The organism is Mesorhizobium sp. P2_D1, from assembly GCF_056404455.1.
Window position 1 is genome coordinate 1 of the sequence record NZ_JBFUDZ010000011.1, and the last position, 115,343, is coordinate 115,343.

Here is a 115,343-nt window from a genome sequence, read left to right on the forward strand (position 1 = left end):
GGCCGACCAGTAGCTGCACCCAGGCGCCGCGGGATATTCCGCGGCGCCGACCACTCGATATCCCTAGTCGTCAAAGAGCCTCGGGAGGCCCGATGGACGGTGCGATTCCGCTCTTCCGGATGGAAGGCATATCCAAGCGCTATGGTGGTGTGCGGGCGCTGGAAAAGGCCGAGCTTTCGGTCTCATCCGGTAGCATTCACGGCATCCTCGGCGAAAACGGTGCCGGCAAATCGACGCTGATCAAGGTGATGGCCGGTGTCGTTGCGCCCGACGAAGGGCACATGACGCTAGATGGTCGCGAGGTGACGTTCGCTTCGCCGGCTGCCGCCAACCAGGCCGGCATCGTCTGCATCTTCCAGGAACTGTCGCTGGTTCCCGAACTCAGCGTTGCCGACAACATTGTTATCTCAGACCCGCCGACGCGGTTCGGCATGATCGACCGCAAGGCACAACGCCGGATCGCGGAAGAAGCGTTGGCGCGCGCGGGCGCCGCAGACATCCACCCGCTGGCGCTGGTCAAGGACCTGCCGCTGTCGCGCCGCCAGATGGTCGAGATCGCCAAGGCGCTGGCACGCAAGCCGCGCATCCTGATCCTCGACGAAGCGACCTCGGCGCTGACCGCGACGGATGTCGCCAAGATTTTCGGCGTGCTGAAGCGACTGCGCTCGGAAGGGCTGGCGCTGCTCTATATCTCACACCGCATGAACGAGATCGCCGAACTGGCCGACCAATGCACGGTGTTTCGCAACGGTCGCAATGTCGCCAGTTACGCGGCGGGCACAAAGAGCGACAATGAAGTCGTCGAACTGATGATCGGGCGAGAATACAGCCACATCTTTCCGCCGAAGCCGCCACGCGCTTCGGCTGCCGCCGTTCCGGTGTTGGAGGCACGCAAGCTTTCATGGACCGACCGGTTGGACAATGTCTCGCTCACTGTTGGGGCAGGCGAGGTCGTCGGTCTTGGCGGCCTCGACGGTCAGGGCCAACGCGAACTGCTGCTTGCCTTCTTCGGGGTGTTGCGCGGCCTTTCGGGCCAGATCTTCATCGACGGCAAGCCCGTTGCCATCGCCAGCCCCGCCACCGCACGTGAAGACGGTATCGGCATGGCGCTCATTCCCGAAGACCGCAAGACCGAAGGGCTGATGTTGCCGATGACGGTGCGCGAAAACCTGTCCTTCGCCGCGCTCGACCGGCTGTCCAAAGCCGGCATCATCGACCGTGCCGCCGAGCAGCGGCTGATCGACGACATGGTCGGCCTGCTGGCGATCAAGACCGCGGGGCTCGACATTCCGGTCGGCGCGCTGTCGGGCGGCAACCAGCAGAAAGTGGTCATCGCCAAATGGCTGATGCGCCAGCCGCGCATCATCCTGCTCAACGATCCGACGCGCGGCATCGATGTCGGCACCAAGCAGGAGCTTTACCAGTTGATGCGCAAGCTCGCCGATGCCGGTGCTGCGATCCTGTTCTATTCGACCGACTATGACGAGCTGATCGGCTGCTGCGACCGCGTGCTGGTGCTCTATGATGGGGCGGTCAAGCGCGAGTTGGTTGGCGCCGAGATCACCGAGCGGGCGCTGATCGCCAGCGCTCTCAACATCCATGGCGAGGAGAGCCCCGTGAGCCTGGGAGCAAGCGCGTGAAGGATTGGCGCTACTGGCTGGCCGAGCAGCGTGGAACGCTGCTGGCGCTCGGCATCTTCATCGTCATGTTCGTCATCTACACCTCGAACCATCCAGCGGGCTTCACCCCCAATGTCGTGCAGACGGCAGCGAACAAGGGCGTGTTGCTTGCCTTCGTCGCCATGGCGCAGACGCTGGTGGTCATCACCGCCGGCATCGACCTGTCCGTGGGCATGATCTTCACCCTGACCAATTGCCTGGCGTCCTGGCTGGTCATCGGTACTGGCATCGAAACCGCCTTCGGCGTCCTCGCGGTGCTCGGCACCGGGCTGCTGTGTGGGGCGATCAACGGCGCCATCGTCATTTATGGGCGGCTGCAGCCGATTGTCGCCACCATCGCTACCGGCGCCGTCTACTTCGGCATTGCCCTGCTGCTGCGACCTTTTCCCGGCGGCTCGGTCAACGAGGACCTCGCCGACGCTTTGACCGGACGACTGTTTGGCGTGGTGCCGGCAAGCTTGGTCGTGCTGCTGGCCGTGGTCCTCATTGTCTGGGTGCCGTTCAGCCGCTCGGTGCTCGGTCGTGCGGCTTACGCAGCCGGCTCGTCGGAGACGGCGGCCTACATGTCCGGCGTGCCGATCCGCCGTGGAAAATTCGCCGCCTACGCACTGGCCGGGCTGCTTGCCGCAGTCGGCGGGCTGTTCCTGACCTTCTTCACCTATACCGGCGAGGCAGCCTATGCCAGCGGCAACGCCTATACGCTGTTCTCGATCGCCGCCGTCGTGCTCGGTGGTGTCTCGCTGTTCGGCGGCAAGGGTAGCGCCATCGGCGCGATCTTCGGCGCGCTGGCGTTCCGCACCATCGGTGACCTGCTCTTCGTCTTCGATTTCGATCCGCTCTGGCAACCGCTGTTCCAGGGCGTTATCCTGCTGATCGCGGTCAGCCTCGGCGCCTTCGCCCTGTTTCGGGTCCGCAACCGGCTGGAGTGGTTCCTGTGAGCGAAACGACGCTTGGCGGCATTGCCGGCCGCATGCCCAGATTCATCCGGCGCGCCGATCCGGCTGTGCTGACAGCCTTTGCCTGCATCGTGCTGCTGCTGTTCCTCGGCAGCCTCTATTCCAGAAGCTTCCTGTCTCCTGAATACCTTCTGCAGCAGCTCAAGGTGGCGTCGTTCCTCGGCGTCATCGCCACCGGCATGATGCTGGTCATCCTGCTTGGCCAAATCGACCTGTCGGTGCCATGGTCGGTCGCAATGGGCGCCATGATGGCCAGTGCGGCGGCCGCCTATGGTCCCGTCGGCGTGGCGCTGGCCATTCCGTTCGGCGTCGTCTGCGGCATGCTGATCGGCGTCGTCAACGGCATCGGCGTCGCCTATCTGCGCATCCCCTCGATGATCATCACGCTGGCCACCAACGCCGTCGCGCAGGGGCTGATGGTGGTCTACACCGGTGGCTTCTCGCCACAGGATTCGGCGACTGGCGCGATGCGCTACCTGGCGACTGGTTTTGCCATTCCGGGCGTCCCCAACGCGGTTATCATCTGGGCGCTGATCGGCGCGGCGATGGTGTTCGTCCTGACCCGCACCAGCTTCGGCCGCGCCGTCTACGGAATCGGCAATCGCGAGCGCGCCGCCTATCTCTCAGGCATCGACACACGGCGCGTGGTGATGATTGCCTTCGCCGTCTCGGGCGGGCTTTCGGCCTTCGGCGGCGTGCTTCTGGCCGGCTATGCTTCCAAGGCGGCGCAATCGATGGGCGACGCCTACCTGTTGCCGTCAATCGCGGCAGTGGTGCTTGGCGGTACCTCGATCCTGGGCGGGCGCGGTTCCTATCTCGGCACCGTCGCCGGCGTCATCCTGATCACGCTGCTGCAATCCATCCTTTCCGTCATGCAGATGCCGGAGGCGGGGCGGCAGATCATCTATGGCATCGTCATCGTTGCCATGCTGTTGCTCTACGGCCGCGCGCCGGCAAGCCGCTGACAGTGGACGAAAAGACAGAACAGGCGCCAACGGGCGCTCCCGGTTCGGTGCCGGCCATTGTGGTGATGGGTGTCGCCGGCTGCGGCAAGTCGGCCGTCGGCACCGCGCTGGCCGCCACGCTGGGCGCCATCTTCATCGAAGGCGACCAGTTGCATCCGCCCGAAAACGTCGCGCGCATGGCAAGCGGCGAGCCGCTCACCGATCAACTCCGTGAAGGCTGGCTCGACACGATTGGCGAGCGCATCGTGGTGTCGGTAGGGCAGGGCGAAGGCGTGGTTGCCGCCTGCTCGGCGCTGAAGCGCAGCTATCGCGAGCGGCTGAGTGGGTTCTGCCCGGAGATCGTCTTCCTCTACCTGGAGATCGACGCTGCCACGGCCAGGCGACGCGTCGCCAGCCGCAAGGGCCATTTCATGCCGGCAAGCCTGGTCGACAGCCAGTTCGCCATCCTCGAGCCACCGGCTGCGAATGAGCGGGCATTGACGCTCGACGCGACGCGCCCGGTCGACGAACTTGTCACTGCCGCGGTTGGTCAGATGCGCTAAATCTGCGACGTCAGTTCGACCGGAAAATCATCATTGTCGGCGTCGCGCATGGCGGCGAGGCTGCGATTGTCCAGCACTTCGGCAATCGCCTGGCGTACCTCCAACATCATGTGCCGGACCTGGCACGTCGCCTCGTCGCAGTCCTCGCAGCGCTGATATTGCGTGCGGCTGGCACAGGGGATTGGCGCCAGCGGTCCGTCAAGCACGCGCACGACATGGCCGATCTTGATTTCGGAGGCCGGCCGGGCAAGGCGATAGCCGCCTTCCTTGCCCTTGCGGCTCTGGACGAAGCCGGCGTTGCGCAACTCGCCCAGGATGGCATCGAGGAACTTCTTCGGGATGTTGTTGGCGACCGCGATGTCGTTGACAAAGGCCAGTTGGCCAGCCGGCAGGCCGGACAGATGCACAAGGGCCTTGAGGCCGTATTTGCCTTTTTTAGTCAGCATGCCCAGATCAACCGATTGAAGCCCCAACCACCCGCATCTGGCGACTGTTTGTGTGCAAATAATGACGTTTTCGCCGCGCGATGACGTTTCGCGAAAACAAGCCGCCAGATGGCACGTTAGGCACAAACGCGTTGATTCTTTGTAACGTTTTGCATGATGAAGCCGATAGAGCCTGTTCCACCCGATAGAATCGGATGGAACTCTGCTTCTCGGCTTGAACATGATTCTGGCGAAAACCGGATTCCGCTGTTCGGGATCATKCTTTGGTCTGCTGAAAACCGGATTGCCGGCGCACGAAACGAAAAAAGCCGGCACAGCGCCGGCTTTCGCGTTCACCTCGGATGTTGCCCCGTCAGCGGCTGCCGTAGGTCTGGTCGAGTAGGCCGCCGGCTGTGAAATGCTCTTTCTGGACCTTGTCCCAGCCGCCGAAGACGTCGTCCACGGTCAGCAGGCGGACATCGGGGAAGTCGGCCTTGTATTTGGCGGCGACGGCCGCGTCGCGGACCCGGTTGCCGTTCTGCGCGAGGATGTCCTGGCCTTCCGGCGTGTAGAGGAAGTCTAGATAGGTCTTGGCCAGATCGCGGGTGCCATGCTCGTCGGCCACCTTGTCGACGATCGCTACCGGGAATTCGGCGAGCAGGCTGACCGAGGGCGTGACCTGCTCGAACTTGTCGTCGCCATATTCCCTGCGGATGCCGCGCGTCTCGGACTCGAAGGTGATCAGCACGTCGCCGATCTCGCGCTGCACGAAGGTGGTGGTCGCGGCGCGGCCTCCTGTGTCGAAGATCGGCACGTTGTTGAACAGCTTGGTGATGAATTCCTTCACCTTGGCGTCGTCGCCCTTGAAGGCTTCCTTGGCGTAGGCGGTGGCCGCCAGATAGGTGTAGCGCGCATTGCCCGAGGTTTTCGGGTTGGGGAAGATCACCTGGACGTCGTCGCGCACGAGATCGTTCCAGTCCTTGATGTGCTTGGGGTTGCCGGCGCGCACGAGGAAGGACGGCAGCGAATAGAAGGGCGAGGCGTTGTCGGGAAAATCCTTCTGCCAGTCGGCCGAAACGAGGCCCTTCTTGACCAGGAAATCGATGTCGGTGACCTGGTTGAAGGTGACGACATCGGCGCCGAGCCCTTCGGCGATGGCGCGCGCCTGCGCCGAGGTGCCGGCATGCGATTGGTCGACGGTGACGCCTGGATGCCCTGCGATGAAGGCCTTGTTGACCTGGACGAACAGTTCGCGGCCGACATCATAGGATGCGTTGAGCAGTTTGTCGGCCGACCAGGCTTGTGAGGATGCGAGGAACAGGCCGGCGACGGCGGCGACGCCAAGGAAAAATCGCTTCATGAAAACGGGCTCCGATGCAATGTGTTTATGGTCGAACCATAGCCGTGGCGCAGGGTACGCGACGAGGCACGCGCAGCGGCCCGTGCCCTAGCCACGAGAAAAGATATCGCCAAAACGGCCGGCTGTTAGGATCTCTTTTCTGGCATGGATATTTTCGATGCCCCAGCCGGCACAACGACGCTGCGTGCGCGCACAATCCTTCCCGGACGATGGGCAGGCGGATTGGATCAAGCGGTCGGGAAGAGCTTCCAGCGACCGGGGCGGAAGGCCACCCGACTTTTCTGCGCCGCGGGGTGATCGACCGGCAGTTCGATTTCGACCCGCTGGCGCTCGCCGCCGATCTCGAGTTCCACTCGCCGCGTGCCGGCGACGCGGCGACTGGCCGCGACCGTGCCGGCGATGCAGCCGCTGCAGCCGTCGAGCAGCTCGACATCGTGCGGGCGGAAGAACAGCGTCGCGTCGCCCGAGGGCTCGTGTGGCGCGGCAAGTCCGATCGGGCGGTCGGCAAGCCAGATCTCGCCATTCTCGACCTTGACGGGAAGCGAGCTCGATTCACCGATAAAGCCATAGACGAAGGGCGAGTTCGGCGTGTCATAGATGTCGTCGGCGGTGCCGACCTGCTCGATACGGCCCTGGCTCATCACCACGACGCGGTCGGCAAGCTCCAGCGCCTCTTCCTGGTCATGGGTGACGAAGACGGTGGTGTGGCCGGTGGCGTCATGGATTTCGCGCAGCCAGCGGCGCAACTCCCGGCGCACCTGTGCGTCGAGCGCGCCGAACGGCTCGTCGAGCAGCAGCACCTTGGGTTCGATCGCCATGGCGCGCGCCAGCGCCACGCGCTGGCGCTGGCCACCGGAGAGCTGAGCCGGATAACGCTTTTCCAGCCCCGAAAGCTGGACAAGGTCGAGCAATTCGGAAGCGCGGCGGCGGATCTCCTGCGCCGGCGGTCGCGACGGCCCGTGCCGGACCTTGAGGCCGAAGCCGATGTTATCGGCCACCGTCATGTGCCGGAACAGCGCATAGTGCTGGAACACGAAGCCGACGTTGCGCTCCTGGATCGACCTTTGCGAGGCGTCCTCGTCGCCGAAGAAGATTTTTCCGCGCGTCGGCCGCTCCAGCCCGGCAATCAGCCTGAGCAGCGTCGTCTTGCCGGAACCGGACGGCCCCAGAAGCGCGATCAGCTCGCCCGACTTGATGTCGAGCGACACGTCGTGAAGCGCCGGAAACCGGTCAAACTCCTTGCGCACGTTGGCAACGCGAACTTCCATGCAAACCCCTCTATCAGTGTCCGCGCGTCGCGGCGATCTCGGCGCCGTAGCGCATCTCGAGAAGTGTTTTCAAGACCAGCGTGACGAGCGCCAGGCCCGCAAGCAATGAAGCGACGGCAAAGGCGCCGACGGCGTTGTACTCGTTATAGAGGATTTCGACATGCAGCGGCATGGTGTTGGTCAGGCCGCGTATGTGGCCCGACACCACCGACACCGCGCCGAACTCGCCCATGGCACGTGCATTGCACAGAAGCACGCCATAGAGCAGCCCCCATTTGACGTTGGGCAAGGTCACGTACCAGAAGGTCTGCCAGCCATTGGCGCCGAGCGACAGGGCTGCCTCCTCGTCGCCATTGCCCTGTTCCTGCATCAGCGGGATCAGTTCGCGGGCGACGAAGGGAAAGGTGACGAAGACGGTGGCCAGCACGATGCCCGGCACGGCAAACAGGATGACGATGCCATGCGCCTTCAGCCAGCCGCCGAGCAGCCCCTGGGCGCCGAACAAAAGCACATAGACCAGACCCGATATGACCGGCGAGACCGAGAAGGGCAGGTCGATCAGCGTGGTCAGGAAGGCCTTGCCCTTGAACTCGAACTTCGCGATCGCCCAGGCAGCGGAGATGCCGAAGACGATGTTGAGCGGCACCGAGATCGCTGCGACAAGCAGCGTCAGCCGGATCGCCGAGCGCGCGTCGGGATCACTCAGCGATTGCGTATAGGCGCCGACGCCTTTCGCCAGTGCCTCGTTGAAGACGATGATCAGCGGCAACAGCAGGAAGATGCCGAGGAAGGTGAAGGCAACGGTCATCAGCGCCACGCGCGCCGGGCGGCTTTCCGTGACGGCCGCTGACTGGCTCTCGTGATGCGGCTCGTAGGATTTGATCTCGGGATCAGCCATAGCGCTTGCGGCTCCATGTCTGCGCGAGATTGACGACCAGCAGCATGACGAACGACAGAGCGAGCATGATCGCTGCGATCGCGGTCGCGGCCGGATAATTGTATTCCTCCAGCCGGATGACGATCAGCAGCGGCGCGATCTCGGATTTGTAGGGCAGGTTGCCGGCGATGAAGATGACCGAGCCGTATTCGCCGACGCCGCGGGCGAAGGCCAGCGAAAAGCCGGTGACGATGGCCGGCGCCAGCCCTGGAAACAGGATGCGGGTGATGATCTGGAAGCGGCTGGCGCCAAGCGTGGCGGCGGCTTCCTCAACCTCCTTGTCGATCTCCTCCATGATCGGCTGCACGGTGCGCACGACGAAGGGCAGGCCGATGAAGACCAGCGCGATGACGATGCCGAGCGGAGTATAGGCAACCTTGATGCCGAGCGGCATCAGCAATTTGCCGATCCAGCCGTTCGGCGCGTAGAGCGTGGTCAGCGCGATGCCGGCCACCGCCGTCGGCAGCGCGAAGGGCAGGTCGACCATGGCATCGACGATGCGGCGGCCGGGAAAGCGGTAGCGCACCAGCACCCAGGCGACCAGCGTGCCGAAGACGACGTTGACGGCGGCCGCGATGAAGGCGGTGCCGAAGCTGATTTCCAGCGCCTTGATGGTGCGGCGATCGGTGGCGATGGCCCAGAATTCAGGCCAGCCAAGCGCGGCCGAGCGCCAGAGTAGCCCGGATAGCGGGATGAGGATGATGAGGGTGAGGTAGGCAAGCGAGAAGCCGAGCGTCAGTCCGAAACCCGGAATGACACTCGGCTGTCTGAACCGCCACCCCGCCTGCGCGGGTGCTGTGGTCATATCGTCCTGATCTAGATCTAGCTCACTGGGCCGGCTTGTAGATCTGGTCGAATATACCACCGTCGCCGAAATGATAAGGCTGTGCTTTCTTCCAGCCGCCAAAAAGCGGATCGTCGATGGAGATCAGCTTGATGTCGGGTGTCTTGGGAAGATCAGCCGGAGCCACAAGGTCAGGCTTGGCCGGACGATAGTGGTTCTTGGCGATGATCGTCTGGCCTTCCTTGGAATAGAGCCAGCCCAGATAGGCTTCGGCGACCTTGCGCGTGCCCTTGGCGTCGACATTGGCGTCGACAACCGCCACCGGCGGCTCGGCCAGGATCGATGTCGGGGGATAGACGATGTCGAAATTGTCCGCGCCGAATTCGTCAAGCGCCAGATAGGCATCGTTCTCCCAGCCAATCAGCACGTCGCCGATGCCCTTTTGCGCGAAGGTCACGGTCGAGCCACGGGCGCCGGTGTCGAGCACCGGGGCATTGGCGTAGAGCTTGCCGACGAATTCCTTGGTCTTGGCCTCGTCGCCACCATCATTGGCGTTGGCGTAGGCCCAGGCGGCGAGATAGTTCCAGCGCGCACCGCCGGACGTCTTGGGATTTGGCGTGATCACCTGGGTGCCGTCCTTTACCAGGTCGTTCCAGTCATGGATGCCCTTGGGATTTCCCTTGCGGACAAGGAAGATGATGGTCGAGGTGTAAGGCGCTGAATTGTTTTCGAATTTGGTGCGCCAGTCGGGATTGATCTTCTTCGACTTGGAGACGATGGCGTTGATGTCGCCTTCGAGCGCCAGCGTCACCACATCGGCGTCGAGGCCGTCGATCACGGCGCGGGCCTGGGCGCCCGATCCGCCATGCGATTGCTGGATGGTGACCGTCTCGCCGGTCTCGGCCTTCCAATGCGCCGCGAAGGCTTCGTCATAGGCCTTGTAGAGCTCGCGCGTCGGATCGTAGGACACGTTGAGGATGGTGGTGTCGGCAAACGCGAAACCGAGCGTGCCGAACTGGACAGATGTGGCGACCAGTGCGCCGAGCAGTTTCCTGAAATGAGGTTTGGTCATTTCTGCCTCCGTTGAACCGGCGCCAAATCTACCGAATTGATAGAAATTAGATGCATTCAATGTTGCCTTTTTTGGCCCCCTGAAGAAAATGTTCGACGATATTTCGCTGTGCGGAGAAATTTCTTCCTCATGGCTGCACTGAGCGAACGGCGAGCCTGCCTGACGTTTCATCTAGGCTTTGGACCGGCCGGGACAAGGACTTCGCCTGCCGGGCCCGATTCGCTCAGCCTTCGCTGTCGATGGTGATCAGCGAAGCCATGTTCGGGCTGTTGAGCGGCACGGACGAAGGGCAGCGGCAGCCCGCAATGACGGCGACGTCGAACAGCTCGGTGATGTGTCCCTTCAACTCGATCCACTCGGCTATGCCGCCGGTATGCAGATCGATGATGTAGAGCGCGCAGCGCGGCTCGGCGTCGCGCGTCTGCAGATTGTCCTGCAGCGGCAGGTCCTTGAACAGGCCATCGCGCGGCAGCGAGGTGGTGACGATGGCAAAGCGGCCATGAAAGCTCAGGCCGCGCAGGAAGCCGGGGCAAAAGGCGATGTTCTGCCGCTGTCCGGTTCCGGGATCGATGCGGACCAGAAAGCCGCGGCCGGAATCCAGCACCCACAGTGCACCGTCATGGACGCGCGGTGAATGCGGCATCGACAGATCGTCGACCACCACTTTGTCCTCGGTGATGTCGATGATCATGCCGCCTTCCCAGCGGCGGTCGCGCCAGCCGCCGACCGAGTCCGACCGACTGATCGCGCTGACATAGCGGGCGCGCCCGTTCTGCATGGCGAGACCATTAAGATGACAACGGTCCTCAGGCACCAGCTTGCTGATGAAGGAGGGCTTCCACAACGGTCGGAAGGAATGCGTCGGGCTCAGCGTCGCCAGGCAAGAGAACTTGGTGTTGATGAACACGATCTGCCCGTCTTCGCGCACGGCCAGTTCATGGATGTCGAGGTCGCCTGTGTAAGAAGCGGCGCGCGGCATATACATGCGGTCGTAAATGGCGTTGGCGACCTGGTCGGGTCCGAGGATGTTTTCCAGCCGCCACACCGCCGTGTCGGAGGCTAGGATGATCCGCTGCCCGGCAACGGTCATGCCCATGGCCCTGACGAAACTGGTCTGGTGGATCGAGGCCTTCCTGTCGCCGGTGAGGCCGACCAGGAACAATTGCCCGGTCTGGTAGGAGGTGAAGGCCAGCGAGCACTGTGCCGTCTCCATCCAGTTGATGAAGCCGCGCGACAGCGAGATGTTGGTCTGCTGCTCGGCCGGGCCGGCAGGCGGGGTTTCAGCCGGTCTCGCCGGGGCCTCGTCAGTGGCCTTGGATGTGCTCACGCTTGCTCCATGGGTGGACCTGGTCATGACTACGCCGGCCGCGAGGGCCGGCGCAAGAAGTTCAGATGCAATCCGCCGGACTACCAGCCGTAACGGAGTGCCGCGCCAATGGAGCCGGCGCTGTAATTGTTGCCGAAGCGGACGCTGCCGCGGACCACGCCGGACCAGTTGCTGGCGCTGGCCACATTCACGCCGACGCCGACCTCGCCGAATGTGCCGTTGCCGGCGCTGTCGGTGGCGGAGAAGGCGCTGCCGGGGAAGTTGATGTCGACGGCGTTGCTGTCGCCGAAATGGTTCCAGACACTCAGCGTCAGGTCCGGACTAACGGTCGTGCCGTTCATCTGCATGTCGGTGCCGATGCGCACGCCGATCCTGGCGCGGCCGCTGCTGCCATTCTGGAAGTCGATGTCGCCGCCAAACAGCGATACGGAATCCATATTGGTGCGGACCCATTCCAGGCTGGCTTGCGGCTCGATGAAGCCCCAGCCCATGGCGACGCGGTAGCCGGCGTCGAGGCGCGCGCCGATATTGGTGGCGTTGGTGCTCGCCTTGCCGCCGACGTCGTTGATGTCGACATCGAGGAAATCGGCCTTGACGAGGCCGTCGAGGTAGAAGCCGCCATTGAGGTAGGTGGCATAGGCGCCGACCGTGCCGCCCTTGTAGTCCCAGCTGTCGTCCGTCGCCTTGAAGTCGAGCCTGGAGGTGACATAGCCGCCCATGACGCCGAACAGCATATCGCCGCCGGCGACACCTTCGAGCCCCATGTCGATGCCGCCGAGGAAGGCGCTGGTGCGCTGCTTGCGATCGAGGTTGAGGGTCTCGGCCTGCAGCGAGACCGGATCGGTGAAGCCTACGCTGCTGTCGCGATTTGACCAATCGCCGGACGCCCGCGCCCAGAGGCCGCCCATGCGCGCGGCGAGGTTTTCCTCCGGCATATCCGCGTTGTGGACGCCGCTTTCCTGCGTGCGCAGATCCGCCATGCGGTCCTGCCAGAAGCCAGTCGTGTCCAGCCACACATCCTGTGCTCCGGTCACGCCGGCGGGCAGTTCGAAACCGGCATTGTCAAGCCCGATGGAACGCAGGCCGTGTGTGTTGCCCTGCAGGAACAGGCCGTAGGTGAAGAAGCCGGCATGGACGGGGCCAGCCAGATCGAAATCGCTGTCGGCGGTTGTTCCGGTCACCGTGACTACGGGGATGAAGACCGCCGGCGCGCCGGCGCCGACGACATTCACCACCAAATCGGTATGACCGGACGAATTGCCGCCGATCGTCAGAGTGTCGGCGACGCCGGTGGCAAAGTTGGCGTCGACGCCGAGCTTCGAATTGCCCTGGCCGGTGAAGTTGCCGCTGGTGATCAGCTTGTCGCCGGCCACGCCATCAATCATCGTCGTCAGGCCGGCTCCGGAGCCCAGGCTGCCGTTGACGAAGCTATCGAGGCCGATGAACCTGACAGTGCCCGGTGGAGAGCCGAAGAAGCTGCCCGATGCGTAGAGGGTGCCGCCATTGTTGAGCGTATCGCTGCCGGCACCGAATTTGCTGTCGGTGAATGCCCTGAAGACGCCGGTGTCATTGACGTTCATGACATTTCCGGCGTCGCTCAATTCGACCCGGCCGGCAATCACGCCGGCATCGTCGATCCTGGTTGTTCCGGCGGTCGACTTGATGGCCAGGTTGTTGTCGGCGCCGACAAAGCCGGACGTGCCGACGGTGACCGTGGAGCCGCCGGTCGAACTGACCTGCAGGCCGCCAAGCTCGCCGTGTATCTTGCCATCGTTGGTGACGAGGATCGTGCTCGATGTACCGGTTGCGCCAGCGATTGCGCCGAATCCCACGCTGCTGAACAGTTCCGCATTGTTTCCGGTGTTGACGATGACGATGTTGCTGCCGGTGCCGCTCGTGTAGGCAGCCAGCCCGGCAGCGCCGCCCTTGGCATTGACGAATGCCGTATTAGCGACGGCAATGCTGCTGTTGTCGCCAATGGACTTGGCATAGAGGCCTTCGCCGGCCGTCGAGACGATGTCGCCACTGTTGGTGACGCTAATGGTGCCTCCAGCTCCGTAAGTGCCGGCGGCAATACCCTTGCCCCCCGATTTGATGACGGCGGCATTGGTAACGCTGATCGTGCCGCCATCGTCGGGATTGGAATTGCCAGGGTCGGACGGATCCTTGTTGCCGGCCTGTGCAAAGATGCCCGACGCATAGCTTCCTGTCGTGGTTATCGTGCCGCCAGCCTTGTTGCTGATGACGATGCTGCCGTTGCTGGTGGCCGGGAAAAGGGGACCCTGGCAGCTGCAGGTGCCATAGAGGTTGGCGATCGCGGTGATGCCGTTCGCACCGAGGCCGATGGTTGTGATCGTGCCACTGTTGGTGACGCTGATCTGGCTGTTGTCGCCATTGACATTGGCGGCGATGCCGGACGAACGACCGTTCGTCGAGGTGCTGTCGCCGGTCTTGATGGCGCCGCTGTTGTCGACGGTAACCATGCCGCCGTCGCCGTAGGCCTGGGCGAATATGCCTTCGGAATTGGCGGCCGTGGTGATGCTGGCGCTGTTGGTGACCGAAATGTGCACGTTGCTGGCCGAGGAATAGGTGCCCGAGGCCTGGATGCCCGTCGCGTTAGGACCGCCGGCGGTCGTGTCGATGGCGCCGCTGTTGGTGATATCGATGGCTATGTCGCTGCCAATGGCAACAGTCAGGATGCCGTAGGAACCGTTGTCGCCCAGTTTTCCGGCTGTGATCGCGGCCGAGTTTGAAACCGTTACATCGCCGCCATTGCCATAGGTGATGGCGGCGATGCCGGTGTGGCCGGAACTTATCGTGGCGGCATTGGTAATAGTGATGGTGCCGCCATTGTCGGGGTCGGTATTGCCGTTGCTCCCTGCCAGCGCGAAGATGCCGAACGTACCGGTGCTGGTGTCGATGGTGCCGCCGGCCTTGTTGTCGATGACAATGCTGTCGCCGCTGCTGTCATAGGAAATGGCGACCGCCGTAATGCCATTCGCGTTCGGATCCGTGGTTGTGATCGCCCCGCTGTTGGTGACGCTGATCTGGCTGCTGTCGCCGTAGACGTTGGCGACGATACCGCGCGAGCCGGCGTTGATGGTGCCGCTGTTGTCGATGGTGACCGTGGCGCCGGTGCCATAGGAGCGAGCGAGGATGCCTTCGGAATAGGCGCCAGTGGTGATGCTGGCTGTGTTGGTCACTGAAATGTGCGCATTGCTGAAATCGTAGTAGCCAGCCGTGGCCTCGATGCCGACAGACCGCTGACCGCCGGCGGTCGTGTCGATGGCACCACCATTGGTGATGGTGATGGTCGCGTCACTGCCGTAGGCGACGGCCATAATGCCGTCGGAGGCATTGGCGCCGCCTGTGCCGGCCGTGATATTGCCCTTGTTGTCGATGATGATGTTGCCGCCTGCGCCATAGGTAGAGCTGGCGATGCCGATCTTGCCGGCACTGACGGTGGCGGCGTTGGTGATCTTCACCGTGCCGCCATGGTCCGGATTGCCTGCCTTGGCGAGGATGCCATCGGCGCCGGCGCCCGTCGTGGTGATGGCAGCCTTGTTGCCGATGACGATGCTGCCATTGTCGCCATTGTAGTAGTTGGCGATCGCCGAGATACCCGAAGCGGTGTCGCCGATCGTGCTGATGGCGCCACTGTTGGCGATGTTGATCTGGCTGTTGTCGCCGTCGACGGTGGCGAATATGCCGGACGATGTGCCGCTCTGGGAGGCACTGGCGCCGGTCTGGATGACGCCACTGTTGTTGATGGTCACGACGTTGTTGGACCCGTAGCTGGCATTGGCATAGATGCCCTCGGCGTTGGGGCCTGCGGTCAGGTTGCCTGAATTGGTGATGGTGATGTGGGTGTCGCTGCTGAAAACGGTGCCGCTCGTGGCGGCGTCGGTCGCCTTGATGCCGTCGCTGTACGAGTTGATGGTGCCGGTGTTGTTGATGGTGATGTCAGCGCCAATGCCGTTGGTGCCGGCATAGATGCCGCGCGCGCCGGTAGACTGCGAGAAAGTCGGCCCCGGAATGAGTGAAGTCGAAGTCGTGGTCAGCAGCCCGCTGTTGGTGATGTCGACGGTGTTGCCATTGCCGGTCGTCACTATGCCGATGGCGTTGTCGCCAGCCACGGTTGCCGTGCGTGCGACGGTGTTGGTGCACGAGATCGGCGTTGCAGCACCGTTGACCGTGATCGGCGAGGGCGAGGCCGGCTGCGTGCAGTTTGCCGCGAATGACGGGGAGGCGCAGAGCGCTACCAGCGTCGAACCGAGCGCCGTGCCCAAAAGCAGCGAGCGGCGACGCTTTGGACATAGTTGAACGACGTCGCGCACGAACACGACGTCAAAACCCGACGTAAAACCCATTGGAAGCCCTCCAGCGGCCATGCGTATCCTTGCGGAAGGGAATTGCAATTCGAGTCTGCGCGATTTCAGGGCAATCACTGGTGACGGGCAACTTAAGTTGTATTTATACAACAACTTGTTGAAGTATCAGTTCGCTGAACAGCAGTTCCACCGGTTTGGTGGCTGTCTCACCTGGCGGTGACGGGAAAGTCGAATCGCTGCTTGGCGAACGGTTCATTTGCCAGCGTGAAATGCCACCACTCGCGGGCATAGTCCTTGAAGCCGCCGGTGCGCATGGCATCGAGAAGCATCTTCCGGTTTACCGCGGCTTCGCCGGCGAGCCCGCGGTGGGCGGTCTCGCTTATTGGGTCAAAGCAGTCGAAGCCGGTGCCGAAATCGAGCGTGTCGGCTTCGACAGCACCGCAGGCCGGTTTCGACGCGGATCTGCTGTCGGCTCGCGCGATGGCGACATCGACCGTCGAGCCGCGAGAATGGCTGGACAGTTCACCGACATAGCCCTTGGCGATGAGGTCGCCGCGCTTGACCCGCGGATACCATTGCGGATCGGGCGGCCCGCCCTCTCGCGACCATTGCCCCATGTCGGTGACGGCACGGGCAGGGCGGTAGCAATCGAACACGACCAGCGTCAGGCCATTGGCGGCAATCGCCTTCTGGACGTCCGAAAGCGCCTTGGCCGCCTGCTCGGTGAGGATGCAGGCCGGCGCTTCATAGCCGTTCACCTTGCGGCGCAGGAAATTGCCCGATCCGGCGTAACGGATGTCCTGGCGGATCGAAGGGTCGATGGCGGTGAGGTGAACAAAGCCGGCGGGCAGGGTGTCGGCGTGTGTCGGCAGAGTGAAAGCCGCCACCGTCAGCGCGCAAAAGCCAATGCACTGGATCGCCTGGCGCATTCTATTCAAGGAACGCTTTCACTCGACGAACACTTTCACGCTTGCTGCGCGTCCAGCGGCATCGATCACGGTCAACGTCGAGTAGCCGGCGCCATCCGGCTGCCAGGTTGCGGTGCGGCGGCGGTCGATGCCGGTGAGTGGCTTGCCGTTGGCCAGCCAGCGGAACGGTGCGCGGCCGCCCTGAAGCTTCAGCACCAGCGGCGAGGCATCGGCTGAGTTGGTGCCGAGGTCGACGCGAGCACCGTCCGGCGGAAAGATGATAGTCGGCGCGGGTTCGGTCGGCGTTGTCTGCACCAGGCCGTCCGAACCGGTGCCAAAGCGGGCGAGCGTCATAGGCAGGTCCTCGCGTTTGGGGCTGAAGACGCCGGGCGGCTTGCCCGGCAATGGCACGGTGACCAGACCCGAACGGACAAAGCCCTCGAACAGGATGGGGGCGGCCGAGACGTAGCCGGAGAGGCCGGGAACCGCGCCGGCGTCGGGGCGGCCGACCCAGACGCCCAGCACGTAGCGGCCGTCGAAGCCAACCGACCAGGCGTCGCGGTAGCCATAGGAGGTGCCGGTCTTGTAGGCGATGCCGCGCTGCGAGGCGCCCTCGGGCGGCTTGACGCCAGAGAGGATGTCGATGATCTGCCAGTTGGCCTGACCGTCGAGGATGGTGGCGGTGGTGCGCTCGGCATTGGCCGGCTCGGTGCCGTCATGCAGCGTGTGCGTCTTGCCGCCATTGGCGAGGCCTGTGTAGAGCTGGACGAGATCGCGCAGCGACACACCGACGCCGCCGAGGCCGATGGCCAGGCCCGGCGCCTCGTTGACCGGCAGCGTGGGGCTCACCCCGGCCTGGCGGAAGCGCGCCATCAGTCGCGTTGGTCCGACCGCGTCCAGCACGCGGATCGCCGGCACGTTGAGCGACAGCTGCAGCGCCTGGCGGATGCTGACGTCGCCCTGATAGCCCATGTCGAAATTCTTCGGCCGGTAGCCGGAGAAATCGACCGGGCTGTCGTCGATCAGCGTTTCCTGCGCCACCAAGCCCTGCTCGAAGGCAAGTCCATAGATGAACGGCTTCAACGTCGACCCGGGCGAGCGGACGATCTTGGTCATGTCGATCCAGCCGGAGCGGCTGGCATCGAAGAAATTGGCCGAGCCGACCTCGCCGAGAATGTCGCCGGTGCGGGCGTCGGCCAGCACCATGGCAACGGAGAGGCGAGGCCCTAACTTGGTGGCGGCGTCCCTGGCGACCTGCTCCAGCCCTTCCTGGACGCTCTTGCGGATCGTCATCTGCACGGGCTGGCCGGGCACGGCCTTGGGCAGCATCGCATAGGCGGCGTGCGCGGCGAGCGCCGGCAAGGTGCGGCGCAGGCCTGACACATCGTCGAGCGCGGCACGCGCCGCCTCGCGCTCTCCGAGCAGGCCGGAGGAGACCATGCGGGTCAGCACCCGGTCGCGCGCGGCGTGGGCAATCTGCAGGTTGCGGTCGGGCCGGCGCTTTTCCGGCAGCTGCGGCAAGGCTACGAGCAGGGCGGCTTCGGAAACGGTGAGCCGCTTCGGCTCCTTGCCGAAATAGGCGAGCGAGGCGGCGCGAACGCCTTCCAGATTGCCGCCATACGGCGCCAGGGTCAGGTAGCGTTCGAGGATCTCGCGCTTGGACAGCCGGCGCTCGATCTGGATGGCACGCAGCATCTGCTTGATCTTGGAGCCGAGGCTGCGGCTTTCGCGCGGCTCGATCAGCCGGGCGAGTTGCATCGACAGGGTCGAGCCGCCGGAGACGATATGGCCGCTTGTGGCGAACTGGCCGGCGGCTCGGGTCAGCGCCAGCACGTCGACGCCCTCATGGTCCCAGAAGCGCTTGTCCTCATAGGTGACCAGCATGTCGACGAACTGCTTGTCGACCTGGTCGAGCCTGGTTTCGAGCCGCCAATAACCGTCCGGCGTGGCGAAGGCGCGCAACAGCTGGCCGTCGCGGTCCTGGACTTCCGTCGAGACCGTGAGCTCGGCCGGGAGCGGCGGCGGAAAGGCGCGGTCGAGTTCCCAGAGGGAGGCGACGGAAAGGGCAAGGATGCCGGCGCAGGAAGCTGCGGTGACGGCTGCCCGGCGCAGGACTTTTCTGGAGAGCATGGCGCTGCCCCTCATCCGCCTGCCGGCACCTTCTCCCCGTATGGTGACGGGGAGAGGGGGGATGTCGCTGGCGCCATCGTTCTGTTCATGATCGCCACCATCGGCGCCTTACGGCGCCTTGACCTCCATCATGCCGGTGGCGGTGCGGGCCGAATATTGCGGCCGGTACATATCCTCCACCGTCGCCGCCGGATGGGCGTAGGTGCCCGGCGTCACCGCGCGCACGACATAGGCCAGCGTGATGTTGCGGTCGCCATCGCCGTCATTGGGGTTGAACGCCGCGACGAAACGGTCGTCGCGGAATTCGAGATGGGCCGCGTCGGTCTGGGCGAGCCAGGAGAAGTTCGACAATTGCGCACTGGAGACCAGGCCCGGATTGTCGATCTCGAAGCCTGCCGGCAACAAGTCGGTGATCAGGAGGCGCGAAGGCCAGCGGTTCTGCTCGTAGATCTTGAGCACAACGACATAGCGTTCGTTCTGCGTCGCCTCGGTGACGTTGGCTTCGGTGCCATCGAGCTTGTAGTAGGTTCGGCCGATGGTGAAGCCGTCGCCGCTGGCCGGCAGCGGCTGGATCGGCGACGCCACGGTGGTGACGACGGCCTGCAGCGGGGTCTTGCCGGTGTTGGCGATGGCGAGCGGGCTGTCGACCAGGTCGCTGCCGTTGATCTGGTTGGAATAACCGCCTGAATGCGGCGCGCCATTGACGGTCAGCGTGATCGAATCATTGCCTTCCTTCAATGCGCGGGCCGCCAGCAGCATCCAGGATTCGTCCTGGGTGGTGGTCCAATCGGCTTCGGCGCGTTCTTTCGTCACCAGCTTGATAAGCTCCGGTACGATCGTCGGCACCGGCTTCGATTCCGCCGCCAGCGCCAGCATCGCCGCGCCGTCACGCAGCGGCGAGCCATAGTCGGAGCGGTAGTAGTCATAGTCGGTTGTCGCCTTGGCGAGCTGGAGCGCAGTCTTGAACGTCGCTTCAGCGCGCGGCGTGTCGCCGTAGAGCGCCAGGCTCGCCGCCAACTGGGCAACCGCCATCGGGCTCGAGAAAGCCTCGAGCTGGGTGTCGGCATAGTAGCGCAGGTCGCCGATCGAAGCCTTCTTGTTGCGGGCCAGGACGTAGAGGGCGTAGGCGATCTCGCTGCCACGGTCCTGTACGCTCTGGTCGTAGCCGAGCGAGTTCTGCAGGTTGCTCAGCGCCTGGTTCATGGCCAGGCTCGGCACGTCGTATTTCTGCTCGCGCGCCCTGGTCAGGAAGTCGGTGACATAGGCGTCGAGCCAGAGGTCGCCGGAGCCCGGACCCCACAGGCCGAAGCTGCCGGCAGAGGCCTGGTAGCTCAGAACCTTGTAGATGGCATCCTGGATGCGGCTGTGCAGGTCAGGGTCACTGGCCATGCCGATGCCGGACGCCAATTCATTGACGTAGAGAAGCGGCATGGCGCGGCTGGTGGTCTGCTCAGCGCAACCATAGGGGTAGCGGTCGAGCGTCATCAAAAGCGACGGCACGTCGAAGGCTGCGGCCTGCGAAACGCCGACGCTGACGGAAGCGCCGTCGAGCAGGCTTGCCGCCAGGAGCTCCTTGTCGACGCGCAAAGCGCCGCCATTGCCCTTGAGGTCGACGACCAGGCGGGTGGTGACCGGCAATTGCGCCGGACGCACTGGCACGTACAGCGTCTGTTCGACAGCGGTGCCGTCGGCATGGGCAAGCTTGATGGTGATCGAGGCATTGCCCGCCGTCTGTGCGATCAGCGGCACGGTCAGTGTCTGCCGCTTGCCCTTGGCCAGCGTCAGCTTCTCAGGCAGAGGTTTGTCGCCGGTCGACAGGTCGCCGGTCGTGTTTATCGACAGCGCATAGTCACCGGCCGGGCCATCGGTGTCGGCGACATCGAGGCGCATGACTGCGGCGTCGCCAGGCGCCAGGAAGCGCGGCAGGCCGGCGGTGATGACCACCGGATCACGCACGATGACGTCGGACTGGGCATGGCCGACCGCTTCCTTGGTCCAGGCGACAGCCATGACGCGCACGGTGCCGTTGAACTGCGGGATGTCGAAGTCGATCCGAGCCTTGCCGTCGGCGTCGAGCTGAACCGGACCAGAGAAGAAGGCGACCAGCTTTTCGGTCGGCGGGCTGCCTTGCGTCTGCATGTTGGCGCCGTCGCCGCCGGTCCTGAGCTTGCCGGTGTTGCCCAGCGAGCCGTCGATCAGGCGGCCGTAGAGGTCGCGGATTTCCATGCCCAGCATGCGCTGGCCGAAGAACCAGTTTTCCGGATCCGGCGCTTTGTAGTTGGTCAGGTTGAGGATGCCGACATCGACGGCGGCAACCATGACATAGGCGTTGCTGCCCGGCTGTACGCCGGCCACCGCGACCGGGATCGACAACTGCTGGCGCGGCATGGTCTTGTCCGGCGGCGTGAGGGTGACGGCGAGCTTCTTCGAGCCCGGATCGACCTTCAGCCACTTCACGCCGATGGCGCGGGCCGGCATGTGCGATTCCTGCGCGTCGCCAGGCCGGAACAGGGTTGCCGTGACATAGGCGCCGGCGCCCCAGTCGTCACCGACCGGGATGTCGACTGTGCTGCCGCCGGCCGGCACGGTTGCCGTGACGGTCTTCAACAGCTTGTCCGAGCCGATGTTGATCAGGAGTTCGCCGGCAAAATGCGGCGAGACCTTGAGCTTGGCCACTTCGCCAGCGGCATAGGTGTCCTTGTCGAGGGCGATCTCCAGGCCGTCAGGCGTTTCGGTGGTGGTCGAGGAGACGTACCAGCCGGCGTCGAACTCGTAGCTGGTCGCCGGTCCCTCGGGATCCGATGTCTCGACCTCGAGGCGGTACTGGCCCCAGTCGACCGGCACGGAGACCGTAGCGTCGCCGTCGGCGCTGAGGTCGACCTGGCCGTTGGCGATCGACTTTGTGAAAGTGACCGGCTCGTAGTTCCACGAGTTGTTGGAGCGGTACCACTGGTAATTGCGTTCGACCTTGACCAGCGTCCATTGGGCGCCTTTCAGCGCCTCACGCTTGCCGTCCGGATCGACGGCGATCAGGCTGAACTTCGCCGTGCCGCCCTGCGGCACTTCATTGTCGGCGAAATCCGGACGGATCCCGATCATATGGCCTTGCGGGCGGATACCGATGTTGAGCGAACGCTCGATGGCGCGTCCGCCGGTTTCGCGCATCCGGACCGTCACCTTGGCGTCGACCAGCTTGGTGGTCGAGGGCAGTTGCTCGACGGAGACCGGGAAGGTCGCCTTGCCGTCATCGCCAACCACCGGCAGATCGGTGAGAGGGGTGACCGTGGGTTCGGCCGACTGCTCATCGGCGAGGCCGAAGGAGAAGCCCTGGAAACGGTCCCAATCGCGGGACGTCGACAGCGTCAACTCGCCTTCCAGCGCCAGGCCTGCTGCCGGCGCGCCGTACAGGAAGCGGCCGTCAATGTTGATGTTGGCGGTTTCGCCCTGTGCGATCTCCTGCTTGTCGGCCTTCATGTCGAATTCGATGCGATCCGGTACGAAATCCTCGACCAGGAACATCTGGCTGGCGACGGCCGGCTGCTTGGGATCGGTGTAGATCGACACCGACCAGGTGCCGCGCATGGCGTTGGGCTCGAGCGGCAGGTCGACGGCGTGGCCGCCGGCCGATGCGCCGTCGCTGACGATGCGGCGGTCCTCGACGCCGTCGGGGCGCGAGAAGATGAAGGTCAGCGGCAGGTTCTCGACCGCCTTGGCAGCGCCGTCGCGGGCAAGGGCCGCGACATGAACATCCTCGCCAGCGCGGTAGATGCCGCGCTCGGTCCAGGCATAGACATCGAGCGCGCCGGGCGCCGCGCGTCCGGTGACGCCACGGTCGGACAGGTCGAAGCCTGCCCGGCCCATGTCGAGGAAGACGAAATCATTGTCGCCCTGCTTGCCCATCAGCACGGCCGGCACCATGCCGCCGTCGCCTCGCGTCAGACCGGGGTTGAAGACGGCGTGGCCGTCGGCATCCGTGGTCGCGGTGCCGAGAACCTCGTTGTTGCGGGCAACCAGCGTCAGTTCGGCGCCCGAGATCGGCTTGGCGCTGCCCAGCGAACGGGCAAAGACATTGAGCCCGTCCTGGCCGGTATAGGTTGACAGGCCGATGTCGGAGACGACGAACCATTGCGTGGCCATCGAATTGTAGGCGTCGCTCTTGTCGTTGACGGCTTGGGCGGTCAGCACATAGACGCCGGGCTTGCGTTGCGGCAGCGCCTCGTCGACCGGGAAGGAGGTGGTGACCTCCTTGTTCAGATCATTGGCGATGTCGAGCTGGCCGTGCCAGACCGGCTCGCCCATCTGCTCGGAAATGTTGGAGATATCATAGCTGTCGAGCTGGTGGAGGAACTGATAGCCCGAAAGAAGCTGCGCCAGCGAACGGTCGCCGATACGGTAGAGCTTCATCTCGGCCGCGATCATGTTGACGGTGACGACCGGAATGCCGCGGCGCGCGCCGGCCGGCAGCACGAAGCTGTCGCCGGTGAAGCGGGCCGATGGTGCCCGATCCTGCACATAGATCGACAGCACCACGGGGGCGGCCGTTACCTCGCCGATGGCGGCCGGCAGGCCGGCGCGGAAGGTGACCTCGTAATGCTGGCCGTGCTCCAGACCTTCGACGCAGATCTGCTTGTCCTTGGCCTCGACGCCCTTGGGAGGCGCGTTGTCGACGGTGACGAACTGGGCGTAGTCGACGCCGGTCTTGACCAGATCCTCGGAGAATTGTGCACAGATGCGCGGCGCGCTGGTGTCGGCATCGACCGTGTGGTCGATGACGCGGAAACCCTTGCGGGCCTTCAGATCGGCATAGTCGGCCTGGACCGCCGGCGAGGGGACCAGCGCAAGGCTGGCCTCATAGGCCTGCAGGGCTGGGCGGTAGAGATCGCGCTTGTCGAGGCCGTTGCCGAGCAGCGCCAGCACTTCGGCGCGCGTCTTGGTGGTGCGCGAGAGCTTGTAGGCGTTGAAGGCGGCCGAGGTGCCGTTTGCCGGCAAAGTGGAAGCCTCGGACGTGTTGGCGGCAGGCTGCACGGCCAGCGTTTCGCGCGCCAGGGCGAGCCAGAGCTGGCCATCATCGGGCATGACGGACACGGCACCTTCATATCTCAGCATGGCGGAGCGGTGATCGCCGGTAAGCATGGACTGTTCGGCGGCATTCGTCAGCGCCGTCAGCCCTTCCGTCGGCTTGACATAGGCCGGACCCAACAGCTTGTTGCGGTATTGCTGGGCCTGATCGGCCATCCAGTTGGGGAAGAAGGCAAGTTCCGGCGGCGCGCCGATGTCGGGGTCGCCATCGATGTTGACGACCTTGCCGGCGACCGCACCGTTGAACGGCTTCAGCTGATTGTAGTCGGATTTGAGGAAACACCATTTGGCCTTGGTGTTGTAGGTGAAGGCGCGGCAGGCCGGATCACCCAGACATGTCGTCTTGCACTGGTCGAGCGTGACATTCTGGTCGGACCTGAGATCAAAGCCGAAATAATCGGAATTGTCCGATGTCGCGATTCGCCGGGCTTCAGCCGCCTGCGCGACACCATTCCAGGCAAAAAAGAGAAGAATCAGGATCGACAGACCACGAGCCGCGCGCATTGCCATTACACCCTCCCAGACACTGCTAACGTCCAGGCATGATCAAGCATCAGTCATGCTTGTCAACACAAGGACGCGGCAGGGTTCCGCCTGCCAACGGTTTCCTTTCCGGCCGATCGCCGGTAGTAGCTCCATAGGACAGGGGATCACGCTTTCTTGCGGCGACGCAGAAGGTGTGAATTCCAAGCCCGTCCTATTTCAGACAATTGGATTGTGGCCCCTTTACGAGCGCTTCAGAACTTCATTCCAATTTTAGGTTTTCATTCTAGGTTGTCTTAATGCCGGCGCATGAAGAGCAGATGTCAGGAGGTACCGCGCCAGGGCGTGTGCTTTCGCGCGCCCTGCTTTTGGTCATGATCTGCTCAACCGCGCTTGTCGCCGAGGCCGGAAATGCTGCTGCTTTCGAGCTTTTCGGCATCAAGCTGTGGGGATCGTCGAAAGACGAGGACGCCGACATCGTCGACCCCCTGCGCTATGCCGTCACCATTTCCGCGCCAGATGCCGACAAGGATCTCGTCAAGAAGCTCGAAAATGCCTCGGCCCTAAACAGTGACGAGGAACACCCGGTTTCCGGCTCGCTCGGGCTGATGGCCAAGGCGCGTAGCGACCGTGAGCAGTTGGTCGCGGCGCTCTATGCCGACGCCCGCTATGAAGGCGTCGTCACCATCACCATCGATGGCAAGCCGCTCGATGATTTGCCCCCCGATGCCGAATTCAAGGGCCCGCAACCGGTACCGGTGGTCATCGATATCGCCAGCGGGCCGAAATTCACTCTCGGCAATGTCCGGTTGGAGGGTGATGCGGCGGGGCTGATGAGCGCCGATTATGGCCTGATCGCCGGCGGCGACGCCGGATCCGGCGCCGTGCTCAAGGCCGAGGCGCTGATCGTGCGGGCGCTGAAGCAGGAGGGCAGGCCGCTAGCCAAGGTGACCGACCGCCAGATCGTCGCCGACCATGCCACCTCGACGCTCGACGTGACGCTGACGGTCGCCGCCGGGCCGGTCGCCGGCTATGGTGACACCACGGTGGAAGGCACCGAGAAGGTCGATCGCGACTTCACCGAATACATGACCGGCCTCAAGCGCGGCCGGCAATACTCGCCCGACGAGATCAGCGATGCGCGCGACCGGTTGCTGGCGCTTGAGGTGTTCAACAGCGTGACGTTCAGGGAAGCCGACAAGCTCGATGCCGACGGCAACATTCCGATCGGCGTCCAGGTCAGCGAGCGCAAGCCACGCTATTTCGGTGTCGGCGGCACCTTCTCCAACACCGATGGCCTCGGCCTGGAGGGCTATTGGGGCCACCGCAACCTGTTTGGCCGGGCCGAAAAGCTGCGCATCGAAGGGGCCATCAGCGGTATCGGCAGCAACGACCTCAGCGAGCTCAACTATAATGCTGGCATCATGTTCGAAAAACCGGGCGTAATCGGGCCCGCCTCGAAGTTCTTCGCCAGGTTCAAGACCGTGCTCGAGCATCCGGACGCCTATGACCATTTCTCGGTGAAAGGCAGCACCGGCCTGTCCTACGAACTCACCAAGAAGCAGACGGTTTCGGCGGAAGTGTCGCTCGACTATTCGCGAATCCACGATGCTTTCGGCAAGCACAAATATCTGATCGCCAGCATTCCGCTGCAGTATGTCTACGATAACCGTGACAACCGGCTGAACCCGACCGGCGGCTTCCGGGTGCTGGCCTATGCCGAGCCGAGCTATGACATTCTGAACGGTGCGGCCTTCCTCAAGCTCAAGGGCGAGGGTTCAGCCTATCAGTCGCTGGATTCGGCTTCGAAGTTCGTGCTGGCCGAGCGTGTGGCCGTCGGCTCGATAGTCGGCACCAGCCTCGAAAATGTACCAGCCGACCGGCGCTTCTATTCCGGCGGCGGTGGTTCGGTGCGCGGCTATGCCTATCAAGGCATCGGCCCCAAGGATTTCACCGGCCAGCCGATCGGTGGTCTGTCCTTCTTCGAGACCTCGGTCGAGATGCGCATCGCCATCACCGACACGATCGGCATCGTGCCGTTCGTCGATGCCGGCACGGTGTCGACCAAATCGGTGCCCAATTTCTCCGACGTCAAGGTCGGCGCCGGTGTCGGCCTGCGCTATGTCACGCCATTCGGGCCGCTGCGCATCGACGCGGCCGTGCCGCTCAATCGAGATCCAGACGATCCGCATTTCGGCATCTATGCCGGCATCGGACAGGCGTTCTGAGCGATGAAGATATTCAGGCGCATCCTTCGCATTGTCCTCTACACGCTGCTCATTGCTGTCGCCGGGGCGATCGGCGCGCTGGTGGTGCTGACCAAGACCGAGCGTGGACGCGACAATCTTGCCGGCATCATTTCGCGGCTGGCGTCGAGCGGTGACCGCAAGATCACCGTCAGCGGTATCGACGGCATCTGGTCGGGCGCGCTCAGCGCCGACCATATCGTGCTGGAAGACCGTGAGGGCGCCTGGCTGTTGGCGCGCAAGGTCGCCGTCGACTGGTCTCCGCTGGCACTGCTGTCGAGAAGCTTCAGCGCCGACCGCATCGCGGCCGGGCGCATCGAACTGGCCCGGCTGCCGGTGGCCAGCGCGCAGCCGGCGCAGAGCGGCGGCACGACGACGCTGCCGGTCTCGCTTGACATCAAGCAGATCGACCTTCCCGAAATCGCGCTCGGCCAGGATCTGGCTGGCAGCGGCATCGCCGAACTTGCCGCCAAGGGCATGCTCAAGGTCGACGCCGCGCCGCTGGCGGTCGAGACGACGCTCGACGTCACCCGCCATGACGGCAAGCAAGGCAATGTCGATGCCAAAGTCCATTTCGCGCCAGCCGACAACAAGCTCGACCTTGATCTGAAGGCATCGGAGCCGGCGGGCGGCATCATCGCCAACCTGCTCAATCTGCCTGATACGCCGCCGGTCGACATCATTGTCTCGGGGACGGGCCCGCTGGCCAACTGGAGCGGCATCGGGACCTTCGTTGTCGACGGCCAGATCGTCACCCAGCTCACAGGGCGCCATCAACTGACCGACAAGGGCAATCACATCGAGGCCAAGGGCGACGGTGATTTCGCGCGCTTCCTGCCGGAGAATTTGAAGACGCTGTTTGCCGGCAGGACCAGCTTCGATGTCGCTGGCACCGCCACATCGGCGGGCGGTGTCAGTGTCGACCGCGCCAGCATCGACAGCGATGCGGTGCACGGCACCGCGTCCGGCATCGTCGACCCTGCCGGTGCCAGCGATCTCGCGGTGGAACTCGCCGCCAAGGGCGCGCCTGTGGTGATCAGCGTTGGCAGCAAGGCGCAGCCGATCACGCTGGCGATCAACAACGCCACCGCACGCGCGTTCGGCGACGGCAAGACGCCGATCATCGACATCGGCGCCTCCTTCGTTTCAATCGTCGCCGGCGGCACGCGGTTGGACGACCTGGCGGCGCAGATCCATTCGGACGGCTTCGATATCCAGAACCGCGCCGGGCCGGTCACCGTCAAGCTAGCGGCGGGCGGCCTCAAAACCGACGTGGCGACGCTGGCGCCCTTGGTCACCGGCAAGGTCAATGTCGATCTGGCCGGGTCGGTCAGCAAGGACGCCATTGCCATCGACGAAGGCACGCTGCGCTCCGACGCGGTCAACGCCTCGCTGACCGCCACGGTTGCACTTGCCGACCTGTCGATGCAGCTCAAGATGAATGCCGATGCCGTGGCGACGGCCTTGCCGCCGCAGATCGCCTCGGTGCTCGGCGCCCGGGTGAAGTTCTCGGCCGCGGCGACGCGCGATCCGCAGGGATCCTTCGCCGCCAACTCGATCTCATTGACCTCCGGCACGCTCAGCGCCAGTGGCACGGCTAGCGCGCAGGGCACCGACATCCAGGCCGATATCAAGGGCAAGCTGGGCGACGTTTCGGTGCTGTCGCCGATGGTCGGCGTGCCGGTGGCCGGCGGCGTCGATTTTGCACTGTCGGCAAGCGGCGCCAGGACAGCGCCGGATTTCACGGTCTCCGCCGACAGCGACAGCCTGACGGCTTCGGGCCGCACGGTGAAGAGCATAAAGCTGACGGCAAGCGGCAAGGCCGACATTGCCAGCCCCTCCGCCAATGTCTCGCTGACCGGTTCCGTCAACGACCAGCCGCTCGACATCAAGGCGGCGCTGGTGACCAGCGAAGGCAAGCGTTCGATCAATGGGTTCCTGGTTTCGCTTGGCGACAACAAGGTCTCGGGTGACCTCGCGCTGGATGACAAATTCATGCCCTTGGGCACGCTGACGCTCGCCGCGCCTGCTATCGACCAATTGGCAGCGCTCGCCGGCCAGGCGGTGACGGGCGACATCGACGGCACCATCCGCTTCGCCAGGGATGGCGACCTGCCCTCGGTTGCCATCGACGCCAAGAGCACGTCGATCGCGCGCGGCGAGGTGACGGCCAAGGCCATAACCGTCAATGCGCTGATTGCCAATTATCTCAAGGCGCCGGCGATCGCCGGTTCGATCAAGGCCGACAGCGTCGCCTCCGGAACCACGGAAATCGGCGGCATTGGCGTCGACCTGAAGCGCGATGGCGACTGGACCAATTTTACCGGTGGCGCCACCATATCGGGCATTCCGGCGACCGCTGCCGGCCGGGTCAAGATCGCGGACGGGACGACCAGCGTCGAGATTGCTTCGGGTGAAGCCACGGTTCGCAGCATCAAGGCCGCGATCGCGCAGCCATCGACGTTGAGCATTGCCAATGGCACGACTAGCATCGAAAAACTGGCGCTTGATGTCGGTGGCGGCTCGGTGACGCTATCCGGCACCGCCGGCCAGGCTCTCGATCTGGCGGCGCAGTTTTCGGCACTGCCGGCGGCAATCGCCAATGATTTTTCGCCCGGTCTCGATGCCGTGGGCACGCTCGGTGGTACCGCTGAAGTGACCGGGCCGCCATCTGCGCCCGAGGTTCGGTTCGACGCACAACTGGCCGGCGTCGAAACCAGCCAGACCCGGCAGGCCGGGCTCGGGCCGCTCGCCGTCGATGCGGCGGGCAGCTACACCACGGCCGGCGGCGTCGTGCTCGATCATGCGACGCTCACAGGCGACAAGATTTCCGGCAAGGCGGCGGGCACCCTCAACCCGAACGGCGCCAGCGATTTTGCCCTCGATCTCGCCTCGGCCGGAACCAGCTTGCCGCTGACGCTGGGCAGCGCGGAAAGCCCTATCAAGCTTGAACTGCAGGCGCTGTCGGTAAGGGCAGCGGGGCAGGGCACGCAGCCGCGGCTCGACATTTCGGCGTCGCTGCCGTCGGTCGCCACCAAGCTGACCAAGGTCGAGGGCGTCGCTGTCGCCCTGCATTCCGATGCTTTCGATCTGAAGGCTCGGACAGGACAGATCTCCGGTACAGTGTCGGCCGACCAGATTGGCCTCGACAACCCAACGATCGCGCCACTGATCGCCGGCAAGGTCACGGCCAAGGTTGCCGGCAGCCTCGCTACCGACGCCATCACCATCGACAGCGGCTCGGTGACGAGCGATGCGCTGAACAGCGACTTTAGCGGCCGGGTATCGCTGGCCGACGGCGCCATCGAGCTCAATTTGAAAGCCGACGCAGCCTCCGCGGCGCTGCCGGCGGCGGTGCGCGGCGTGCTTGCCGAACGCGCGGAACTGAGTGCTGCGCTGAAGCGCGATGCGTCGGGCAATGTCAATGTCGATGGATTGACGCTCGCCTCCGGTGCACTGACTGCCGAGGGGCAGGCCAGCCTTGCCGACAGCAAGGTCGCCGCCGACATCAAGGGCGCGCTAAGCGACATCTCGCTGCTTTCGAAAGACGCCAAGGGCGCCATCGCCTTCGCCCTGAACGCCCAGGGCCCGGCGACCGCGCCCGATCTGTCGCTGACGGTCGACAGCGACCGGCTTTTGGTGGCCGCGCGCGAGATCACCGGGCTGAAGCTCACCGCCACCGGCAAGGCAGATGCCGCAAACCCGGCGGCGAATGTACAACTCACCGGCAATGTCGCCGGCCAGCCACTGCAAGGCAGTGCGGTGCTGGCGACGGCGGACGGCAAAAGCGCCATCAACGGCCTGCTGCTGTCGCTTGGCAAGAACAGGATCTCCGGCGATCTGGCGCTGGACGAGAAGTTCGTGCCGGTCGGCACCATCGCGCTCGACCTGCCCGATATCGGCCCACTTGCGGCACTTGCGCTGGAAAAAGCGGAAGGCGACGTGCGCGGCACCATCGCCTTTTCCAAGAACGGCACCGCGCCGCAAGTCGCGATCAAGGCGGCGACGGCGTCGATCTCGCGCGGCGATTTGCAGGCAAAGGCCGTTTCCGTCGATGCGCTGATCGCCAACTATCTCGCGGCTCCGGTGATTTCCGGAAAGATCCGCGCCGACACCGTCACATCCGGCGGCACAGTGATCAGCGGCATCAATGTGGATTTGAAGCGCGATGGCGACTGGACCGGCTTTTCCGGTGGCGCCACCGTCAAAGGCATCCCGGTGCAGGCCGCTGGCCGGGTGAAAGTGGCCAACGGCACGACCACCATCGAGCTTGCTTCCGGCCAGGCCACGGTCAAGGGCATCAAGGCGGCCATAGCCCAGGCCTCGACCGTCAGCATTGCCAATGGCACGACGACGCTGGACCGGCTGGTGCTCAACCTGGGTGGCGGAACGGCGACGGTGACCGGCAAGGTTGGCACGGCGCTCGACATCAACGCGACGCTGGCCCGAGTGCCGATGTCACTTGCCAACAGTTTCTCGCCGGGCCTCGATGCCGCCGGTTCGATCTCGGGCACAGCGAAGGTGACGGGTGCGCCGGCGAGCCCCGCTGTTGCCTTCAACATCGACGCGACCGGCGTGCAGACGTCGCAGACCCGGGGTGCGGGTGTCGGTGCGGTGAGTGTTTCTTCGTCAGGTACCTTCGCCGCCAACAAGCTGACCTTCAACGCCAATGTCAGCGATGGAGCCGGCCTTGGCCTCAAGGGCGGCGGCACCGTGACGACGGCAGGCACGCCGGCGCTGGTGCTCGATTTCAATGGCGCCGTGCCATTCGGTCTGCTTAGCCAGAAGCTTGCCGCGCAGGGGCTGTCCCTGTCTGGAACGGCCAATGTCAACATGCAGGTTCGCGGTCCGGCGACATCGCCGGTCATCGGCGGCTCGATCAGCACCTCCGGCGCGCGCCTGGTCGACGCGCGCTCGGGCCTCGCGGTCAACGATATCGCCGCCGACGTATCGATCGCAGGCGGCGTCGCCAGGATCAACCGGCTGACCGGCACGCTGTCGACGCGCGGCAGCCTGTCGGCCAGCGGCACGGTCGGCATCAACCCGGCGCAAGGATTTCCGGCCGATCTGTCGATCAAGCTGGTCGACGGCCGCTATACGGACGGCCGCGTGGTGACCGCCAATCTCGGCGGCGACCTGACGATCAAGGGGCCGCTGACCTCCGCACCGGTGATTGCGGGCACCATCAATCTCGCCAAGACGGTGATCACGGTTCCAGACAGGCTGCCAGGTTCGCTGTCGGCACTCGACGTCAAGCACAAGAATGCGCCAGGTGCCGTGCTGGCGCAGGACAAGGCGCTGCGCCCGCCGACGGCCGGTGGCGGTGGCGGCGGCAGCGGCCTCGTCCTCGATGTCACGATCAACGCGCCGAACCAGATCTTCATCCAGGGCAGGGGCGTCGATGCCGAACTCGGCGGCTCGCTCCGGCTGACCGGCCCGGCTTCGTCGCCGCAAGCGGTCGGCACCTTCACACTGCAGCGCGGGCGGCTGTCGATTCTTGGCAAGCGGCTGACCTTCACCGAGGGCACGGTCGGCTTCTCCGGCTCGCTGGTGCCTTATCTTAATTTGACGGCGACAACGACGACGACCTCCACCACCGTCACCATCGTGGTGTCGGGTGAGGCGACCAATCCGAAATTCATTTTCTCCTCGGTGCCGGCGCTGCCCGAGGACGAGGTGCTGGCGCAGCTGATCTTCGGGCGCTCGATGTCCAACCTGTCGCCRCTGCAGATCGCCCAGCTCGCCGAAGCGGCCGGGCAACTGGCCGGGGTCGGCGGCTCGACGTCGCTGCTTGAAAACCTGCGCAGTGCGATCGGCGTCGACGATCTCGACGTCACCACCGACGACCGGGGCGGCACGGCGGTTTCGGCGGGCAAGTATCTGAACGACCGCACCTACGTGACGATCCAGAAAGGCGACAAGCCCGGTTCCGGCAAGGCGACCATCGACCTCAATGTCGGGCGCGGCGTCAAACTGCGCGGCGAGGCCAATGATGCCGGCGAGGCCAAGGGCGGCATCTTCTACGAGAAAGAATATTGATACTTCGACGGGGCTTTTGGCCCCATGACGGCCCAAGGCTGGCGCTGTTCGGCCTTCAGTAAATGTCTCAGTTTATTCGACTATCGAGATTCCAGAGGAATCAGTCGGGCAGTAGCAATTTTGCGCCAAGACTGTCGTTATCACGCGAACCGCCCGCTTTCCAAAGTTGCACATTCGCTAACATGTTCCAATCCAAACCGGCTTTGACATCATGGCCTGGATGCGGAATGTTAAAAGGCGGAAAGCCAACAATGGGAGTTAAGTCATGACAATTTATAAGAGTAACGGCGATCGCGTTCCCGATCACATCCTGGCCATGGCCGAAGACGCCAAGGCAGGCACGGTGGATCGCCGCGAATTCCTGGCCATGGCCAGCGTGTTCGGCGCGTCGACGGCAATGGCTTACGGCTTGCTCGGCCTCGCCGACCCGACGCCGGCGAAGGCCGAAGAGGTAAAAGGCAAGAAGGGCGGCACGCTGAAAATCGCCCAGTGGATCAAGGATCCGAAGGACCCGCGCAAAGCCGACTGGTCGGAAATCGCCAATGCCGAGCGCCAGGCGCTCGAGCCGCTGGTCAAGTACACATCCGAATACACGTTCCGCCCCTATCTGCTGGAAAGCTGGGACGTGAACGACGACGCCACGCAGTACACGCTGCATGTGCGCAAGGGCGTCACCTGGTCGAATGGCGACCCCTTCACCGCCGATGACGTCATCTTCAATCTCAAGCGCTGGGCCGACAAGAAGGCCGAAGGCAATTCCATGCCCGGCCGTCTCGGCTCGCTGGTCAAGGACGACAAGCTCGACGAAAGCGCCGTCACCAAGCCGGACGACCACACGGTCGTGCTGAAGCTCTCCAAGCCCGATATCGCACTCATCCCCAACATGTGCGACTATCCCGGCCTGATCGTTCACAAGAGCTTCGATGAGAAGGGCGGCGATTTCAAATCCTGCCCGATCGGCACCGGCCCGTTCGAACTCGTCTCCTACGATGTCGGCCAGAAGGTGGTCTACAAGCGCCGTGCCGACGACAAGTGGTGGGACGGCGAAGTGTTCCTCGATGGCCTGGAATTCATCGACTATGGCACCGATCCTGCAGCCATGGTCAGCGCTTTCGAAGCCGGCGAAGTCCACACCAACTTCGAGACCTCGGCCGACTATGTGTCGATCCTCGACGGCATGGACCTGGTCAAGTCGGAAATCGTCACGGCGTCGACCATCGTTTGCCGCACCAACGTCAACAACAAGCCCTATGGCGATCAGAAGGTGCGCAACGCGTTGCAGCTTGCGGTCGACAACAATGTCGTTCTTCAGCTCGGCTACGGCAATGCCGGCACCGTTGCCGAAAACCACCATGTCTGCCAGATTCACCCGGAATATTTCGAGCTTGCGAAGGTCGCCCGCGATCCGGCCAAGGCAAAGGCGTTGATGGCGGAGGCAGGCCAGGCTGACTTCGAGCACGATCTGATCACCGTCGACGAGGACTGGCACAAGAACACCGGCGATGCGATCGCCGCCCAGATGCGCGACGCCGGCCTCAAGGTGAAGCGCACCGTGCTGCCTGGCTCGACGTTCTGGAACGATTGGACCAAGTATCCGCTGTCGATGACCAACTGGAACATGCGGCCGCTTGGCGTCCAGGTGCTTGCGATCGGCTATCGCACAGGCGAGGCCTGGAACGAGACGGCCTGGTCGAACCCCGACTGGGACGCCAAGCTCAATGCAGCGCTCGCCGTTGCCGACGCCGCCAAGCGCAAGGAAATGATGAAGGACATCGAGCAGATCCTGCAGGATTCCGGCATCTTGATCCAGCCGTACTGGCGCAAGCTCTACAGCCACTCGGTCAAGGCGGTGCAGAACTACAAGATGCATCCGACCTTCGAGCGCGACTACGGCAAGGTCTGGCTCGACCAGGCTTGATCGCACGGACAAGGGGAAGGGGGCATCAGCCCCTTCCCTCGCTGTTGGCATCATCCGTCCCTGTAGGTCCGCTTCTCAAAAAAGTTGCGGACTCCCGGGCAAGGTCATGCAACAAAAACAGGGTTGATCGCATCCGAAGGCCTGTTTGACAGCCAGCCCCGCCGGTCACGGCAGGGTTGGCTTTCATAGCCGGCTCAAACCCCAACCCATCGGCAGGGGACCGCCATGCTTTCTTTCGTTATCAGGCGCCTTGGCACCATGGCATTGACGATGCTGTGCCTGACCATGATCGTCTTCTTCCTGATCAACCTTGAACCCAATCTGAAGAAGCTGGCGATCAGCCAGACCGAAATGCATACCTCGGCCGAGCAGCTCGAAAGCTGGCTGGTCAACCATGGCTACCGGCAGAACTTCTTCGTCCGCTATGGGCAGTGGCTGGGCGTCGTGCCCAAGCAGCCGGTGACCGACCCGGCGACCGGCAAGCCGGCGCAGCGTTTCTCCTTCTGCAACGATCCGGTCGTGCCGACCTTCGCTGGCGTTCTCGAGGGCGATTTCGGCTGCTCTACCAAATTCAAGGCTAGCGTCGCCTCGAAACTGTTTCCCGCCCTTGGCGCGACCGGCACCCTGATGCTCTGCGTGCTGGCGGTAATGGTGCCGATCTCGCTGCTGATCGGCATTCTGGCCGGCATGCGCGAAGGGTCGCGAACCGACCGCGTGCTGTCGGTGGCCTCGATCGCCTCGACCGCGACACCCGAATATGTGTCGGGCGTCATCTTCACCGTCATCTTCGCCTCATGGCTTGGCTGGTTGAACGGCTCGGCGGCATCGGCCAGCCAGGGCATCACCTTCTACAATTTCACTTTGCCGGTCATGACGCTGGCGATCTACGGCATCGGCTACATCGCCCGCATGACGCGCGCTTCGATGGTCGAGGTGATGACGCAGCAATATATCCGGACCGCCCGATTGAAGGGTCTCTCCTTCGGCAGCGTGGTGGTGAAGCACGCGCTGCGCAATGCGCTGATCGCGCCATTCACCGTCATCATGCTGCAGTTTCCCTGGCTGCTCACTGGCGTCGTCATCGTCGAGGTGATGTTCCGCTACCAGGGCTTCGGCTACACGCTGGTCGAGGCTGCCGGCAACAACGACATCGACCTGCTGCTCGGCTGCTCGCTGGTTTCGGTGTTCATCGTCTTGATCACGCAACTCATTTCCGATGTCGGCTACGCGTTTCTCAATCCGCGTATCAGAGTTCAGTAGGGGGCGAAGCGGATGCCGATCCAATACATCAGTTCCTTCACCGTCGTTCTCGAAGTGCTGTCGCGCTTCTGGCCGGTCTGGATCGCGCTCCTCATCGTCATGGGAGCGAGCTTCGCCTACAAGAAGAAGCTGGCGCTCTACGGCCAGCTGTTCGACAGCGGCGTCGGCATAGTCGGCGTCGGCATCTGCCTGTTCTGGCTGTTCACGGCGATCTTCGCCGCGACCATCTCGCCCTTCGATCCGCTGGCCCAGGTCCCGATCATGAAGGACGTGCTGCCGGGCGCCATCGAACCGCAATCGGGGCTGACGTATCTATTCGGCGGTGACAAGCTGGCACGCGACGTGTTTTCGCGCATGGTCTATGGCAGCCAGATCGTGCTGATCATAGCGCCTGCCGCGACGGGCTTCGCGCTGATGGTCGGCATCACGCTCGGCTTGCCGGCCGGCTACTACGGCGGCAAGATCGACACAGTGCTGTCGTTCCTGGCCAATCTGGTGCTGGCCTTCCCTGTGATCCTGCTGTTCTACCTGCTGGTGACGCCGGGCATCATGGACACGCCGATCCCCTATGCGATGGCCGGCGTGTTCTTCCTGTTTCCGATCATCTTCTTCAGCGTGCTGTTCTGGACGCGCTACAAGAACCGGCCCGATCGGCTCTACATCCTGCTCGGCATCACCCTGATCGTCGGTGGCTGGATCTATGCCGGCCTGGTGTTCGACGCCGATCCGCTGAAGATCGTGCACATCGACCCCAACCAGCTCAACATCTTCGTGGCGGTGGTGTTCGCCTCCAGCCCCGGCGTGTTCCGCATCGTGCGCGGCCTGGTGATGGACATCAAGACGCGCGATTATGTGGCGGCCGCACAGACGCGGGGTGAATCGCCCTGGTACATCATGCTGTGGGAGATCCTGCCCAATGCACGCGGGCCGCTGATCGTCGATGCCTGCCTGCGCATCGGCTACACCACGATCCTGCTCGGCACGCTCGGCTATTTCGGCCTTGGCCTGGCGCCCGAAAGCCCGGACTGGGGCACCGCGATCAAGGACGCCAGCCGCCTGCTGCGCTCCTTCATCCACCCGGCGCTGCCGCCGACGATCGCACTGATGTCGTTCGTGCTGGGCTTGAACCTGTTGGCCGACTCGCTGCGCGAACAATCGATGAAAGACTGATGGACGGATCTTCAACCCCAAGAGCGAAGAGCCGGCCTGAAACAAGGATTGGAGCGACCCATGAATGAGGCAGTTCGAAATCCCGCCAAGCCGACCAATGGGCCGATCATCGAGATCGAGAACCTGTCGATCTCCTTCTTCACCCGCAAGGGCGAGATCCCGGCGGTCATGGATTTTTCCTGCACGGTCATGCCGGGCGAGGCGATGGGCATCGTCGGTGAATCCGGCTGCGGCAAGTCGACCGTGTCGCTCGGCATCATGCGCGACCTCTCCAATATCGGGAAGATCGTCGGCGGCAAGATCAAGTTCCAGGGCAAGGACATGGGCGAGCTCTCCGACGAGGAGCTGCGCGCCATCCGCGGGAACAAGATCGCCATGATCTACCAGGAACCGATGGCGAGCCTCAATCCGGCGATGAAGGTCGGCCAGCAATTGATGGAAGTGCCGCTGATCCACGACAAGGTGTCGAAGGAAGAGGCTTACAAACGGGCGCTCGAAATGGTGCGTTCGGTCAAGCTTCCCGACCCCGAGCGCATGATGCGCTCCTATCCGCACCAGCTTTCGGGCGGCCAGCAGCAGCGTATCGTTATCGCCATGGCGCTGCTGTCGAAGCCGGCGCTGCTTTTGCTGGACGAGCCGACGACGGCGCTCGACGTGACGGTGGAGGCGGGCATCGTCGACCTGGTCAAGGGGCTGGGCGAGAAGTTCGGCACCTCGATGATCTTCGTGTCGCACAATCTCGGCCTGATCCTGGAGACCTGCGACCGCATCACGGTGATGTATTCGGGCGAGGCGGTCGAGACCGGCAAGATCAAGGACGTGTTCGACCGCATGCGCCATCCCTACACGCAAGGGTTGTTCCGCTCGATCCCGCTGCCCGGCGCCGACAAGAATTCACGGCCGCTGATCTCGATTCCTGGACAGCTGCCGCTGCCGCATGAGCGGCCGAAGGGCTRCAATTTCGGCCCGCGCTGTCACCATTTCGTCGAGGGCGTCTGCAATGCCGCCGAGATCCCGATGATCGAGGTCGCGGGCCACGAAGGCCATTTCTCGCGCTGTGTGYGTTTCAACGAGATCGACTGGGAGGCCCTGCCGCCCGGCGCCAAGAAGGTCAATGAGCGCGTCGTGCCCGGCGCCCCGGTGCTCAAGATCGAGGATCTGAGAAAATACTACAAGGTCGGCGGCAGCGAGGTGTTCGGCTCGAGCGAAGGCCGCGTCGTCAAGGCCAACGAGACGATCTCGTTCATGGCGCGCGAATCCGAGACGGTCGCCATCGTCGGTGAATCCGGCTGTGGAAAGTCGACATTGGCCAAGGTGCTGCTCGGGCTGGAGACGGCAAGCTCCGGCAGTGTGACGCTGGGCAACACGGAAATCCAGTCGACCGGCATCGAGAAGCGCAGCGTCGACACCGTGTCGTCGATCCAGATGGTGTTCCAGAACCCGTTCGACACGCTCAATCCCAGCCACTCGGTCGGATCGCAGATCATCCGCACGCTGGAGAAATTCAACGTCGGCAAGACGGTTGCCGACCGCCGCAAGCGCATGCTGGAACTGCTCGACCTGGTGAAGCTGCCGCGGGCGTTCGAGACCCGCAAGCCGCGCCAGCTTTCCGGCGGCCAGAAGCAGCGCATCGGTGTGGCGCGCGCCTTTGCCGGCGACGCCAAGGTGGTGGTGGCCGACGAGCCGGTGTCGGCGCTCGACGTGTCCGTGCAGGCGGCGGTGACCGAACTCTTGATGGACATCCAGCGCAAGAACAAGACGACGATGCTGTTCATCAGCCACGATCTGTCGGTCGTGCGCTACATAGCCGACCGTGTCGTCGTGATGTATCTCGGCTACATCGTCGAGCAGGGCACGACCGACCAGATCTTCGCGCCGCCCTATCACCCCTATACCGAGGCGCTGCTGTCGGCGATCCCGATCGCCGACACCAGCGTGGTGAAGCGGCACATCGTGCTGGAGGGCGACATTCCTTCGGCGATGAACCCGCCGTCGGGCTGTCCCTTCCAGACACGCTGCGGCTACAAGAAACTTGTGCCGGACAATCTGTGCGAGACCAAGGTGCCGCCGGTCAAGAACCTGGGCGACGGTCATATGAGCCTGTGCTGGCTGGCCGACGACGTGCTGGCCAAGATGGAGCCGGTGATCAAGTTTGACAAGGAACACGCCGCGCATGAGGGCGTGCCGGAAGATGCGCCGCATGTTTCGGAGACACCCGCGCCCAAGCCTCCACGCGGCAAAAAGCCGAACTGACGGGCGCAGCCGGAGTTAGCGCAGCGGCGCGTTCAGTTGCCGCACTGGCTCAGCTGCTGCGCATAGTCCCGCGCCATCTTTTCGGTGGCCCTCGCATAGCCCTGGACGCCGGCATCGCCGCGGTTGCCGCGGCCATAGGCGGTCCAGCCGAGATAGTAGGCGAGATAGAGATTGTAGGTGTCGTTGCGGGCAACACCATAGCTGTCTGCCGTCTTGGAGTGATACCAGCCGACGAAATCGACGGCGTCGGCAAATTTGGTCCGCCGTGCCGCCCAGTTGCCGGTCTCTCTCTGATATTGCGACCATGTGCCGTCCAGTGCCTGCGAGAAGCCGGTGGCCGACGAGACGTGTTTCCATGGAATGAAGCCGAGCAGCTTGGTGCGCGGCGGCCGGGCGTTGCTCTTGAAGCCGGATTCCTTGCGCACCGTTGCCATCAGCACGGGGACCGGCACGCCGTATTTCTGCTGCGTGCGCTCGGCGGCCGACTGCCAATTGTCGAACCAGCCATCGTTCTGGTCGAAGACGGCGCAGACATTGTTGATATGACTGGGCGCCGTGGCGCAGGCCGAAAGCGCCAGCAGCACGCAAACCGCACCAATTTTACTAAAACTCGAACTACGCATTGGAGGAGCAATAGGGCGAAAACATAAAAGGAATCTTGCGACGTTCGTTAATGCCTCACCGGCGCAGCTGCTCGACAAAATCCAGTACCAATAAAACGACGCATTTTGTCGTTTTTCCTAAATGGACACTGCAGAAATGCCGCCGTGGCTAAAATCACGTCCGCAAACGGCGTATTTCTGACAGCTTGCCCGGTTTGCCGAGGCTTTGATGTCAGGCATGAACGAACCAAGACGCAAGCGCGGCGCCGAGCGCACCAGCAACAGGGGGCCATCGGCCATCCCGCAATTGCCGCTCCGGCGCGTGACCAATCCCTATCCGCCAATGGCAATGCTCTCGGCCGACAAGATCGAGCAGATCCATCAGGCGTCGATGCACATATTGGAGAATTTCGGGATCGAGGTGATGAGCCCGCGCGCGCTGTCGCTGTTCGAGAAGGCCGGCGCCAGCGTCGACCATGCCTCGGCGAATGTCCGCATCGATCGCGGCCTCGTCGCCGAGGCGCTGAAGACCACGCAGTCCAGCTATGTGCTGACGCCGCGCAATCCGGCCAACGCCATTCATCTCGGCGGCAACACCATCAATTTCACGCTCGTCGCCGGGCCGCCCAATGTGCACGACATGGAACGCGGCCGCCGCGCTGGCAATCTGCGCGACTATTCCGACCTCACCCGACTGGCGCAGCATTTCAACTGCATCCACATGCTGGGCAACCAGGTCTGCGCACCGGTGGAACTGCCGGCGAATTCCCGCCATCTCGACACCTATTTCACCAATTTGACGCTGACCGACAAGAGTTTCCATGTCTCGGCGATCGGCAGGGGTAGGGCGCTGGACGGCATCGAGATGATGGCGATTGCGCGCGGGCTGACGCTGGACCAGATGCGCGACGATCCCGGGATCACCACCATCATCTCGGTCAACTCGCCGCGCCGCTTTGACGAGATGATGGCAGAGGGGCTGATGACCATGGCCGAGTTCGGCCAGTCGGTGGCGGTGACGCCGTTCACGCTGATGGGGGCGATGAGCCCGGTGACGCTGGCCGGCGCGCTGGCGCAACAGAATGCCGAAGCGCTGTTCGGCGTGGTGCTGACGCAGTTGGTGCGCCCCGGTGCGCCGGTCATGTATGGCGCCTTCACTTCCAATGTCGACATGAAGTCGGGCGCGCCGGCCTTCGGCACGCCGGAGAATACCAAGGCCAACATCGCGTCGGGGCAGTTGGCGCGACGCTACAATCTGCCCTACCGCACCACCCCGGGTTCCGCCTCCAACGCCGCCGATGCGCAGGGCGCGTATGAGACGCTGATGGCGCTGTGGGGCGCGGTGCTCGGCCACGGCAATCTCGTCTACCACGCTGCCGGCTGGCAGGAGGGCGGACTGACAGCGTCGTTCGAGAAGCTCATCATCGATGTCGAGATGATCCAGCACATGATGGAGTTCCTGCGCCCGATCGAGGTCAACGAGGCGGAGCTTGCCGTCGAAGCCTTGGGCGCGGTGCCGACCGGCGGCCATTTCTTCGGCGAGCCGCATACGCTCGAGCGTTACGCCACCGCCTTCTACCAGCCGATGCTGTCCAATTGGCAGAATTACGAAGCCTGGCAGGAAGCCGGTGGCCTCGACGCCACGGCGCGGGCGACGCGGCTGTGGAAGAAGGCGCTCGAGGACTATGTCGAGCCGGTGATGGATATCGCCGTGCGCGAGGCGCTTGAGGCCTACATGGCCAAGCGGCGCGAAGCGATCGGGCAGGGCGAGCCGTGATGCCTCGCGTTTCGATTCATCTCACCCATTCAACACACTGATATCAGAGAAAAATCCATGAAATCGCATGCAAAGGTCGTGGTCATTGGCGGCGGCGTCGTCGGGTGCTCCGTACTGTTCCATCTGGCCCGCCACGGCTGGACCGACGTCGTGCTTCTGGAGCGTGACGAGCTGACCTCGGGCTCGACCTGGCACGCGGCCGGCGGCATGCACACGATCAATGGCGATCCCAACGTCGCCAAGCTGCAGAAATACACGATCAACCTCTACAAGGAGATCGAGGAGCTTTCCGGCCAGGCGACCGGCGTGCACCTGACCGGCGGTGTGCTTCTGGCGGCGACCGAGGCGCGGCTGGACTGGCTGCGCGGCGTCGTCGCCAAGGGGCGCTATCTCGGCATCGAGCTTGAGGAGATCTCGCCCAGCGAGGCGGCCGAACTGATGCCGCTGCTCGATCCCAAGCAGTTCGTCGGCGCTGTCAGAAACAAGGAGGACGGCCATCTCGATCCGTCGGGGGTGACCCATGCCTATGCCAAGGCGGCGCGCAAACTCGGCGCCGAGGTCGAGCGCTTCACCAAGGTCGAGGACATCGTGCGGCGCGCCGATGGGATGTGGCGCGTCATCACCAACAAGGGCGAGGTGGTGGCCGAGCATGTCGTCAATGCCGGCGGCCTGTGGGCGCGCGAGGTCGGCCGCATGGTCGGGCTCGAACTGCCGGTGCTGGCGATGGAGCACATGTACCTGATCACCGAGGACATGCCGGAGGTCGCCGCCTGGAACGCCAAGACCGGCACGGAGATCATCCACGCGGTCGATTTCGATGGCGAGCTCTATCTGCGCCAGGAACGCGGCGGCATGCTGATGGGTACCTATGAGAAGGCCAACAAGCCGTGGTCCGAGTTCCAGACGCCGTGGAATTTCGGCCATGAATTGCTGGCGCCGGACATCGACCGCATCGCGCCGTCGCTCGAGGTCGGCTTCCGGCATTTCCCGGCGTTCCAGAACACTGGCATCAAGCAGATCATCAACGGCCCCTTCACCTTCGCGCCGGACGGCAACCCGCTGGTCGGGCCGGTGCGCGGCCTGCCGGGTTTCTGGGTTGCCTGTGGAGTCATGGCCGGCTTCAGCCAAGGCGGCGGGGTCGGCCTGGCGCTGTCCAACTGGATGATCGAGGGCGATCCCGGCGCCGACATCTGGGCGATGGACGTCGCGCGCTATGGCGACTGGGCGACGATGGCCTACACCAACGCCAAGGTGCGCGAGAACTATTCCAGGCGTTTTTCGATCCGCTTCCCCAATGAGGAGCTGCCCGCCGGGCGGCCGCTGAAGACGACACCGGTCTATGATCTGCTGTCGGCCAAGGGCGCGCAATGGGGCGTCGCCTATGGGCTCGAGGTGCCGCTCTGGTATGCGCCCGAAGGCGTCAAGGACGAGTTCTCGTGGCGCCGCTCGAGCGATTTCACCCAGGTCGCCAGGGAGGTCGCGACCGTTCGCGACGGCGTCGGCCTGTCAGAGATTTCGAGCTTCGCCAAATACAAGGTGGCGGGCGAGGGGGCGGCCGCCTGGCTCGACCGGATGCTCGCCTGCAAGCTGCCCAGGCCCGGCCGCATGACGCTGGCGCCGATGCTGAAGGATGACGGCAAGCTGATCGGCGACTTCACACTGGCCAATATCGGCAGCGAAGGCTGGTTCCTCGCCGGCTCCGGCATCGCCGAGCAATACCATATGCGCTGGTTCGAGAAGCACCTGCCTGCCGATGGTTCGGTTCGCATCGAGGCGCTGGGGCCAAAACTCACCGGCCTGGCGATCGCCGGGCCGAGAGCGCGCGAAGTGCTGGCCAAGGTCAGCCGCGCGGATGTCTCCAACGCCGCGTTTCCCTTCATGGCGGTTGCAAGAATGGACATCGGCATGGCGCCTTGCCTGGTCGGCCGCGTCAGCTACACAGGCGACCTCGGCTACGAGATCTGGGTGGCGCCGGAGTATCAGCGCGCTGCATTCCAGGCCCTGATGGCGGCCGGCGAGGAATTCGGCATCGGCCTGTTCGGCTCGCGCGCGCTCAACGCGCTGCGGCTGGAGAAGAACTACGGTTCATGGGCGCGCGAGTACCGGCCGATCTATGGGCCACTGGAAGCCGGTCTCGACCGCTTCGTTGCCTATAGCAAGGATGCGGATTTCATCGGCAAGGCCGCGGCGCTCGCCGAGCGCAAGCAGGGCGGCAAGCTGCGCCTTCGCGCCTTCATCGTCGATGCCGACGACGCCGATGTCATCGGCGACGAGCCGATCTGGTTCGATGGCGTGGTGTGTGGCTGGGTGACTTCGGGTGGCTACGCGCATCACTCGAAACAGTCCGTTGCCGTCGGCTATGTGCCGAAGGAGATCGCCGACGAGAGCGAAGGCTTCGAGATCGAGCTCTTGGGCAAGCGGCATGTCGCGCGCATGCAGGCGGCGCCGCTGTTCGACGCCAATTTCGAGAGGATGCGCGCTTGAGCACGCATCCCTCCCAAGTGGTCAGGCGCTCCGGCGGTTGTCCAGTGCGAAGGCCCCGGCGCCGGCAAACACCAGATAGAGGAAGATGAAGCAGAACGAGATCGCCAAATCTCCGCCGTTGTTGACGGGGAAGAAGTCGCGCGGCATGTGCGCCATGAAATAGGCGATCGCCATTTCGCCAGCCAGCAGGAACGCGACCGGGCGGGTGAACAGCCCCAGCGCCAGCAGGATGCCGCCGGCGAATTCGAGAATTCCAGCGGCGAGTGTCAGCCCGGTAAGGGTATGGGGTTGGTCGCTTATGGGAAAATTGAACAATTTCTGGCTGCCGTGCTCGATGAACTGCAGCGCCGTCATGATGCGCAGCACCCCCAAGGCCTGCGGCTGATACTTGGCGAGGCTTTCGAAAAGCTTCATAAATGGCTCCATTTGTCGCTTCCCGACCGGCCATAGATTGTCGCTGGGTAACGGACCATTCACTTCCCATGGCATGCCATCAACAATCGGTGATTGGAAATGTTCCCCGGTTTGACCTTTCATATTGTTCTCGTAGGGGTTGCATTTGTATCGCTATGGTTGTATCCGTAATATGGACATTCCGAACAGGTGGGTTCCCTTGGTTATGAAAAAAGTCGCCATCAGCCTATTCGCAATCCTTGCAGGGACCAGCTTCGCCATGGCCGAGGATGCCGGCTGCGAGGCCTTCAAATGGCCGGTGACGCGGGAACAGGCGTTGTTTGCCGCAGCGCCTCCAACGCCGTCTGGAGCGACGCTGGTGGTGGGTGCTGCTGCGGATCTGGCACTGGTGCCGGCGGAGAAAGCCGGTTTTGCGCTGCCGCCCGAACATGCCCCCGCATCAGGCACGTTCGGTGCCGTCGCCAGCGTCGAGGTGCCGGCCGAGGGCGCCATCCAGATAAGCCTGTCGGGCGAGGCCTGGGTCGATGTTATCCAGGACGGCCACAACGTGAAGTCGGTGGGCTATAGCGGCGTGAAAACCTGCCCCGGCATCCGCAAGAGCGTGCGTTTCAAGCTTGCGGCCGGCCCGGCCACCGTCCAGTTCAGCGGCGCGAAAAAAGCAGACCTGAAAGTCGCGGTGCTGACGCCCGAGTAATTCTCAAAGAGCGCCAGAGTCAGCGAGACAGCGCCCTCTGTCCAGATGGACAGAGGGGCGGAGAAACCGGGCCTGGCCTCTTACCGTACCGGCGCCATCAATGCGAAATGGGCGCCTTGCGGGTCCTGGCATTGTACAATCCAGCTGCCGCCGGGGACCTCCATCGGGCCCATCAGGATCTTGCCACCATTGTCGGTGACTCGCTTGGCGGCCGCGTCTATGGCCGCAACATTGAAGTAGAACTGCCAGACCGGCACCGGGATCTGCTGCGGCTTGTTCATGATGCCGCCACCGGATTCGGGGCCGGCCGTGAAGGTCTGGTAGGTGCCCATCGGGCCCATGTCGAAATCGCCGGCATTGGCCCAGCCGAACTGGTCGGAATAGAAATCGAATGCGGCCTTCCAGTCCGATGTGTAAAGCTCATGCCAGCCGATATGGCCTGGGGTGCTGGCTGGCACGATGGGCTGGTCCGGGCCGTTCGGCTGCAGGAACATGAAGGTCGCGCCTTGCGGATCGGCGACGACGGCAAAGCGGCCGACGCCCGGAATGTCGTCGGGCTTGCGGTGAACCGCACCGCCGGCTTTCTCCAGCGACGCCGTCGCGGCATCGACGTTTTTTGTATGGATGTAGCCGAGCCAGGCGGGCGGCATGCCCATCTTGGCGGCGTCCTCGGGCATTGTCATCAGCCCGCCGACGCCACGCTCGCCGACATTCATGACGATATAGCGCGGCATGTCGGGGGCCTTGTCGAAAGGCTGCGCAGTCCAGCCGACCACCTTGGTGTAGAACGCCTCGGCGGCGTCGAGATCTGTGGTCATCAATTCGTACCAGAAAAAGGGCATCGGGGTTTTTGGCATGGTCGGTCTCCTCACCGGTTATGCATTGATCGTCGGTCGATCCATCCTAGGACGATCTTCACGACGGAAATCCGACAATCGCCCAAACAAGAATGTCGATCCGCGACAAGCGTTCCCGGGTTGCGCGCCCACCGGTTTTCGATTTCTCTGCGGTGGAGAGGGGATGTCGTTTCATGCGCCGGATGTCGCTCACGCCTGAGCTTGTCGCACTGTGCCATCGGGAGGAGGCTGATCCTGGCCCTGACCCGAGCTGGACGGAGTTGAAAGACGAGGATTTCCGGCCCCTTGCCTTGCGGCTGTCCGATGAAGCCGACGAGGGGCCGCTTTGGGTGTTCGCCTATGGGTCGCTGATCTGGAAGCCGGAGTTCGAGTCGGTCGAGCAGCAGCTCGCCACGGCCTTTGGCTGGCACCGCTCCTTCTGCCTCGACATGGTGCGTTGGCGCGGCAGCGCCGAGCAGCCGGGGCTGATGATGGCGCTCGAGCGGGGCGGACGGTGCAACGGCGTCATCTACCGCTTGCCGGAGGGCGAAAAACCGGCCCAGATCGAACGGCTGCTGCGGCGTGAGATCAGCGACCACGAAAGTATCGACACGGTCAGGTGGCTGCCGGTGCATACGGCACAAGGGTCGCTGCGCGCGCTTGGCTTCTGGGTTGGCGTGAAGGGCAGGGGAACGTCGCTGAAGCAGCCGCTGGACAAGGTGGCGAGCGTGCTGGCCAGAGCCTGCGGGCACATCGGATCCGGCGCCGAATATCTCTACAACACGGTCAGTCATCTCGAAGCGTTCGGCATCCACGACCGCAATCTGTGGCGGTTGCAGGAACTGGTTGCGGACGAGGTCCGGGCTATCCATGGCCATGCTGTCGAGCCCAGCCATTCGCTCGCACTGCAAACGCCATAACATGAGTAAAAAGTTCATATTTTATTCAGCCTTATCAGGGTCTTGCGCCGAAAATTGACCAATTGATAAAAAAACAAAACGTGCTAGCCTTCGCCAAAACAAAACATGGGGAACTGACGATGCCAGAAGGCCAGTTCAAGGAAGGTATTGCCGGCGGTCGGCTCGCGGCCGACCAGTATGCGGACAATTTTTCCGACCTGCACCCGCCGCTCGATCACCACGAGGCGCTGGTCGAATCCGACCGCTGCTATTTCTGCTACGACGCGCCGTGCATGAATGCATGCCCGACCTCGATCGACATTCCGCTGTTCATCCGCCAGATATCGACCGGCAATCCGATCGGTTCGGCCAAGACGATCTTCGACCAGAACATTCTGGGCGGCATGTGCGCCCGCGTCTGCCCGACCGAGACGCTGTGCGAAGAGGTTTGCGTGCGCGAGGTGGCGGAAGGCAAGCCGGTCCAGATCGGCCGCCTGCAGCGCTATGCCACCGATGTCGCGATGAGCGAGAACAAGCAGTTTTACCAACGCGCCACTGCCACCGGCAAGACGGTCGCCGTGGTCGGGGCAGGGCCGGCCGGCCTCGCCGCCGCACATCGGCTCGCCCGCCACGGCCATGACGTGACCATCCTGGAAGCGCGGCCGAAGGCCGGCGGGCTCAACGAATACGGCATCGCCGCCTACAAGAGCGTCGACAATTTCGCCCAGGCCGAGGTCGACTACGTCACCGCCATCGGCGGCATCGACATCCAGAACGGCAAGGCACTTGGTCGCGACTACCAGCTGTCCGACCTGATGCGCAATTACGATGCCGTGTTCCTCGGCATGGGCCTTGGCGGCGTCAATGCGCTGCGCGCCGATGGCGAGGATGCCGACGGCGTAACCAACGCGGTCGAGTTCATTGCCGAGCTGCGCCAGGCCAGTGATCTCGCCAGCCTGCCGGTTGGCCGGCGTGTCGTCGTCATCGGCGGCGGCATGACGGCGATCGACGCGGCGGTGCAGTCGAAGCTGCTTGGCGCCGAGGAAGTGACGATCTGCTACCGGCGCGGCCACGAGCAGATGAACGCTTCCGGGTTCGAACAGGATCTTGCCGCCGCCAACGGCGTCACCATCCGCCACTGGCTGCAGCCGAAGCGGGTGATTGCCGAAGGCGGCAAGGTGTCGGCCATCGAACTCGAATACACCGCCATGGACGGCGACAGGCTTGCCGGCACCGGCGAGAGGCTGACACTGGTCGCCGACCAGGTGTTCAAGGCGATCGGCCAGAGTTTCGTGCCGACCGCGCTTAACGGCAGCGGTGCCGAGATCGAGCTCGAAGCCGGACGCATCAAGGTCGATGCGGAAGGCCGCACCTCGCTCGCGAAGGTCTGGGCCGGCGGCGACTGCATCTTCGGCGGCGACGACCTCACCGTTTCGGCCGTGGCGCAAGGCCGCGACGCGGCGGAGAGCATCCACAGGAGCCTCGCTCAGGGATAGGATCATGGCCACGGTGGAACCGGGCATCGCCCGTCACTATGACATATCGGGCCTGGAGGAGCGGATCATTGCCGCGCTCGCCGATAGCGGCGTGGACGTTGCCAATCTGCGTGCAAGCGATCTTGAAGCGGTCGACGAATTTCACATTGGCGGAGTGGCCGCGACCATGGCACTCGTCGGGCAGATGGGGCTGAAGCCGGGGACAATGCTTCTCGACATCGGGTCTGGCGTCGGCGGGCCGGCCCGCTTTGTCGCCAACAATGTTGGCGCCGATGTTACCGGCATCGACCTCACGCAAAGCTATGTCGATATCGCGGCCAGCCTGTCCGAGCGAACCGGTTTGGCGGGCAAGACGCGGTTCGTGCAAGGCAGTGCGCTGGACATGCCATTCGCGGATGCCAGCTTCGATGCGGCGGTCCTCCTGCATGTCGGCATGAACCTGCCCGACAAGCCGGGACTGATGAGCGAAGCTGCCCGCGTGCTACGGCCGGGCGGCGTTTTCGCCGTCTACGATGTGATGCGGCTGAAGGACGGCGCGCTGACCTATCCGCTGCCATGGGCGTCTGATGAAACCATGTCCTTCGTTGCCACCCCGGACGACTATCGCTCAGCGGCCGTCGCCGCCGGGTTCTCCGTGATCGCCGAGCGGCCGCGCGGCGCCTTTGCCATCGAGTTCTTTGCCACGATGCGTGCGCGCCTGGCAGCCGCGCAAGCGAAAGGCAGCAAGCCGCCGCCCGGCGTTGGCCTCGTCATGGGCGACGACGCCCGCACCAAGATCGCCAATATCACCGCCGCACTTGAAGGCGGCATTCTTGCACCCGTCGAACTGCTCCTTCGTCTCGGTTGAAAGGGACCTGTCATGGCAGACATCCGCAATAATTTCGTCGGCATCAAATCGCCCAATCCGTTCTGGCTGGCCTCGGCGCCGCCGACCGACAAAGCCTACAACGTCATCCGTGCCTTCAAGGCCGGCTGGGGCGGCGTTGTCTGGAAGACGCTTGGCGAGGAAGGCCCGCCGGTGGTCAACGTCAACGGCCCGCGTTACGGCGCGATCTGGGGCGCCGACCGGCGACTGCTCGGCCTCAACAACATCGAGCTGATCACCGACCGCGACCTGCAGGTCAATCTGCGCGAGATCAAGCAGGTCAAGAAGGACTGGCCCGACCGTGCCATCGTCGTCTCGCTGATGGTGCCTTGCGTCGAGGAGAGTTGGAAGGCGATCCTGCCGGTGGTCGAGGAGACGGAAGCTGATGGCATCGAGCTCAATTTCGGCTGTCCGCACGGCATGTCGGAACGCGGCATGGGTGCCGCCGTCGGCCAGGTGCCGGAATACATCGAAATGGTGGTGCGCTGGTGCAAGGCCAACACCCGCATGCCGGTCATCACCAAGCTGACGCCCAACATCACCGATGTGCGCAAGCCCGCGCGCGCCGCGCTTGCCGGCGGCACCGACGCGGTGTCGCTGATCAACACCATCAATTCGATCACCGGCGTCGACCTTGACAGTTTCGCGCCGCAGCCGACCATCGACGGCAAGGGTTCGCATGGCGGCTATTGCGGGCCGGCGGTGAAGCCCATCGCCATGAACATGGTGGCCGAGATCGCGCGCGATCCCGAAACCCACGGCTTGCCAATCTCCGGCATCGGCGGCATCACCACCTGGCGCGACGCGGCCGAATTCATGGCGCTCGGCGCCGGCAATGTGCAGGTCTGCACGGCCGCGATGACCTATGGCTTCAAGATCGTGCAGGAGATGATCGCCGGTCTCGAAAACTGGATGGACGAGAAGGGGCATGCCTCGCTCGATGACCTTGTCGGCCGCGCCACGCCCAACGTCACCGACTGGCAGTACCTCAACCTCAACTATGTCGCCAAGGCCCGTATCGACCAGGACGCCTGCATCCAATGCGGCCGCTGCCACATCGCCTGCGAGGACACTTCGCATCAGGCGATCACCAGCATGGTCGACGGCAAGCGGCATTTCGAGGTGATCGAGGCCGAGTGCGTCGGATGTAATCTATGCGTCAACGTCTGCCCGGTCGAGAACTGCATCACCATGGAGCCGCTCGCGGCAGGCGCGATGGACCAGCGCACCGGCAAGCCGGTGTCGCCGATCTATGCCAACTGGACGACGCACCCGAACAACCCGATGGCCAAGGTGGCGGCGGAGTAGGGGCGGCAGCCATTCGTCGAAAAAAGCGGCGCCTTCGGGCGCCGTTTTTTATTTCTTCTATTGCAGATAGAAGTTATCCACGATAAGACTTATCCATGAATTGGAGATCGACACAATGAAGCTGGGCGAAGGCGTTGAAGCAGCCATCCACTGCGCCGCCATGCTGGCCGGCGTCGAAGGCGAGGCGACCATGCCGGGCGCCGCGCTGGCGGAGGCCTTTGGCCTGTCGCCGAGCTACCTCCTGAAGCATCTCAACATGCTGAGCGCTGCGCGCATCCTGGAATCGGTGCCGGGACCGGCCGGCGGCTACCGGCTGGCGCGGCCGGCCGAGCGCATAACGCTGCTCGATATCGTGCTGGCGGTCGAAGGGCGCGAACCGGCCTTCCGTTGCGGCGAGATCCGCCGCAACGGTCCGACCAGGCTAGACGCCTCGGCTTATGTCAAACCCTGCGGCATCAATATCGCGATGCTGAAGGCCGAGAAGGCCTACCGCGCCGCACTCGCCGAGGCAAAGCTGTCCGATATCGTGGCGGAATACGTGACCGATGCCGATCCGCGTTCGTTCGCTGCCGGCTGCGCTTTCGTGGCGCGCCATCAGAGGCAGCAGAAATCCAGTTCAACCAAGCAAGCGTAAAGGACATCAAGATGAAACAGAGGCTGCAATTTTTCGCCAAGGCGCCGGAGATCATGAAGGCGGTGTCGGCGCTCAACAAGGCGGTCGACGAATGCGGGCTCGAGGTGAGCCTGTTGCACCTGATCAAACTCAGGGCGTCGCAGATCAACGGCTGCTCGTACTGCGTCGAGATGCACAGCCGCGAGGCCAGGCGCGACGGCGAGAGCGAGCAACGGCTCTATCTGGTTTCGGCCTGGAAGGAATCGCCGCTGTTTTCCGAGCGTGAGCGCGCCGCCTTCGCCTGGACCGAGGCCGTTACCCTGATCGCTGACCATGGCGTGTCGGACGAACTCTATGCAAAGACGCTCCAGCATTTCTCGGAAGAGGAACTGGTCAAGCTGTCGGTCGCGCTCGGCATGATCAACACCTGGAACCGGCTCTGCATCCCGTTCCACGCCCTTCATCCAGTGGCGGCGGCCAAAGCTGCCTGATTGACAGGTTTTGTCTTGGAGCGCCGTCGAGGAGGCGGCGCTCCAACTGTTTTGAAAGGGAGAGTTTGATGCCGATCGATTTGCCTTCGACCTTGTTGTTTCTCGGCCGGTTGTTGCTCGGCGGCGCCTTCGTCTTCGCCGGCCTGCGAAACATCCAGAACGCGGCCTTCCTGACCCAGCTGATGGCCGCGCGCGGCGTGCCGCAGGCGCGGTTGGCGCTATGGGCCGGCGTTGTCCTGCAGATCATTGCCGGCGTGTTGGTAATGGCGGGCTTCTGGATCGCAATTGCCTGTGCGGTGCTGGTCGTGTTCCTCATTGTTGCAACGCCGATGTTCCACAATTTCTGGGATCATAAGGGCCCGGACCGGGCGTCGCGCATCAACGGCTTCGTCGGCAATGTCGCACTGGGCGGTGGTTTTCTGACGCTGATCGCACAGTCTGTCTAGGCAAAGAACAAGCGATCAGGTTTTCCCGCAGAAGATCGACAGACCACGGGGATTGCAGGTAATGGCGGTGCTGTTTGACTTCGGCACCGGACGCTCTAATGTGCGCCGGCGGCTTCTTGTCAAGGAGTGGCCTCGTGTCAGTCGTGTATCGACCTGCCGGCGCGCAAGATCTGAAACGAGCTGACGAGCTTGTCGTTGCCAGCATCAACGATTTGACCGAGCGCCATGGCTTTGGCCCCATGGCCGTGCCGCGCCCGACCAATTTTCAATTGTTTTCCTTGAACGACGACGCCGCTGGCTTGTGAGTGGCGGAAGACGCCGGTGAAATCCTCGGCTTCGCCTGGAGTTGGGTCTGAGGGGATTTGTGGTTTCTCGCGCAGCTGTTCGTTTCTTCCAGTCATCAGGGCAGCGGGATCGGCAACGAACTGTTGAAACGAACGCTGGAGCATGCGCGGCAGTCGGGAGCGACCAACAAGGCTTTGATCACCTTCAGCTTCAACACCGTATCGCAAGGTCTCTACATCAGGCACGGACTGTTCCCGCGATTCCCGATCTACAATCTCAGCGTCGCGCAGGATGTCCTGAAAGGTCGATTGAAGGCCGGGCAGCTCCGCAGTGTGCCTCTGAGGGAAACAGGTTCGCACCTGCATAGCCTTGCCTATATTGACGATCGGGCCCTGGGCGTATCACGCGAAAAGCACCATCGGTATTTGATCAACGACGATGCGACGAGGGGCGTTGTTCTGTATGCCGGGGACGACTGCGTAGGCTACGTCTATATAGGCACCAACGGCCACATCGGGCCACTTGCGGTCGTGCGGCCGGATCAGCTCGACGCTGCCTTCAGAACCGCACTGAATCTCGCCGCGGAGATTGGCTCTTCGCAGGTGTCGGCGTTTCTGCCTGGCACGACGCAAACAGCTCTGAGCACCGCCGTCGAGCATGGGATGCGCATCACGCTTCCCATGGTTCTGATGTCGACGCGGGATCTTGGCGATTGGTCTCAGTATCTGCCCCGCAATCCTGGTTTCATGTGATCGCAGCCACTGCCTGCGTGGCATGGCACTCGACCCGCAGCCGCTCGTAGCCCCCGACGGCATCGATGTTAAATCGGAACCAATCGAGCCGTTGATGCATTTCGCACCTGTATGCCGAGCATCCCGGGACGAAATATGAAAATTGCCCATGTCGCGCCGCTTTATGAATCGGTGCCGCCCAGACTTTATGGTGGCACCGAACGCATCGTCTCGTACCTGACCGAAGCGCTGGTTGACCTTGGCCATGAGGTGACCCTGTTTGCCAGTGGCGACAGCCAGACCTCTGCGAAGCTGGTCGCCGGCAGGGAATGCGCGCTTCGCCTCGATCCGCGCCCGCTCAAATCCGAGATTGCGGCGCATCTTTCGATGCTTGCCGAGGTGCGGAAACGGGTGCGAGAGTTTGACGTCATCCACTTCCACCTCAGCCACTTCCTGCACTTTTCCTTCTTCGAGGACATGGCGGAGCGGACAGTGACGACGCCGCATGGCAGGCTGGACTATGTCGACCTGTCGCCGGCCTATGAGCGGTTCCCGCGCTTCCCGATGATTTCCATTTCGCGCAGCCAGAAGACAGGCCTCGCCAGGGCCAACTGGCTGGCAACGATCCACCACGGACTGCCGACCGGTGCTTACGAACCGACGTTCGAGACCAAAGCGCAAGAACCCTATCTTGCCTTCCTCGGTCGGTTTTCACGCGACAAGCGCCCGGATCGCGCCATCGAGATCGCCTTGCGCTCCGGGCTCAAGCTGAAGCTTGCGGCAAAGATCGGCGACGACGACCGAGCCTATTTCCACGAAGTGGTCGAGCCTTTGATCGACGGCGATCGCATCGACTATGTCGGCGAGATCGAGGAGGACCAGAAGGCGGAATTTCTCGGCAACGCTGCCGGCCTGCTGTTCCCGATTGACTGGCCCGAGCCGTTCGGCCTTGCCGCCATCGAGGCAATGGCCTGCGGCACGCCGGTGATCGCCTGGAATTGCGGCGCGCTGCCCGAGATCATTGATCAAGGCGTCACCGGCTTTATCGCGGATTCGTTGGATGGCGCGGTCGCCGCAGTGCCGGACTTGCTGCAGCTCGACAGGCGAAAGGTGAGGGGCGTTTTCGAAAGGCGGTTTTCCGCCAGAAGAATGGCCGGCGACTACCTGGCCGCCTATGCGCGCCTGCTCGGTGTCCCGAGCGAGGCGAAGGCGTCGTGAGCAGCGACGCGCTCGATCTATGGGAATGAAACGACAGGGATTTGTGACGAATGGCCCAACTCGATGAGCGCCAGCTCGATCCCGCCGTCGCGCTTGCCTCGCTCGACGCGACAGCGCCTCGTGAGCCGCACCGGCTGTTTGCGCTCAAACAGGGCGACTGCTTTGCGGTTGCCGATGCCTATGGCGATATACGCGGCGCCGGCGACGGTTTTTTCCGCGACGACACACGGGTGCTGTCCGAGTTCCGGCTGACCGTCGGCGGCAGGCAGACATCGCTGCTTGGCGCCTCACTCAGCCAGGACAATGTGCTGTTCACCACCAACCTGACCAATCTGCCGATGCTCAGCGCCAGCGGTCGCGACATTCCGCAGGGCGCCATTCATGTCGAACGCGTCCGGCTGCTCTGGCAGGACAGACTGTTCGAACGCATCACCCTTTCCAATTACAGCCGGGAAACCTCGACGATCGGCGTTTCCCTGCACTTTGCTGCTGATTTCCGTGACATGTTCGAAGTGCGCGGCTCGACACGGCTGCGGCGCGGCATGACGCATGTGGCCGAGATGGATGCGACATCCGTCCTGCTGCGCTACGACGGCTTGGACGGACTGGCGCGCGCATCGGCGATCTCGTTTTCGCAGGCACCGGATCAACTGACAGCCGACCGCGCCGATTTCCTGCTCGCGGTGACCAAGCGCAGCAGCAGTGTGCTCTATGTCGAGGTCGGTTCCGAGGTGGCGGATGCGCCCGATCGTGACCGTTTCCGCGCCGCTGCCGCGCGGGCCCGCTTTGGCATGCGGGCCAAGCGGCGCCATGGCGCGACGGTGCACAGTTCCGGTCGCGTCTTCAACGACTGGGTCGAGCGCGCCCGCGCCGATGTCGCGCTGTTGACCACCGAGCTTGCGACCGGACCTTATCCCTATGCCGGCATCCCCTGGTTCTCGACGGCGTTCGGCYGTGACGGCGTCATCTCGGCGCTGCAGATGCTCTGGCTAAATCCCGGCCTGGCGCGTGGCGTGCTGGCCTTCCTGGCCCAGCATCAGGCGACGGAGACGTCGCCGTTCAGCGATTCGCAGCCGGGCAAGATCATGCACGAGACCCGCAAGGGCGAGATGGCGGCGCTGCGGGAGCTTCCATTCGGCCGCTACTATGGCGGCGTCGATACGACGCCGCTCTACATCCATCTCGCCTGTGCCTATGCAGATCGTACTGGCGACATGGCGTTCATCGACAGCCTGTGGCCGTCGCTATGCGCGGCGGCCGAATGGACGGAGGAGGCGGGCCGCGAGACCGGATTCGTGACCTACCAGCGGGCTGCCGAGTCCGGCCTCGCCAACCAGGGCTGGAAGGACAGCTTCGATTCCGTCTTTCATGCCGATGGCCGTATCCCCAAGGGTCCGATCGCGCTGGTCGAGGTGCAAGGCTATGTCTTCGCCGCCTTCCGGGGGCTGGCAGCACTTGCCCGTCGCCGTGGCGAAGACGAGAGAGCCGACCACTGGGACAGTCTCGCCGAGGCCATGCGAGCCGCGGTGGAACGCGATTTCTGGCTCGACGACCTCGGCTTCTATGCCCTTGCGATCGACGGTGCCGGCGAGCCCTGCAAGGTGCGGACCTCGAATGCGGGCCATCTCCTCCTTGTCGGGCTTCCCGAACCGGCGCGGGCGCAGATGGTCGCCGATCAGCTGCTTTCCGCCTCCTTCCATTCCGGCTGGGGGCTGAGGACGCTTGCCGACGATGCCGTGTTCTTCAACCCGATGTCGTACCACAATGGCTCGATCTGGCCGCATGACACGGCCATTTGCGGCGCCGGCCTGGCGCGCTATGGCGAGCGTGACAGCGTGGTCCGCCTGATGAGCGGCACGTTCGAATCCGCAGTCCATTTCAACATGCGGTTGCCGGAACTGTTCTGCGGGTTTACCCGCGCGCCGGGCGAAGCACCGATCGCCTATCCCGTCGCTTGCCTGCCGCAAGCGTGGTCGGCGGGATCCGCCTTCATGCTGATGCAGGCCTGCCTCGGCCTGGAAATTGATGGCTGGGACGGCGAAATCCGAGTCACCCGTCCGCGGCTGCCGATCGGCATCGACACACTCACGCTACGGCATCTGGGCGTCGGTGAAAGGGTGGTCGATCTCACGTTCCAGCGTGTCGGCGACCGGGTCGTCGCCTTCCTCGCCGACCGGCATGAAGGCCTTGTACCGCTCATCGTCAGAACATGATCCGATCCAGATTGGCTGGAACTGATCGCTGCCTTGTGCGTTGCACAATACAGGTCCCGGCGCCGACCAGGTTGCCGGCGGACAGTTTCTAGTCGGAAACACGAACAAAAAGGCCGCCGAACGGCCTGAGGTGAGTTGGCATTCCAATGACAGATTATGGTGCGGACCTGCTCTGGGTTCTGATCCTCGCGAGCCTTTGTCTTTCCGCTCTTGCCGTTTTCTTCTCCATATCGCGGCAACGCCGCAGCCACCATCCAACGGTTGCACATCCAGCCGGCGAGGACGTGGCCGCGGAAGCGGCGCGCAAGGTGATACGGGAGTTCGAAAAGAACGGCCAATCAGCCGATGCCGCCCTGGTGACGTGGTCGCCCGAGACATTGCGCAAGATCCTGGCTGACGATCTGCCCGATGCGCAGGTCATCGTGGTCTCCAACCGCGAACCATACATCCACAACGTCAGGGGCAATGGCGTCGAACTGCTCGTACCGGCCAGCGGGCTGGTTTCGGCGCTGGAGCCGATCACCCGCGCCTGCGCCGGGACATGGATTGCCTATGGCGGCGGCACCGCGGACCGTCTCATGGTCGACGAGGACGACCGGGTCCAGGTGCCACCCGGCAATCCGTCCTACACGCTGCGCCGGGTCTGGCTGACGGAGGAAGAGCATCAGGGCTACTATCTCGGCTTTGCCAATGAGGGTCTGTGGCCGCTTTGCCATATCGCCTTCACCCGGCCGATCTTTCGCGCCTCGGACTGGGAGGCCTATGAAGCCGTCAACCGGAAGTTCGCCGACACGGTGGTGGCCGAAGCACGCAACGAGCGGCCGATCGTGCTGGTCCAGGACTATCACTTCGCACTGCTGCCGCGGATGATCCGCGAGCGCCTGCCAGAGGCAATCATCATAACCTTCTGGCACATCCCGTGGCCGAACTCGGAAGTGTACAGCATCTGTCCATGGCGCGAGCGCATCCTCGAAGGGCTGCTCGGCAGCTCGATCATCGGTTTCCACACCCAGTTCCATGCCAACAATTTCACCGAGAGTGTCGATCGCTTCCTGGAAAGCCGCATCGAGCGGGCGGATGCGGCCATCTCCTATGGCGGGCAGACGACGCTGGTGCACGCCTATCCCATCTCGATAGAGTGGCCGGAGGACCTTCTGGCAAGATTGCCTGATGTCGATGACTGCCGCGCCCGCCTGCGCGCCAGGTTCGGATTGAAAGCGGATGTGAAGCTGGGCGTCGGCGTCGAACGTCTCGACTACACCAAGGGTATTCTGGATCGCCTCCAAGCGCTGGACGAATTGTTCAAGCGATACCCGGAATGGATCGGAAAGGTGGTCATCCTGCAGATCGCGGCACCGAGCCGCGGCACCCTCCCGGCCTACAGGCAGCTCTACGACGAATGCCACCGTTATGCCGAAGAGCTCAACGAGCGCTATGGCAGCGACGGCTACAGGCCGGTGATCATGGTGGCCGAACATCACACGCAGGAACAGGTCTATGAGATCTATCGTGCCGCCGACATCTGCATGGTCACCAGCCTGCATGACGGCATGAACCTGGTCGCAAAGGAATTCGTTGCAGCGCGCAACGACGAACAGGGCGTCTTGATGCTCAGCACATTCGCCGGTGCCTCGCGCGAATTGCTGGAGGCGCTGATCGTCAACCCCTACGATGCCGCCATGATGAGCGAGGCGCTGCTGCAGGCGCTGACGATGACGGCGGATGAGCAGCGCGAGCGCATGCGGCCGATGCGGCAGATGGTCCGCGACAACAACGTCTATCGCTGGGCCGGCAGCATGCTTCTGGATGCGGCACGCTTGCGCAAGCGCGGTGACGTCGATCGGGCAACCGGCAGTGGCGACCGACAGCCTCCAAGCGCCGACAATGTCGTTTCTATGTTCGAGCGCAAACGGCTGGCAATGTCATGAGCGAGACTCTGCGAAAGCCACAGACTGTGCTGGCCGGCGAATGGGCGCTGTTCCTCGACATTGACGGCACCCTGCTGGAACATGCCGAACACCCGGACGCCGTCTTGGTCAGCGCCGAGCTTCGCTCTTTGCTGCAAGGCCTGGATCACAAGTTGAACGGGGCATTGGCTGTTATCACGGGCCGCTCGGTTGCGGCAGTGGATGAGCTTTTTCAGCCTTTGAAGCTGCGCGCGGCCGGGCTTTATGGCCTGGAACACAGGCTCCTGCCGGATGACCAAGTCGAAGTCGCTGGAGAGCCGGCGGATATCGCGGCCCTTGCCGACGAGATTGAGTCCGAGCTCGGTCGTGGGCAAGCCTATATCGAACGCAAGGGCCGGGTGCTGGCCATCCACACGCGCGCTGCCCCGCATTTGCTTCCGCGCGCGACGCAGCTTGTCGAGCAGGCGCTGGCCAGCCTGCCCGAGGGCTACCGGGTGGTTGCCGGCAATGCCGGCGTGGAACTGTTGCCGCTCGAGGCAGCCAAGGGTGCCGCGATCCGGCGGTTCATGGGCATAGCGCCCTTCACAGGCCGCCGCCCGGTCTTCCTGGGCGACGACACGCCAGACGAAAACGGCTTCGAAGCCGTCAACGATGCCGGCGGCATATCGATACGGGTCAAACCACCCGCGCATACCGCCGCACGGTACGGCCTTGACGGCGTTGCCGAAACGCTCGCCTGGCTGAGGGGTCAACTTTAGATCCAGCCGAGGGGCGCAACCGGGGCTTGGGGCGATGTGGATCAAGCCGCAAATCGCAGGCCGCCGTCGCAGGTTAGCACCTGACCGGTCATGAAGCCGTTGGAGACGAGAAAGGCGATTGCGTCGGCGACGTCGTCGGCGCGGCCGATGCGGCCGACCGGGGTCTTGCCGGCATATTCGGCAAAGAGCGCCTGCCGCTGCTCCACGGCCAGAAAATACCACCAGGGCGTGTCGATGACGCCAGGCGCCACGACATTGACGCGCAGAGGCCTCAGCTCCACCGCCAGGATCGGCACGACGGTCAAAAGCATGCCGTTGATGGCAGCGATCCCGGCGACGCCCGGCGTCGCGAGCTGAGCCGATACTGCCGAGATGAAGGTGGCCGATCCGCTCTTGTTCAGCGTCGGYAAGGCGGCCTGCAGGCATGACAGTTGCGGGCGGACTTTCTCGTCGACGCCGCTGCCGATGTCGGTCAGGTCAAGCGTCTGGAAGGGGCCAAGGCCCTTGCCGCCGCTTGCCGCCAGGACCAGGTGGTCGAAGGGGCCGAGGCGTTCGAAGAACTGGCTGACTTCGTCCGGCTTCGAGGCATCGAACGCAGCCTTCTCGACGGCCCCGCCGAGGCTCTTCCAGGCGCCGTTGAGCCTATCCTGGTTGCGCCCGGTGATGGTCACCTTCATACCGGGGCCAATCAGCTTGCGCGCCGTCGCCAGGCCGATGCCGGACGAACCGCCGATGATGACGGTGTGCTGGATTGTGGTGGTCATGAATGCTGTTCCTTCGATGTTGGGGAGGCGAGCTCGACGAGGTCGAGGCTCAAAGCTCGCAACTGTTGTCTTGCCTTGGCGTCGTAGGCCTGGGCGTCGGCGCGGGATTCCCGCAGGCCGTCGAAATACAGGCCGCTGCGTCCTTCCAGCGCCGATGAAGTCGCGAGGTTGAGGATGGCGTCGGCGCCGGTTTCAACCGAACTCCATGGCGTGACGCCTGCCTGGCGGACCATGGTGGTGTTCATGTAGCTGGCCGGATGCAGCGCGTTGACGGTAACGCCTGTCGCTTTCAGCTCCTGCGCAATGTCGACGGTGAACAAGATCTGCGCCAGCTTGCTCTGGCAATAGGCGCGCACGCCGTCGTAGCCGCGGGTCAGCATGACATCGCCGAAGTCGATCGCCTGCTGCCCGGCCGAGGCGACATTGACGATGCGCGCCGGAGCGCTTGCCTTCAGCAATGGCAGAAGCTCCGATGTCAGCAGGAAACCGGCGAGATAGTTGACGGCAAAGCGCAGTTCGTAGCCGTCGGCGCTGACCTGCCTTTTGGCACCTTGGCCTGCGGTGCCGATGCCGGCATTGTTGATGAGGATGTCGAGCCGGTCCGTCCTGGCGCGCACGGCTTCGGCGAGGCGGCGCACCTCCGCCAACGAGGAGAGGTCGGCGACCAGCAGCTCGGCCTTGCCGCCGGCGGCTTCGATGTCGGCGATCGTTGCCTTGCCGCGCGTCGCATCGCGGCCATGCACCAGCACGCTGGCGCCAGCAGCGCCGAGCCTTTGCGCCACCACGCGGCCGACACCGTCGGTCGAACCGGTGACGAGGATTATCTTGTCTTTGAGTTCCATGTTTGGAGCCTCCGTTCTGTTGCTCTGAACGGAAGATGGGACAGGCGGCGCGGGTCAAACAGTTCAAACTTTATCCTGGTATCAATACTGCTATACTAGCCTCATGGAATCCCAGCCTCACTCTGCTCCCACGCACTCCGCCGAAGACAGCCGCCGGCGCGAGCTGGGCGCTTTCCTGCGCTCGCGCCGCGAAAGGCTGACGCCATCGGCCACAGGCATTGCCACCGGCCTCAGGCGGCGCACGCCCGGGCTGCGGCGCGAGGAAGTTGCAATGATCGCCGGCGTCGGCACGACCTGGTACACATGGCTGGAGCAGGGGCGGGACGTCAGGCCCTCGGTCGAGGTGCTGACGGCGCTTGCCGAGGCGCTGCGCCTCGACGCCGCCGAAAAGCAGCATCTGTTCACCCTCGCCGGCCGCCAGCAGCCGGAGCGTCGCGCCGTAGCGCCGGAAAAAGTCGACGGCCCTTTGCTGCACATGCTGCAAAGCCTGGTGCTGCAGCCGGCCTACGTCGTCGGTCGGCGCTGGGACGTGCTGGCCTGGAACCCGGCGGCGGTCGCGGTGTTCGGCGACTATGGTCTGCTGGATGGGGATGCCCGCAACATCGTCCACATGGTCTTCACCAATCCGCACCACCGGCGGCTGCTGGTCGACTGGGAGCAACTGGCGCGCATGGTGCTGGCCTCGTTCCGGGCCGCAAGCGCCAGATATGTCGGCGATCCGGATTTCGAGCGGCTGATCGAGTTGATGACGCGCTCGAGCCCGGAGTTTCGCGCCTGGTGGCCACAGCGCGACGTGGCGCATCGACTGTCGGGGGTTAAGCATGTCAGGCATCCAAGCGCTGGCGGCATGACGTTCGAGCATATGAGCTTGTCGGTGGGCGACGGCTCCGACATGAAGCTGATCGTCTACACGCCGCTTGCCGAGCAGAACTCGATCGCAAAGCTGCAGGCGTTGCTGGATGCGCTGCCGGCCGAACGGCGCAGCGCCTGATATAAGCGCCGAAAGTTAGTTTTTCGGCTTCAGCCCGTCGAGGAACAATTGCTCCAGAAAACGGGCGGCATCCTCGAAACGGCCATCGCCGCCGCGGTCGGGGCCGAGCACGGCTCGGACCTGGACGTCGAAATCGGCATAGTGCTGCGTCGTTGCCCAGATCGAGAAGATCAGATGCCAGGGGTCGGTCCTGGCGATCTTGCCGGCGCGCATCCAGCTCTTGATGACGGCGGCTTTTTCATCGACCAGCGTTTTCAGTTCACCCGCCAGCAGCGGCATGATGCGCGGCGCCCCTTGCAGGATCTCATTGGCGAACAGCCGGCTCTCGCGCGGAAAATCGCGCGCCATTTCCAACTTGCGCCTGATGTAGTTGCGCAATTCGGTCATGGGATCGCCGATATCGTCCAGCTCGCGCAGCGGCGCCAGCCAAGTGTCGAGCAGGCGCTGCATCAGTGTCTCGTGGATGTCCTCCTTGCGGCGGAAATAATAAAGCAGGTTCGGCTTCGACATGCCGGCGGCTTCGGCGATCTGGTCGATGGTCGAGCCGCGAAAGCCGTTGGTGGAGAAAACCTCGAGCGCCGCCTCTAGGATGAGTTCGCGCTTTTCCTGCTGGATTCGGGTGCGGCGAGGGGCGTCCGTGCTGGTGGTCACCGTTGCCAGCTCCCGCTTTGCCAAACCTCGCGTTCAAGGTCATCTGGACCAATTCTCTGGACCAGTTTTTCCTTGGCCTGTGGAACGCACTTCATGTGCCGCATTTCCGCTAGTAATCCCTTGACCGCCGACAGGGCGGTGCTAACGTTTGTCCAATCGGTCAAAAATTTGCGTAGCACGAAATCGCAACGAAGACCAAGCGTTGGGCGCACCGAAACAAGTTACAAGGGGAAGTCTTGGTCATGTCCAACCGGCTGAAAGTCACGCCGAACGATCTCAGTGCATTCTGGATGCCGTTCACGGCAAACCGGCAGTTCAAGCAGGCACCGCGCATGATGGTGTCCGCCAAGGACATGCATTACACCACCAGCGATGGCCGCAAGGTGCTGGACGGCACAGCGGGTCTGTGGTGCGTCAACGCCGGCCACTGCCGGCCGAAGATCACCGAGGCCATCCAGCATCAGGCCGCCGAGCTCGACTACGCGCCGGCCTTCCAGATGGGCCATCCGATCGTCTTCGAACTGGCCAACCGCCTGGTCGACCTCGCGCCGAAGGGCATGGACCATGTCTTCTTCACCAATTCCGGCTCGGAATCGGTCGAAACGGCGCTCAAGATGGCGATCGCCTAYCACCGCGYCAAGGGCRAKGGCTCGCGCWYCCGTCTGATCGGCCGCGAGCGCGGCTATCACGGYGTCAATTTCGGCGGCATYTCGGTCGGCGGCATCGTYTCCAATCGCAAGATGTTCGGCACGCTGCTCGGCGGCGTCGACCACATGGCGCACACGCATCTGCCCGAGAAGAACGCATTCACCAAAGGCGTGCCGGAGCATGGTGCGGAACTGGCCAACGAGCTGGAGCGCATCGTCGCCCTGCATGACGCCTCGACCATCGCCGCCGTCATTGTCGAGCCGGTCGCCGGTTCCACCGGTGTGATCCTGCCGCCCAAGGGCTATCTGCAGAAGCTGCGCGAAATCTGCACCAAGCACGGCATCCTCTTGATCTTCGACGAGGTCATCACCGGCTTCGGCCGTCTCGGCACGCCGTTCGCCGCCGACTATTTCGGCGTCACGCCCGACATCATGACCACCGCCAAGGGCGTTTCCAACGGCGTCATCCCGATGGGCGCGGTGTTCGTGAAGAAGGAAATCCACGACGCCTTCATGACCGGCCCCGAGCACATGATCGAGTTCTTCCACGGCTACACCTATTCGGGCAATCCGATCGCCTGCGCGGCGGCCCTGGGCACGCTCGATACCTACAAGGAAGAGGGCCTGCTGACCCGTGGCGAGGAACTGGCTCCCTATTGGGAAGACGCACTGCACTCGCTGAAGGGCGAGCCGAACGTCATCGATATCAGAAACATCGGCCTGATCGGCGCGATCGAGCTGGCGCCGATCGCCGGCCAGCCGACCAAACGGGCCTTCTCGGCCTTCGTCAAGGCGTTCGAGCGCGGCGCGCTGATCCGCACCACCGGCGACATCATCGCGCTGTCGCCGCCGCTGATCATCACCAAGGGCCAGATCAACGAATTGATCGACCATGTGCGGGATGTCCTGCGCTCGATAGACTAATCTGCCTATACCTGGACGGGTGGCGACGGGAACCGCCGCCCGCCCAGGACATGAAATGAGAGGACTTGGCATGGCCGCACCCGGCGAGAATCTGCGAATCAATTCAGACCGCTTGTGGGATTCGATAATGGAGATGGCGAAGATCGGCCCCGGCATTGCCGGCGGCAACAATCGCCAGACCGTGACCGACGAGGACGGCGAGGGCCGGCATCTGTTCAAGCGCTGGTGCGATGCGGCCGGGCTCGAAATGGGCGTCGACGAGATGGGCACGATGTTTGCCCGCCGCGAAGGCGCCGATCCCAGCCTGCCGCCGGTCTATGTCGGCAGCCATCTCGATACGCAGCCGACCGGCGGCAAGTATGACGGCGTGCTCGGCGTGCTGGGCGGGCTTGAAGTGGTGCGGTCGCTCAACGATCTCGGCATCAAGACCAAACATCCGATCGTCGTCACCAACTGGACGAATGAGGAAGGCGCGCGCTTTGCCCCGGCAATGATGGCATCCGGCGTGTTTGCCGGTGTGCTCGACCAGGCCGATGTCTATGAGCATACAGACAAGCAAGGCAAGAAATTCGGCGAGGAGCTTGAACGCATCGGCTGGAAGGGTGCCGAGAAGGTCGGCGACCGCAAGATCCATGCCTTCTTCGAACTCCATATCGAGCAGGGACCGATCCTCGAGGACGAGGGCATCGACATCGGTGTCGTCACCCACGGGCAAGGGCTGAAGTGGCTGCAGGTGACGCTGACCGGCAAGGAGGCGCATACCGGCTCGACGCCAATGCCGAAGCGCCGCAATGCCGGGCTCGGCATGGCGCGAGTGATCGAACTGGTGCACGAGATCGCCATGGACTACCAGCCCGACGCCGTCGGCGCGGTCGGCCATATGGAGGTGTTTCCCAACTCGCGCAACATCATCGCCGGCCGCACCGTCTTCACCATTGACATCCGCTCGCCCGAAAAGGAAGTGCTGGATGCGATGGACGGCCGCATCCGCGAAGGCATCGACACGATCTGCGAGGCGCTCGACATCCAGTACAAGATCGAGCAGGTCGGCGCTTTCGACCCGGTCACCTTCGACGCCGGCTGCGTCAAGGCGATCCGCGATGCCGCCGAACGCCTCGGCTATACGCACCGCAACATCGTCTCCGGCGCCGGCCACGATGCCTGCTGGATCAATCGCGTTGCGCCGACCGCGATGGTGATGTGCCCTTGCGTCGACGGGCTCAGCCACAACGAGGCCGAGGATATCTCCAAGGAATGGGCGTCGGCTGGTGCCGACGTGCTGTTCCATGCCGTGGTGGAGACGGCTGTCATCGTGGAGTGAGCCTCAAATCCGCATTCCAAACGCCGCTCGCAAAGAAGCGCGAAGAGAACAAGGGAACAAGAAAATGACCAAAGTCATCAAGAACGGCACCATCGTCACTGCCGACCGCACGTGGAAGGCCGATGTGCTGGTCAAGCACGGCAAGATCGTCGCCATCGGTTCGGACCTGCATGGCGACCACGAATTCGATGCCACCGGCTGCTATGTCATGCCGGGCGGCATCGATCCGCATACCCATCTCGAAATGCCGTTCATGGGCACCTATTCGGCCGATGATTTCGAATCCGGCACACGCGCGGCGCTTGCCGGCGGCACCACAATGGTGGTCGATTTCTGCCTGCCGGCGCCGCAGCAGTCGCTGCTGGAAGCCTTGCAGATGTGGGACAACAAAACCTCGAAAGCATCCTGCGACTATTCCTTCCACATGGCGATCACCTGGTGGGGCAAGCAGGTGTTCGACGAGATGGCCACCGTCGTCGACAAGGGCATCACGTCGTTCAAGCATTTCATGGCCTACAAGGGCGCGCTGATGGTCGACGACGACGAGATGTATGCGTCGTTCCAGCGCTGCGCCGACCTTGGCGCGCTGCCGCTGGTTCATGCCGAGAATGGCGACGTGGTTGCCGCCCTGTCGCAGAAGCTTTTGGCGGCCGGCAACAATGGCCCCGAGGGTCATGCCTATTCGCGGCCACCGGAAGTGGAAGGCGAGGCGACCAACCGCGCCATCATGATCGCCGACATGGCGGGCGTGCCGCTCTATGTCGTGCATGTCTCCTGCGAGCAGAGCCACGAGGCGATCCGCCGGGCGCGGCAGAAGGGCATGCGTGTGTTCGGCGAGCCGCTGATCCAGCACCTGACGCTCGACGAGAGCGAGTATTTCAATAAGGACTGGGACCATGCGGCGCGCCGCGTCATGAGCCCGCCCTTCCGCAACAAATTACACCAGGATTCGCTGTGGGCCGGCCTGCAGGCGGGTTCGTTGCAGGTGGTGGCGACCGACCATTGCGCCTTCACAACCAAGCAGAAACGTAACGGCGTCGGCGATTTCACCAAAATCCCGAACGGCACCGGCGGGCTGGAAGACCGCATGCCGGTGCTGTGGACCACCGGCGTCAACACCGGCCGGCTGACGATGAACGAGTTCGTCGCAGTGACCTCGACCAACATCGCCAAGATCCTCAACATGTACCCGAAGAAAGGCGCCATCGTCGAAGGCGCTGACGCCGACATCGTCGTCTGGGATCCGAAACGCAAGAAGAAGATCTCGTCGAAGAAGCAGCAATCTGTCATCGACTACAATGTCTTCGAAGGGTTCGAGGTGACCGGCCTGCCGCGCTTCGTGTTCTCGCGCGGCGAATTGTCGATCCAGGAGGCTGAGGTCAAGGCCAAGCCGGGGCACGGCGAGTTCGTGGCCCGCGAGCCGAACGCGGCGGTCAACCGGGCGCTGTCGACGTGGAAGGAAATTTCCGCGCCGCGCAAGGTCGAACGCACCGGCATCCCGGCGACCGGGGTTTGAGCTTGGAGCGCTCGGCCGCGCTCATTTCGTTGGTCCTGGCGGCAGTTGTCGCTGGCCCGGCAGCAGCGAGCGGCGTGCTGGCCGGCTCCTGGGGCAATGATGTCGGCTGCGCCGGCGTCAAGGCCGGCTATCAGGACAGCGATGCCTATATCGTGCTGACCGCCGAGGGCATCGAGACCTATGGCAGCGGCTGCCGGTTCGCGCAGCAATTGACGTCGGTGCTGGGTGCCCAATCGCTGGCTTCGACCTGTTCCGCCGAGGGCGAGGCGGGGACGACGATCGAAACAATCGTGGTCACCAACAAGGGTGAGGATGGTTTCTTCGTCACCATTCCCGGCCTTGAAGAAATGGGGCCGCTGCAATCATGTTCGTGACGTGGGGCGTTGGCATGCGCGGTTTTGGTCTGTCCATTGCGACGGCGCTCGTGCTGGCTGCCGGTCAGGCTCCGGCAAAGGGGATTGATCTGTCCAAGCCCTACGGCAACAAGTCCGGCTGCATCAACAAGAACGGCCAGGAAGTCTATGCCGAGGACATGCTGCTGCTGACGGACACGGATCTGGTCACCGTGGCAAGCGCCTGCACCTTTACCGACAAGCAGGGGAAATCGGACGGTTCTCTGGTCATCAAGGCGCAATGCGAGGCCGAAGGTGAGGATGGGCAGTCGCCGGCAGAGTTCACCGTCAAGCAAAGCCCCAAGAGCGCCAAGAAGCTGGTGATCACCGATGCAGACGGTAATGTCATGGGGGAAGTCTCCCGGTGCCGATGACGATCAAGTTCCCATCGGCTTCAAGCGACCAGCGCATCCAGTTCCGGCAGCAGGACGACGCTTTCCTGTTCGTTGGGATCGGTGCGGGCAATGACGGCCGAAGACGGGGCGCCGCTGAGATTGGCCGGCAGATGCGGCACGCCGGCCGGAATGTAGAAGAGGTCGCCGGCCTTGACGACGATATGATGCTCCAGCCGGTCGCCATACCAGGTATGGACTTCGCCGGAGAGCACGTAGATCGCCGTTTCATGGTTCTCGTGCATGTGCGCCTTGGCGCGGGCGCCGGGCGGCATGGTCAGCATATGCATGCAGATGCCGGAGGAGCCGACGGTTTCAGCGGCGATGCCGGCGAAATAGGTCAATCCCTGCTTGCCTTCATAAGTGGTTTCAGGGCGGATAAGATGACAAGTGGGCGACATCGGGGAAACTCCGGGCGTCGATTGAGTGGGACAAAATTAGTGGGACTGGGGCCAATGGGACAGGGGCGACTGGAAAACAACATCGCGATAAAAGCAATCGGATTCCGGTCGGCGCCGCAGGGGCCGGAACAGGCAGGCAGCAAGCGATGACGGGGATTTCGCCAGCCGTCGTCGCGGCAAGCCAACTCGGACTGACCTTCCAGACCAATGACGGGCCGGTGCAGGCGCTGTCCAATGTCGACCTGACCATCGGCAAGGGCGAGTTCGTTTCCTTCATCGGGCCGTCGGGCTGCGGCAAGACCACCTTGCTGCGCGTCATCGCCGATCTGGAGAAGCCAACCTCGGGGACGATTTCGGTCAACGGCATGACGCCCGAACAGGCGCGTGAGAAACGCGCCTATGGCTATGTCTTCCAGGCCGCGGCGCTGTTTCCGTGGCGCACCATCGAGCGCAATGTCGGGCTGCCGCTGGAGATCATGGGCCTCTCCAAGGCAGAGCAGGCGGAGCGCATCAATCGCACGCTCGACCTCGTCAACCTCTCGGGTTTCGAGAAGAAATATCCCTGGCAGCTTTCTGGCGGCATGCAGCAGCGCGCGTCAATTGCCCGGGCCCTGGCCTTCGACGCCGACCTTCTGTTGATGGACGAGCCATTCGGCGCGCTGGACGAGATCGTGCGCGACCACCTCAACAAGCAATTGCTGGAACTGTGGGGACGCACCAACAAGACCATCTGCTTCGTCACCCACTCCATTCCCGAAGCCGTGTATCTGTCGACACGCATTGTCGTCATGTCGCCACGCCCGGGCCGCGTTACTGATGTCATCGAGTCGACGCTGCCGAAGGAGCGACCGCTCCACATCCGCGAAACGCCGGAATTCCTGGCGATCGCCGCGCGCGTCCGCGATGGTCTGCGGGCAGGGCACAGCTATGAAGATTGAGGCGGTGCGCTAGATGGACAGCTTCCGCGACAAGCTCGTTCCGGTGACCTCGATCCTCGCTGGCGTGGTCGTGCTCTGGTACGTTTTCGCCGTTATCCTCAACACGCCGTTCCAGCGCGATCTCGACCGGCGCGCCGGTGAAACCCCTGCCTTGAGCGAATTCATCGGCAAGACGCTGTCGCAGCCGAAGCCGACGCTGCCGGCGCCACATCAGGTGGCGGTCAATTTCTTCGAGAACACCTTTCTGCGCCCCGTCACGTCGAGCCGCAGCCTCGTCTACAATGCCTGGGTGACACTGTCGTCGACGCTGCTTGGCTTTGCTTTCGGCACTGGGCTCGGCATTATCATCGCCGTCGGCATCGTGCATGTGGCGACGCTAGACCGCAGCCTGATGCCGTGGATCATCGCCTCGCAGACCATTCCCATCCTGGCGGTGGCGCCGATGATCATCGTCGTGCTGGCGGCGGTCGGCATCACCGGGCTCATCCCGAAGGCGATGATCTCGACCTATCTGTCGTTCTTCCCGGTGACCGTGGGCATGGTGAAGGGCCTGCGCTCGCCGGAGATCATGCATCTCGACCTGATGCACACCTACAATGCCAGCGCGTCGCAGACCTTCTGGAAGTTGCGCGTGCCGGCCTCGGTGCCGTTCCTGTTCACATCGATGAAGGTGGCCGTGGCGGCGAGCCTGGTCGGTGCCATCGTCGGCGAACTGCCGACAGGTGCTGTCGCGGGGATCGGCGCCAAGCTTCTGGCCGGCGCCTATTACAGCCAGTCCATCGACATCTGGTCGGCGCTGGTCGCCGGTTCGGTGGTGGCCGCACTTCTGGTCATGGTGGTCGGCATTGCCGGGCGTATCGTCGACCGCGCCATGGGCGGGAGGCCGGCATGAACTGGCTGAAACCCTCGTGGCAAGCGGTGCTCGCCATCGCACTGTGCCTGATCGCCGTGGCGCTCGGCGCGATGTCGAAGCCCGAAGCGGCAGCGCTTGCCGACCCGGCAGTCAGCTTCAACTACCCCTACCTCACAACGAAGGGCTTGATCTTCGGCCTGGCCGTGCTGGCGGCGCTGATCTCGATGACCAGGATTCCGCCCCTTGCAGAGGCGGTGGTGCTGTTTGTCGGCGCCCACCTCGTCGCATGGTTGCTGATATCGGGCATCACCGGTTTTGAAGGCACGGCACTGGCGCCGTACTTCCTGCTGCTCACGGCTGCCTGGCTGCTCGGCTGGCGCTGCGTCGCCGTCCTGTCGGAGCTTCGCCCGATGGCGAACTGGGCCCGGAGCGTGCTGCGCCTGATCATCCCCGCCATTTTCGGCGCCTGGATCCTGATCATCTGGGAAGCCGTGACGCGGGGCGCCGGCATTCCCTTCATCCTTTTGCCGCCGCCAAGCGCCATCGGCGCGCGCATCGCCAACTCGCTGCCGGTGCTCGGCGCCGATGTCCGGCAGACGATCTTCAAGGCGGTGATCTTCGGGTATGTCGTGGGCAGCGGTGCCGGCTTCATCACCGCGATCCTCGCCGATCGCGTGCCGTTCCTCCGCCGCGGGCTCTTGCCGATCGGCAACATGGTCTCGGCGCTGCCGATCATCGGCGTCGCCCCGATCATGGTCATGTGGTTCGGCTTCGACTGGCAATCCAAGGCGGCCGTCGTCATCATCATGACCTTCTTCCCGATGCTGGTGAACACGGTGGCTGGGCTCGCCGCGTCCGGCCATATGGAGCGCGACCTGATGCGCACCTACGCGTCGGGCTACTGGCAGACGCTGCTGAAACTCCGGCTGCCGGCAGCAGCGCCTTTCATCTTCAATGCGCTGAAGATCAACTCGACGCTGGCGCTGATCGGCGCCATCGTCGCCGAGTTCTTCGGTACGCCTGTCGTCGGCATGGGCTTCCGCATCTCGACCGAGGTCGGGCGGATGAACATCGACATGGTCTGGGCCGAAATCGCAGTTGCAGCACTTGCGGGTTCGGTCTTTTATGGCGTGGTCGCTCTTGTCGAAAGAGCCGTCACGTTTTGGCATCCCTCTGTCCGTGGTGGATAGGGCGGTGGGTTTAAGGGTACTAACTTCAGAGGGTAAAAAGATGAAAAGACTGATTATTCCTGTCCTGGCTGGCGCAATGTCGCTAGCCGCTTTCCAGGCAATGGCCGCCGACAAGGTGACGTTGCAACTGAAATGGGTCACGCAGGCCCAGTTTGCCGGCTACTATGTTGCCAAGGCCAAGGGTTTCTACGAGGCCGAAGGTCTCGACGTCGACATCAAGCCGGGCGGTCCCGACATTGCGCCCGAGCAGGTGATCGCCGGCGGCGGCGCCGACGTCATCGTCGACTGGATGGGTGGTGCGCTGGCCGCTCGCGAAAAGGGCGTGCCGCTGGTCAACATCGCCCAGCCGTTCAAGAAGGCCGGCATGGAACTGGTCTGCCCGAAGGACGGCCCGATCAAGACCGAAGCCGACTTCAAGGGCCACACGCTCGGCGTCTGGTTCTTCGGCAACGAATATCCGTTCTACGCCTGGATGAACAAGCTTGGCCTGAAGACCGAAGGCGGCCCGGATGGCGTCACCGTTCTGAAGCAGAGCTTTGACGTGCAGCCGCTGATCCAGAAGCAGGCCGACTGCATCTCGGTCATGACCTACAACGAATACTGGCAGCTGATCGACGCCGGCTACAAGCCGGAACAGCTGACCGTGTTCAACTATTCGGCGATGGGCAACGACCTGCTCGAGGACGGGCTCTATGCGTCGGAAGACAAGCTCAAGGATCCGGCGTTCGTAGACAAGATGGTGCGTTTCGTGCGTGCCTCGATGAAGGGCTGGAAATATGCCATCGACAACAATGACGAGGCCGCAGGCATCGTCATGGACGGTGGCGGCCAGGACGAGAACCACCAGAAGCGGATGATGAGCGAAGTCGCCAAGCTGATCGACAATGCCGACGGCAAGCTCGATCCGGCGACCTACGAGCGCACCGCCAAGGCGCTGCTCGACCAGAAGATCATCACCAAGGAGCCGAAAGGCGCCTACACCACGGCCATCACCGACAAGGCGGTCAAGTAAGCCTAGCCGGCAATATCTTGATATTGACGAACGGCGCCTCTGTCAGAGGCGCCGTTCCTTTATGGTGTTCATGACGAAGCTGGTCTCGATCGAGGCGACGCATTTCAGCCGCGCGATCTTTTCCTTGATGAAGCGCTCGTACTGTTCGAGGCTGCCAGTCACCACCTTCAGCACATAGTCGCGCGAACCGGTGACGAGGTGGCATTCCAGCACCTCTTCCCAGCCGCGGATCGCGTCCTCGAACATGACGATCTCGTCCTCGTTCTGACGGCTGAGCCGGACGGTGGCGATGGCGACCATGCTCCAGCCGAAGGCGGCCGGATCGACCAGCGTGGTGTAGCCTCTGATGACGCCGGTCTCCTCCAGCCGCCGCACCCGCCTCAGACAGGGCGACGGCGACAGGCCTATCCGTTCGGCAAGCTCGTTGTTGGTGATGCGGGCGTCGGCCTGCAGTTCCTGCAAAATCCTGCGGTCGAAATCATCGGCTATCTTTTGCTGCACTTTCGGCCTCTCCCGGCAATTTGTTGCGAGGATGCAGCCATGTGCGCCCAAAAATAGCAAGGACTGCGCGATGGGGATCGCATAAATTGCCGTGCGACACTCCTCGAAGAAGCAGGAAAAAGCCATGCCCGCGCCACGCCCGTCGAAAACCCATATCGGCAACCATAAGCTCCATCCGGAGACGCTGATGCTGAGCTATGGCTTCGATCCGCAGCTTTCGGAGGGCGCGGTCAAGCCACCGGTGTTCCTGACCTCGACATTCGTGTTCAAGTCGGCGGAAGAGGGACGCGACTTCTTCGACTACACGTCCGGTCGCAAGGAGCCGCCGAGCGGTACGGCGTCCGGTCTGGTCTATTCGCGCTTCAACCATCCCAACAGTGAGATCGTCGAGGACCGGCTGGCGATCTATGAGGGGACGGATGCCTGCATCCTGTTTTCGTCAGGCATGTCGGCGATCGCGACGACACTTCTCGCCTATGCTCGTCCGGGCGACGTCATCCTGCATTCGCAGCCGCTCTATGGCGGCACCGAGACGCTCTTGACGCGCACGCTTTCCGGCTTCGGTATCGGTGCTGTCGGCTTCGCGGACGGTGTCGACGAGACGGCCGTGCGCGCGGCAGCCGACGCTGCAGTCGCGAAGGGCCGTGTCTCGGTCATCCTGATCGAGACGCCGTCAAATCCGACCAACAGCCTCGTCGACATCGCGCTGATGCGGAAAATCGCCGACGAGATCGGCGCAAGCCAGGGATCGGCGCCGATCATCGTCTGCGACAACACGCTGCTTGGTCCGGTGTTCCAGAGGCCCATCGAACACGGCGCCGATGTGTCCGTCTATTCGCTGACCAAATATGTCGGCGGCCATTCCGACCTGATCGCGGGTGCCGCCATGGGCAGCAAGGCCGTCACCAAGCCGATCAAGGCGCTGCGCGGTGCGATCGGCACGCAGCTCGACCCGCATTCCTGCTGGATGCTTGGCCGTTCGCTGGAGACGCTGTCGATCCGCATGGAGCGGGCGAACGACAATGCGCGCATGGTCGCTGAATTCCTGCGCGATCATGCCAAGGTCGAGAAGGTGCATTACCTGCCGTTCCTGGGCGAGGATACGCCGGCCGGCCGCGCCTATAAGGCACAGTGCAGCGGCGCCGGCTCGACCTTCTCCTTCGACATACGCGGCGGACAGAAGGCGGCTTTCGCCTTTCTCAACGGCCTGCAGATATTCAAACTGGCTGTAAGCCTCGGCGGAACGGAATCGCTGGCCAGCCACCCAGCAGCCATGACCCATTCGGGGATACCCTTCGACGTGCGCCAACGTATCGGCGTGCTGGAGACCACGGTCAGGCTGTCGATCGGTGTAGAGCATCCGGACGATTTGATCGCCGACCTGACGCAGGCGCTGGCAGCGGTCTGACCGTCTCCGAGGCGCGCCTCGGCAGCGAGGCGGAGGCGCCGTCGCAGCTTTGAGTTGGATAATCCCAGGAGGGGCGGGCAACCGCCTCTCTCTTTATCGGTCGTCATCACATATGCGTGCGCCGAGGATACTTTTGGCCGGTAGATCGTTGTGGTGATGTATCCATGCGCTGGGGGGCCGCAGGGTGTTTCATCCAACGGAGGTTTCTAAAATGCGCATGCAGTCCATTTCGCCGATCGTTTCGGCACTTGCCGTCACTGTTTCTATCTTCCTTGTCTCGCCGGCCTTGGCCGACACGGAAAAGTTCACTGCGACGCTCGATGGCGGCCAGCAGAGCCCGCCCGTCACAACGAAGGGCAAAGGCACGGCCACTCTTACGTTCGATACGGCCAAGAAGAAGCTCAGCTGGAACGTCAAATATTCCGGTCTCAGCGGGCCGGCGACGGCCGCGCACATTCACGGCCCGGCGGCGATGGGTGAAAACGCTGGACCCGTCATCCCGTTCAAAAAGCTCAAGAGCCCGATCAAGGGATCGGAGACGTTGACCGATGCGCAGGCCGCTGACCTCGAGGCCGGCAAATACTACGTCAACGTCCACACCGCCGCCAACAAGGACGGCGAGATCCGCGGCCAGATCGAAAAGGCGAAGTAGGACAACGTCGCCCCGGGGGACTGGGGGACTGAATTACCTCGAAGTTAAGGAACAGCGTCCCCCTCCGTCCGGTAGGATGGAGGGGGACGCGACGCTGTTCGACCTATGCCGTTGGTGCTCAGGCCTTGTCGCGGATCTGGGTCATCGTCCGGGTCGGCGTGATCGCCTCGGGGTCGAGCCTGATCTCGACGATCGCCGGTTTGCCGCTGGCGCGGGCACGCTCGAAGGCGGAAGCGAAATCCGCGGTCTTCTCGACAGTCTCGCCATGGCCGCCATAGGCGCGGGCCAAGGCCGCAAAGTCGGGGTTCTTGAGATCCGTGGCAACGACGCGGCCGGGATATTCGCGCTCCTGATGCATGCGGATGGTGCCGTAGATGCCATTGTTGACGACGACGACGATGATCGACAGGTCATACTGGACGGCGGTGGCGAACTCCTGCCCGTTCATCAGGAAGCAGCCGTCGCCGGCAAAGGCAACCACCATGCGATCCGGGAACAGCCCTTTGGCGGCGACCGCGGCAGGGGTGCCATAGCCCATCGAGCCTGACGTCGGGGCTGCCTGCGTGGCGAAGCGGCGCGAGCGGTGGAAGCGATGCACCCAGGTCGCGTAATTGCCGGCGCCGTTGGTGAGGATGGCGTCGTCGGGCAACACCTTTTCGAGGTAGTTCATGATCGGCCCCATCTGGACCGGGCCGGGACCGCTCTCCGGCGGCGTCGACCAGTCGAGATAGGCCGCATGCAGCTTTGGCGTCTCGGCTGCCCAGACGGGCGCGGCGGCCGGCCTGCGCTTGGCGAAGGCTTGAACGAAGGCCGAAGGCGAGGCGTTGATTGCCAGTGTCGGCCGGTAGACGCGGCCGAGTTCGCCGGCATCGGCATGGACATGGACCAGCGTCTGGTCGGGGTAGGGGCTTTTCAGCAGCGTGTAGTCGGACGACGGCATTTCGCCCATGCGGCCGCCGATCAGCAGCACGAGATCGGCCTGCTTGATCGCGGTGGCCAGCTTCGGATTGATGCCGATGCCGACATCGCCGGCATAGTTCGGATGCAGATGGTCGAACAGCATCTGGCGGCGGAAGGAACAGCCGACCGGCAGCGACCACGCTTCGGCGATCGTGCGCATCTGCGCCACGGCCTCGGCATCCCAGCGGGTGCCGCCGAGGATGACGAATGGCCGCTTGGCCTTGGCCAGCAATGCCTCCAGCGCGTCGAGTTCGACTTCGCCAGGCCGGGTTTCGACCGATGTGTGCGGCAAGGCGATGGGCGCTTCGACGACACTGGTCAGCATGTCTTCGGGAAGCGAGATGACCACCGGGCCGGGGCGGCCCGATGTCGCCACCGCGAAGGCGCGGGTGACGAATTCCGGGATGCGCGAGGCATCGTCGATCTCGACCACCCATTTGGCGATGTCGCCGAAGAAACGCTTGTAGTCGACTTCCTGGAAGGCCTCGCGCTCCTTGGCGTGGCTGGCGACCTGGCCGATGAACAGGATGACGGGAACCGAGTCCTGCATGGCGATGTGGATGCCGGCGGACGCATTGGTAGCGCCGGGCCCGCGGGTGACGAAGCAGATGCCGGGCTTGCCGGTCAGGCGGCCGTGGCAATCGGCCATCATGGCGGCGCCGCCTTCCTGGCGGCAGACGATGGTGCGGATCGCTGAATCGTGCAGCGCGTCGAGCACCGCCAGGTACGATTCGCCAGGCACGCAATAGATGCGGTCGGTGCCGTTGGCTTCGAGTGCGTCGACGATCAGTTGTCCGCCAGTCTTCATTGTCCAGACTTCTCCAGTTCGGCAAGGATTTCTTGCGTGTGCTCGCCAAGGCGCGGCGAGGGACGCTCATAGACGAGCGGCGTGCCGGACATCACCATCGGTGCGCGCACCGATGGCAGAAGATTGCCCTGGCCGTCGTCAAGGTCGAGCCGCATGCCGCGCGCGATCGTCTGCGGGTCGGCAAACATCTGGCCGATCGTGTTGATCGGGCTCGCCGGCACGCTGGCCGCCTCCAGCTTTGCCAGCAGCGGGTCGCGATCAAAAATCTTCAGCGCCTCGATCATGTGCTCGCGCAGCTTGACCCGGTTGGTTACGCGGGCAGGGTTGGTGGCGAAGTCGGGATTTGCGGGCAAATCGTCGAGCCCGACGGCGGCACAGAATTTGACGAACTGGCCGTCATTGCCGACCGCCAGGATGATGTGMCCATCCCTGACCGGGACCACCTCGTAAGGCGCGATGTTCATATGCGCATTGCCCATCTGCACCGGCGACTTGCCGGAAACGAGATAGTTGAGGTTCTGGTTGCCGAGCGCCGAGATCTGGGTGTCGAAGAGCGCCATGTCGATATGCTGGCCGTCGCCGGTCTGTTCGGCATGACGCAATGCCGCCTGGATGGCGATGACCGAATAAAGGCCGGTGAAGATGTCGGAGATGGCGACGCCGGCCTTTTGCGGCTCGCGGCCGACCTCGCCGGTGATCGACATCATGCCGGCCATGGCCTGGATGATGAAATCATAGCCGGCGCGCGGCGCGTAGGGTCCATCCTGGCCGAAGCCGGTGATCGAGCAGTAGACGAGGCGAGGATTGATCTTCTTCAGGCTGTCGTAGTCGAGGCCGTATTTCTTGAGGCCGCCGAGCTTGAAGTTCTCTATCAGCACATCCGACGTCGCGACCAGCCGGCGCACCGTTTCGGCACCCTCCGGTGTCGAGAAGTCGATGGCGATGGAGCGCTTGCCGCGATTGCAGGAGTGGTAATAGGCGGCCGACAGGTTCTCGCCGTCCTTGCCCATGACGAAGGGCGGGCCCCATTTGCGGGTATCGTCGCCGCCGTCGGGGCTCTCGACCTTAATGACATCGGCGCCGAGATCGGCAAGCAATTGCCCGGCCCAAGGTCCGGCAAGGATGCGGGCGAGTTCGACGACGCGGACGCCTTTCAGTGGGGGTTCGGCCATAAATCACCGTGGTTGCTGCAATCACTTTGATTGCTGCGAAAGCAGAGCCTCTATCAAGCCCGGCGGTGGCTGTCACGGCCCTTGCAATGGGCCAAGGTGCCAGTTCGACGCGGATTCGCACCGCTTTGGCCGCGTTACTGTTCTAGCAAGCCGTTGGCCCAGGTCGCGAAATCGTCCATGATGATGTCGCGGTTGACCTCGTTCAGGCTTTCGTGGCGGGTGTCGGCGTAAACCTTTGAAACCAGATTCGAAAACCCCATCATGCGCATGCGATTGGCAAGATGGGTGATCCCTTTGCCGTAGTCCGAGGCGGGATCCTTCTCGCCACCGACGACGCTGACTGGGAGATCGCGCCTGATGCCGGCAAAGCAGGCGTCCCTGCCACCATTCAGCGCCATGCCGACGACGTCGCGCCACATCGACACCGACGCGTCCCAACCGCAGAGCGGATCGGCAATGTACTTCGCCACCTCAGCCTCGTCGCGCGACAGCCAGTCGAACAGCGTGCGGTGATTGGGCACGGCCTTGCCCCAGGCCCGAAAGGTGAGTTTCGGCAGCAGGCGCGATGGGACATCCGAGCCCAGCCGCATGCGTTCCCAGCCAAGAATACCCAAGGCCAGCTGGCCGAGCAGGCGTTGCGAGAAGTTGCCGTTCCAGATCGCGGCCGCATGAACGCGTGGCGAGTGGTGCAACAGGAAGTTCAGCGCCACGGACGCACCCATCGAATGGCCAAATAGGATGACCGGCAGGTTTGGCTGTTCGCGGGCGATGAGATCATGGACGGCGCCGACATCGGCGATCACCTTGGCGGGGCCATCCTGGTCGGCGAATTTGCCGAGTGGCGCATCGAGCGCCTTAGTCGCGCCATGGCCGCGATGGTCGTGGACATAGACGTGGTATCCGCGCGGGCCAAGAAAATCGGCGAAGCGGGCATAGCGCGCGGCGTGCTCTGCCAGCCCGTGATTGATCTGCACGACGGCACGTGGCCTGCCATCGGCCTGCCTGACGAAGAGATTGAGGTCGGCACCCGTCGGCGAGCGAACCACGCGCTGCTGGCTGAATGACATGCCGCTCGGTCTCCTGTCTGACCGCCATCGTGGCGCCGGCTTTGTTTGCGCCGGCACCGGTTTTGCGTCAATCCGCCCTGCCTGACTTTCCGCGACGATGTTTCTTGCGTTTGGCCAGCAAAATATCGCAATTCTGACATGGAGACAGCTTCCAGTCTGTCGCCCACTTCTTCAGCCGGGGATTCCTATGCGCATTGGTGTTGTTTTCGGATTGGCCATGCTGGCGGCCTCGCTGGCCGGTGCGGCGCGTGCCGATGTCAAGATGAGGGGCACCTTCGTCGCCGATGCGGCCTGTCCGGCAATGCAAGCCATCAAGAACGGCAAGAACCCCGGCAATGTGTCGACCGATGCTGGACAGAGCTACCAGCTGCTTGCCGGCAACAAGGATGCGCCTACGCATTATCTCATCCTGGTGCCGGGGGCCGATCCGGAGCGCCGCTGGGTGAAGGTCAGCTGCGGCCACGTGTCCGGCAGCAGCGCCGCGACGGTGCCGGCAGCACCTGGCGGGCAAGGCAAGCCGGCGGCCTCGGGAAAGCCTGAATATGTCTTCGCGCTGAGCTGGCAGCCGGCTTTTTGCGAGACCAAGTCGAGCAAGACCGAATGCAAGGCGCAAAGCGCAGGCGATTTCGACGCCACGCATTTCACCTTGCACGGGCTGTGGCCGCAGCCGAACGGCAATTTCTATTGCCAGGCGACAGCGAGCGACAAGGCCAATGACAATCCGGCCCACTGGAAGGACCTGCCACCGGTCAATCTGGATGCCAGCACCCGCACGGAGCTCGACCAGGTGATGCCGGGTACCGCTTCCCATCTCGAGCGGCATGAATGGATCAAGCACGGCACCTGCTACGGCAAGAGCCAGCAGGACTATTTCTCCGACGCGCTCAATTTGATGCGCGCGGTGAACAGCTCGCCGGTGCGCGATCTCTTTGCCAAGAACATCGGCGGCAAGCTGACGGCGGACCAGATCCGCGGCGCCTTCGACAGCGCCTTTGGCGCTGGGGCAGGGGACCGGGTGCGCGTCTCCTGTGTCATCGATCCGTCCAGCGGCAGGCGGCTGATCGGAGAACTGACGCTCGGCCTTGCCGGCCCGATCGGTCCCGACAGCTCGCTCAAGGACCTCCTGCTGGCTTCGGTGCCGACCAACAAGGCCGGGTGCCCGACCGGCACCGTGGACGCGATCGGGTTCCAGTAAGCACTGGCTGAAGGCCGACGCCGGACTGTCACCTTGCCTCGTCGTGGTGCTATGCTGCGCGGAACATCATCAGGGCGGCGGTCTCAATGGTTGGCATGACGAGCAGCGCGCTGGCGCGGCTGGCCTTCTGGGCCAAGGGCATGGTCGCGATCAGCGACGGGCGCATGGAATGGCCGGGTTTTTCCTATACCGATGCCGAATGGGCCCGCATGCGGACGCTCTCCGAACCGATCGGCGCCGGCACCTACCAGCTGTTCACGATCGTCAATGCGGTGATCTTCATCACCATTGCTTCGCTCGGCATTTTCGGCGTCTTCCTGCCGCTGGCGACAGTACTGTTTCCCGTTCCGGCCGAGACCAGCGCGCTGAAGTTTTCGCTGCTGCTGGCGGCCTGCGCCTTCCTCATCATCGGGCTTGGCCTGCCGATCTCGATGCGCCTCTCGGCAGTGCTGGTGGCCAGCAACGCGGTGCCGTGCGGCGCTTGTAGCCGCGCCCGGCGACGAGGCGCTAGCGTCAAGAGTGTCCTGGCAGATCAACCGCATCATGCTGATCATGTGCGGCCTGCTGGTGCCAGGCATCCTGCTGTTCATTGCCTATGACATCGAAGCCGGACCGATCATCACCGCACTGAAATGGCTGGCGATCGCATTGATGGCGGTCTCTACTTTGGCCGGCATTCGGCGGCAGAAAAAGTCGTCGTAAGCTTCACAGGACCGTGCCTTAGATCTGAGCGGATTTGGTCCATGCAACGGCGGCATCGGCCTCGTAGCTGTCCGGCTCGCCAACGACGCGATCGCGTCCGGTCGACTTGGCCTTGTAGAGACGCTGGTCGGCAAGCGCGAACAGATCGGCAAGGCAGCGCGTCGTTTCGCTGACGCTGGAGACGCCGGCGCTAACGGTCAGGTCGAAGCGGCTGGTGTTGGCGGAGGCCTTGACCGCATAGCGGATGCTCTCGCCGAACAGCCTGGCGACCGAGTGCGGACGCGAACTGAGGATGGCGAATTCCTCGCCGCCGATCCGAAACACCTGGTCTTCCGCGCTTGCCGCCTCGCCAAGCAGGGTCGCAACGGCTTTCAGCACCTTGTCGCCTTCGGCATGGCCGAAACGGTCGTTGATCGACTTGAAATGGTCGACATCGATGATCAGAAGGCTGAGCGGCTTCGCCGTGCGCAGGCTGACCTGGACGGCGGCTTCGCCATCGCTGTCGAAGCGGCCCCTATGCAGCAGGCCTGTCAGGCCGTCACGGCCGACATGTTCGACCAGCGCTTCGTAGCGCTCGCGATAGGTCAGCGTGTCGAAGATGTCGGTCAGTCCGCGCGGTAGCGCGATCTGGCGTTCTTCGAACCATCTGAGATAGGCGACGAGCATGGTGCTGTAGGTCAGCGCGGCGACCATCTTGGCAAACCAGCCGCCGAAAAACACCGCGATCGGCGCGCCAGCGACGAAATGCAGCGCGGTAAAGAACCCCGCCTGGTCGAAGGTGAGCACGCAGGCGACCGAAATCAGGATGCGCGCGAACTGTGCCTTGCGCAGGTATCGACCGAGCTTTTCATAAAGCAGGATGATCAGGATGGCGTCGACGAACAGCAGCGTCGTCCCCCACACCATCAGCCAGCCCATCTCGTCGATGAAACCGATGTCAGGGAGCCTGCCATCGGACAGCGGGGCGATGGCGTGCAGGCGCAACAGCAGAACCAGCCCGATCATCAGCGCATTGCCAAGCAGCAGACCATAGATCGGCTGACGGACGGTGGCGGCGTCCTCCTTCATGTAGAGCAGCAAAAGCATGACCAGCTTGCCGGAAAACAGCACCGCCGAGCCCGGCGAGACCATGCCGAACGGCAAGGCGACGTAAAAGACGCTGGCGAGGTAGGTCTCGAGGAAGTGCATGACGCCAAGCGCGCAGACGAAGACGCCGAGGCCGATGCGCTTCCTGAAGTGGAAAAGCGTCACCATGACGCTGAAGTAGACGACCGCTTCGGCAAGGAGCAGGAAACTGTTCAGCAATGCCGTCGATCCGATCTTTCTCCTGAATCGCGACAAGCCGGCGATTCCACTCGATCCTGTTTTGACGCCGAAGGGTTAACCGGAGCTTTCATCGCGCCCGGCGGCCGGCGGAAAACTTCAGCCCTGGCGGACACTTCCGCGTGTGCCCGGCCAGAAGCGGCAAAAGCGATTGCCGTTCGCCGCCGCATCGCCTACATAGCGGCCAACCTCCATTCAATTTGACAAATCCAGTCAGTTTCTCTGGGCCAGTCAGTTTTTTCAGGGAAAGCGCGCGTGGCACGCCAGTTCATCTATCACATGGCCGGCCTCAACAAGGCCTATGGCACCAAGAAGGTGCTCGAGAACATCCATCTGTCCTTCTATCCAGATGCCAAGATCGGCATTCTCGGCCCCAACGGCGCCGGCAAGTCGACGATCCTCAAGATCATGGCCGGGCTCGACAAGGAGTGGAACGGCGAGGCGTGGCTCGCCGAAGGCGCCACCGTTGGCTATTTGGCACAGGAGCCGGCGCTCGATGCGAAGAAGACCGTGTTCGAGAACATCATGGAAGGCGTCGCCGCCAAGACCGCCATCATCGAACGCTACAACGAACTGATGATGAACTATTCCGACGAGACGGCCGACGAGTCGGCCAAGCTCCAGGATGAGATGGACCGGCTGAACCTGTGGGACCTCGAACAGCAGGTCGAGATGGCGATGGAAGCGCTGGGCTGCCCGCCCAAGGACGCCGACGTCACCAAGCTGTCGGGCGGCGAACGCCGCCGCGTCGCGCTCTGCCAGCTCTTGCTGCGCCAGCCCGATCTGCTCCTGCTCGACGAACCGACCAACCATCTCGACGCCGAGACCACGGCGTGGCTGGAAAAGCATCTGCGCGCCTATCCGGGCGCGGTGATGATCATCACCCACGATCGCTACTTCCTCGACAATGTCACCGGCTGGATCCTCGAACTCGACCGTGGCCGCGGCATCCCCTACGAGGGCAACTACACCAAGTATCTCGAAGCCAAGGCCAAGCGCCTCAAGCAGGAAGGCCGCGAAGACGATGCCCGCCAGCGCGCCATCGGCCGCGAGCGCGAGTGGATCCAGTCGAGCCCCAAGGCCCGCCAGACCAAGTCCAAGGCGCGTATCCAGGCATTCCAGGATCTCCTGGATGCAGCCGACAAGCGGCGGCCGACGGACACGCAGATCGTCATCCCGCATGGCGAGCGGCTCGGCAATGTGGTGATCGAGGTCGACGGCCTGTCGAAGGGCTTTGGCGACACGCTGCTGATCGACGGCCTGGAATTCAAGCTGCCGCCCGGCGGCATCGTTGGCGTCATCGGCCCGAACGGCGCCGGCAAGACGACGCTGTTCCGCATGATCACCGGCCAGGAAAAGCCGGATGCCGGCACGGTCCGCGTCGGCGAGACGGTCAAGCTCGGCTATGTCGACCAAAGCCGCGATGCGCTCGATCCGTCAAAGACGGTTTGGGAAGAGATTTCCGGCGGCGCCGAAGTGGTCAAGCTCGGCAAGTTCGAAGCCAATACGCGCGCCTATTGCGCGTCGTTCAACTTCCGGGGCGGCGACCAGCAGCAGAAGGTCGGCAACCTCTCCGGCGGCCAGCGCAACCGCGTGCACCTGGCCAAGATGCTGAAGACCGGCGGCAACGTGCTGCTGCTCGACGAACCGACCAACGACCTCGATACGGAAACGCTGGCGGCGCTCGAAGACGCGCTGGAAAATTTTGGCGGCTGCGCGGTTATCATCTCGCACGATCGTATGTTCCTCGACCGCCTGGCGACACACATCCTCGCCTTCGAGGGTGACAGCCATGTCGAATGGTTCGAGGGCAATTTCGAGGACTACGAGCAGGACAAGATCCGCCGCCTCGGGCCGGATGCCGTCAACCCGCACCGCATGACCTACAAGAGGCTGACGCGGTAAGGGTTTTTCGGGCGGCGAATTCTCAAGCGACATGAGGAGCTCACATGGCTGATTGGTCCGCCGCCCAATATCTGAAATTCGAGGACGAGCGCACGCGACCCGCGCGTGATCTCGCGGCGCAGGTACCGGTGGATTTCCCGCGCCGGGTCGTCGACATCGGATGTGGTCCGGGCAACTCGACCGAGCTGCTTGTCGAACGCTGGCCGGATGCGCAGGTGAGCGGCTTCGACACGTCGCCCGACATGATCGAGAAGGCGAGGGCGCGCCTGCCTGACGTCACCTTTGACCTGGCAGATGCCTCCAAATGGCAGCCGGCAGTGCCGGTCGATGTGATCTTCGCCAACGCGGTGTTCCAGTGGCTGCCCGAGCATCCGGCGGTCTTCCAGCGGCTGATGGGTTTTTTGGCCCCGGGCGGCGCGCTCGCCGTCCAGATGCCCGACAATATGGGCGAGGACTCGCATCGCCTGATGCGGGCGACCGCGGCCGAAATGCCGTTTGCCGACAAGATCAAGGGTGCGGCGCGCGCTCCGCTGCCGTCGGTTTCGTTCTATTATGATCTGTTGTCGCCGCTCAGCGATCGGCTGGACATCTGGCACACCATCTACAACCATCCGCTTGCCGACGCAGAGGCGATCGTTGAATGGGTGAAATCGACCGGGTTGAAACCGTTCCTCGATCCGCTCGAGGCGGACGAGCGCAAAATGTTCCTCGACAGCTACACGGCGAAGATCGCCAAGGCCTATCCGCAGACGGCAAACGGCAAGGTGCTTTTGCGCTTTCCGCGCATCTTCATCGTCGCCAAGCGGGCCTGATTGTCGCGCCAGTTGCGGCCGCTTGACCCGGTTTCGCCGCCGTGCGCATTTCATCGCGTTGGGGTCACGATGGCCCGTGGCAGGGGTGGGTGATGACACTGAAAAAGATGCTTTTCGGCGGCGGCGTGTGCGCGGCAGTGCTTCTGGCGTTCTCGATCTCGGCGGAGGCCAAGCGGGCGCGCTGCTATACCAGCGATGACGGCTATTTCTCATGCAGCTACAGGGCGATCGACGACGCGGGCAGCTTCCGCATCTCGGCGCCGGGCTACCCGACCTATGTCCTGGAGATCGACGGGCCGGGCTTTGCCTATGGCTATGTCAATCTCGGCCGCCGCAATGTTCCGCTGCCGGGACAGTTCGTGCGCAGTCGCGACGACGGCGCCTGCTGGAACAACCCGCAGACCAACACCAAGCTGTGCGCCTGGTGAAGTCAGATTTAAGCCGGCGTAAACCGCCTCGGTGAGAAAAGTGTTGCGCCCGAGCGTTTCGGCGCCCACATGAAGCCCGCAACGCCTGCGGATGGGACGGACTGGACACATGCATCGCGTCATCATCAGCGGCATTGGCGTTGAAATCCCCGAACCCAAGATCACCAATGAAGAACTGGTCGCCAGCTTCAATGCCTGGGTCGACATGGAGAACGCGCGCCGCCAGGGCACCGACGAGGCGCCGCTGGCGAAATCGGACAGCGACTTCATCGTCCACGCCTCGGGCGTACGCACACGCCACGTGATCGAGCGCGAAGGCATTCTCGACCCGACCCGCATGGCGCCGCGCATTCCGGCACGGGCCGATGACGCGCTGTCGCTTCAGGCCGAGTTCGGCATTGCCTCGGCGCGAAAGGCTCTCGACCATGCCCGGCTGAAGGCGTCCGATATCGACCTGGTGATCTGCTCGGCCTCGCATCACCAGCGGCCCTATCCGGCGATCGCCATCGAAATGCAGGCAGCGCTTGGCACCAAGGGCGCCGGATTCGACATGGGGCTCGGCTGCTCTTCAGCCGCAGCCGCTTTGCACATCGCCGTCAACCTGGTGCGGTCTGGCGCGCACAAGCGCATTCTGGTGACGACGCCCGAGATCATCACCGGCCATCTCAATTTTCGCGACCGGCAGACGCATTTCATCTTCGGTGACGCCTCGGTGTCGATGGTGGTCGAAGGGCTGGCGCAGGGCGAAAAGCGGCCGGGCCGCTTCGAGGTGCTGGAAACGCGCACCTGGACGCAGTTGTCGAACAACATCCGCACCAATCTGGGCTATCACACCCGCACCGCTCAGGATGATCCCTACATGATCAATCTGGAGGGAAACCTGATCAAGCAGGTCGGCAACAAGGTGTTCAAGGAAGTCACCGTCGCCGGGCACAAATTCATCGTCGAATTCCTGGCCGAGCACGGGCTGACGCCGCAAGCGGTCCGACGCTTCTGGCTGCATCAGGCCAATGCGCGCATGAACGCCATGATTCTGAAACTGTCGTTCGGCCACGAGGTCGACCACGATCGCGCGCCGATGGTGCTGGAGCGGCTGGGCAACACGGCGGGCGCCGGCGCGATCGTGGCGCTGTCGGAGAACCATGCCGATATGAAGCCCGGGGATTTCGGCTTGATCTGCGCGTTTGGCGCCGGATATTCAATAGGTGGTGCGCTTCTCAGAATGCTCTAGACTCGGGCATTCGATATTCAGCCGGCCTGCGGATTCGGTGCTCCCGCACCCCAAAGCGCGCCCCGTTGCGGTTCCCGGAATCCACCATTCCAGTCGCTTCGCGCCGATCTTCTATTCCCCTCAGCCTGACCTCGATCTCAACAGCTCCCCACGTTCGGGAGTGTCTCGGTTTGAAATCAACGCTTCTGAAAAAGGAAGTTTTGCAATGAGTGATGCCCGATGCAGTTGCGGTGCTCTGACGCTCACGCTTCCAGGACCATCAAAACTGGTCGTCGCCTGTCATTGTCTTGACTGCCAACGCAGGACTGGCGCGCCATTTGGCGTCGGCGCCTTTTATCCGGTCGACGCCGTTGCCATCTCCGGAACCGCGAAAGAGTTCACTCGCGACGCAGCAAGCGGCGGCAAAGTCCACACCTACTTCTGTCCAGACTGCGGATCGACGATCTATTGGAAGGCCGACAAGCTGCCGTCTTTCATCGGCGTTGCGGTCGGCGCGCTGGCAGACCCGAACTACCCGCCCCCCGTCAGGTCGGTTTTTGAGCAGTCGAAACATGATTGGGTTAAATCGATGGCGCTGTCGAACACTTCCAGCAAAGCAGTGCGGCAAGAAAATCAGGCTGAGACGGCGCTCACCTGCCGTATCGGGCTGGCGCGAACGGCACCAGCATCGGCACCTGCCTGGCATAGTTGTCATAGGCGCTGCCCAGTTCGCCGCGCATGAAGTGTTCCTCGAGTTTTGCCTTCGTCACGATGCCGATGATGAGCAAAGCGGTTCCGACAATGCCCCAAACCGTACCTTTTGCCGCCATTGTGGCCAGGATCGCCACCAGCAGTCCGGTGTAGATCGGATGCCGGACCAGCCGATAGGGGCCGGTGTCGACGACGTGGTGTCCGGCCTTGGCGGTAATGGTGCCTGACCACAGCCTGCCGAGATGCAGGCGCGCCCACCAGGCAAAGGCGATGCCGATGGCGATCAGGACGACACAAATCCATGCCTCGGCGAAGTTCGGCATCCACAACCTGAGGCGGCCTTCATAGCCGTGCGCTGGAATGAACAGCAACGCCGCGCCGACCAGCCAGAGAATCCGATAGCGAACCTCCACCCTGAACCCGGCGCGTTTCTGGGCAGGGTCGGCCCAGAGCGCGGCCGCGGCCCAGGTCACCACCCAGATTAGCCAAAGCAGCGCGACTGCTGTCCCGGGACGCATAAGAACCTCCGCAGACTTGGTCTGGCGTCACCATGAAGCCGGCGCGGCGCGGCAGCAATGCGGCGTTGCGTGGACTGGTTCCAATTTCAGGTAAGAAGATCGTGATCCGCGCCGGACCTCATTCATTGGGACAGCTGAACATCCATTGCACGCCAAAGGCGTCGACCAGCATGCCGAAGCTGGTTCCCCAATATTGCCGCGCCATAGGGACGGTGATCCGGCCGCCCGCGGCTATGCGGGCGAAAAGCTGCCGCATCGCCGACAGGCTGTCGAATTCCAGGCAAAGGGCGGAGCCTTTCATCGGCTCGGCATCGTCATTGTCCGAGGCATGAAACAGCACGCCCGGACCTTCGAACCGTGCATGCAACACCTTTCCGCGCATGGCTTCGGTCCGCACCGGCATGGTGTTGTCGCCCCAGCGCAGCAGGATAGTCGCCCGGCCAAGACCGCACTGTTCGTAGAAGGCCAGTGCCGGCTCGCAATTGGTGGTGAAGAACAGCGAAGGGGAGAGTCGCATCGGTTCGCTACTGTTCATTGCAGCCGCCAGATCACTGCGCGGCGGCGGTTGCGGCAGCGACAAGTGCTTCGCCTGAATATTGCCGGCTGCCGATACCCCAACCGCCGTCGGGCGCATTGACGATGTTGATCCAGGTGTTTTCAGGCGGGTGGCCGGGTACGCAAAGCGCGGCGACAATCCCGGCGGCCTCGGTGATGAAGGCATTTCGGGCTTCGATCGAACCAAGGCCGATGTTCGGCAACTTCAGCTCGACCATGACGACCGGCCGATTGGCGCCACCGGCATAAATGCGATGCAGGGGCAGGATGTGGACCGTGCCTCCGACGATCGCGGTGAAGAACGAATTGCCTGTGGCGCCGGAGGCTTCGATGAGGGCGGCGCTGAGGCGCGGCAGGATCTCGCGCTCTCCCGCCGGGGTCAGTACGCCTTCGGGCGCGGTCACGGTGATTGGCATTTGGCTCTCCTTTTTCGCTGGTTTCCATGGCAACCCGGCAGACATGTCTTCCGGCTTGCCATGTTTCGTATCAATTGTTACGTTATACGAAGAACGCGAGTCAACAGGTTTCGTATCGATCACTATGGATAATTTGGAAAAGCATCGGGGTGGCCGGCCACGCGCCTTCGACCTCGATCGGGCGCTGGATGCGGCGATGCATCTGTTTTGGGAGCATGGCTATGAGGCGACGTCGCTGGCCATGCTGCGCGAGGCGATGGGGCTGACGCCGCCGCAGATCTACAACGCCTTCACCGACAAGGAGACTTTGTTTCGCAAGGCGCTGAAGCGCTACCACCAGACCGAGATCGGCTTTGCGCTGGAGGCACTGAGCGCGCCGGTGCCGACGGGGGAGGCGATCCGGCGGTTGCTGCTCGGCGCGGCGGAGGCCTATTCCAGACCCGGCAAACCCGGCGGCTGTCTGTTCGTCACCGGTGCGCTCGCCGCCTCGCCGCAGGCGCAAGCCATTGCGGATGAACTCAAGGCCTATCGCAAGGCAAGTGAAGCGGCGATCGGCGAGCGGCTGGCCAAGGGCCGGGCAATCGGTGACCTACCGGAAGGGCTCGCCGTCGAGGGCTTCGCCAAATACCTGACCGGCGTCATGAACGGCATGTCGATCCAGGCGCGCGACGGCGCTTCGGTCGAAGAGTTGCGCACTTTGGCCCAAACCGCTCTTGCGGCGTTCGCAATCGAAGGGCAAAAACAGGCGCATCATCCAAGGAATGAAGCCGATGCTGGATCTCTTCCCGGAGGCTGAAAAGCCGGTCGAAATCGTCCCGGCGCGTAAGCTGCTCGCCAAGGTGGCGGCGCTTTATCTGGCGCCGTCTGATCATTTCGAGACGCGCCCGGTCGACGCGTTGCGGTTGAACTTCGATGGCATATCAGGTGATTTCCACGCCGGCGCGACGCGGCGCTCCGGCGGGCGCGAGCCCTGGTATCCGCGCGGCACCGAAATGCGCAACGAGCGGCAATTGTCGGTCGTGGCGGCGGACGAGCTGGCCATCGTTGCCGACCGGATGGGCCTGGCCGAGATCAAGCCGGAGTGGATCGGCGCCAATCTTTTGATCGAAGGTGTGCCGCATCTGTCCATGCTGCCGGCCGGCACGCTGCTGTTCTTCAAGGACGGCGTCACCATCAAGGTCGACGCGCAGAACGGACCTTGCCGCATCGCCGGCCGATCGATCGCCGAACATGCCGGGATGGCCGACATCGAGGCCGGCGCGCTGCTGTTCCCGAAATCGGCGAAGCGGCTGCGCGGCCTCGTCGCCTGGGTCGAGAAGCCGGGAACGATCAAGGCCGGCGAAGAGATATCGGTGCGGGTGCCCGAGCAGTGGATCTACCTGAGCTAGACTCTCGCCCGTATTGAAATGCCGCATAGGGTAGGGGCTACGCCGCCGAGGCGGCGTAGGGATATCTCCGAACTGGCCTCAGGCTTTGCGGTTCTTCTTCGCGCCCTGCGCCATGATGGAAACGTCATCCCACTTTTCCCAGGTGGCGATGCGGTTGGCGTATTCCTGCTTGATCATCGGCAGGCCGCCATCGCCGAAGAACACGCGCAGTGGCGGTTCGGCGGCATCGACAATGGCCAGCATCGCCGGTCCGGTGGCCTCGGGATCGCCGGCGACCGAATTGGCGCGGCGCTCGGCCATCTTGGCGCGGGCGGGCGCATAGGCCTCGATCGGCTTGGAGACCTTGGCCGACGGTCCGGCCCAGTCGGTGGAGAAGCCGCCCGGTTCGACCAATGTCACGTGGATGCCGAATTCCGCGACCTCAATGCCAAGCGACTGGCTGAAGGCCTCCAGCRCCCATTTCGAGGCGTGGTAGAGGCCGAGCGAGGCAAAGGCATTGACGCCGCCGATCGACGAGATCTGGATGATGTGGCCGGAGCGCTGCGCCCGCATGATCGGCAGCGCGGCCTGGGTGACCCATAGGGCGCCGAAGACATTGGTTTCGATCTGGTCGCGGGCTTCCTGTTCGCTGATTTCCTCAATGGCGCCGAAATGGCCATAGCCGGCATTGTTGATGACGATATCGAGCCGGCCAAAGCGCTTGTGCGCCTCGGCGATCGCGGCCTCGACGGCCGTCTTGTCGGTGACGTCGAGCTTTATCGCGGCGATATTGTCGCCGTACTTCTCGACGAGATCGGCGAGCGTGCCGGCATCGCGGGCGGTCGCGGCGACGCGATCGCCACGGGCGAGTGCAGCCTCGGCCCAGACGCGGCCAAAGCCCTTTGACGATCCAGTGATGAACCAAACCTTGTTTGTCATGATGTGGAGTCCTTGCCCCTGCGGGCGTGATTTCGTGTGAAAGCGGAGGCTTCTCCGCTTTCGGGCATATACGGACGATCGCGCGTTTTTCCAGAGGCGAAGGATATCTTTTTGAACAAGCTGCCTTGTTGATCAGGGGTATTACACCGGGCTCGACCATGCCGGGTCGTCGTGTTTTTGCCAATAGAGCGCCATCAGGCGGCGGGTGATCGGCCCGACCTTGCCGCTCGCGATCCGGTCGCCGTCGATTTCCGTCACCGGCATGATGCCGCCGGCGGTCGAGGTGATGAAAACCTCGTCAGCTTCGCGCAAAGCGGCGACACTGACATCGGTGGCAACGGCGGCGAGACCTTGTTCGGCGCAGAGATCGAAGACGGTGCGCCGGGTGATGCCGGGCAGCACGCCAATGGCCGGCGTCGACAGTTTGCCGTTCTTGACGCAGAAGACGTTGAAGCCCGGGCCCTCGGCGACATTGCCGTTAAAATCGAGAATCACTGCGGTCTCGGCGCCGCGGTCATAGGCATCATAGAGGCCGCGCACCAGATCGAGCCAGTGGTAGTTCTTGATTGTCGGATCGATCGAGCCCGGCGGGATACGCACCTTGTCGCTGATGGCGAGACGCAGGCCGCGTTGCAACTGCTCGGCATTGGCGACAGAGCCGAACGGCACCGCGAACGCCATGAAGCGGTTGACCGCCTGGCGCGGGTCGCGGCTGAAGGTCGGCGAGGCGCCGCGCGTGCACAGCATTTCGACATAGGCGCTGCGATGTCCCGACAACGCCACGCAATTGTGCAGGATTTCGGTCACGCGTTCACGGTCGAAGGGGATCGTCATGCGCAGCTTTTCCAGCCCGCTGAAGAAACGGTCGAGATGCAGGTCGAGGCGGAAGAAGCGGCCGTTCCAGACATGCACGGTGTCGTAGGTAGCGTCGGAATGCAGAAAACCCCAGTCCAACACCGAGACCTTGGCTTGCGACATCGGCAGGTACTGGCCGTCGAGGAAGGCAACCCCGTCGGGATAGGAATGCGGGTCGACGTGGCGGTCGCTGACCGTCGGYAGTGGCTTCTCATCCGGTCTTGCCATCGTCTGGCTCATCTGGCGTCCTCTCGCGCAAGGCGGGATCAGCAGGCTATCGGCGCCACGCGGAAGGCATAGAGCCAGCCGACAGGCGCCGTTCGTCCTCGATGRCTATCCGGCCGATACATTGGACTGGAATTGCCCTATGTTGCGGGCTCTGACCGGGAGGGGACATGGGCAGGTTCGGGACCGTCATCGCAGCCATGTCGATTTTCGCCGCCACGGGCCATGCCAGTGCCCAATGCGCACGCGAAGGCGAGGAACTGTGCCAGAGCGGCCAGACCTATCGCTGCGAGAAAACCGGCAGCGAATTGACGCCGATCTTCCAGAACGTGCCTTGCGCGGCGAATGCGCCGACCCTGAGCGGCACCTGGGTCGGCAGCGGTCACCAGAGCCCAGCCGGGGCCACCGGCGCCGACTGGTCGATCGCCATGACGATCAATGAAGGCGGTGCATCGATCGACTATCCGTCACTTGGCTGCGGCGGATCCCTGTCCCAGACGTCCAGGGACGAGACATCAGCGGAATACCATGAGAGCATCACCTACGGTCAGGACAAGTGCATCGACGGCGGCAACATCACCGTCAGGTTTTTCAAGGGAAATCTGTCCTGGACATGGACCGGCCAGGCGGACGGCCAGCCCTACAATGCGGTCGCAGTGCTGACGCGGCAATAACAGGCCTCTGCCTCATTCCTCCTCGTCGTCGGCGTCAAGCAGCCGTGTCGCGCGCCAGCGGGTGAGCATCATGTTGGTCTGCTCGATGACGAAGAAACGCGCCGAGTCGCGGTCATAGCCTTCGCCCAGCAGTTTTTCATAATCGGTGTGCACGTGGCGGATGTGGGCAATGGTCGCCAACCACACGGCGATGGTCGGCGGCAACGTCTTCATGTGAACCGAACCGGCATCCGCACGGATCTTCTCTATGTCGGCATAGGGCGCCAGCGGCAGCAGCGCTGTCAGCGCCTTGGCGATGGCGCGGCGGCGGCCGGTCGGCGCTGCTTTCATCGCCGAATCCGATTGGGCTCGTCGCGCCCTTCAATGGTCGCCTCGGCGAAGGCATCGGTCGAGGCGAAGTAGGGTTTTATGTCGATGACCGGCGTGCCATCGAGCACGTCGATGGCGTCGAGATCGAGGCGGCCGGTGCCGATGTCGAGCCCGACGAGTTTTGCCACATGCAGGCCGACCGGGTTCGGTCGGGCAGGGGAGCGCAGGCCGAATACGCCTTTTGCTTCAGCCGCATGGCGAGGTTTCTGCACAATCAGAGTCCGCGGCGCATGATGCATCCAGGACAGGATGATGATGTGGCTGGCGCGCTCCAGCCCCTGCAGGCCGCTGCGATAGGGCGCGTCGATGGTCACCACGGCCGGCTGCCCGGTCTCGCGCGCGGCGCGCATGTTCTTAGGGCAGGTCTCCCGTGTCGTCCATGGCGAGGTGATGCGGCCGATGAAGACGATGCCGCCGTCGGCCGGCATCAGTGCCGGATCGTTTTCCAGCTTCTGCTCGCCGTCGCGCGCCTCGAACATCTCACGTGGTCCGGTCATTGCGCCCTCATCTTTGGACGTGCATGTCGTTGCCCCAAAACCGCTACACACTTTTGGGCGACATGCACCAAGGGATCACGCAAGCGGCATTTTCTTGTCCGGAAGCGACATAGCGCTTGCAAGGATGCGAAAATCGACATAAACATATGTTTATATCTTTTTCAAAGAGAATACTCTGATGCATGTCTCGCTCGACACCATGGTGGACACATTGAAGGCGGCGGCCGAATCCAGCCGCCTGCGCATATTGGCACTGTTGTCGCGCGGCGACCTCACCGTTTCCGATCTTACCGAAATTCTCGGTCAATCGCAGCCGCGCGTTTCGCGGCACCTCAAGCTGCTGCTGGAGGCCGGGCTAATCGGCCGCTACCAGGAAGGGTCGTGGGCCTTCTTTCGCCTGTCTGATGCGGATTCCGCGCGCGGCTTCGTCATGGGGCTGGTTTCCAGCATTCGCGGCGCCGACCCGCAGGTCGAGCGCGATCTAGAGCGGCTGGGCTCGGTCAAACGCAAGCGGCAGGACCGGGCAGCCGAGTATTTTTCGGTGAATGCGGCAAGCTGGGACCATATCCGCTCGCTGCATGTGCCGGACCGCGCCGTCGAGGCGGCGATGCTGAAGCTGGTCGGCAAGCGGCCGTTCCAGTCGATGCTGGACCTCGGCACCGGCACCGGGCGTCTGCTCGAAATTTTTTCACCCCTGTACCGGCGCGGTGTCGGCATCGACATGTCGCGCGAGATGCTGACTGTTGCGCGTGCCAATCTCGATAAGGCAGGTGTTTCGAATGCTCAGGTGCGGCAGGGTGACATCTTCGCGCCGCCGGTCGAGCGCGACGCCTTCGATCTCGTTACCATCCACCAGGTGCTGCACTATCTCGACGATCCCGCGCGCGCCATCCACGAGGCGGCGCGGCTTTTGCGGCCCGCCGGGCGGCTGGTCATCGTCGACTTCGCGCCGCACACGCTGGAATTCCTGCGCGACGAACACGCGCATATGCGGCTCGGCTTTTCCGACCGGCAGATCGCCGACTGGTTTGCGGAAGCCGGCCTCGATCTCGAGGACAGCCAGGAGTTCGAGCCGCGCGGCGGCAACGAAGCCAGGCTCACTGTAAAACTCTGGCTTGGGCGCGACCGTCGCCTGCTGATCGCCGACCCTTCCAACGACACAAGGCAGATAAGGGAAATTGCCTGATGAACCAGTTCCGCTTTTCCCGCCGTCCCGACATTGGCGACAAGGTCAGGGTTTCCTTCGAGTTCTTCCCGCCCAAGACCGACGAGATGGAGGCGAGGCTGTGGGACACGGTCACCCGGCTGGAGCCGCTGAAGCCGAAATTCGTCTCGGTGACCTATGGCGCCGGTGGCTCGACGCGTGAGCGTACCGCCCGCACGGTAAAGCGCATCCTGACGGAAACCGGTATTCCGGCCGCGGCGCATCTGACCTGCGTCGGTGCAACGCGTGACGAGGTCGACGCGGTCATCCAGGACTACAAGTCGATCGGCATCAACCGGTTCGTGGCGCTGCGCGGCGATCCGGCCTCGGGTGTCGGCGAACCCTATCGCCCGCATCCCGGTGGCTACGAGAACGGTGCGGAACTGGTCGCCGGACTCAAGAAGATCGCGGATTTCGACATCTCGGTCGCGGCTTATCCGGAAAAGCATCCGCAAAGCCCCGATTTCGCCACCGACATCGAGATGCTGAAACGCAAGGTCGACAATGGTGCGACGCGCGCCATCACCCAGTTCTTCTTCGACAATGATCTCTACGAGCGCTATGTCGAGCGCGTCCGCCGCGCCGGCATCTACATCCCCATCGTGCCGGGCATCCAGCCGGTTCACAGTTTCAAGCAGGTCGCAAACTTTTCCGCCAGGGCGGGCGCGCATGTGCCCGGCTGGCTGGCGGAGCGGTTCGAGGGCCTTGACAGGGACCCGCAGACGCACGCGCTGGTGGCGTCGGCGGTGGCGGCCGAACAGGTCATGGACCTGGTCGAGCGCGGGGTCGGGGATTTCCATTTCTACACGATGAACCGAGCCGATCTGGTATTTGCCATCTGCCACATGATCGGCATCCGCTCACACGAAGCCGAGGCGACGGGTTCGGCTGCGGCTTAGAGCGTTTCCTGTTCCGAGCTTCCGAAATGCAAAAAGGCCGGGTAAAAACCCGGCCTTTCTCGATGGTTTTGACTATGTGGTGCTGGTCTTCCCCGTCTTGGCGGGTCAGGGAAGAAAGCCCATAATGAGGGCTCCGATGAAGGCGAACGCAGCACAGATCATCAATGCGTTGATAGGCCTCGTAAGTCCCATGACATAGCCTCCTCTTAAAGAGCTATGTCCGAGAGTCTAGGTTCATTTGTGCCACAGGCAAGCGAAAAATGTGCTGCATTGCGACGTGATTGCCAGATTTGCGACCCGCCTTTTGCCGTTAGGCATTGAAACTCTTCGGCAAAAACCCGCTTCAGACCTGTGAACAAAATGTGGCGGCGATGTGTCACTATCGTGTCATGGCAGCGCTACTGCGGCGCTCTAACGCCTTCCGAACAGCCGCCCGTCGATGGTGACGAGGCCAAGTGCGATCAGCCCCACGCCGCCGATTTCGAACAGTTCGAGCCGTTCGCCGAGGAACAGGAAGCCGAGCAGCATGGCGCTTGCCGGCACGATGAGCGTGACCAGCGAGGCATTGGTGGCGCCGGCCGAGGCGACGAGGTTGAAATAGAGGATGTAAGCGAAGGCGGTGGACAAAAGCGCCAGCGCCAGCACCGCCCCCCAGACCGGAGGCGAGGCGGAGAACAGACCGGCCGGGCCATAAGTGAAGAGCACGATCGGGATCATGATGATGGTCGAGGCGGTCAATTGTCCGGTGGCGATGACCGGCGAGGGGACGCCCTTGAAGCGGCGGGCGACCATCAGCGCCACGCCATAGGACAGCGAAGCGCCGATCAGCGCGAACTTGGCCCAGACCGGGCCGCCGAGCCCGGCAAGCAGGCCGGGGCCGATCATCATCGCCGTGCCGGCGACGCCGAGCGCAATGCCGGCCAGCTTGTTCCAGGAGAGCTTTTCGTCTGATGTCAGCGCGTTGGCGAGAATCAACGTCCAGAACGGCGTCGTTGCGTTGAGCACAGAGGCGATGCCGGCGCCAAGCTGGGTCTGGCCGGCGAAGATCAGCGAGAAAGGGACGACATTGTTGGTCAATGCCAGCAGGAAGAACAGGCCGGCATGGGGAAGCGCGAGGCGGAAAGACGGTCTGCGAATGGCGAGATAGAGCTGCAGCGCGATCGCCGCGATGGCGACGCGAAACAGCACCAGCACCAGCGGATGAAGTTCCGCCACCGCGATGCGGGCAAAGAAGAACGAGCCACCCCATATCGCACCGAGCAGCAGGAGCTGTCCCCAGTCCTTGAGCACCATCGGCCCGCGTGGCGCTGATGTCGCGGCCATTGCCATGTCAATCGTCCTCCCCAGACGGCCTGAATGCCAGCCGGTCAGCCAGAACGGATATCGGGTCTGGCGAAAAGGGCCACCCGAAACCTGACTGATGGCAAACACTGCCACTTGGAACTAGCGCAGCTGCGTCAGTGCCACGAGACACAGAATTGTTTTCATTAGCCGCTAGCTTGGATTAATTGTGCGCAGCCGACATGAGGATTCGTCCATGCAGCGATTCGAGAATGCCCGCGAGGCGGCACTGGCGCTTCGCCCGGACGATCCGGTCTATTGCTTCCGCCCGCAGGTGCTGATGGCGGATGCCAGGCAGTTCATGGGCATGTTCCCCGGCAAGACCGCCTATGCGGTCAAGACCAATGGCGAGCCGATCGTACTCAAGGCGCTGGTTGAGGCCGGCGTCACTGCTTTCGATGTTGCCTCGCCAGGCGAGTTCGCCGCCGTGCGCGCGGTCTCACCCGATGCCGAGATGCTCTACATGCATCCGGTCAAGGCGCAGTCGGACATCAAGCTGGCACTGGAGAAGTACGCCATCCGTGTCATTTCGCTCGACCATGAGGACGAGATCACCAAGCTGACACGGGTGGTGCGGGCGCTCGACATCGATCCGGGCGCGATAGCCGTGTTCGTGCGGGTGCAGACCAAGGGGCTTGCCGCCTACGAACTGTCGAAGAAGTTCGGCGCCGGGCCGGCCTATGCGGTCGAGCTGGCGGAGCGGCTGAACCGCACTGGCTACAAGGTCGGCCTGTGTTTCCATGTCGGCAGCCAGATCGAGGATCCCGATACCTATGAGCGGGCGCTGGCCTCGGCCGACTGGGTGCGCAACCGCCTGACCTTCGACATTGCCGGGCTCGATGTCGGCGGCGGCTTTCCGGCCGAGTATGGGCATGATCCCAACCGCAAGCACATCGAGATGCCGTCGCTCGGCCAGATCATGTCGCGGCTTTCCGGCGACCTCAAGGAATACCAATTCGACCAGATACCGCTGGTGGCCGAGCCGGGCAGGGTGATCGTGGCGCGCTGCCTGTCGCTGATCGTGCGGGTGCTCTTGCGCAAGGGCAAGCGGCTCTACATCAATGACGGCATCTGGGCGTCGCTGTCGGACTCCTGGACCGGCAAGATCACGCTGCCGGCGCGTTTCATCCCCGATCCGGCGATCCGCTCGCGCAATGGGGAGGAAAAGAACATCGTGCCGTTCAAGGTCTGCGGCGCGACCTGCGATTCCGTCGACATCCTGTCGCGGCCGTTCTGGTTGCCTGAAACGGTCGACACCGGCGACTGGATCGAGATCGGCCATATCGGCGCCTATTCGCTGTCGCTTAGGACCCGCTTCAACGGCTTTTACCCCGACACCTTCGTCGAGGTGACGACGCCGTTCGACGAAGGCGACGCGCCGCAAGGCTTTGCGAGTTTGGAGACGATGGCGAATTAGTGAGGTGGTGAATAGAAGCGGCTCTTCTATTCACTACTTACTGTTCGCACTCACTAGAGCCTCGCCAAAAGCTCCGGCGTCGGCCAGCCGTCCACAGGCAGGCCAAGGCGCATCTGCTCCTTGCGGATGGCTTCGCGGGTGTTGGTGCCGAGGATGCCGTCGACCGTGCCGACATCGTAGCCCCTGGCTTCCAGCCTGGTCTGCAGCGCCTTCAGTTGCTCGTTGTTGAGGCCGGTCTCGGGATTGCGCGGATCGAACTGTGGCGCGCCCGCCAGCCTGGCGGCGAGGTTGGCAGCTGTCAGCGCGTAGGTGAAGGACTGGTTCCATTCGAGATAGACGTCGAAATTGTCGTAGGTGAGGAAGGCTGGCCCCTTGCGGCCCATCGGAAGCGCGAGGCCCGCTTTCAGGCCATTGTCGACCAACGGGGCGCCGCTGGGGTAGGTGACACCCCATTGTGCCCATTGTGTCAGCGGCAGCTTGTTGGTGCGCCCGGTCTGGTCCCACGGCATGTCGTCGGGCACGCGGACCTCCTGGATCCAGGGCTCGTCGCGTTTCCAGCCACGCGACAGAACCTTGTTGGCAGTGGTCATGATCACATCCGGCACGCTGCCGCGCAGGTCGACCTTTCCGTCGCCATCGCCGTCGACGCCGCGCGCCAGATAGTCGGAAGGCAGGATCTGCGTCTGGCCGATCTCACCGGCCCAGGCACCCCTGACATCGGCCGGCACGACGCCGCGATCGATCAATTCCAGAAGTGGCACGAGCTGAGGCCGGAACAGTTGCGGGCGACGGCAATCATGGGACAGCGTCACCAGGGCGCTCAGCGTGTGGAAATCGCCCTGCACGGCGCCGAAATCGGTCTCCAGCGCCCAGAAGGCGGCGATGATCGGTGCCTGGACGCCGAATTGCTGGTCGGCACGGGCGAAGACATCGGCGTATTTCTTCAGGTTCGCCGCGCCCTGCTTCAGCCGGTAGGCCGAGATCATGCGATTGGAAAACTCGGTGAAGGTCTGGGTGAAGACGCCCTGGGCGCGGTCGCGCGCCAGGACCTTGTCGTCGATGGTGGCATCCTCCAGCGCGTCCAGGCCCACTGCACCGACACCAGCCGACTTGGCTTCCGCCGCTACGCCCTGCTTCCAGGCTTCGAAGTCGCCGCCACATTCCTGCGCCATCGCCGGCAAGGCCGTGGCGCACAAGAAGAGCGCCGCGAGGGCTTGGGAATGCAGTCGCATCAGCTTCCTTTCGAACGAATGAGGGCATTTTGTCGTGCCCCCCTCGGAAGCCCCAACGCCCTTGATTACCGCCGGTTGCACTCTTTGCCGCCGGCTGTGTCGAAAAGCAAGCGGCAGGCCGGTGTCAACGGTGTTCTGCCGCAGCCCCTTATACTGCTCTGCTTCGCTGCGGTTAAACCTGGGTCAACGGGTGTTCTGCCACAGCCCCCTTTTTCCAGGCGACTTCGTTGCCGTTGAACCGGGGTCAATGGGTGTTCTGCCGCAACCACTTGTTCCATGCAGCTTCGCTGCCGTTGAAGACGTTGATGTCAGACTTGCCGGTCATGCCCGGAACAATGCCGGTTCCGGTGTATTGCCAGAAGGTGAAGGGGTGACTGCCGTATTTTTCGCGAGGATGGCCGGCGACGGATCGCAGCCAGTAGGGATAGCCACGGAAGGTCGATAGCTGGTTGTCATCGAAGAAGTCGACCGAGGTGTAGATGATCGGCTTCTTGCCATAGTGCCGTTCGACGATTTCGAGGAAGGTGGTCATCTCCGCGCGCACCGTGGCGGCATCGGGACGCAACCTGCAGGTTGGCGACTTCGGGTTCCACTCCATGTCGAGGACTGGCGGCATCGCCGAGCGATCGACCGGGACGTTCTGGATGAACCAGCGCGCCTGCTGGGCGGCGGGCGTGCAGAAGTAGAAGAAGTGGTAGGCCGCGCGCGGAACGCCGGCGGCTTTCGTGCGGGCCCAGTGTTCGTTGAAATATTCATCGAAGCGGTCACCGCCCTCGGTCGCCTTGATGAAGGCGAAGGAGATGCCGCTGGCCTTGGCAGCCGGCCAGTCGACCGACGTCTGGTATTTGGACACATCGGTGCCGTGGACGGCGTAGTTCCACGGCGCGCCGCTGTCCCATTCATGCGGCTTGGAATCGGCGAAGCGCGGCGCGCGCACGGCAACCGTCGTCTTGCTACTGGACGCAGACGGCGACAGCGCCGACAGATCGTCCACCGTCGAGCAGGCGCTAAGCAGCGTCAGCATGATGAGGCCCGCAAGACGGCGCATCGCAACTCCCGAGCCGGATTCAGCCGGTCGCTGATGGGTCTGTGCACTGATGGCCGGCGCTTGGTCTGGCCCCCGACGGGCGATCGCCCCACAGCATCGCCCGGTATCTTCGCTTTCGTGCATGTCGTTGTCCCAAAACCGCTGCGCACTTTTGGGCGACACGCATCCAGTCATCGCCGAACATGGTTGATATCAGGTTGACGGCGCTCGACAAGCACTGCGATTTGCGGAAGCAATGGCGGCAAATCGATGACATAAGCGTCAGGCAGGGGCCTGGGAGGAAACAAATGCGGACCGTCGCCAAGATCGTCAGATGGCTGCTTGGCCTGGTCGTGCTGGCGATCGCCGCGCTCTTCGCCTGGCTCTACATCGCACCGCCGGAATTGATCCGTGTCGGTTCGGGCTATTCGGCCAAGATTGTCTGCTCGAACGTCTTCATCGCCGGTCGTGACGCCAATGAGGTGCTCGCGGTCGATGTGCAGGCGCCTGGGCACCCGCTGCTGCGGCTGATGCGGGTCTCGGTGGACAAGAACAGGGGAACGGTCTCGGCGGGCCTGCTCGGCTTCCTTGGCAAGAGCCTCGCTGTCGCCCGTGATGGGCTGGGCTGCGCCTCGGTTCCCGATGGCGATGTCGGCAAGGCGCGACGGACGGCGGTCTATGCCGAACCGTCGGCGGTCAGCCAGGACGCGCTGTGGCCGGAGGGCGAGCGGGTCGAGCCATCACAGGACCCGGTGATTGCCAAGCTGCTCGACGATGCGGCGCTGACCGGCACCGGCATGCGTGCGGTGGTGGTGGTCAAGAATGGCCGCGTCGTCGCCGAGCGCTATGGCGCGGGATTCTCGGCAAAGACGCCGATGCTCGGCTGGTCGATGACCAAGACGGTGAACGCCGCTATCGTCGGCACGCTGGTCAAGGACGGCAAGATGGCGGTCGACAACAAAGGCCTGTTCACGCCATGGAAGGCGGATGGCCGCGCGGCGATCAGCCTTGCCGACATGATGGCGATGTCGAGTGGACTGGAGTTCAACGAGGACTATGGCGACGTTGCCGACGTCACGCGCATGCTCTACCTCGAACCCGACATGGCAGGCTTCGCCGAAGCCAAGCCACTGGTGGCCGAGGTCGGCAAAGTGTTTACCTATTCGAGCGGCACGGCGGTGATGCTGTCGCGCCTCTGGCAGGACGCGATCGGCGACAAGGGAAAGGCGCTGACGTGGCCACGAACGGCGCTGTTCGAGCCGCTCGGCATGCACAGCGCGGTGCTCGAGACCGATGAACAGGGCACCTTCGTAGGCTCGTCCTATCTCTATGCGACTGCGCATGACTGGGCCCGCTTCGGCCAGTTCCTGCTGCAAGGGGGCGTGTGGAACGGCAACCAGGTGCTGCCGGCCGGCTTCGTCGACTGGATGCGGGAGCCGGCGCCGGCCTCGAAAGTCTACGGCAAGGGCCAGTTGTGGATCGAGGCACCGGGCGACGAGAAAAAGCCCGGCGCTGGCGTGGCGGCGGGCCTGCCCAAGGACACCTACTGGATGGAAGGCCATGACGGGCAGACGGTGACCATCATTCCCTCTGAGCAACTGGTGGTGGTGCGGCTCGGGCTGACGCCGGCCAAGCTCGGCTACCGCCCTCAGGCGATCGTTGGGGCCCTGGTGGCCGCGCTACATTAGCTTCTACGGACGCGGCCCGATCACGGCCAGCCACGCATAGCCGCGATAAAGCGTGCGGAAACGGAAGCTTGCGCCGGTTCGACGAGTTTCCGATTCCAGGACCTCGCGCAGGGTTGAGCGCGGCGCGACATGGAACTTCTTGAGCCAGCCGCGCAGCAGTGCCCGGAACCAACCCGGCAGGCCTTCCTGCTGCCCGAAATCGACGACGTGCAGCGAACCATTCGATGACAGCGCAGCAAGTGCCGCCGACACCGTCTTTTCCCAACCAGGGATCATCGACAGCGAATAGGATACGAAGATGCGGTCGAACCGTTCTACACCGTAAAGCGCGTCTGTGTCGAAATCGGTGGCGTCGCCCCTCGCCAGCGTGACGCGGCCCGACAAGCCTTCGCGAGCAATGGCAGTGCCGGCCGTCTCCAGCATCTCGGCCGAAATATCGAGGCCGAAGAAGCGGGCGTCGGGATAGCGGCGGGCGGCCAGGATGATGTTGCGGCCGGTGCCGCAGCCGAGTTCAAGCACGGTGCCGCCGGCCGGTACGTCGAGCCCAGAGATCATCAGGTCGCGGCCGAGCAAATAGTATTTGCGGGTCAGGTCGTAGATGTGGCGCTGCCAGCGGTAGACGCCGTCCATCAGTTCGGCATGGCTGGCCGGCAGCTCGGTGGTGCTCATGCCGCGCGCTTCACATAGAGATGGAAGCCGCCATAGATGGCCGAACGGTCGCGGGCCGAGAATTCACGCGAGGCCTCGTCCTGATAAGTCCACTGGTCGAGCAGCGAGCTGGAAACCCGGCCGGGCAACAGGCTGGGCTCGGCGGCGGTACGGAAGATGACGCGGGCGCCGGCCGACGCGGTGCGGGTGATTTCGGACCATAGCGCATTGAGCTGGTCGTCGGTCATCCAGTCCTGCGCATCGAGCAGGATGAAGCGGTCGACCGCGCCTGCATCCTTGCCGGCAAGGAACTCGATCAGATTGGCATGGTGGATGGCGACGCGGTCGACATTGCTTCGGATGGCTTCGTAATTCTGCTTTTCGAGATAGGCGGGCAGGGCGGCCTCGCCGGGATTCGGATAGCGGCGGGCGAAGGCCTGCCAGGCGAAGTAGTTGTTCTCCAGCGGAAAATCGCAAGCGAGCTTTTCCAGCCGGGCCTTGAGCACGCTGGCCATGGTGCCGTCGCCCGACGTGATCAGCGAATCATACTGCGCCGGCGGAATGCCGAGGCCGAACAGCGAGGCCTTGCGGGATGTCGCCCATTTCAGCAGCGGCTTGTCGAAGACCGGCGCCAGTTCCTCGTTGAAGAAGCGGCGCTGCTCGCCGAGATTGCGGGCCTGCATGATGCCGGCAGGATCGACGCCGAAGAATTTTGCCGTGCGGTGGCCCATGGCGATGAACAGGCCGAGCAGGCCGGTCTGGTAGAAATTGCGGTCGAAGACGGCGATGCGCCGGCGGCCGCGCCAGTTGCGGCGCTCCCAGTAGTGACGGCTGACCGGGTCGAGATGCGGCGCGATGAAACGGTCGTAGGCTTGCGAATTGTGGCTGGTGTCGGCGGCGCCGAAGAAGCGAAACAGGTCGCCCTGCGAAGGCAGGTGGCGCATGGCCTCCAGCTTCATGCGGTTCAACGCGATATGCGCTGCATTGAGGTCGACGGCGTCAATTTGTGCTGGCGAACGGGTCAGGTAGGCGAGGATGTTGCAGCCGCCGGAGGCGATGGTGACGACGCGATGGCCCTGGCCAAGCTGCATCGCCTCCATGTCGACATCGGGGTCCTCCCAGATCTGCGGGTAGACGAGGCCGGAAAACAGGAAGGCGAACAGCCGCTCCGAGATGCCGGCTTTCGACAGCGGGCGGTTCTGGTAGACGGCCTTTCCAACTTCCTTGCCGCGGCGAAAAACCAGATCTGCGGAAACGTCCGTCATGGCAAGGTGATTCCCCATTTGCTTTGGCGCAAGCGGGTAGCGCAGGGTCATGACAGGCCAGTGACAGCCTGTTGACGTAGCTTCAGGCCTTRCCAAACCCGCCCGGCGTCGGTGTCGTCAGGATGACGGCGTCACCCGCCTGAAGCACGGTCTGGTCGCAGGCTTTCAACAGGTCGATCGCGCCGTCCTTGCGGCGGACCTTGGTCGAGCCGACTTCGCCGTCGCCGCCACCGTCCAAGCCTTGCGGCGGGCGGTTGCGATGCGAGGACAGGATCGCGCATTCCATCTTCTCGAGGAAACGGATGGTGCGCTTGGTGCCGTCGCCGGCGCTCCATCTGCCCTTGCCGCCGGAACCTTCCCGAATGTGGAAATCCTCGAGCAGCACGGGAAAGCGCAACTCCAGCACCTCCGGGTCGGTGAGGCGCGAATTGGTCATGTGGGTATGGACGCCGGACGTGCCGGCGAAGCCGCGGCCGGAGTTCATTCGGCCGGCGGGCGAGCCGGAACAGATCGTCTCGTAATACTGATGCTGCTTGTTGCCGAAGGTCAGGTTGTTCATGGTGCCTTGCGCATTGGCCATGGCGCCCATGGCGCCGAACAGCGCATTGGTGACGTGCTGCGAGGTCTCGACATTGCCGGCGACGACGGCGGCAGGGTAGGCGGGTTTGAGCATGCAGCCGTCGGGAATGATGATGTTGATTGGCCGCAAACAGCCTGCATTCATCGGGATCATGTCTTCGACCATGACGCGGAAGGCATAAAGGACCGCCGCGCGGGCAACCGGCTCGGGCGCATTGAAATTGTTTTTCATGACCGGCGACGTGCCGGTGAAGTCGACAGTCGCCTCGCGCCGTTGCCGATCCACCGTGATCTTCACCTTGATGAGCTGGCCGGTATCGGTCGGATATTCACAGTCGGAAGCGTCCGGCAGCCGCTCCAGCACACGACGCACGCTCTCGGCGGCATTGTCCTGGACATGGCCCATATAGGCTTCGACGACATCGAGGCCGAAATGCGCGACCATCTTGCGCAGTTCCGCGACGCCTTTCTCGTTGGCGGCGATTTGCGCCTTGAGGTCGGCGATATTCTGGTGCGGATTTCGGGCCGGCCAGCGGTGGTCGGTAAGCAGCGTTTCCAGTTCGTTCTCGCGGAAGCGGCCGCGATCGACAATGCGGAAATTGTCGAACAGCACGCCTTCCTCGTCGACCGTGGTGGCGAGCGGCGTCATCGAGCCGGGCGCCGTGCCGCCGATGTCGGCGTGGTGGCCACGCGAGGCGGCCCAAAAGAGGATTTTCTGCCGAGCGTCGTCGAAAACCGGCGTCACCACGGTGATATCGGGCAGATGGGTGCCGCCATTGTAGGGGGCGTTGAGGGCAAAGACGTCGCCGGGGTGGATGTCGCCGGAATTCAATCGGATGATGGTTTCGACCGAACGATCCATGGAGCCTAGATGCACCGGCATGTGCGGTGCATTGGCGACCAGCGCGCCGTTGCGGTCGAAGACGGCGCAGGAGAAATCCAGCCGCTCCTTGATGTTGACGGAATAGGCGGTGTTCTGCAGCGTCACGCCCATCTGCTCGGCGATCGACATGAACAGATTGTTGAAGACTTCCAGCATCACCGGATCGGCCTCGGTGCCGAGCGCTGCCTGCCGCTGCTTCTCCTCGACGCGGCGTAACAGCACATGGTTCTTGGCGGTGATCTCGGCCTGCCAGCCCGGCTCGACGACGATGGTCTGGTTTGGCTCGATGATCAGCGCAGGGCCGGCAATTCTATGCCCGGGCTTGAGCCCTTCGCGGCGAATGATGCCGGCGTCGCGCCAGATGCCGTCGGAGAAGATTTTTCGTACTTCCAAAGGACTTGCGGCGATGTCTTCGAGCGCGGAATCGCTTTCGTCGCGTCCCGTGCCACCGGTATCGGTCCCCTCGACGCCGACGGTCTCGACGATCATCGGCTTGTTGTCATAGACGAAACCGAACTGCGCCTTGTGGGCAATTTCGAAATCGCGCTTGGCCTTGAAGATCGAGTATTCCTCGAAATTCACCGGCAGTGTCGTGTCGGTGCCGTCATATCGAATGTGAAGCACCGGCTTAGCGGCAACCATGTCTTCGGCGATGCCCTGCACGGCGAATTCGGCGAAGACGGCTTTTCTCAAGGCGGCAATCAGGTTGCCGATCTCGGTTCTGGACTCTTCCACCAGCGGCTTCAGCAGCGCCTGCTGGCGCGAGGCAAAAACCGAGGACAGGCCAATGCCATAGGCCGACAGTAGGCCGGAAAAGGGATGGATCAGCACCGCTTCCATGCCGAGCGCGTCGGCAACCAGGCAAGCATGCTGGCCGCCGGCGCCACCGAAGCAATTGAGCAGATATTCGGTGACGTCGTAGCCGCGCTGGACGGAAATCTTCTTGATGGCATTGGCCATGTTTTCCACGGCGATGGTGACGAACCCTTCGGCGACAGCTTCCGGCGTGCGGCCATCGCCGATTTCGGCGGCCAGTGCGGTGAATTTTTCGCGCACCGTTTCGACGTCGAGCGGCTGGTCCTGGGCGGGACCAAAGATCTTCGGAAAGAAATCGGGCTGCAGCTTTCCCAGCATGACATTGGCATCGGTGACGGCCAGCGGCCCGCCGCGTCGATAGGCGGCCGGGCCGGGATTGGCGCCGGCGGAATCGGGTCCGGCGCGGAAACGGCCGGCCTCGTAGTGGAGGACCGAGCCGCCGCCGGCGGCGACAGTGTGGATGCGCATCATCGGCGCGCGGATGCGCACGCCGGCGACCTCGGTGTCGAAGGCACGCTCATACTCGCCGTCATAGTGGGCGACATCAGTGGAGGTGCCGCCCATGTCGAAACCGATGACCTTGCCGAAGCCGGCAAGCTTCGCCGTCTCGACCATGCCGACAACGCCGCCCGCTGGCCCGGATAGCAGCGCGTCCTTGCCCTGGAACATGTCGGCGGCGGTCAGGCCGCCAGAGGACATCATGAACATGAGGTGGGGAGATTGGCCGGGCGCCGCGCCCAATTCCCCCGCCACCTTCTGCACATATCTCGACAGGATCGGCGACAGATAGGCGTCGACCACGGCGGTGTCGCCGCGGCCGACCAGCTTGATCAGCGGCGACACCTCATGGCTGACGGAAACCTGGCCGAAGCCGAGCTTTCGGCAGACCTTTGCCACCGCCTTCTCGTGGTCGGGATATTTCCAGGCATGCATGAAGACGATGGCGACGGCGTCGATGCCATCGGCTTTCGCCTGCTCGATCGCGGGCCGGCAAGCGGCGATGTCGAGCAGCCGTTCGATGCTGCCATCGGCGCGCACGCGCTCGTTGATCTCGATCACGCGCTCATAGAGTTGTTCGGGAAGGATGATCTCCTTGGCGAAGATGTCCGGCCGCGCCTGGTAGGCGATCTTCAGCGCGTCGCGAAAGCCCTTGGTGATGAGCAGCAGCACCCGGTCGCCCTTGCGCTCCAGAAGGGCGTTGGTGGCAACGGTGGTGCCCATCTTGATGTCACCGATCAGGCCGGGGGGGATCGCGCCGGAGGACAGGCCGAGAAGGTCGCGAATGCCCTGGATGGCGGCATCGGCATAGGCTTCGGGATTTTCGGAGAGAAGCTTGCGCGGATGCAGCCCGCCATGCGGGTCGCGGCCGATGACGTCGGTGAAGGTACCGCCGCGATCGATCCAGAAATCCCACGTCGCGGTCATGGCAGCTCCCGGCAGTTTCAGTTCGATTTGTTCAACACATCCTGTTAGTTCGCCGTTGACTGGCCGGCAATCGCAAACGGGCCAGATGATGTTACATATGGAAACGCAACGTTACGAAACTCATGGCCGTCTAATGCATTTCCCCTTCGACCGTTCACCGCAACGTGAACGTGTAGTGAAGGAGAGATGTTATGAAAAAGCTCATTCTTGCGTCCGTTTCCGCTTTGGCGTTGTTCGGCGTTGCTGCCTGTAGCGACAGCGGCACGGACAACACCACCACCCAGAGCACCAATCCGCCGGCCGCCGAGCAGCCGATGAAGCCGGCGACGCCGGAAGCCACGCCGCCGGCCGCAACGCCTCCGGCAACCGATAACTCGACCACAAAGAGCATCACACCCGAGAAGCCTGCCGAGCCGGCTCCGGCAACACCTGCTCCTGCGCCCGCGCAGTAGTCAACAAAGCAGTACTCGTGTGATGATTGAGGAAGGCCGGCTGCGCGCTGGCCTTTCTCATATTGTCTGCGGCCCGTTACTATCCCCTCGGCGTCACAGCGACCGGTTGCGCCAAGGCTGCGGCACTGTCCCGGCTTGATAGCAAGGGGCCGTGGCCCTAAGAAGCAGGCCATGTCGATTTGGGATCGCCTTGGCGAGTTCATCACGCGCGTTTCATCCTCAACCTCGTCCGGCGTCGCCGACGTTGTGGAGGCCGTGCGGACGGTTTTTTCCGGCGACGCTGACCTGCGCCGGCGTGTCGCTTTCTCGGTGGCGATGATCGCGCTGTCGGCCAAGATGGCCAAGGCCGATGGCATCGTGACCCAGGACGAGGTGCGCGCGTTCCAGGAAATATTCGAAGTGCCACCGAAGGAGACGCGCAATGTGGCGCGGCTGTTCGATCTCGCCCAGCGCGACGTCGCCGGTTTCGAAACCTATGCCGAGCGGATGGCGCAACTGTGCGGCTCGGGCCATTCCAACTGCGTGATGCTGGAAGACATACTCGACGGTCTGTTCCACATCGCCAAGGCCGATGGGCTGGTGCATGAGCGCGAAGGCCACTTCCTGCATCGTATCGCCGAGATTTTCCGCATCGACGAGGCCCATTACGAGAGCATCATGGCGCGGCACGTCAATCTCGGCGCCGGTGATCCCTATGTTGTGCTCGGCATCGAACGCGGCAAACCGTTCGAAGAGGTCAGGAAGCGTTATCGCAAGCTGGTCTCCGACAATCATCCGGACCGGCTGATCGCGCGCGGCCTGCCGCAGGAGTTCATCAAGATCGCAACGACCCGGGTGGCGGCGATCAACGCCGCCTATGAGATGATCGAGCGGGGCCTGCGGCACGCATGAGCGGCTTCCTGCCCGACGAGCCTAGCGCCGAGGTCAGGGTATCGCCGAATTTCGGTCCGCGGCGCGACACGCTCAGGCCCGACATGATCGTGCTGCATTACACTGGAATGGCGACTGGTGCTGGCGCCGAGGCGTGGCTGTGCGATCCGGCCAGCGAGGTCTCGTCGCACTATCTTGTGCATGAGAATGGCGACATCGTGCAGATGGTCAGGGAAAGCGATCGCGCCTGGCACGCCGGCCAGAGCTCGTGGTTCGGACGCGCCGACATCAATTCCTGTTCGATAGGCATCGAGATCGTCAATCCGGGACATTCGCTGGGCTATGCCAGTTTTCCCAGGCGGCAGATCGATGCGGTGATCGGCCTGTGCGCCGGGATCGCAGGTCGGCACTCGATTGCCGCCGAACGGGTGCTGGCGCATTCCGACGTGGCGCCGGGGCGCAAGATCGATCCGGGCGAGAAGTTTCCATGGCGGACGCTGTTTGCGGCCGGCGTCGGCCATCTCGTCGCGGCCGCACCCATCAGGCGAGGGGCCGTGCTAGAGACCGGAGACACCGGCGCCGATGTCGAGGCGTTGCAGTCGATGCTGGCGCTCTATGGCTATGGCGTCGAGATATCAGGCATTTTCGACCGGCAGACGGAGATCGTCGTCGAAGCGTTTCAGCGGCATTTCCGGCCACGCAGGGTGGATGGCGTTGCCGATGGCTCGACACTCCGGACGCTGCAAAGGCTGCTTGCCTCCGTAAGGTCTTGACCTCGGGGAAAGCCGTTCCCAAGGTGATCATTCCAGTCCTCAAGTTACAAGCTGTCACTCAAAGTGACTTGCCTGGCCTTGTTTGGCACCAATTCGAGCTTCAAACGGCTGGCGTGCAAGTTGTCGGACCCCCAGCCCCCCGGATGTTCCGATATTGATTAAGCGTTGCTGCGTGAACACCTTCACGCGGTTCAGACAGAACAGGATCACATGCAGAAATTGACCGTTTTAACGGCAGCTGTTGCTGCCGGCGTAATGACTTTTGCCTTCGGTGCCGCGAATGCCAGCCCTCGGGCTGATCAAGGGCTCGTCACGGTATCCGCAAAACCCAGCAAGGCAGGCCAAGACGCCAAGGCCACGAAGCGGTCTCCCGTGAAAATGGAAAAGGCAAGTTTTGCCAAGCCGAAGAAATCCGCCAAGAGGCAGACGAAGCGCGGCCGCAAGACCTTGGACATGGCGACAACGGCGTCGATCGGCCTCAGGAACGCGGCTGCGTCGACGGCAGCAGTGGCCGGCGGCGGTCAGTATTCGGCGATCGTCGCGCGCTATGCCGCGAGCTACGGCGTACCGGTATCGCTCGCTCATGCAGTCATCAGCATCGAGAGCAACTACCGGCCGAACATGGTCGGCAGCGCCGGCGAGATCGGCCTGATGCAGATCAAGCCGGCGACGGCGCGGATGATGGGCTACAACGGTTCGGCAAAGGGCCTCTTCGACCCCGACACCAACATCAAATACGGCATGAAGTACCTCGCCATGGCGCAGGACCTCGGCGGCGGCACCACCTGCGGCACGATCCTGAAATATAACGCCGGCCACGCCGCAACGCGGATGAACCCGGTGTCGGCCGCCTATTGCAGCAAGGTCAAGGTGCAGATGGCGGCGCTTTAGCCGACTGGTTGCGTGGAGCCGGCCGGAGCGGCCGGCTTTTTCGTTTGCGTTTTCGAGCGTGAACCCCTTTATACGCCTTGCCAGCTGGCCGGGCGGCCGCACCCGCAACAGCCGAAAGGCCGCGGGTGAGGAAAGTCCGGGCTCCATGGAAACACGGTGCCGGTTAATGGCCGGCGGGGGCGACCCCAGGGAAAGTGCCACAGAAAGCAAACCGCCACGATCTAATCGTGGCAAGGGTGAAAGGGTGGGGTAAGAGCCCACCGCGCGACTGGCAACAGGAGCGGCACGGTAAACCCCACCGGGAGCAAGACCGAATAGGGGCGGTGCGAGGGGAAACCCTCGAGGGCTGTTTCCGGCTCACCGTCCGGGTAGGTTGCGTGAGGCGCATGGCAACATGCGCCCAAGATGAATGGCCGCCACGTTCTCGCCTCGCAAGGGGCGAGGGCCATACAGAACCCGGCTTACAGGCCAGCTGGCAATTCTCTCCACGACATCGAAAAGAAGTCTTTGAGATCAGCAGGTTGCGCCCTCGGGCGCGTCTGCCGATTCAAGCTATTCAGCTACTGACCCTCGAAAGCGGGGAGCCTACCGGCTGCTTGAAGCTGGTGCGATTAAATCGTACCATGCGCCAGCGAATGGCATCAGGAGCCTATCATGGGACAGGTCGATAAACGCAGCATCACGCTGTCGCCGGAACTGGCGCAGGTGGTGGACGATGTGGTCGCGGCCGGCGAATACGCATCGGCGAGCGAGGTGATCCGCGATGCGCTCCGGCAATGGAAGGACCGGCGCGATCTGCATGGCTACACGGTCGAGGAGTTGCGCAAGCTGGTCCAGGAGGGGATCGACAGCGGGCCGGGACGATTTGCATCGATGGATGAAATCAAGGCTGAGGCGCGGAGACGCTTGCGATCTGACGACGCAGCATGAATTTGCTGCCCATCGTTCGGAACGCACGCACGGAAGACGACCTGATCGCAATCTGGCTTCATATTGCACACGATAGCGAGGTTGCAGCCGACCGGTTACTCGATCGCATCGAGGCACGGTGGCAGCAACTGGCTACCTATCCTTTCTCAGGCGCGCCGCGCGACGATATCTCGCCCGGCATCCGTCATCTGGTCGTGGGCGACTACCTCACTCTGTACCGGGTCGGTGACGACGCGATCGAAATCATCCGCGTGCTGCACGGCAAACGCAAGATCGAAGCCGACGACCTCGGTTCATGATCGTCGCCCCGGTCAGCCGCTGATCTTGTCCAGCGACGTCTCGATCGCCTTCCAGAGTTCTTCCACCGGCTCACAGCCGACCGAGAGGCGAACGAAGCCGGCGGCTACCGCATCGCCTCTCTTTGATCGACGTTCGGCGGAGCTATGGACGCCGCCAAAGGATGTTGCGGCCTGCATCAGTTCGCAGTTGTTGATGAAATCCTCGGCCTTGTCTTCAGAGGCGAGCTCGAAAGAGATGAGAAAGCCGAAGCGCTCCATCTGGGCGCAGGCAAGGTTGTGCGAAGGGTCGCTCTCCAGTCCGGGAAAACGCAGGCCGCTGATTGCCGGGTGGCTCTTCAGCCGCCGTGCGATCACTTCCGCCGAAGAGCACATGCGGTCGAAGCGCACATCCAGCGTTTCGAGGCCGCGATGCACCAGCCATGCCTCGAACGGCCCGGGAATGCTGCCGGAGATTTCTCGCCAGCCGGTCACGGCGGCGATGATATCGGCATTGCGGCTGGCGACATGGCCGAACAGAACGTCGGAATGGCCATTGGGTGCCTTGGTGTCGGCGGCAACGACTATATCAGCGCCATGGTCGAGCGGGCGCTGTCCGAAGGGCGTCATCGTCGTGTTGTCGACGGCAAGGAGCGCACCGGCCATGTGAGCGGCTTTTGCAACGGCCGCGATATCGCAGATGTCCAGTCCCGGGTTGGCTGGGGTTTCGACGAAGGCAAGGCGGTAACCTTCAAAGCCACCGTCGAGGAAGGTCGAAGTCGGCCTCATATCGTAGGTGACGCCAAACGGCTTCAGGAAGCGGTCGGCCAGGGCCCTTGTCGTGTGGTAGCCGTCCGCAGGCAGCAGGATACGGTCGCCGGCTTTAAGCAGGCCGAAAAACACCGAACAGATCGCAGCCATCCCGGACGGAAAGGCGACGCTGGGCGCACCTTCCAGATGCGCCAGCATGTGCTCGACCGCATCCCAGGTCGGGTTGCTGAAGCGGCCATACTCATCGAAACCGTTGGCGTCGCCGGGGGTGTGATAGATCGCGGCCATGGTCAGCGGCAGCGGGATCGGATCACCCTTGGCGAACCCCCTGTCGCGCAGATGGGGAAGTGCCGCAGCGCGTACGTTCGCTGTTTCAGACATCGATTCTCAGACCCTCTTGGTGACCGACGAGATGCGGCGAGACGCTATGCCGGGCGGTGGCTTGCGGCAAGGCGCGTCCGGTTGGGCCAGGCGGGTCTAAACGCTTCGTTAGGCTTAATGGACCATAAAGACGAGACGTGCCGTCAAGGCTGCTCTCATTGGTCGCGACGCGCGTGTTTGTGAAGCCATTCCCGTTGACGCCCATAGTGCCCCATGATATCCCATTTCGATAYTCAAGCCTTCGTTCCGCGTCAGGGTAAAGCGTACGCCAATCGGGCAGCCGCGGCGGCTGCGCGKTTGCCGGTTTTTGCCCTTATGGACGAGGCTGATACGGGGCAGGGAGCGCGCTGCGGCGGCGCGTGCGGCAAGATGGAGAGGGGTGCGGCGGCGCAAGCGGCTGTGACGTTCAATGGACCGGTTTCTGTCAAACACGGTGAGCAGGATCGATGCGAAGGGGCGAGTTTCCGTTCCGGCGCATTTCCGTGCCGTCGTGCAGAAGCGCGGCTACTCGGAACTCTATGGGTTGCGCTGTCTCGACCAGCCGGCGATGGATGTTGGCGGGCTCGACCTGCTCGACCGCTACGAAGAGCGCATCGCACTCGAAGATCCCTTCCTGCAGACGGCGGACGACATGTCGTTCTTCTGCCATGGCGATGGTACCTTCCTGAAGCTCGACCAGGACGGCCGTATCACGATGAGCGATTTCATTCGCGAGCATACCGGCATTTCGGCGGAGGTGGCCTTTGTCGGGCGCGGCAATTTCTTTCAGATCTGGGAACCGGGACGGCTAGCTGCCTATGGGGCGCAGGCGCGGGCCCGGCTTTTGCAGCTTCGGCAGGGGACGAAGCCTGGGGAGCGACCGGAATGACGGTAGGCCACGGCGATGACCCTCACGCCGTTGGCGGATCGGCCCGCCACATTCCGGTCCTCCTTGGCGAAGTGCTCGAAGCGCTGGCGCCGGCGGAGGGCGACATCATCGTCGACGGCACGTTCGGCGCCGGCGGCTACACCAAGGCCATTCTGGCGACGGGCGCTTCCGTCGTGGCGATCGACCGCGATCCGGATGCCATCGCCGCCGGGCGCGATCTCGAGGCGCAATCCGGCGGCCGATTGAGGTTGGTGCAGGCGCCATTCTCGACGCTGGACGAGCATGTCGAGAGCGCCGACGGCGTCGTGCTCGACATCGGTGTGTCGTCGATGCAGCTCGACCAGGCCGAACGCGGGTTCTCGTTCCGCGCCGATGGGCCGCTCGACATGCGCATGGCGCAAGCGGGCCTTAGCGCCGCCGATGTCGTCAATTCCTTCAAGCCGGGCGATCTCGCGCGCATCTTCGGCTTCCTCGGCGAGGAGCGTCACGCCGGCCGTATTGCCCGCATGATCGAGGCTCGCCGCGAAAAGCGGCCATTCGAGCGCACGCTGGAACTGGCCGACGCCATCGAGACACATGTCGGCCGCGCACCAAAGGACAAGATCCATCCGGCCACGCGCGTCTTCCAGGCGTTGCGCATCTTCGTCAATGACGAGCTTGGCGAACTGGCGAAGGCCTTGTTGGCCGCCGAACGCGCGCTGAAGCCGGGCGGGCGGCTCGCCGTGGTGACGTTCCATTCGCTGGAAGACCGCATCGTCAAGCGCTTCATCGCCGATCGCGCCGACGCCGTGACCGGCTCGCGCCATATGCCAGAGGCGCAGGCGCGCACCGCGACCTTCCGCAAGGCGGGCGGCGGCGTGACTGCCGGCGATGCCGAGGTCGCGGTCAATCCGCGCGCCCGTTCGGCCCGGCTTCGCGCGGCCATCCGCACCGAGGCACCGGCCCGCAACAGCGACTTTTCGATCTTCGGCCTTCCAAAACTTCCCGGCATCGACCGGCCGGGAGAGAGGTAAGCACGTGTTTCGTACCAGCGACATCGTCCTGATCGCCGTCATGGTTTCGGCGGCGGCCCTTACCTACAAGACCAAGCGCGAGGCCGAGGAACAATTGGCAGCGGTGCAGAAGATCCATGAGCAGATCCGCTATGAGGAGGACACGATCGACCTGCTCAAGGCCGACTGGAGCCTGCTCACCCAGCCGTCGCGGCTGCAGAAGCTGGCCGACCTCTACAAGTCGCAGCTCGAACTCCAGCCGGTCAGCGCCCGCCAGATCGTCGGCATCGGCGACCTGCCGGCCAAAGCCTTGGACATTCAGGACATCCTCAAAGGACGCGAGGGCGGCATGGCCGACAATTCCGACAAGGCGTCCCCGGACGGCAAGGATCCCGTTGTGACCGGAGGCATCGCCCAATGATCGGCAAACTGCTGAAGCGCAGC

98 protein-coding genes, 1 other RNA gene and 1 pseudogene (1 of these 100 running past the window's edge) are annotated in these 115,343 nt (G+C 63.4%); 62 read left to right on the top strand and 38 right to left on the bottom strand.

Annotated elements, in window-relative coordinates; genetic code table 11:
- The first annotated feature begins 92 nt into the window (after positions 1 to 92).
- From AC1D0I_RS10830 to AC1D0I_RS10845, 4 genes are read left to right on the top strand one after another with little or no spacing between them, the layout of a single operon-like run.
- Positions 93 to 1,640 carry a sugar ABC transporter ATP-binding protein gene (locus AC1D0I_RS10830; protein ID WP_477394994.1) on the top strand — a complete coding sequence of 516 codons (1,548 nt, stop codon included), beginning with the start codon at positions 93 to 95 and terminating at the stop codon, positions 1,638 to 1,640.
- Complete coding sequence (locus tag AC1D0I_RS10835) at positions 1,637 to 2,617, top strand: ABC transporter permease (protein ID WP_477394996.1); 981 nt, start codon at positions 1,637 to 1,639, stop codon at positions 2,615 to 2,617. Before AC1D0I_RS10830 ends, AC1D0I_RS10835 begins: the two co-directional genes overlap by 4 nt.
- Complete coding sequence (locus AC1D0I_RS10840; protein ID WP_477394998.1) at positions 2,614 to 3,600, top strand: ABC transporter permease; 987 nt, start codon at positions 2,614 to 2,616, stop codon at positions 3,598 to 3,600. Before AC1D0I_RS10835 ends, AC1D0I_RS10840 begins: the two co-directional genes overlap by 4 nt.
- A 2-nt stretch (positions 3,601 to 3,602) precedes the next feature.
- Positions 3,603 to 4,142: a gluconokinase gene (locus tag AC1D0I_RS10845; protein WP_477395000.1), complete on the top strand. Its 540-nt coding sequence runs from the start codon at positions 3,603 to 3,605 to the stop codon at positions 4,140 to 4,142.
- Here the strand turns inward: AC1D0I_RS10845 and AC1D0I_RS10850 are convergent.
- The 11 genes from AC1D0I_RS10850 to AC1D0I_RS10900 all read right to left on the bottom strand — a co-directional run bounded on the left by AC1D0I_RS10850 (position 4,139) and on the right by AC1D0I_RS10900 (position 24,273).
- Positions 4,139 to 4,588: an RrF2 family transcriptional regulator gene (locus AC1D0I_RS10850; protein WP_013530871.1), complete on the bottom strand. Its 450-nt coding sequence runs from the start codon at positions 4,586 to 4,588 to the stop codon at positions 4,139 to 4,141. The two genes, AC1D0I_RS10845 and AC1D0I_RS10850, sit on opposite strands and share 4 nt — an antisense overlap.
- Positions 4,589 to 4,940: 352 nt before the next feature.
- A complete protein-coding gene (locus AC1D0I_RS10855; RefSeq protein ID WP_477395002.1) occupies positions 4,941 to 5,927 on the bottom strand; it encodes a sulfate ABC transporter substrate-binding protein in 987 nt (328 codons plus the stop codon).
- Positions 5,928 to 6,154: 227 nt separating this feature from the next.
- Positions 6,155 to 7,195: a sulfate/molybdate ABC transporter ATP-binding protein gene (locus tag AC1D0I_RS10860; RefSeq protein ID WP_095091460.1), complete on the bottom strand. Its 1,041-nt coding sequence runs from the start codon at positions 7,193 to 7,195 to the stop codon at positions 6,155 to 6,157.
- Positions 7,196 to 7,208: 13 nt separating this feature from the next.
- Positions 7,209 to 8,093 (bottom strand): sulfate ABC transporter permease subunit CysW, encoded by an 885-nt coding sequence (gene cysW, locus AC1D0I_RS10865; RefSeq protein WP_095091461.1) that lies wholly within the window; start codon positions 8,091 to 8,093, stop codon positions 7,209 to 7,211.
- A complete protein-coding gene (gene cysT / locus AC1D0I_RS10870; protein WP_095091462.1) occupies positions 8,086 to 8,937 on the bottom strand; it encodes a sulfate ABC transporter permease subunit CysT in 852 nt (283 codons plus the stop codon). The genes cysW and cysT overlap by 8 nt, the downstream gene beginning before the upstream one ends.
- Positions 8,938 to 8,959: 22 nt before the next feature.
- Positions 8,960 to 9,988 carry a sulfate ABC transporter substrate-binding protein gene (locus AC1D0I_RS10875; RefSeq protein WP_095091463.1) on the bottom strand — a complete coding sequence of 343 codons (1,029 nt, stop codon included), beginning with the start codon at positions 9,986 to 9,988 and terminating at the stop codon, positions 8,960 to 8,962.
- Positions 9,989 to 10,211: 223 nt separating this feature from the next.
- Entirely contained in the window at positions 10,212 to 11,315 is a 1,104-nt protein-coding gene (locus tag AC1D0I_RS10880; RefSeq protein ID WP_477395004.1) for a TIGR03032 family protein, read from the bottom strand.
- Positions 11,316 to 11,395: 80 nt separating this feature from the next.
- Entirely contained in the window at positions 11,396 to 15,685 is a 4,290-nt protein-coding gene (locus AC1D0I_RS10885; RefSeq protein WP_477395006.1) for a beta strand repeat-containing protein, read from the bottom strand.
- Between the two features lie 167 nt (positions 15,686 to 15,852).
- A complete protein-coding gene (locus AC1D0I_RS10890) occupies positions 15,853 to 16,575 on the bottom strand; it encodes a M15 family metallopeptidase (protein ID WP_477395134.1) in 723 nt (240 codons plus the stop codon).
- An 18-nt stretch (positions 16,576 to 16,593) separates the two neighbouring features.
- Positions 16,594 to 18,684, bottom strand: a complete 2,091-nt coding sequence (gene pbpC, locus AC1D0I_RS10895) for a penicillin-binding protein 1C (protein WP_477395008.1) — start codon at positions 18,682 to 18,684, stop codon at positions 16,594 to 16,596.
- Between the two features lie 108 nt (positions 18,685 to 18,792).
- Positions 18,793 to 24,273, bottom strand: coding sequence for an alpha-2-macroglobulin family protein (locus tag AC1D0I_RS10900; RefSeq protein ID WP_477395010.1), 5,481 nt, complete (start codon positions 24,271 to 24,273; stop codon positions 18,793 to 18,795).
- Positions 24,274 to 24,545: 272 nt separating this feature from the next.
- On the opposite strand from AC1D0I_RS10900, the gene AC1D0I_RS10905 reads away from it, so the two are divergent.
- From AC1D0I_RS10905 to AC1D0I_RS10930, 6 genes are all read left to right on the top strand, one after another.
- Positions 24,546 to 26,474, top strand: coding sequence for an autotransporter assembly complex protein TamA (locus AC1D0I_RS10905; RefSeq protein ID WP_477395012.1), 1,929 nt, complete (start codon positions 24,546 to 24,548; stop codon positions 26,472 to 26,474).
- A gap of 3 nt (positions 26,475 to 26,477) precedes the next feature.
- On the top strand, positions 26,478 to 32,531 hold the full coding sequence (locus AC1D0I_RS10910; RefSeq protein WP_477395014.1) for a translocation/assembly module TamB domain-containing protein: 6,054 nt from the start codon (positions 26,478 to 26,480) through the stop codon (positions 32,529 to 32,531).
- Positions 32,532 to 32,796: 265 nt separating this feature from the next.
- Positions 32,797 to 34,449: an ABC transporter substrate-binding protein gene (locus tag AC1D0I_RS10915; protein ID WP_477301921.1), complete on the top strand. Its 1,653-nt coding sequence runs from the start codon at positions 32,797 to 32,799 to the stop codon at positions 34,447 to 34,449.
- 225 nt (positions 34,450 to 34,674) lie between these two features.
- Positions 34,675 to 35,709: an ABC transporter permease gene (locus tag AC1D0I_RS10920; RefSeq protein WP_477226940.1), complete on the top strand. Its 1,035-nt coding sequence runs from the start codon at positions 34,675 to 34,677 to the stop codon at positions 35,707 to 35,709.
- 12 nt (positions 35,710 to 35,721) lie between these two features.
- Positions 35,722 to 36,879 carry an ABC transporter permease gene (locus AC1D0I_RS10925; RefSeq protein ID WP_477395015.1) on the top strand — a complete coding sequence of 386 codons (1,158 nt, stop codon included), beginning with the start codon at positions 35,722 to 35,724 and terminating at the stop codon, positions 36,877 to 36,879.
- A gap of 60 nt (positions 36,880 to 36,939) precedes the next feature.
- Positions 36,940 to 39,132 carry a dipeptide ABC transporter ATP-binding protein gene (locus AC1D0I_RS10930; RefSeq protein ID WP_477395017.1) on the top strand — a complete coding sequence of 731 codons (2,193 nt, stop codon included), beginning with the start codon at positions 36,940 to 36,942 and terminating at the stop codon, positions 39,130 to 39,132.
- Positions 39,133 to 39,164: 32 nt separating this feature from the next.
- Here AC1D0I_RS10930 and AC1D0I_RS10935 read toward each other — a convergent pair whose 3' ends face one another.
- Positions 39,165 to 39,755: a transglycosylase SLT domain-containing protein gene (locus AC1D0I_RS10935; protein WP_477395019.1), complete on the bottom strand. Its 591-nt coding sequence runs from the start codon at positions 39,753 to 39,755 to the stop codon at positions 39,165 to 39,167.
- A 217-nt stretch (positions 39,756 to 39,972) separates the two neighbouring features.
- Here AC1D0I_RS10935 and AC1D0I_RS10940 point away from each other — a divergent pair, with 217 nt between their 5' ends.
- Together AC1D0I_RS10940 and AC1D0I_RS10945 are read left to right on the top strand one after the other, a co-directional pair.
- Positions 39,973 to 41,511 carry a trimethylamine methyltransferase family protein gene (locus AC1D0I_RS10940; RefSeq protein ID WP_477395021.1) on the top strand — a complete coding sequence of 513 codons (1,539 nt, stop codon included), beginning with the start codon at positions 39,973 to 39,975 and terminating at the stop codon, positions 41,509 to 41,511.
- Between the two features lie 57 nt (positions 41,512 to 41,568).
- Positions 41,569 to 43,995: a GcvT family protein gene (locus AC1D0I_RS10945; protein WP_477395022.1), complete on the top strand. Its 2,427-nt coding sequence runs from the start codon at positions 41,569 to 41,571 to the stop codon at positions 43,993 to 43,995.
- 21 nt (positions 43,996 to 44,016) lie between these two features.
- Here AC1D0I_RS10945 and AC1D0I_RS10950 read toward each other — a convergent pair whose 3' ends face one another.
- Positions 44,017 to 44,409 carry a DoxX family protein gene (locus AC1D0I_RS10950; protein WP_477227089.1) on the bottom strand — a complete coding sequence of 131 codons (393 nt, stop codon included), beginning with the start codon at positions 44,407 to 44,409 and terminating at the stop codon, positions 44,017 to 44,019.
- 205 nt (positions 44,410 to 44,614) lie between these two features.
- Between AC1D0I_RS10950 and AC1D0I_RS10955 the strand changes: the two genes are divergently transcribed.
- Positions 44,615 to 45,103 (top strand): hypothetical protein, encoded by a 489-nt coding sequence (locus AC1D0I_RS10955; RefSeq protein WP_477395136.1) that lies wholly within the window; start codon positions 44,615 to 44,617, stop codon positions 45,101 to 45,103.
- An 80-nt stretch (positions 45,104 to 45,183) separates the two neighbouring features.
- Here AC1D0I_RS10955 and AC1D0I_RS10960 read toward each other — a convergent pair whose 3' ends face one another.
- Complete coding sequence (locus AC1D0I_RS10960; protein ID WP_477395024.1) at positions 45,184 to 45,960, bottom strand: VOC family protein; 777 nt, start codon at positions 45,958 to 45,960, stop codon at positions 45,184 to 45,186.
- Between the two features lie 173 nt (positions 45,961 to 46,133).
- Here AC1D0I_RS10960 and AC1D0I_RS10965 point away from each other — a divergent pair, with 173 nt between their 5' ends.
- From AC1D0I_RS10965 to AC1D0I_RS10995, 7 genes are all read left to right on the top strand, one after another.
- Complete coding sequence (locus tag AC1D0I_RS10965; protein WP_477286750.1) at positions 46,134 to 46,859, top strand: gamma-glutamylcyclotransferase; 726 nt, start codon at positions 46,134 to 46,136, stop codon at positions 46,857 to 46,859.
- A 119-nt stretch (positions 46,860 to 46,978) separates the two neighbouring features.
- A complete protein-coding gene (locus tag AC1D0I_RS10970) occupies positions 46,979 to 48,334 on the top strand; it encodes an NAD(P)-dependent oxidoreductase (RefSeq protein WP_477395026.1) in 1,356 nt (451 codons plus the stop codon).
- 4 nt (positions 48,335 to 48,338) lie between these two features.
- The gene (locus AC1D0I_RS10975) at positions 48,339 to 49,181 is read left to right on the top strand and encodes a class I SAM-dependent methyltransferase (RefSeq protein ID WP_477395028.1); all 843 of its coding nucleotides are present in this window, start codon (positions 48,339 to 48,341) and stop codon (positions 49,179 to 49,181) included.
- Positions 49,182 to 49,193: 12 nt separating this feature from the next.
- Entirely contained in the window at positions 49,194 to 50,507 is a 1,314-nt protein-coding gene (gene preA, locus AC1D0I_RS10980; RefSeq protein ID WP_477395030.1) for an NAD-dependent dihydropyrimidine dehydrogenase subunit PreA, read from the top strand.
- 115 nt (positions 50,508 to 50,622) lie between these two features.
- A complete protein-coding gene (locus AC1D0I_RS10985; protein ID WP_477395032.1) occupies positions 50,623 to 51,141 on the top strand; it encodes an RrF2 family transcriptional regulator in 519 nt (172 codons plus the stop codon).
- A gap of 11 nt (positions 51,142 to 51,152) precedes the next feature.
- A complete protein-coding gene (locus AC1D0I_RS10990; RefSeq protein WP_477395033.1) occupies positions 51,153 to 51,611 on the top strand; it encodes a carboxymuconolactone decarboxylase family protein in 459 nt (152 codons plus the stop codon).
- A gap of 68 nt (positions 51,612 to 51,679) precedes the next feature.
- On the top strand, positions 51,680 to 52,057 hold the full coding sequence (locus tag AC1D0I_RS10995) for a DoxX family protein (protein ID WP_477395035.1): 378 nt from the start codon (positions 51,680 to 51,682) through the stop codon (positions 52,055 to 52,057).
- A gap of 137 nt (positions 52,058 to 52,194) precedes the next feature.
- Here the strand turns inward: AC1D0I_RS10995 and AC1D0I_RS11000 are convergent, their stop codons facing one another.
- Positions 52,195 to 52,506, bottom strand: coding sequence for a hypothetical protein (locus AC1D0I_RS11000; RefSeq protein WP_477395142.1), 312 nt, complete (start codon positions 52,504 to 52,506; stop codon positions 52,195 to 52,197).
- On the opposite strand from AC1D0I_RS11000, the gene AC1D0I_RS11005 reads away from it, so the two are divergent.
- The 5 genes from AC1D0I_RS11005 (at position 52,420) to otsB (ending at position 59,169) form a co-directional block, all read left to right on the top strand.
- The gene (locus tag AC1D0I_RS11005) at positions 52,420 to 53,094 is read left to right on the top strand and encodes a GNAT family N-acetyltransferase (RefSeq protein WP_477395037.1); all 675 of its coding nucleotides are present in this window, start codon (positions 52,420 to 52,422) and stop codon (positions 53,092 to 53,094) included. The two genes, AC1D0I_RS11000 and AC1D0I_RS11005, sit on opposite strands and share 87 nt — an antisense overlap.
- A gap of 135 nt (positions 53,095 to 53,229) precedes the next feature.
- The gene (locus AC1D0I_RS11010; protein ID WP_477395039.1) at positions 53,230 to 54,291 is read left to right on the top strand and encodes a glycosyltransferase family 4 protein; all 1,062 of its coding nucleotides are present in this window, start codon (positions 53,230 to 53,232) and stop codon (positions 54,289 to 54,291) included.
- A gap of 50 nt (positions 54,292 to 54,341) precedes the next feature.
- On the top strand, positions 54,342 to 56,504 hold the full coding sequence (locus tag AC1D0I_RS11015) for an amylo-alpha-1,6-glucosidase (protein ID WP_477395040.1): 2,163 nt from the start codon (positions 54,342 to 54,344) through the stop codon (positions 56,502 to 56,504).
- A 146-nt stretch (positions 56,505 to 56,650) separates the two neighbouring features.
- Positions 56,651 to 58,432: an alpha,alpha-trehalose-phosphate synthase (UDP-forming) gene (locus AC1D0I_RS11020; protein ID WP_477395042.1), complete on the top strand. Its 1,782-nt coding sequence runs from the start codon at positions 56,651 to 56,653 to the stop codon at positions 58,430 to 58,432.
- Positions 58,429 to 59,169 (top strand): trehalose-phosphatase, encoded by a 741-nt coding sequence (gene otsB / locus AC1D0I_RS11025; protein ID WP_477395044.1) that lies wholly within the window; start codon positions 58,429 to 58,431, stop codon positions 59,167 to 59,169. Before AC1D0I_RS11020 ends, otsB begins: the two co-directional genes overlap by 4 nt.
- A 41-nt stretch (positions 59,170 to 59,210) precedes the next feature.
- Here the strand turns inward: otsB and AC1D0I_RS11030 are convergent, their stop codons facing one another.
- Both AC1D0I_RS11030 and AC1D0I_RS11035 read right to left on the bottom strand, forming a co-directional pair.
- Positions 59,211 to 59,933 carry an SDR family oxidoreductase gene (locus tag AC1D0I_RS11030; protein ID WP_477395045.1) on the bottom strand — a complete coding sequence of 241 codons (723 nt, stop codon included), beginning with the start codon at positions 59,931 to 59,933 and terminating at the stop codon, positions 59,211 to 59,213.
- Positions 59,930 to 60,775: an SDR family NAD(P)-dependent oxidoreductase gene (locus AC1D0I_RS11035; protein ID WP_477395046.1), complete on the bottom strand. Its 846-nt coding sequence runs from the start codon at positions 60,773 to 60,775 to the stop codon at positions 59,930 to 59,932. The genes AC1D0I_RS11030 and AC1D0I_RS11035 overlap by 4 nt, the downstream gene beginning before the upstream one ends.
- A 103-nt stretch (positions 60,776 to 60,878) precedes the next feature.
- Between AC1D0I_RS11035 and AC1D0I_RS11040 the strand changes: the two genes are divergently transcribed.
- Positions 60,879 to 61,766, top strand: a complete 888-nt coding sequence (locus tag AC1D0I_RS11040; RefSeq protein WP_477395048.1) for a helix-turn-helix transcriptional regulator — start codon at positions 60,879 to 60,881, stop codon at positions 61,764 to 61,766.
- A gap of 15 nt (positions 61,767 to 61,781) precedes the next feature.
- Here the strand turns inward: AC1D0I_RS11040 and AC1D0I_RS11045 are convergent, their stop codons facing one another.
- Positions 61,782 to 62,417, bottom strand: coding sequence for a TetR family transcriptional regulator C-terminal domain-containing protein (locus AC1D0I_RS11045; RefSeq protein ID WP_095088913.1), 636 nt, complete (start codon positions 62,415 to 62,417; stop codon positions 61,782 to 61,784).
- A 242-nt stretch (positions 62,418 to 62,659) separates the two neighbouring features.
- On the opposite strand from AC1D0I_RS11045, the gene aptA reads away from it, so the two are divergent.
- The 5 genes from aptA to AC1D0I_RS11070 all read left to right on the top strand — a co-directional run bounded on the left by aptA (position 62,660) and on the right by AC1D0I_RS11070 (position 67,591).
- On the top strand, positions 62,660 to 63,988 hold the full coding sequence (aptA, locus tag AC1D0I_RS11050; RefSeq protein ID WP_477395050.1) for an omega-aminotransferase AptA: 1,329 nt from the start codon (positions 62,660 to 62,662) through the stop codon (positions 63,986 to 63,988).
- Between the two features lie 70 nt (positions 63,989 to 64,058).
- Positions 64,059 to 65,309, top strand: a complete 1,251-nt coding sequence (locus AC1D0I_RS11055) for a Zn-dependent hydrolase (RefSeq protein WP_477302221.1) — start codon at positions 64,059 to 64,061, stop codon at positions 65,307 to 65,309.
- A 64-nt stretch (positions 65,310 to 65,373) separates the two neighbouring features.
- Positions 65,374 to 66,825, top strand: coding sequence for a dihydropyrimidinase (gene hydA, locus AC1D0I_RS11060; protein WP_477226954.1), 1,452 nt, complete (start codon positions 65,374 to 65,376; stop codon positions 66,823 to 66,825).
- Positions 66,822 to 67,199, top strand: coding sequence for a hypothetical protein (locus AC1D0I_RS11065; RefSeq protein ID WP_477226955.1), 378 nt, complete (start codon positions 66,822 to 66,824; stop codon positions 67,197 to 67,199). Before hydA ends, AC1D0I_RS11065 begins: the two co-directional genes overlap by 4 nt.
- Positions 67,200 to 67,213: 14 nt before the next feature.
- Complete coding sequence (locus AC1D0I_RS11070; RefSeq protein ID WP_477395052.1) at positions 67,214 to 67,591, top strand: hypothetical protein; 378 nt, start codon at positions 67,214 to 67,216, stop codon at positions 67,589 to 67,591.
- A 20-nt stretch (positions 67,592 to 67,611) separates the two neighbouring features.
- Here the strand turns inward: AC1D0I_RS11070 and AC1D0I_RS11075 are convergent, their stop codons facing one another.
- A complete protein-coding gene (locus AC1D0I_RS11075; protein WP_477395054.1) occupies positions 67,612 to 68,010 on the bottom strand; it encodes a cupin domain-containing protein in 399 nt (132 codons plus the stop codon).
- Positions 68,011 to 68,156: 146 nt separating this feature from the next.
- Between AC1D0I_RS11075 and AC1D0I_RS11080 the strand changes: the two genes are divergently transcribed.
- The 4 genes from AC1D0I_RS11080 to AC1D0I_RS11095 are packed head-to-tail and all read left to right on the top strand — an operon-like array spanning position 68,157 to position 72,003.
- Complete coding sequence (locus AC1D0I_RS11080; protein ID WP_457152353.1) at positions 68,157 to 68,948, top strand: ABC transporter ATP-binding protein; 792 nt, start codon at positions 68,157 to 68,159, stop codon at positions 68,946 to 68,948.
- Positions 68,949 to 68,961: 13 nt separating this feature from the next.
- Complete coding sequence (locus AC1D0I_RS11085) at positions 68,962 to 69,840, top strand: ABC transporter permease (protein WP_477301961.1); 879 nt, start codon at positions 68,962 to 68,964, stop codon at positions 69,838 to 69,840.
- Entirely contained in the window at positions 69,837 to 70,991 is a 1,155-nt protein-coding gene (locus AC1D0I_RS11090; protein WP_477395056.1) for an ABC transporter permease, read from the top strand. The genes AC1D0I_RS11085 and AC1D0I_RS11090 overlap by 4 nt, the downstream gene beginning before the upstream one ends.
- 40 nt (positions 70,992 to 71,031) lie before the next feature.
- Positions 71,032 to 72,003 carry an ABC transporter substrate-binding protein gene (locus tag AC1D0I_RS11095; protein WP_477395058.1) on the top strand — a complete coding sequence of 324 codons (972 nt, stop codon included), beginning with the start codon at positions 71,032 to 71,034 and terminating at the stop codon, positions 72,001 to 72,003.
- 42 nt (positions 72,004 to 72,045) lie between these two features.
- Here AC1D0I_RS11095 and AC1D0I_RS11100 read toward each other — a convergent pair whose 3' ends face one another.
- Positions 72,046 to 72,504, bottom strand: a complete 459-nt coding sequence (locus AC1D0I_RS11100; protein ID WP_457152357.1) for an Lrp/AsnC family transcriptional regulator — start codon at positions 72,502 to 72,504, stop codon at positions 72,046 to 72,048.
- Between the two features lie 124 nt (positions 72,505 to 72,628).
- On the opposite strand from AC1D0I_RS11100, the gene AC1D0I_RS11105 reads away from it, so the two are divergent.
- On the top strand, positions 72,629 to 73,912 hold the full coding sequence (locus tag AC1D0I_RS11105; protein WP_477395060.1) for a cystathionine gamma-synthase family protein: 1,284 nt from the start codon (positions 72,629 to 72,631) through the stop codon (positions 73,910 to 73,912).
- Between the two features lie 211 nt (positions 73,913 to 74,123).
- Entirely contained in the window at positions 74,124 to 74,564 is a 441-nt protein-coding gene (locus tag AC1D0I_RS11110; RefSeq protein ID WP_477226963.1) for a CHRD domain-containing protein, read from the top strand.
- A 118-nt stretch (positions 74,565 to 74,682) separates the two neighbouring features.
- Here AC1D0I_RS11110 and AC1D0I_RS11115 read toward each other — a convergent pair whose 3' ends face one another.
- From AC1D0I_RS11115 to AC1D0I_RS11125, 3 genes are all read right to left on the bottom strand, one after another.
- Positions 74,683 to 76,332, bottom strand: a complete 1,650-nt coding sequence (locus tag AC1D0I_RS11115; protein WP_477395062.1) for a thiamine pyrophosphate-binding protein — start codon at positions 76,330 to 76,332, stop codon at positions 74,683 to 74,685.
- A complete protein-coding gene (locus AC1D0I_RS11120) occupies positions 76,329 to 77,504 on the bottom strand; it encodes a CaiB/BaiF CoA transferase family protein (protein ID WP_477395064.1) in 1,176 nt (391 codons plus the stop codon). The genes AC1D0I_RS11115 and AC1D0I_RS11120 overlap by 4 nt, the downstream gene beginning before the upstream one ends.
- 134 nt (positions 77,505 to 77,638) lie before the next feature.
- Complete coding sequence (locus tag AC1D0I_RS11125) at positions 77,639 to 78,571, bottom strand: alpha/beta fold hydrolase (protein ID WP_095086818.1); 933 nt, start codon at positions 78,569 to 78,571, stop codon at positions 77,639 to 77,641.
- A 187-nt stretch (positions 78,572 to 78,758) separates the two neighbouring features.
- Here AC1D0I_RS11125 and AC1D0I_RS11130 point away from each other — a divergent pair, with 187 nt between their 5' ends.
- Both AC1D0I_RS11130 and AC1D0I_RS11135 read left to right on the top strand, forming a co-directional pair.
- Positions 78,759 to 79,766, top strand: a complete 1,008-nt coding sequence (locus tag AC1D0I_RS11130) for a ribonuclease T2 family protein (protein WP_477395066.1) — start codon at positions 78,759 to 78,761, stop codon at positions 79,764 to 79,766.
- Positions 79,767 to 79,852: 86 nt separating this feature from the next.
- On the top strand, positions 79,853 to 80,365 hold the full coding sequence (locus AC1D0I_RS11135; protein WP_477395068.1) for a hypothetical protein: 513 nt from the start codon (positions 79,853 to 79,855) through the stop codon (positions 80,363 to 80,365).
- 121 nt (positions 80,366 to 80,486) lie between these two features.
- On the opposite strand, the gene AC1D0I_RS11140 is transcribed toward AC1D0I_RS11135, so the two are convergent.
- On the bottom strand, positions 80,487 to 81,773 hold the full coding sequence (locus AC1D0I_RS11140) for a GGDEF domain-containing protein (protein WP_477395138.1): 1,287 nt from the start codon (positions 81,771 to 81,773) through the stop codon (positions 80,487 to 80,489).
- A 273-nt stretch (positions 81,774 to 82,046) separates the two neighbouring features.
- Here AC1D0I_RS11140 and ettA point away from each other — a divergent pair, with 273 nt between their 5' ends.
- From ettA to AC1D0I_RS11165, 5 genes and pseudogenes are all read left to right on the top strand, one after another.
- Positions 82,047 to 83,696 carry an energy-dependent translational throttle protein EttA gene (gene ettA, locus AC1D0I_RS11145; protein WP_477395070.1) on the top strand — a complete coding sequence of 550 codons (1,650 nt, stop codon included), beginning with the start codon at positions 82,047 to 82,049 and terminating at the stop codon, positions 83,694 to 83,696.
- Positions 83,697 to 83,740: 44 nt separating this feature from the next.
- Positions 83,741 to 84,508, top strand: a complete 768-nt coding sequence (gene tam, locus AC1D0I_RS11150) for a trans-aconitate 2-methyltransferase (protein ID WP_477395072.1) — start codon at positions 83,741 to 83,743, stop codon at positions 84,506 to 84,508.
- Between the two features lie 92 nt (positions 84,509 to 84,600).
- Positions 84,601 to 84,936 carry a hypothetical protein gene (locus AC1D0I_RS11155; RefSeq protein WP_477301980.1) on the top strand — a complete coding sequence of 112 codons (336 nt, stop codon included), beginning with the start codon at positions 84,601 to 84,603 and terminating at the stop codon, positions 84,934 to 84,936.
- Between the two features lie 109 nt (positions 84,937 to 85,045).
- Positions 85,046 to 86,167, top strand: a complete 1,122-nt coding sequence (locus tag AC1D0I_RS11160) for a beta-ketoacyl-ACP synthase III (RefSeq protein WP_477395074.1) — start codon at positions 85,046 to 85,048, stop codon at positions 86,165 to 86,167.
- 205 nt (positions 86,168 to 86,372) lie between these two features.
- Positions 86,373 to 86,788: pseudogene (locus tag AC1D0I_RS11165) on the top strand (GFA family protein).
- An 8-nt stretch (positions 86,789 to 86,796) separates the two neighbouring features.
- On the opposite strand, the gene AC1D0I_RS11170 reads toward AC1D0I_RS11165, so the two are convergent.
- The 3 genes from AC1D0I_RS11170 to AC1D0I_RS11180 form a co-directional block, all read right to left on the bottom strand.
- A complete protein-coding gene (locus AC1D0I_RS11170; protein WP_477395075.1) occupies positions 86,797 to 87,375 on the bottom strand; it encodes a methyltransferase family protein in 579 nt (192 codons plus the stop codon).
- Positions 87,376 to 87,493: 118 nt separating this feature from the next.
- Positions 87,494 to 87,892, bottom strand: coding sequence for a VOC family protein (locus tag AC1D0I_RS11175; protein WP_477395140.1), 399 nt, complete (start codon positions 87,890 to 87,892; stop codon positions 87,494 to 87,496).
- Positions 87,893 to 87,923: 31 nt separating this feature from the next.
- Positions 87,924 to 88,346 (bottom strand): tautomerase family protein, encoded by a 423-nt coding sequence (locus AC1D0I_RS11180; RefSeq protein ID WP_477395077.1) that lies wholly within the window; start codon positions 88,344 to 88,346, stop codon positions 87,924 to 87,926.
- A gap of 124 nt (positions 88,347 to 88,470) precedes the next feature.
- Between AC1D0I_RS11180 and AC1D0I_RS11185 the strand changes: the two genes are divergently transcribed.
- On the top strand, positions 88,471 to 89,142 hold the full coding sequence (locus AC1D0I_RS11185; RefSeq protein WP_477395079.1) for a TetR/AcrR family transcriptional regulator: 672 nt from the start codon (positions 88,471 to 88,473) through the stop codon (positions 89,140 to 89,142).
- A complete protein-coding gene (locus AC1D0I_RS11190; RefSeq protein ID WP_477395080.1) occupies positions 89,117 to 89,734 on the top strand; it encodes an MOSC domain-containing protein in 618 nt (205 codons plus the stop codon). The genes AC1D0I_RS11185 and AC1D0I_RS11190 overlap by 26 nt, the downstream gene beginning before the upstream one ends.
- 78 nt (positions 89,735 to 89,812) lie before the next feature.
- Here AC1D0I_RS11190 and AC1D0I_RS11195 read toward each other — a convergent pair whose 3' ends face one another.
- Together AC1D0I_RS11195 and AC1D0I_RS11200 are read right to left on the bottom strand one after the other, a co-directional pair.
- Positions 89,813 to 90,652 carry an SDR family oxidoreductase gene (locus tag AC1D0I_RS11195; RefSeq protein ID WP_477395082.1) on the bottom strand — a complete coding sequence of 280 codons (840 nt, stop codon included), beginning with the start codon at positions 90,650 to 90,652 and terminating at the stop codon, positions 89,813 to 89,815.
- A 141-nt stretch (positions 90,653 to 90,793) separates the two neighbouring features.
- Entirely contained in the window at positions 90,794 to 91,747 is a 954-nt protein-coding gene (locus tag AC1D0I_RS11200; protein ID WP_477395083.1) for a D-amino acid aminotransferase, read from the bottom strand.
- 155 nt (positions 91,748 to 91,902) lie between these two features.
- On the opposite strand from AC1D0I_RS11200, the gene AC1D0I_RS11205 reads away from it, so the two are divergent.
- Positions 91,903 to 92,406: a hypothetical protein gene (locus tag AC1D0I_RS11205; RefSeq protein WP_477395085.1), complete on the top strand. Its 504-nt coding sequence runs from the start codon at positions 91,903 to 91,905 to the stop codon at positions 92,404 to 92,406.
- Between the two features lie 12 nt (positions 92,407 to 92,418).
- Here AC1D0I_RS11205 and AC1D0I_RS11210 read toward each other — a convergent pair whose 3' ends face one another.
- Complete coding sequence (locus AC1D0I_RS11210; RefSeq protein ID WP_477395086.1) at positions 92,419 to 92,736, bottom strand: DUF2293 domain-containing protein; 318 nt, start codon at positions 92,734 to 92,736, stop codon at positions 92,419 to 92,421.
- Positions 92,733 to 93,272 carry a tRNA (N6-threonylcarbamoyladenosine(37)-N6)-methyltransferase TrmO gene (gene tsaA, locus AC1D0I_RS11215; protein WP_457154110.1) on the bottom strand — a complete coding sequence of 180 codons (540 nt, stop codon included), beginning with the start codon at positions 93,270 to 93,272 and terminating at the stop codon, positions 92,733 to 92,735. The genes AC1D0I_RS11210 and tsaA overlap by 4 nt, the downstream gene beginning before the upstream one ends.
- 178 nt (positions 93,273 to 93,450) lie before the next feature.
- Between tsaA and AC1D0I_RS11220 the strand changes: the two genes are divergently transcribed.
- Together AC1D0I_RS11220 and metF are read left to right on the top strand one after the other, a co-directional pair.
- Entirely contained in the window at positions 93,451 to 94,458 is a 1,008-nt protein-coding gene (locus AC1D0I_RS11220) for an ArsR/SmtB family transcription factor (RefSeq protein WP_095086868.1), read from the top strand.
- The gene (gene metF / locus AC1D0I_RS11225) at positions 94,458 to 95,375 is read left to right on the top strand and encodes a methylenetetrahydrofolate reductase [NAD(P)H] (protein ID WP_095086870.1); all 918 of its coding nucleotides are present in this window, start codon (positions 94,458 to 94,460) and stop codon (positions 95,373 to 95,375) included. The genes AC1D0I_RS11220 and metF overlap by 1 nt, the downstream gene beginning before the upstream one ends.
- Positions 95,376 to 95,786: 411 nt before the next feature.
- Here the strand turns inward: metF and AC1D0I_RS11230 are convergent, their stop codons facing one another.
- Complete coding sequence (locus AC1D0I_RS11230; RefSeq protein WP_477395088.1) at positions 95,787 to 96,704, bottom strand: DMT family transporter; 918 nt, start codon at positions 96,702 to 96,704, stop codon at positions 95,787 to 95,789.
- Positions 96,705 to 96,912: 208 nt separating this feature from the next.
- Here AC1D0I_RS11230 and AC1D0I_RS11235 point away from each other — a divergent pair, with 208 nt between their 5' ends.
- Positions 96,913 to 98,133, top strand: coding sequence for an alanine racemase (locus AC1D0I_RS11235; protein WP_095086875.1), 1,221 nt, complete (start codon positions 96,913 to 96,915; stop codon positions 98,131 to 98,133).
- Between the two features lie 53 nt (positions 98,134 to 98,186).
- On the opposite strand, the gene AC1D0I_RS11240 is transcribed toward AC1D0I_RS11235, so the two are convergent.
- Entirely contained in the window at positions 98,187 to 99,365 is a 1,179-nt protein-coding gene (locus AC1D0I_RS11240; RefSeq protein WP_477395090.1) for a lytic murein transglycosylase, read from the bottom strand.
- A 244-nt stretch (positions 99,366 to 99,609) separates the two neighbouring features.
- The gene (locus tag AC1D0I_RS11245; protein WP_477395092.1) at positions 99,610 to 100,413 is read right to left on the bottom strand and encodes a glycoside hydrolase family 25 protein; all 804 of its coding nucleotides are present in this window, start codon (positions 100,411 to 100,413) and stop codon (positions 99,610 to 99,612) included.
- Positions 100,414 to 100,700: 287 nt separating this feature from the next.
- Between AC1D0I_RS11245 and AC1D0I_RS11250 the strand changes: the two genes are divergently transcribed.
- Complete coding sequence (locus AC1D0I_RS11250) at positions 100,701 to 102,080, top strand: serine hydrolase domain-containing protein (protein ID WP_457150355.1); 1,380 nt, start codon at positions 100,701 to 100,703, stop codon at positions 102,078 to 102,080.
- 3 nt (positions 102,081 to 102,083) lie between these two features.
- Here the strand turns inward: AC1D0I_RS11250 and AC1D0I_RS11255 are convergent, their stop codons facing one another.
- From AC1D0I_RS11255 to AC1D0I_RS11265, 3 genes are read right to left on the bottom strand one after another with little or no spacing between them, the layout of a single operon-like run.
- Complete coding sequence (locus AC1D0I_RS11255) at positions 102,084 to 102,749, bottom strand: class I SAM-dependent methyltransferase (RefSeq protein ID WP_477395094.1); 666 nt, start codon at positions 102,747 to 102,749, stop codon at positions 102,084 to 102,086.
- Positions 102,746 to 104,044 (bottom strand): BtaA family protein, encoded by a 1,299-nt coding sequence (locus AC1D0I_RS11260; protein WP_477395096.1) that lies wholly within the window; start codon positions 104,042 to 104,044, stop codon positions 102,746 to 102,748. The genes AC1D0I_RS11255 and AC1D0I_RS11260 overlap by 4 nt, the downstream gene beginning before the upstream one ends.
- Before the next feature lie 31 nt (positions 104,045 to 104,075).
- A complete protein-coding gene (locus AC1D0I_RS11265) occupies positions 104,076 to 107,696 on the bottom strand; it encodes a hydantoinase B/oxoprolinase family protein (protein ID WP_477395098.1) in 3,621 nt (1,206 codons plus the stop codon).
- 191 nt (positions 107,697 to 107,887) lie between these two features.
- On the opposite strand from AC1D0I_RS11265, the gene AC1D0I_RS11270 reads away from it, so the two are divergent.
- From AC1D0I_RS11270 to AC1D0I_RS11300, 7 genes are all read left to right on the top strand, one after another.
- Complete coding sequence (locus AC1D0I_RS11270) at positions 107,888 to 108,148, top strand: hypothetical protein (RefSeq protein ID WP_477395100.1); 261 nt, start codon at positions 107,888 to 107,890, stop codon at positions 108,146 to 108,148.
- A gap of 171 nt (positions 108,149 to 108,319) precedes the next feature.
- Positions 108,320 to 109,039, top strand: coding sequence for a TerB family tellurite resistance protein (locus AC1D0I_RS11275; protein WP_477302015.1), 720 nt, complete (start codon positions 108,320 to 108,322; stop codon positions 109,037 to 109,039).
- On the top strand, positions 109,036 to 109,791 hold the full coding sequence (locus tag AC1D0I_RS11280) for an N-acetylmuramoyl-L-alanine amidase (RefSeq protein ID WP_477395102.1): 756 nt from the start codon (positions 109,036 to 109,038) through the stop codon (positions 109,789 to 109,791). The genes AC1D0I_RS11275 and AC1D0I_RS11280 overlap by 4 nt, the downstream gene beginning before the upstream one ends.
- Positions 109,792 to 110,001: 210 nt before the next feature.
- Positions 110,002 to 110,682, top strand: a complete 681-nt coding sequence (locus AC1D0I_RS11285) for a lytic transglycosylase domain-containing protein (protein WP_477395104.1) — start codon at positions 110,002 to 110,004, stop codon at positions 110,680 to 110,682.
- 80 nt (positions 110,683 to 110,762) lie between these two features.
- An RNA gene (gene rnpB / locus AC1D0I_RS11290) (RNase P RNA component class A) lies at positions 110,763 to 111,162 on the top strand.
- Positions 111,163 to 111,336: 174 nt separating this feature from the next.
- On the top strand, positions 111,337 to 111,612 hold the full coding sequence (locus tag AC1D0I_RS11295; protein WP_477395106.1) for a type II toxin-antitoxin system ParD family antitoxin: 276 nt from the start codon (positions 111,337 to 111,339) through the stop codon (positions 111,610 to 111,612).
- A complete protein-coding gene (locus tag AC1D0I_RS11300) occupies positions 111,609 to 111,911 on the top strand; it encodes a type II toxin-antitoxin system RelE/ParE family toxin (RefSeq protein ID WP_477395108.1) in 303 nt (100 codons plus the stop codon). The genes AC1D0I_RS11295 and AC1D0I_RS11300 overlap by 4 nt, the downstream gene beginning before the upstream one ends.
- A gap of 12 nt (positions 111,912 to 111,923) precedes the next feature.
- Here the strand turns inward: AC1D0I_RS11300 and AC1D0I_RS11305 are convergent, their stop codons facing one another.
- Entirely contained in the window at positions 111,924 to 113,039 is a 1,116-nt protein-coding gene (locus tag AC1D0I_RS11305; RefSeq protein ID WP_477395110.1) for a cystathionine gamma-lyase, read from the bottom strand.
- Between the two features lie 409 nt (positions 113,040 to 113,448).
- Between AC1D0I_RS11305 and mraZ the strand changes: the two genes are divergently transcribed.
- The 4 genes in view from mraZ to AC1D0I_RS11325 are tightly spaced (at most 4 nt apart) and all read left to right on the top strand, a layout consistent with a single transcriptional unit that may run on beyond the window.
- Positions 113,449 to 113,907 carry a division/cell wall cluster transcriptional repressor MraZ gene (mraZ, locus tag AC1D0I_RS11310; protein WP_477395112.1) on the top strand — a complete coding sequence of 153 codons (459 nt, stop codon included), beginning with the start codon at positions 113,449 to 113,451 and terminating at the stop codon, positions 113,905 to 113,907.
- Positions 113,904 to 114,920 carry a 16S rRNA (cytosine(1402)-N(4))-methyltransferase RsmH gene (gene rsmH, locus AC1D0I_RS11315; protein ID WP_477395114.1) on the top strand — a complete coding sequence of 339 codons (1,017 nt, stop codon included), beginning with the start codon at positions 113,904 to 113,906 and terminating at the stop codon, positions 114,918 to 114,920. The genes mraZ and rsmH overlap by 4 nt, the downstream gene beginning before the upstream one ends.
- A 4-nt stretch (positions 114,921 to 114,924) precedes the next feature.
- A complete protein-coding gene (ftsL, locus tag AC1D0I_RS11320) occupies positions 114,925 to 115,320 on the top strand; it encodes a cell division protein FtsL (protein WP_095086918.1) in 396 nt (131 codons plus the stop codon).
- Positions 115,317 to 115,343 carry the 5' end (the start) of a peptidoglycan D,D-transpeptidase FtsI family protein gene (locus AC1D0I_RS11325; protein WP_095086920.1) on the top strand. Its footprint extends 1,683 nt past the window's final position, so 27 of the gene's 1,710 nt are visible here — the first part of the coding sequence; its start codon is at positions 115,317 to 115,319; its stop codon lies beyond the right edge, outside the window. The genes ftsL and AC1D0I_RS11325 overlap by 4 nt, the downstream gene beginning before the upstream one ends.

Coding starts and splice junctions, on each gene's coding strand:
- AC1D0I_RS11285 (WP_477395104.1), top strand. CDS start 110,002: ATGCAGAAATTGACCGTTTTAACGGCAGCTGTTGCTGCCGGCGTAATG.
- AC1D0I_RS10860 (WP_095091460.1), bottom strand. CDS start 7,195: ATGGAAGTTCGCGTTGCCAACGTGCGCAAGGAGTTTGACCGGTTTCCG.
- AC1D0I_RS10935 (WP_477395019.1), bottom strand. CDS start 39,755: ATGCGTAGTTCGAGTTTTAGTAAAATTGGTGCGGTTTGCGTGCTGCTG.
- hydA (WP_477226954.1), top strand. CDS start 65,374: ATGACCAAAGTCATCAAGAACGGCACCATCGTCACTGCCGACCGCACG.
- AC1D0I_RS11245 (WP_477395092.1), bottom strand. CDS start 100,413: ATGCGCCGTCTTGCGGGCCTCATCATGCTGACGCTGCTTAGCGCCTGC.
- AC1D0I_RS10940 (WP_477395021.1), top strand. CDS start 39,973: ATGAACGAACCAAGACGCAAGCGCGGCGCCGAGCGCACCAGCAACAGG.
- AC1D0I_RS11035 (WP_477395046.1), bottom strand. CDS start 60,775: ATGGAACTCAAAGACAAGATAATCCTCGTCACCGGTTCGACCGACGGT.
- AC1D0I_RS11170 (WP_477395075.1), bottom strand. CDS start 87,375: ATGCGTCCCGGGACAGCAGTCGCGCTGCTTTGGCTAATCTGGGTGGTG.
- cysW (WP_095091461.1), bottom strand. CDS start 8,093: ATGGCTGATCCCGAGATCAAATCCTACGAGCCGCATCACGAGAGCCAG.
- pbpC (WP_477395008.1), bottom strand. CDS start 18,684: ATGCTCTCCAGAAAAGTCCTGCGCCGGGCAGCCGTCACCGCAGCTTCC.
- AC1D0I_RS10925 (WP_477395015.1), top strand. CDS start 35,722: ATGCCGATCCAATACATCAGTTCCTTCACCGTCGTTCTCGAAGTGCTG.
- AC1D0I_RS11080 (WP_457152353.1), top strand. CDS start 68,157: ATGACGGGGATTTCGCCAGCCGTCGTCGCGGCAAGCCAACTCGGACTG.
- AC1D0I_RS10950 (WP_477227089.1), bottom strand. CDS start 44,409: ATGAAGCTTTTCGAAAGCCTCGCCAAGTATCAGCCGCAGGCCTTGGGG.
- AC1D0I_RS11095 (WP_477395058.1), top strand. CDS start 71,032: ATGAAAAGACTGATTATTCCTGTCCTGGCTGGCGCAATGTCGCTAGCC.
- AC1D0I_RS11175 (WP_477395140.1), bottom strand. CDS start 87,892: ATGCGACTCTCCCCTTCGCTGTTCTTCACCACCAATTGCGAGCCGGCA.
- AC1D0I_RS10975 (WP_477395028.1), top strand. CDS start 48,339: ATGGCCACGGTGGAACCGGGCATCGCCCGTCACTATGACATATCGGGC.
- AC1D0I_RS10855 (WP_477395002.1), bottom strand. CDS start 5,927: ATGAAGCGATTTTTCCTTGGCGTCGCCGCCGTCGCCGGCCTGTTCCTC.
- AC1D0I_RS11235 (WP_095086875.1), top strand. CDS start 96,913: ATGCAGCGATTCGAGAATGCCCGCGAGGCGGCACTGGCGCTTCGCCCG.
- metF (WP_095086870.1), top strand. CDS start 94,458: ATGAACCAGTTCCGCTTTTCCCGCCGTCCCGACATTGGCGACAAGGTC.
- AC1D0I_RS11000 (WP_477395142.1), bottom strand. CDS start 52,506: ATGCTCCAGCGTTCGTTTCAACAGTTCGTTGCCGATCCCGCTGCCCTG.
- mraZ (WP_477395112.1), top strand. CDS start 113,449: ATGGACCGGTTTCTGTCAAACACGGTGAGCAGGATCGATGCGAAGGGG.
- AC1D0I_RS11305 (WP_477395110.1), bottom strand. CDS start 113,039: ATGTCTGAAACAGCGAACGTACGCGCTGCGGCACTTCCCCATCTGCGC.
- AC1D0I_RS10830 (WP_477394994.1), top strand. CDS start 93: ATGGACGGTGCGATTCCGCTCTTCCGGATGGAAGGCATATCCAAGCGC.
- cysT (WP_095091462.1), bottom strand. CDS start 8,937: ATGACCACAGCACCCGCGCAGGCGGGGTGGCGGTTCAGACAGCCGAGT.
- AC1D0I_RS10915 (WP_477301921.1), top strand. CDS start 32,797: ATGACAATTTATAAGAGTAACGGCGATCGCGTTCCCGATCACATCCTG.
- AC1D0I_RS10965 (WP_477286750.1), top strand. CDS start 46,134: ATGCGCCGGATGTCGCTCACGCCTGAGCTTGTCGCACTGTGCCATCGG.
- AC1D0I_RS11075 (WP_477395054.1), bottom strand. CDS start 68,010: ATGTCGCCCACTTGTCATCTTATCCGCCCTGAAACCACTTATGAAGGC.
- AC1D0I_RS11300 (WP_477395108.1), top strand. CDS start 111,609: ATGAATTTGCTGCCCATCGTTCGGAACGCACGCACGGAAGACGACCTG.
- AC1D0I_RS10905 (WP_477395012.1), top strand. CDS start 24,546: ATGCCGGCGCATGAAGAGCAGATGTCAGGAGGTACCGCGCCAGGGCGT.
- AC1D0I_RS10875 (WP_095091463.1), bottom strand. CDS start 9,988: ATGACCAAACCTCATTTCAGGAAACTGCTCGGCGCACTGGTCGCCACA.
- AC1D0I_RS11070 (WP_477395052.1), top strand. CDS start 67,214: ATGCGCGGTTTTGGTCTGTCCATTGCGACGGCGCTCGTGCTGGCTGCC.
- AC1D0I_RS11155 (WP_477301980.1), top strand. CDS start 84,601: ATGACACTGAAAAAGATGCTTTTCGGCGGCGGCGTGTGCGCGGCAGTG.
- AC1D0I_RS11115 (WP_477395062.1), bottom strand. CDS start 76,332: ATGAAGACTGGCGGACAACTGATCGTCGACGCACTCGAAGCCAACGGC.
- AC1D0I_RS11220 (WP_095086868.1), top strand. CDS start 93,451: ATGCATGTCTCGCTCGACACCATGGTGGACACATTGAAGGCGGCGGCC.
- AC1D0I_RS10985 (WP_477395032.1), top strand. CDS start 50,623: ATGAAGCTGGGCGAAGGCGTTGAAGCAGCCATCCACTGCGCCGCCATG.
- AC1D0I_RS11205 (WP_477395085.1), top strand. CDS start 91,903: ATGGGCAGGTTCGGGACCGTCATCGCAGCCATGTCGATTTTCGCCGCC.
- AC1D0I_RS11010 (WP_477395039.1), top strand. CDS start 53,230: ATGAAAATTGCCCATGTCGCGCCGCTTTATGAATCGGTGCCGCCCAGA.
- AC1D0I_RS11085 (WP_477301961.1), top strand. CDS start 68,962: ATGGACAGCTTCCGCGACAAGCTCGTTCCGGTGACCTCGATCCTCGCT.
- AC1D0I_RS11055 (WP_477302221.1), top strand. CDS start 64,059: ATGGCCGCACCCGGCGAGAATCTGCGAATCAATTCAGACCGCTTGTGG.
- AC1D0I_RS11230 (WP_477395088.1), bottom strand. CDS start 96,704: ATGGCAATGGCCGCGACATCAGCGCCACGCGGGCCGATGGTGCTCAAG.
- AC1D0I_RS11040 (WP_477395048.1), top strand. CDS start 60,879: ATGGAATCCCAGCCTCACTCTGCTCCCACGCACTCCGCCGAAGACAGC.
- AC1D0I_RS11275 (WP_477302015.1), top strand. CDS start 108,320: ATGTCGATTTGGGATCGCCTTGGCGAGTTCATCACGCGCGTTTCATCC.
- AC1D0I_RS10850 (WP_013530871.1), bottom strand. CDS start 4,588: ATGCTGACTAAAAAAGGCAAATACGGCCTCAAGGCCCTTGTGCATCTG.
- AC1D0I_RS10900 (WP_477395010.1), bottom strand. CDS start 24,273: ATGGCAATGCGCGCGGCTCGTGGTCTGTCGATCCTGATTCTTCTCTTT.
- AC1D0I_RS11210 (WP_477395086.1), bottom strand. CDS start 92,736: ATGAAAGCAGCGCCGACCGGCCGCCGCCGCGCCATCGCCAAGGCGCTG.
- AC1D0I_RS11280 (WP_477395102.1), top strand. CDS start 109,036: ATGAGCGGCTTCCTGCCCGACGAGCCTAGCGCCGAGGTCAGGGTATCG.
- AC1D0I_RS11090 (WP_477395056.1), top strand. CDS start 69,837: ATGAACTGGCTGAAACCCTCGTGGCAAGCGGTGCTCGCCATCGCACTG.
- AC1D0I_RS10920 (WP_477226940.1), top strand. CDS start 34,675: ATGCTTTCTTTCGTTATCAGGCGCCTTGGCACCATGGCATTGACGATG.
- AC1D0I_RS11130 (WP_477395066.1), top strand. CDS start 78,759: ATGCGCATTGGTGTTGTTTTCGGATTGGCCATGCTGGCGGCCTCGCTG.
- AC1D0I_RS11240 (WP_477395090.1), bottom strand. CDS start 99,365: ATGCGACTGCATTCCCAAGCCCTCGCGGCGCTCTTCTTGTGCGCCACG.
- AC1D0I_RS11295 (WP_477395106.1), top strand. CDS start 111,337: ATGGGACAGGTCGATAAACGCAGCATCACGCTGTCGCCGGAACTGGCG.
- AC1D0I_RS11020 (WP_477395042.1), top strand. CDS start 56,651: ATGACAGATTATGGTGCGGACCTGCTCTGGGTTCTGATCCTCGCGAGC.
- AC1D0I_RS10960 (WP_477395024.1), bottom strand. CDS start 45,960: ATGCCAAAAACCCCGATGCCCTTTTTCTGGTACGAATTGATGACCACA.
- AC1D0I_RS11180 (WP_477395077.1), bottom strand. CDS start 88,346: ATGCCAATCACCGTGACCGCGCCCGAAGGCGTACTGACCCCGGCGGGA.
- AC1D0I_RS11185 (WP_477395079.1), top strand. CDS start 88,471: ATGGATAATTTGGAAAAGCATCGGGGTGGCCGGCCACGCGCCTTCGAC.
- tsaA (WP_457154110.1), bottom strand. CDS start 93,272: ATGACCGGACCACGTGAGATGTTCGAGGCGCGCGACGGCGAGCAGAAG.
- tam (WP_477395072.1), top strand. CDS start 83,741: ATGGCTGATTGGTCCGCCGCCCAATATCTGAAATTCGAGGACGAGCGC.
- AC1D0I_RS11260 (WP_477395096.1), bottom strand. CDS start 104,044: ATGACCCTGCGCTACCCGCTTGCGCCAAAGCAAATGGGGAATCACCTT.
- AC1D0I_RS11160 (WP_477395074.1), top strand. CDS start 85,046: ATGCATCGCGTCATCATCAGCGGCATTGGCGTTGAAATCCCCGAACCC.
- AC1D0I_RS11190 (WP_477395080.1), top strand. CDS start 89,117: ATGCTGGATCTCTTCCCGGAGGCTGAAAAGCCGGTCGAAATCGTCCCG.
- AC1D0I_RS10945 (WP_477395022.1), top strand. CDS start 41,569: ATGAAATCGCATGCAAAGGTCGTGGTCATTGGCGGCGGCGTCGTCGGG.
- AC1D0I_RS10970 (WP_477395026.1), top strand. CDS start 46,979: ATGCCAGAAGGCCAGTTCAAGGAAGGTATTGCCGGCGGTCGGCTCGCG.
- otsB (WP_477395044.1), top strand. CDS start 58,429: ATGAGCGAGACTCTGCGAAAGCCACAGACTGTGCTGGCCGGCGAATGG.
- AC1D0I_RS10885 (WP_477395006.1), bottom strand. CDS start 15,685: ATGGGTTTTACGTCGGGTTTTGACGTCGTGTTCGTGCGCGACGTCGTT.
- AC1D0I_RS10995 (WP_477395035.1), top strand. CDS start 51,680: ATGCCGATCGATTTGCCTTCGACCTTGTTGTTTCTCGGCCGGTTGTTG.
- AC1D0I_RS11250 (WP_457150355.1), top strand. CDS start 100,701: ATGCGGACCGTCGCCAAGATCGTCAGATGGCTGCTTGGCCTGGTCGTG.
- AC1D0I_RS11125 (WP_095086818.1), bottom strand. CDS start 78,571: ATGTCATTCAGCCAGCAGCGCGTGGTTCGCTCGCCGACGGGTGCCGAC.
- rsmH (WP_477395114.1), top strand. CDS start 113,904: ATGACGGTAGGCCACGGCGATGACCCTCACGCCGTTGGCGGATCGGCC.
- AC1D0I_RS10890 (WP_477395134.1), bottom strand. CDS start 16,575: ATGCGCCAGGCGATCCAGTGCATTGGCTTTTGCGCGCTGACGGTGGCG.
- AC1D0I_RS11135 (WP_477395068.1), top strand. CDS start 79,853: ATGGTTGGCATGACGAGCAGCGCGCTGGCGCGGCTGGCCTTCTGGGCC.
- AC1D0I_RS11270 (WP_477395100.1), top strand. CDS start 107,888: ATGAAAAAGCTCATTCTTGCGTCCGTTTCCGCTTTGGCGTTGTTCGGC.
- AC1D0I_RS11110 (WP_477226963.1), top strand. CDS start 74,124: ATGCGCATGCAGTCCATTTCGCCGATCGTTTCGGCACTTGCCGTCACT.
- AC1D0I_RS10990 (WP_477395033.1), top strand. CDS start 51,153: ATGAAACAGAGGCTGCAATTTTTCGCCAAGGCGCCGGAGATCATGAAG.
- AC1D0I_RS10955 (WP_477395136.1), top strand. CDS start 44,615: ATGAAAAAAGTCGCCATCAGCCTATTCGCAATCCTTGCAGGGACCAGC.
- AC1D0I_RS11255 (WP_477395094.1), bottom strand. CDS start 102,749: ATGAGCACCACCGAGCTGCCGGCCAGCCATGCCGAACTGATGGACGGC.
- AC1D0I_RS11105 (WP_477395060.1), top strand. CDS start 72,629: ATGCCCGCGCCACGCCCGTCGAAAACCCATATCGGCAACCATAAGCTC.
- preA (WP_477395030.1), top strand. CDS start 49,194: ATGGCAGACATCCGCAATAATTTCGTCGGCATCAAATCGCCCAATCCG.